The following is a 115,343-nucleotide window of genomic DNA, read 5'->3' on the forward strand; positions in this document are numbered from 1 at the left end:
ATTCGTTTAATCATCGTTTTTTGTTAGATTGGTTACTTGTATAATTACCGAGAGCATAGCTCCGAAAACTGCCGCAAGTGTACAAATTTTTACGTAAAGTTGGTTGTCGTTTGGGTATTTTTGGTCTAACCATTCACCTAGTAAACTTCCTAGGTAAATGGTTAGTCCCATTTGAAGTGCAATTCCTGTGAATCGTATGTATTTATTAAGCGGTTTTTTCTTTGAGTCCTTGCTCATTCTTATTTAATTCTTTTACCGCTCCTTTCATGGCACAAGTAGCATTGAATTCAGCTCCTGGTTCCACAGATAATTTCCCTATAACTACATCTCCAGTGATATTTGCTGAAGATTTTACTGTTAATGTGTTTGATACAAACAACTCTCCTGAAAACTCTCCTTCTACATCAGCATTAGTACACTCTACTTTTCCTTTAATTAAACCAGTACTACCAATAATTACTCTACCATTAGTTTCTATAGTACCTTCTAAGGTTCCGTCGATTCTAAAATCTCCTTCAGAAATTATTTCTCCAGTAATTTTAGTGTTTTTTCCTATAATGTTTCTCTCTGCAACTTTGTTTTCTCCTGTTTTTTTACTCTCTTTACCAAACATATTCGGGGAATTTAAGGGTGTTTATGTTTTATTTAACTGTTCTATGATTTCTTTTGCCTTCTTACCTTCTTCGCTAGTTGCATAACTAACCGCAACAAACTCTAATGCTTTTTTATAGGTATCTTTATCTTGATATTTACCTATAGCCAAGGCTTTTAGGAGCGCAAATTTAGGGATTAAATTTGAATTTTTTAGTGCAGTTGAAAAATTATCTACTTCATTAACAACCTCTTCAAACTTATTTTCTTTGTATAAATAGTATATTTCTTTATATTTATTTAAAACCTCATCTTCTTTTTTCTCTTCAACAAGTTTTTTATCAGGGTTTAAAATTATTTGAGCAAAACTTGTTTCTGGGTACTTCTGTAAGATAATATTCTTATACTCATTTGCTTTAGCTACCTCTCCTTGCTTTTTATATATCTGATATAAATGATAGCTTATTGGTAATTCTAGCTTATCGTCTGCGCTAACTTCTCTTAAGCGCTCTAAATTCTTAATAGCTAATACAGCATTTGTAAACTGCTCTTTGTAAATTAATCCTAACTGATATAATGCATCATTACGTTCTTTTACTAGGTCGTTAATTACATTTCCATCAGTAGGTATAGCATCAATGTATGTTGAGAGTTCATATCTCTTATTTACTTTGTTTCCATCAGTGTCATTTGATACATTTTCTGAAACACTGGTAGATTTATCTGATAATCGCCAGTTATCTTCTAATGGGCGTGTTCCCCATATTTTTTGAAACTCTGCTCTTCCAAATCCTAAGGCTTGTGTATTATAAAAGTACCACTTCCCTTTATTTGCATTATTATTTATAGATGCTCCGCCTCCAAAACCGCTTCCAAAGTTCTGAGCATTTAATATTTGTTGTCTTTTTTCCTCGTCTTCTTTCTTAGTTTTTTCAATATATGCTTCAAAAAAAGAAGTTCTTTCATCTGGAGTCATAGCCACCAAGCCAAGAATACTGTCATTATTTTTAACTGTTTCTTCGTACTTCCTTAAAGTTGTGAGCCCTTTGTTTTTTCTACGAATTCTACGAATCCTTTTTTCTTGATCAAACTCTTTAGAAACAACTTGCATTACACTGTCATAATAAGAGCCAGCTAACAAATAGTTTTCTTTTTCAAAAGCCATGTTTGCTAAACGTTCATAAGCATAGGTTTTTTGGTAGTTGTTATTATGCTTCGCTTGTAAAGACTTTTTATAATATTCTGCTGCTGCTTCAGGATTATTTCTTCCTTCTTGAATTACCCCTGCTTGGTAATATAATTCGTTTAAAAACTTACGGTTATCAGAATTTTTAATTAGTTTTCTTAATCTTGCAAGCATCAATATTGATGTTGAATCATTCGGAGTATTTTTAGCAAGTTCAATATCTGCTCTTATACGGAATTTATCTGGTGCTCTTTTAAATTCTGATAATTTTCTAAACACCATTCTTGCTGAGTCTTTTCTGTCTAATTCACTATAAACCTGACCTAAAACAAACATATTTCTAGCCGTTTGTTCTCTGTTATAATGTGTTTTGGTGGCTAATTTTAAATAGTCTACCATTTTTTGGATGGTATCTGTTTGTTCATAAGCCATTGCCATCGCAGTGTAAGCTTGCTCTTTAACTGATTTATTTATTTTTTCTTTCTCATCTAAAACATCTAACAACAACGACAACGTCTCTATAGCTCTTTTCTCATTCCCTAAACGAATATTGGTTTTCGCTCTCCAAATTTTTGTCTCGTAGTTTAAATCAGCTTTTGGATAATTAACTATAACGTAATTAAAAGCTTCTAATGCAGGAATGAAACGTTGTGTGTAGTATCTTGACTTTCCTAATAATAAATAAGCATCATCTATCTGACTATTTCTTTCATAGCCATTAATATTCATTGAGTGTGTTTGAACTGCTTTTATAGCCTTTTCTTCCGCTTTTTCAAAAGGCGTTAAATTCTTATTTTCTTCTTCTTCATCCGCTTTAAACCCTGTACCTGGAGTAAGTACTTTTGTAGCTAACTTACTTTCATCAAAAGTTATAGGTTCTATTTGTAAGCGTTTCCAAAAATTGTCTTCGTGCTTTTCTTGAATTTCTTGAAGTCCTTTTAAATACGATTGTTCTCCATTAAAAAGCACATTGTATTTGGTAGTAACGGCATGGTAACTTCTATTTAAAAAAGCATCCTTTTTAACACTACACGAATACACGATAGCTGCTAAAACACTGAATACTATTATCTTTACCCCTTTTTTCATATACTATTACTTTTACAGTACAACAACGTAATAATCGTGTTTTTTGTACGTAAAGAGGTAAAAATAATAATTATAAGATGATTTTTACCTTGTTTTATGCAGAAAAATAGCTTTCTAACTCTTGTAAGGTTTCTTGTGATGTATTAATATCCTTTACAACATTTCCTTTATCTAATACTACAATACGCTCGCAAACCTCAGTTACATGACTTAAATCGTGACTAGAAACTAGTACAGTTACGTTATTATTTTCTGTTAGTTTTTTGATTATTTTTTTTAGTCGAATTTGTGTTGTAGGGTCTAAATTCGCAAAAGGTTCATCTAAAATTACCACTTGCGGATTCCCCATCATTGCAGCTACAATACCTACTTTTTTTTGGTTTCCTTTGCTTAAGCTTCGTAAATATTTTTTCTTTCCTAAAATTTCATCATTAAAAAACTCGTCAAATTGAGCTAAGAAACCTTTTACGTCAGCCTTATTCATTCCACGTAAGTCTCCTACAAAATCAAAATATTCTTCAGGTGTTAAGTACCTTATTAAAAAAGTTTCATCTATAAACGAACCTGTAAACGTTTTCCAGTTCTCACTTTTGTTTACAATAACTTCATTATTTACAATTTCTCCTGTTGTGGGTCTAATTAAATCTAATAACAAGTTAAACAAAGTTGTTTTTCCCGCTCCATTATTCCCTACCAACCCAAAAGATTGTCCGCTAGGTATTCTTAACTCTTCTAAGTTTAAAACTTGTGTGCTTCCGTATGTTTTTGAAATATTATGTATAGATATCATTTTGTCTCGTTTTTAGTTGGTTATGATTTTTGGCTGAATGCGTGTATTGATGCGTACTTACTTTTAATATATCTTTTTTCTATGATGTTCATAAAGTAATTTTTGAAAGCTAAGGCTAAAGCTCCAGCAATTGCAATTGCTAAAACCCCTGCATTAAAACTAACGAACTTGTTGAAAACCCAGAATAGAAACATAGGAACGCCCATTATTGGAATAATTATTAAAAACTGTGTTGCACTAGTACCTTGATAATTTGAAAATCCGCTTTTATTCAAGTCTATACGTTTTCGGTTAAAAGATCCTGCAAATAATAAAAAGAGTGAATTGAACCCAATATTAAATATTGCCCCTGCTGTTATCATTAAAAAAATATCTAATCCATAGAAATAAATATAAGGGATGCTTAACAAATACAAAGCTCCTGACATTACAACCATTAAATACCACTTGCTTTCTAAGAATTTTCGGTAACGAATATTCTGACTCATAAGCATGTTGTAATACTCACTATCCCACGCAGGAATAAATTGTCCATAATTTAGTGTAAAGCCTCCTGTAACAAAAATTGCTGCAAATACTAAGAAAGCTGGCATTTTCTCTCTATATGTTTCTTCTCCAAAGAAAATAGCTCCGTAAAAAAGAAATATAAACGACATAAAGAATACTGTTTTAGTACGTTTATTTCTCCAAATTTGACGAATATCATTTTTAATAAATGGTGCTACATCTCCTAACCTATCAACAAAAGACAAATCAGATTCCTTGGCTACTTCTTCTTTATTTTTTATAGCATCATCTAAATATGCTTTTTCTCTTAATAGTTTAAAGTTTACATAGTATAGCCCTACCAACAAAGCCACTCCTATTAATGACGTAGCTGGAAAGTTATATACCGATTGAAAAATAGGAGCAAACACATCGTTTACGTTAAATAGCTGGTATTTATTTCCAAAAAACAATATCGCTAGTACAGCAATCATTGCTCCCAGTGCATAATTATTTTTATTGATTAAAAAGTTTACATAATTAGCACTCAATACTAGCATAATCATTAAAAACAACCACCCTAAAACTCCCATAACATTGTATCCTTCACCTATTAACACTATTGAAAAAGGCACATAAAAAAACAACGGCATCATATTGAAGAATGACAAAGCCGATTTTCCTAATACAAAATGAACGAGTTTTTCTTTTTTAACAGGTAAGTTTAAAAACGGCTTGATGTTTAGTACTGGCAATTTTTGCATTAAATAGCGAAAAATTAAATCTCCGATTAATAAAAAAACAAGAAACCCATTAACAAAAAAAAGTGGGTCTATATCTGGATATTCTTTTTTAATGAAAAAATATCCTCCTATTCCTATCATTAAAAATGAAACTAGCATATACAATGCAAAAAAGCCCATGATAATTTTTAGTGCAATACTTTTTCCGAAGTAAGAAGAACGAAAAAACTGCTTCCACTCTAACTTTAAAAAATGTGCAATCATTTGGTTTTGTTTTTGGTTGATTATCTTATTTGTCTTTTTCTACAGTTTTTTGTTACATAAAAAAAGCATCAATTTAAAAATTGATGCTTTTAAATATATTATTATGGAGATTTATTATGCCCATTGACAAATAACCCCTCCCATTAAGGCTAACGTAATAATCCAATATCCAGCATTAATAGCTACATATTTAACGCTTTTTCTTTCAAACAATGCTTGAGTAGCTAAAATAGGTAAACCAATTAATAAACCTATCATAGTACCGTGAAGAGCCCCGTGTTTAAATGTTCTAAATCGATCTCCAAAGTTTGCCATAAATTCTTGAAAGTAAGCATAGGCTCCTCCTGTTTGTTCCACAAAACCTGGTTCCCCCATTAAAGTTGATTGTACTCCCCATTGATGGATTACTAATGTTTGTAAGATAAAAGCTAACAAAAAACTAAATACATAAGCTAAACCAAAAATGAGTCCCATGTTTGAACCTTTCATAGACTCATCGGTAAAACCGACCTCTTTCATCCATGCATTCTTAAAAAGTATAGGTCCGTACCAAATAAAACCCATTACCATAGGCACTAATGCAGCAATTGCTGTAATTAAAAAATTAAATTCCATAAGATTATAAAGTTTTGGTTATCAATCAAATATAACAAAAAAAGCATCAAACTTACGTTTAATGCTTTTACTTGTTTCTTATGGAATTATCTTTTTATTTGATTTTTAACGACTTTGCTATCGCTTCTAACTCAAAGATAAAGTCTCTTTTATTTACTGAGGGCGCATAGGTAAAACCTTCAAAAACAATAACACGGTTATTTTCTTTATCAATTATTGTGTAATTAATAAATGGCCCTGCCATGAAATCATTCTTCACCTCCCATTTCCCTCTTGTTTCATAAGCTTTCTTACCATCTATTTCTGCATCAAAAATAAATGGCGTATACGCTTGTTCAGTAATCATATGCATCCCCTCTTTACTTCCAGGAATATGTTTTTTACCTATTGTATCTCTCATTCTTGTAATGTTATCAGCTACTTTACTTTCATCTTCTAACGGATAACTATATATTAAGATATTATTCGTTCCATCTCCTCTTGCAATTCCACTTTTTAAATGTTGACGTAACCACAAAAAGTCTCCAGTATCTTCAACAAGTCTAAACCTTTCAGGAATAGTTAATTCAATCCCTAAGTTTTTAACTGTTTCAAATTTACTTTCATCTAGTTTTTCTTTCTTAAAAATTCTTTGAGTAAATCTTACATCTTCATCTTTAAACAACTTAATTATTTCTTTTCCTCTGTTACGAATTAAATCTACCAAATCTCCTTTGCTTTTAGCTGTTGCATAAACTAATATCTGAGGATCAGCATATTTATTTTTTTCTACAGCAATTTTTTCTTTCTCTCCTTCTCTAAGAATTAAAACTGCTTTTGCATGTCTCATAAATCCATTAAATCCAACAGGATCTATTTGACCTACTGAAAGTAGTGTTTCAGGTTGTGGTAAACCTACTTGATGTTCTCCAAAAACAGAACGGATTTCGTCACCAATTTTACCCTCCCAATCATTTCCTTTTATTACTACCAATATTTTATTGGTATTTCCATTTGATGTTGGTAAAACATAGTCGCTTTTTCCGTTATTTTTACACGAAACTGTTATAAAAATTAGGAAAAATAATGCTATTAGTTTATTCATAGTTTGTGGTGTTTAGTAGTTGTTTTTTTAGCTTTTAAATATTTTAAGTTTCATTCCAGGTTTCAAACTCTTAACACTCCAAATATTGTTCCATTTTTTAATTTCTTCAACAGAAACTGACGGATACTTTTTTGAAATGGTCCATAATGAATCTCCTTCTTTAACAACATACACCTCATGCTTACCTGTTGGTGCTTTATATTTTTTCTTTGAAACCCTTTTTGGAACAGCCATTCTCTTAGGGTAAACACTTAATCTTTGACCTATTTTTAAATGGTGAGTTCGTAAACCATTCCAACGTTTAATATCACTTACTCGTACTCCAAATTTATTAGCTATTTTACCTAGATAGTCTCCACTTCGAACTCTGTAACGAATACGCTTATCCATTTCAAAATACTTTGGTAATGGTTTCTCTCTTTTAGCATCATCTTCATTTGCTAAAGCATAAATTTCTTTTTCCTTTTCTAAGAAATCCATTAAGTTTCTACGAGGCAGTCGTACTGCATAGTTTTTTTCTTTTACATATGGAATAATATCTAACTTATACGACGGATTTAAAAACGCTAATAAATCAGAATCAATACCTGTTTTTTCTGAAATCTGATCAAAACTAATGGTTCTTTTTACACGAACAGTATCTGTCTCAAAATTGAAGATTTTAGGTGCTTCAGGGTAAATATGATGTTTTTCTGCATACTCAAAAATATACATCGTTGCATAAAATGCTGGCACATAACCTGCTGTTTCACGAGGTAAAAACGGGCGAATATTCCAATAGTTTTTATATCCTCCTGAACGCTTTATTGCCTTAGATACATTTCCTGGACCCGAATTATAGGCTGCTAAAGCTAAATCCCAATCACCAAAAATTTTATATAGTTGACTTAAGTATTGACAAGCTGCTTTTGTTGATTTTACAGGATCTTGACGTTCATCTACATAAGAATTTACTTTCAAATCAAACTGAACACCTGTTCCATACATAAACTGCCATAAACCTGTAGCTCCTACCCAAGAACGGGCGTCTGGTCTTAACGCCGACTCAACAATGGCCAAATATTTCATTTCTAACGGAATGTCGTATTGATCTAAGTATTGCTCAAACATTGGAAAATAATATTGAGCACGAGCCATTAATGCTGGATAGTATTTTTTTCGGTATTTTAAGTAACTGTTTATTACTTTTTCTAACGCAGGATTGTACTCTAAATGAAACGGTGTTTTTACATTTAAATCTTGTAATCTTTTCTTTAATAAATCTGTTGTAAGAATTGTGGTTGTATTTCCTAAAATGTCTTTATCATTAATTACATATTGAATACTGTCAAATAACGATGAATTAAATTTTTCTTCAATTAGTAAGCTATCAATCATCTTTAAATCTTCCGTAGAAAATAGCTCTTGGTTTTGCGCTAAATTTATAGAATCATTTACCACAACATCAACACTGTCTTTAGTTACAAAAAGACTATCAACAGGTTGTTGTGCAAAAATTGAAGTTGTAAAAAGTAGTAGTGTTAGTAATTTCTTCATGTTGGTTTTATAAATCTAATTCAACTGCAATTGGGCAATGATCTGAATGTTTTGCTTCTGGTAAAATATATGCTCTTGAAATTTTATCTTTTAATGGTTCGGTTACCATGTTATAGTCAATACGCCAACCTTTGTTATTTGCTCTTGCATTTGCTCGATAACTCCACCAAGAGTACTCTTGTTTTTCTGGATGTAAGTGACGGAAGCTATCAATAAATCCGCTATTGATAAACTTACCTAACCATTCACGCTCTTCTGGCAAAAAACCAGATACTCCTTTCATTTTTGGGTTGTGAATATCTATTTCTTCATGACAGATGTTGTAATCTCCACAAATAACTAAGTTAGGGATTTCTTTTCTTAACTCTGTAGCGTAGGCTAAGATTTCATCCATGTAGTTAAACTTATAGTCTAATCGAGCACTATTAGTTCCTGAAGGTAAATACATACTCATTACAGAAACCTCATCAAAATCTACACGAAGATTTCTCCCTTCAAAATCCATCGATTCTATTCCTGTACCATACTCTACATGGTTTGGTTCTTCCTTACAAAAAATAGCTACTGATGAATAGCCTTTTTTTTCTGCTGAAAACCAAAAATGGTGTGGATAACCTGCATTTTCAAACTCAGTTACATCTAATTGTTCTTTATGAGCTTTGGTTTCTTGAATACATATTACATCAGGATTCGCTGCTTGTAACCAATCGATAAATCCTTTTTTTAATGCTGCTCTAATTCCGTTTACGTTGTATGAGATTATTTTCATCTACTTTTTAAAATACAAAAACGTAAAGCATAGTGCTTTACGTCTTTTTTAAATCCTATAATTTTGTTAAATATCCATTTCTGGAATGTCTCCTTCGACTACTAAAGTTCCTTCTGTAGCTGCTTGAATTTCTTCTACAGATACTCCCGGTGCTCTTTCTAATAAGTGAAATTTATTGTCTTTGATTTCTAATACTGCTAGGTTAGTTACAATTTTTGTTACACAACCTACACCTGTTAATGGTAATGAACATTTTTTAAGTAGCTTCGATTCTCCTCTTTTATTAGTATGCATCATTGCTACAATAATATTATCAGCAGAAGCAACTAAATCCATCGCTCCTCCCATACCTTTCACCATTTTTCCTGGTATTTTCCAGTTCGCTATATCTCCATTTTCAGCTACTTCCATAGCTCCTAAAATAGTTAAATGAACATGTTTTCCACGAATCATTGAAAAGCTAGTAGCTGAATCAAAAAAACTAGCTCCCGGTAACGTAGTTATAGTTTGTTTTCCTGCGTTTATAATATCAGCATCTTCTTCTCCTTCAAAAGGAAAAGGCCCCATACCTAGCACTCCATTTTCTGATTGAAATTCTACCTCAATATCATCACGAACAAAGTTGGCTACTAATGTTGGAATTCCGATACCAAGATTTACATAATATCCGTTTTTTACTTCTTTTGCGATTCTCTTCGCTATTCCGTTTTTATCTAACATTTTTTAATTTGAAAATTTGTTGATTTGAAAATTTGATAATTACTTCTTTTTTGAAGAAGCTATTATTTTACTTATTATCTTAATAATTGTTTTCAAATCTGTTAGTAACTTCTTTTTTGGGCTTGGGTAAAATTCTGATTGTTCACATAATAATAACCAATACTCCAATTCATCAGCTTCTTTCGCTGAAATTTTAAATTTATGAATAAAATCTGCTTTACTTTCTGCATTTTGTGCTTCTCTAATATTGGCTCCTATTGATGTTCCACTTCTAAAAACCTGAGATGCCATTTCATAACGATGTAAAGCCCTTATTTCTTCTGAAAACTTGATGATTTCAAGAGAAAACTCAAAAGTTAATTTTACAATTAAATTTTCTTTATCACTTCTCATTGTTACATTTTCAAATTTTCAAATTGAGCCATTAAAAACTAACCTCGTTTGCGAACGGTTCGTTGTTCAATTCTCTTCTCATACTTTTCTCCTTGGAAAATGCGCTGTACAAAAATTCCTGGAATATGAATTTGATTCGGATCTAATTCTCCTACTGGGACTAACTCCTCAACCTCAGCAACTGTAATTGTAGCTGCCCCACACATATTAGGGTTAAAATTTCTTGAGGTTCCTTTAAAAATTAAGTTTCCAGCAGCATCACCTTTCCATGCTTTTACAAAAGCAAAGTCTGCTTTAAATGCTGGTTCCAATACATACATTTTTCCATCAAACTCGCGAGTTTCTTTTCCTTCTGCTACTTCTGTTCCATAACCTGCTGGAGTATAAAATGCTGGAAATCCTGCTTGTGCTGCTCTACATTTCTCGGCTAAAGTTCCTTGAGGTGTTAATTCTACTTCTAATTCTCCAGACAACATTTGACGCTCAAATTCATCATTTTCTCCTACATAAGAAGAAATCATTTTCTTTATTTGACGATTTTGCAATAACAACCCTAAACCAAAATCATCAACTCCTGCGTTATTGGAAATACAAGTAACATCTTTTACTCCTATTTTTACTAACTCAGCAATAGCATTTTCAGGTATTCCACATAAACCGAACCCTCCTAACATAAAGGTCATTCCATCTTGTACACCTTGCAATGCTTCTTGTACGTTATTTACTTTTTTATTTATCATTATAGTTGTTGTTTTTAAGCTTTACTCACTAAGTGAGGTTTTAAATACTTTACAATTTACTAAAAATCTGTATCGTCTGGTGCTTCTTCTTGTTCCTCTCCTTCTTTTGGTTCCTCAACTTTTGAACAGTCTAAGTTTATACTTATATCTTTAGGTTTTTCAAAACTTTCTTGACTAATGTCTAATGTTTTATCTTCATAACACTTTCTCATAAAAATTGCCCAAGTTGGTAATGACATGGTCGCCCCTTGCCCATACTTTAATCCTGCAAAATGTGTAGCTCTATCTTCTCCTCCTGTCCAAACACCAGTTGCTAAGTTAGGAACAATCCCCATAAACCAACCATCTGATTGATTTTGTGTTGTACCTGTTTTACCTGCAATAGGGTTCGTGAATTTATAAGGGAAACCTGTTACTGCATCTCCTCCTGATGTCCACGTTGAACGTAAACGAGCTCCTGAACCTAACCTTGTTACCCCTTGCATTAAATCTAAAATTACATAAGCAGACTCTTCACTTAACACCTCTTTAGTCTCTGGCACAAATTCCTCTAAAACAGTTCCATTTTTATCTTCTATTCGGGTAATTATTAAAGGGCTTACACGTAACCCTTTATTAGCAAATGTTGAATAAGCACTTACCATTTCTAATAATGATAAATCAATTGCTCCTAATGCAATAGACGGATTTGCCTCTAATTTAGATGTTATTCCTGAAGATTCAGCAAGCCTAACTACATTTATAGGTGAGACTTTATCAATTAATTGTGCTGTAATTACGTTTATTGATTTTGCTAAGGCTTCTTTTAACGTAAGTTCTCCTCCATATTTTCCTCCTGCATTTTTAGGTGTCCAATCTTCTGGCATTCCATATTTTTCCTTTGGAATAGTATATGGTGTATTTGGCAACTTATCACATGGTGACATCTTTAACTGATTAATTGCTGTTGCATATACAAAAGGTTTAAATGTAGAACCTACTTGACGTTTTTGTTGCTCTACTGCATCATATTTGAAATACTTATGGTTTATTCCTCCAACCCAAGCTTTAATATGACCTGTTTGAGGCTCAATAGATACTAAACCTGAACGTAAGAAGTATTTATAATAACGTATTGAATCGTAAGGGGTCATTACCGTATCGCGTTCACCTTTCCATGTGAAAATACGCATATCAGTAGCTGTATTAAATACCTTATCTATTTCTTTTTCAGACTTGCCAGCAGCTTTCATTCGCTTATAACGGTCTGAATTTTGTTTTGCTCTTCTTATAATCTTCTCTATTTCCTTTTTGTTTATATCATAAAAAGGAGCATTTTTATTCCTTTTTTGTTCTTTATCAAAATATGTTTGAAGATTAGCCATGTGTTCATATAATGCTTCTTCAGCATATTTTTGCATGCGAGAGTCTATCGTTGTATAAATTTTTAATCCATCTCTATAAATATTATACTCTTCACCGTTTGGCTTCGGATGTTCTTTTACCCATTCTTTCAAGATGCTTCTCAAATGTTCTCTAAAGTATGTAGCTAAACCATCACTGTGTCCTTCTCTATTTATATTAAGTCCTAAACCTAATTTTTGTAATGAGTCTTTTTGTTGCTGAGTAATAAACTCATTTCTGGTCATTTGCTTTAAAACAACATTTCTTCGTTGTTTTACCATCTCTTTTCTCCTTAAAGGGTTAAAAAGAGAGGAATTTTTAAGCATTCCTACTAGCATTGCAGATTCTTCAACATCTAGCTCTTTTGGCTCTTTTCCAAAATAAATTCGAGCTGCTGAACGAACACCCACTGCTTGATTTAAGAAATCATATTTATTTAAATACATGGTTATGATTTCTTCTTTGGTGTATTGACGCTCTAGCTTAACTGCTACCACCCATTCTTTTACCTTTTGAAGTACTCTTTTGAAAATATTTCGAGAAGCTTTCCCTGTGAACAGCATTTTTGCTAGCTGTTGAGTTATTGTACTCGCTCCTCCACTTCCTGGCTTTAAAACAGCTCTTGCGGTTCCTCTAAAGTCAATTCCTGAATGTTCGTAAAAGCGCTCATCTTCTGTTGCTACTAGTGCTTTTACCATACTCTCTGGTATGTCTTTGTACTTTATAGGTGTTCTATTTTCAACAGCGTATTTTCCTAGAGTTTTACCATCTGATGAAATAATTTCTGTTGCTAAGTTATTTTCTGGGTTCTCTAACTCCTCAAAAGTAGGTAGTGCTCCAAATACCCCCCAAGAAGCTAGTAAAAAAAGTAGGCAAACAAACATAAATCCTCCTAAAATGATGCCCCAAAACCATTTAATGTACTTACTAAAATTTGTTGTTTTCTTCTCTGTCATTACTTTATTTTTTCTATTCTAAACCCCACATGAGTTATTCCTTCTAACTCTTCAATTCCTTCAAGTTCTCCATTTTTTCGCATGGCTTGTCGAACTTTAAAAGTATATTCTCCTTTTCGGGGAAATGTTATGTTTTCTTTATAAAAAAGTTTATTTTCTTTAATATCTGTAAAACCTTGCCCTAAAAATTTCCCTGTAACATCTGCCATATCATACTCCAATGTATCTATGATTATTTGTCCATCAGGAAAATTCATTTGTGTAATTAAAAAAAGATTACTGTATGCATAATCTTTATTATTTCTAAGGTTTATAAAAAGGTTCTTCTTACCAATAGAGTCATTAATTGGAAATGTAAATTGTATTGCATTTCTTTTATTCCATGAGCTTTTAGGAAGCGCAATATAATTATCAAACTCACTATTTGAATCGCATGAAGCTAATAGCATGGCTACTAAAAAAAAGATGCCAATTTTACTTCTCATTATTGGTGTTATTTTTATTATCGCTATTGTTTCTTTTTCGTTGATTGTTATTTTTTTTTCTAGGGTTTCTCGGTTTTTTTTGTTGTCCTTGTGGTTTATCAGTTGTTTTACTTTCAGGTTTTGGCTTTCTCGTTTTAGGGTTGTTTTTAGGTCTTGGTTTCCTATTATCAACTCTCTTTTTTTCTGTTTTTTGGCCTCCTTCAGTTTTTTCCGTTTTCCCTTGTGGTTTTTTCTTTTGCCTTTTATTTGTTTGCGGTTGTTTATCTACTTCCGTTTTACTTGTTGGTTTTCTTTTTCTACGTCTACTGTTTTTACGACTTTTTTTAGGTACATCAAAACGAGTTAAACTATCTTGACCAACAACATTCTCAAAATCAACAGAAACCTCTTCTGTTATCTCCAATTCATATTCTTCTAACGGTAAAGCAAGCTCATTATTTTTGTTTAATTCTATGATCTCTTGAACTTGATCTAACGATAGTTTATACCATTTAAAACTTTCTTCTTTGTAAGTGTACCAAAGTAGTTTTTTAAAGATGTCCATCTTAACAAAAACAGCATCTCCTTTTTCTGTTTTTAACACTTTATCTTGCTTTGGAAAGCTTTGTAATGCATCTAAATACGTATCTAATTCGTAGTTTAAACAACACTTTAGTTTACCACATTGTCCTGCTAACTTTAATGGATTTAATGATAGCTGTTGATAACGAGCTGCTGCTGTATTTACTTTTCTAAAATCGGTTAACCAAGTAGAACAACATAATTCTCTACCGCAAGAGCCAATTCCTCCTAAACGAGCTGCTTCTTGACGCATTCCTACCTGACGCATTTCTACTCTAATAGAAAAAGCGCTAGCTAAGTCACGAATTAACTGACGAAAATCTACACGTTCATCTGCCGTGTAATAAAACGTAGCTTTGGTTCCGTCTCCTTGATATTCAACATCAGAAAGTTTCATTTTTAAGCCTAGTCGGCTTATAATTTCTCTTCCTTTTCGTTGTGTTTCTAGCTCTCTTCCTCTGGCTTCTTGCCAAACATCAATATCTTTTTGAGATGCTTTTCTGTAAATTTTCTTTACTTCATCACTATCTGTAGTAATTTTTCTTTTTTTCATTTGAACTCTTACAAGCTCTCCTGCTAAAGAAACAATACCAACATCGTGCCCTGAAGATCCTTCAACTGCAACCACATCTCCCATTGAAAGGGTTAAGTTTTCAGGATTTTTATAAAAGTGTTTTCGTCCATTTTTAAAACGGACTTCAAAAATATTAAATGGTGCTTCACCTGAAGGTAAAGTCATATTTGATAACCAATCAAAAACAGCGAGCTTATTTCCACTTCCACATGTGCCTGTAGCACAATTTCCGTTACTCTTACAGCCATTTGGCACACCGCTTTTGTTAGTTGAGCAACTGCTACAACTCATACGATAGTATATTTTTTTGAAATATTTTTTAAACCTGTGATATTTACAGTATCAAAAAACATTTTTATTATTTGATTTTCAGCTGCATAAAATTTACTTTATAACAACTATCCTTAATCTGTAAAGATACATATTCTAATGAAAAGTGAAAATTGATTTTTTTGTTAAAAAAAACGCCGCTTTTTTGTTAAAAGCGACGTTTTTTATTTGTTTTATGTCTTTTGGCTCTAATTATTCTTTTTTGCCCAGTTATCTCTTAGTCCAACCGTTTTATTGAATACTAAATTTTCTGCTGTTGAATCATCATCTACATTAAAATACCCTAAACGTTGGAACTGAAAGCGGTCTCCAATTTTTGCTTCTTGTAAGCTTGGTTCAACGTAAGCCGTAATTTTTTCTAACGAATTCGGATTTAAAAACTCCATAAAGTCTTTATCTTTATGACTGTCTGGTGCTTCATCTGAAAACAATCTGTCATACGCTCTTACCTCAGATTTTACTGCATGTTTTATAGAAACCCAGTGTAAAGTTCCTTTTACCTTACGCTTACTTTCTTCTGTTCCGCTTCCTGATTTTGTTAATGGATCATATGTACAGTGAATTACCGTAATGTTTCCATTTTCATCTTTTTCTACGCTATTAGCCGTGATAAAATACGCATTCTTTAAACGTACTTCTTTTCCTAATTTTAAACGGAAGAACTTTTTGTTTGCTTCTTCTCTAAAGTCTTCACGTTCTATATAAATTTCTCTTGAAAATGGAACTTCTCTTGTACCAGAGTTTTCATCTTCTGGATTGTTTTCAGCAATTAAAATCTCTTCTTGATCTTCTGGATAATTATCTATTACCACTTTTACTGGATCTAAAACAGCCATTACACGATTCGCTGTTTTGTTTAAATCTTCTCTAATTTTGAATTCCAGTAACGCTACATCAATCACATTTTCACGTTTAGAAACTCCTACCGTTTCAACAAAACTACGAATAGAAGCAGGGGTATAACCACGGCGACGTAATCCTGAAATGGTTGGCATACGTGGATCATCCCATCCTGAAACGATTCCTTCTTCCACCAATTTCATTAACTTACGTTTGCTCATTACTGTATAGCTTAAGTTTAAACGTGAGAATTCTCTTTGTTTTGGTGGTAATGGGTATTCTGATTGACTATATTCATACACATTATCTCTAAACCAATTGTATAATTCACGGTGAGGTTTAAACTCTAATGAACATAGTGAATGAGAGATTTGTTCTATATAATCACTTTCTCCGTGTGTCCAGTCGTACATTGGATAAATTACCCAATCATTTCCTGTACGGTGATGTTCCTTCTTTAAAATACGATACATAATAGGGTCACGCATTAACATATTTGGTGAAGCCATATCTATTTTAGCACGTAACACATGAGAACCTTCTTCAAATTCACCGTTTTTCATACGCGTGAATAAATCTAAATTTTCTTCAATACTTCTGTCTCTATTAGGCCCTGCTACTCCTGGTTGCGTTGGCGTTCCTTTTTGCTCTGCCATTGCTTCAGAAGATTGGTTGTCTACATATGCTTTTCCGTCTTTAATTAATTGAACTGCCCAATCATATAATTGTTGGAAATAATCAGAAGAATAACATTCTTTTTCCCATTGATACCCTAACCAAGCTACATCTCGCTTAATAGCGTCTACATATTCTTGCTCTTCTTTTGCTGGGTTTGTATCATCAAAACGAAGATTTACTGGAGCATTGTATTTTTCTCCTAAACCAAAACTAATACCAATAGCTTTTGTATGCCCTATATGTAAGTATCCGTTTGGTTCTGGCGGAAAACGAAAACGCAAATTTTCTTTTGGCATTCCATTTGCCAAATCTTCTTCAACAATTTGCTCTAAAAAATTCAATGATTTCTTTTCTTCTGACATCTTTATAAATTATGTACGTGTTCTATTTTTACAGCCTTCTATAGTTCTCTCTTAAAACTTAATTAATTAAGAGCTTCCTAAAAGGTTTAAGCAACAAAATTACATAGAATCTATGAGATAATTACACAAAGAAAATTATGGATTATTTTTTTTAATAAAAAAACGGAAAACCTATATAGATTTTCCGTTTTTGGTATTTAATGTATCGTCTGAATTTACTTCCCGTACGAGTTGTTTTCTTGATTTACGTCTGCCATTAGTTTTGATGGATCAATTTCAACTGATTTCACCTCTTTTTTTGTTGTAAAAGTATACGTTGGATGTGCAAAAGTCCAATCTGTAATAACTGTAGCATTAGTTGGTTTTTCTCCACGCATCATACGTAACGGAATATTAAATAATTCTTTTGAACCATCTGTATAAGTTACCTCAACATCAATAGGCATTGGCATTTGACCAATACGTTCTAAGGTAATTTCTTTTCCGTTTACTGATTTAATTCCGTAATCAATAATATGTGTTGTTTGCGTCCATTCATTCAAATACCAGTCTAACTGAAGTCCTGAAACTCTTTCAGCTGTACGTTTAATATCATTTGGTGTTGGATGCTTAAAAGAAAAGTCTTCAAAATATTTCTTTAGCGTTTTTGCTACATTTTCTTTTCCAATAATATATTCTAACTGAGATAAGAAAATGTTTCCTTTTGAATAACTCGCAACTCCATACGCTGTATTTGTGTGATACCTATCAGCGTGTGTTGTTAAAGGTTCTTCAATATTATTTTTTACCACGTAATTATACCCTCGGTAAGATCCTGCATGTGGATTTTCTTTTCCTTCTCCTAAAATTTCATTTTCTGCTTTGTTTGAAATATAGGTGGTGAACCCTTCGTCCATCCAAGGATGTTTACTTTCATTGGTTGCTAACAAGAATTGGAACCAAGTATGTGCTAATTCGTGTGCTGTTACTCCAAATAAGCTTCCCCATTTACGTTGTCCTGTAATTAATGTACACATTGCATATTCCATACCTCCATCTCCTCCTTGAATAACTGAGTATTGCTTATATGGGTACTGACCTATATGCTCACTAAAATACTTCATTAATTCAGCTGTTTTAGGTTGTAGCTTTTTCCAGTTTTCTAAATACTCAGCATCTAATGTTTTCTTGTAGAGGAAATGTAAATCAATTCCATTATCCATTTTATAGGTATCATGAATAAACTCTAGATCTGCTCCCCATGTAAAATCATGTACGTTTGGCGCAGTGAATTTCCATGTTAATTTATCTCCTGAAGGAAGGTTTAATGGTTTTGTTTTGTCTTCGTAACCATGACCTACTTCTTGAGGGTTTTGTACATATCCTGTTCCTCCAACTACATAATTCTTATCAATATGAAGTGTTACATCAAAATTACCCCAAACTCCATGGAATTCTCTTCCTAAGTATGGTGGTGTATGCCAACCTTCAAAATCATATTCAGCCATTTTAGGATACCATTGTGTCATTGACAAAGCAACTCCTTCAGCACTATTACGACCCGAACGACGGATTTGTTTTGGTACTTGCGCATCAAAAATCATATCGAACGTTACACTTTCTCCTGGTTGAATTGGTTTGTTTAATGTAACTTCTAAAATAGTTCCAACGGTTTCGTGTTTTACTACCGAACCGTTTTGTTTTAAAGAACTTACTTTTATGTATCCTATTTCTGAAGGTGATAATTTACTAATACGATCTCCCACTCTTCTGTCTGGATCTTGGATATTTCTTGAACGAACATCCATTTGTGAGTTTGGTTGAAATGCATTGAAATATAAATGATAGAATACTTTATTTAATGCATCAGGCGAATTGTTTGTGTACACCAATTTTTGCGTTCCTTTATATTGATATGTTTTAACATTCATATCAATGTCCATAGTATAATCAACATGTTGTTGCCAATACCCTTGGTTAGATTGCTTGTGTACTTTTGTTTTTGTTATGGTTTTGTTTTTTGTGCTATTTACGGTAGCACAAGAAATAACCGGTAACAATAAAAGGCTTAAGATTATTTTCTTCATATTAAACTGATTTAATCCCCATTGAGGTTAGTGTTTTCTTAAAATCACTTAGTTCTTTTTCATTTTTTAATACTGGAAAACCACGTCTTTTTCCATTACGTAATTTTAGAAAAATTCGTTCTCTTCCGTAGGTTTTTCTAGTTTCTATCCCTTCAATTTCATTAAGTAGATATTTAGATTTCCATGATCTTTTTACCACGTAATAAAATATTACTACTACAGAAACTACTGCAAGTAAAAACATAAAAACAAAAAGAGTTTCATTGTTTTTGTAACTCATTAAATACAGCTGAACTCCCATATTAATTCCATTAATTAACATCAAAGAGATAATTAACCATGAATGCATTGGCACTTCATCTTTAATTGTTAATTCCTGTGTTTTTTTGTTGAACTCTAGTTGCATGTGTTTTCCTATAACAAAAAAAGAGCATCAAAAAATAATGCTCTTTTTTAGCTTGTTTATAATAGTTTTATTTTCTTCCGTTTACCATTCTATCAGCCATTCTAACTGCATTGTATGCATTTACAACACGTCCTGATACTGATAATTCTGAGAAAGGTACCATCTCATCTCTAGTTCCTGGTTTAACAACCTCTAAATCTATTTTAGTTCCAGAGTTCATTAAAATGTGCTTTACTTGACTTGCTGTTAACTCAGGATAGTAAGAACGTACTAATGCTGCAACTCCTGCTGCTGCTGGAGAAGCCATTGAAGTTCCATTAAATTTCTTGTATTCATTATCTGGAGTAGTTGAATATACTTGTACTCCAGGAGCAAATACGTCTACGTTCTTTTTACCATAATTAGAGAAGTTTGCTGGTAATGTTTTATCATAATTAGCACTCATTGCTCCAATAGTTAAAAAGTTATCTGCAATTTCATTTGTTAAATCTGGTGCATCATTAGGGAAAGTCTTCTCAACATCAATATTCTTTCCATCATTTCCTGCTGCATTTACAATTAATACATCTTTAGATGCTGCATATTTTATTGCATCATAAACCCACTCTTTGTTTGGTGAAAAACCTTTACCAAAACTCGTATTAATAACTTTTGCTCCGTTATCTACTGCATAACGAATACCTAAAGCAACATCTTTATCATACTCATCTCCATCAGATACTGAACGTACAGCCATAATTTTCACATTAGCAACCCCGTTCATTCCTTTATCGTTATTTCTTGTTGCTCCAATTATACCTGAAACGTGAGAACCATGTGCTTCATCTTTTTCAGAGTGACCTGTATTACCGTTTCCGTATCCTGGTTTATCGTTAATATCATACGCGTTATCACCAACAACTGTACGGTAATCTGTTTTTAAGTTTTCTCCATTTATTGTCTTTTCAGCATTTTTAATACCTTTTTCAAAGTATTCTTTTGCTTCTTCAAGTGTATCGAAATAACCAAACATTCTGGTTGCAAAGTTTTTTGCGTTGCCTAACATTTCGTCATTGGTATTGATGGCTTCTACTTCTTCTTTAGTATACGTTGACTTTCCAAAGTATTTAGTAAATGCTTTATCAGCATCTCCAACCATTCCTTTTAAACCTCCATAACGAGCAACCGTTTTCTTTGCTTCTGCTATCTTTTCTGCTTGATAAGCTTTTACTTCTGCTAAGGTTTCAGCATCTGCAACCTCTGGTTTCATTAAAATACGCTCATACTCTAAATGCTCTTTATAAGCATCTCCTAAGAAATTCCATCCATTGATATCATCAACATAACCATTTTTATCATTATCAATTCCATCTCCGGCTATTTCTTTAGTGTTTATCCAAGCTACATCAACTAAGTCTTCATGTTTTAAATCAGTTCCAGAATCAACAACACCAACTACAACTCCTACATGTTTTTTTCCTTTTAGAAACTCATAGGCTTTATTTACACTCATCCCTGGAATTGTGTCTGTAGCTAAGTCTAAATGTTGCCAGTTTTCTTGTTCGTAATCTGTTAACTCAGCCTTTTTTGCTGGAATATTCACTACGATATTACTTCCTGCTGGCACAGGGATTTTGCTTACTGTTTTACAGCTAGCTAAGGTAGCTACTGCAATTGCCGAGTAAAATACGGGCTTTAAAACTCTCATAATCTCTATCTTAATTAAAAATATCTGTAAACTTAAATGTTTCCTTTAAACGAACTCCTTTTTCTGTATGCTTTACTGTTATTACTTCGTTGTAAGCATCGTGTTCTAAAAACAGGTAAAATTCTTTATCAGCTGCTTCGTTTAAAAAAGCTTCTTTTTCTTTCAAGGTAAGTAGTGGTCTTGTATCATACCCCATAACATAAGGTAAAGGAACATGACCTGCTGTTGGCAATAAATCCGCCATAAACACCAATGTTTTTCCTTGGTATTCTATTTTTGGCAGCATTTGTTTTTCGGTATGTCCATCTTTGAACAATACATCAAAGCCAACATAATCTTTTGCATTTAGATGTAAAAAGTTTAGTTGTCCGCTTTCTTCAATTGGCAAGATGTTTTCTTTTAAAAAAGATGCTTTTTCTCTCGCATTTGGATGTACTGCCCAGTCCCAATGACGTTGATTACTCCAAAAACGTGCATTTTTAAAAGCTGGTTCATAGCCTGTTCTGTCTTTATTCCATTGAATTGCTCCTCCACAATGGTCGAAATGTAAGTGTGTTAAAAACACATCGGTAATATCATCTCTATGAAAACCATATTTTGCTAAAGAAGTATCTAATGAAAAGTCTCCATATAAATAATAATATCCAAAAAACTTATCAGACTGCTTATTACCAATACCTGTATCAATTAGTGTTAAACGATCACCATCTTCAATTAACATACAACGCATGCCCATTGAGATCATGTTATTTTCATCGGCTGGATTTGTTTTTTGCCAAATCGTTTTCGGAACTACGCCAAACATAGCGCCTCCGTCTAATTTAAAGTTTCCTGTTTCTATCGGGTAAATTCGCATAACTACAAAGATGCAGAATTTTAACGAATTAATTTGTTAAGGAAAACAAAAAGTGCCTAGTTTCTAGAAATGCTATCTGCCATAATTAACGCATTGTAAGTATTTAGATTTTCCGAGTGATTTTATAAAATCATTAAAGGTTATCATCTCTTTTTTCTAATTCTTTCAAAAAATAAGAAGGTTTAATTCCTTTAGCTTTAAAAAATGCCTTAGAAAACGATTCTGCGTTGTTAAAACCTGCCTCTTTAGCAATGGCTTTAATTGTAAATTTCCTAAGAATCTTATCTTCTTTTAATCTATCAACTATATATTCAATTCTTAAATCACTCAGATAAGCAGAAAAAGATTTACCTTTATAATGGTTAACTACTTTAGATAGATATTGAGTATTAGTATTTAACTCTTTTGCCAGAGAGTTTAGTGTTATATTTTTAACGACAAACTTTTTATCTCTTTCAAAAAGAGATAAATCGCTTAATACTTTATCTATTGTTTCTTTAGGGATATTTAACTTTATTTCTGTTGTCTCTGTTGTTTCTGCTGCCTCTACCGCCTCTGTTTTTTTGATAACTTCCTCAAATCTAGATTTATATGTTTTTCTTTTTTTGTTTTGAACTATTGCAATAATAATAAACATAAGAGTCGCTAGTAATAACATCCAAAAAAACACTATAGATTTCTTCTCTTTATTCTTTAATTGATAAATTAGTTTTTCTTTTTTTGAAATAAGGTTTGGTATATCATATTCTTTAATTAAGTTTTTATTTATAAAAAGCTCATTAGCATGAAGAATACTATCGAGTTTTATAAGTTGATTTGTATAATCTATTTGCGCCTTTAAATCATCTTTTTTTTGTACATACTCAATCAAAAAATAATACGTACCTCTCAAAACAGGTAGAAGATCATTTGTTTTTCTGAAAATAGAATCTACTTTTTTAAAACTTTCTACTGCTTTTGTAATTTTACCTAATTTTTCATATGACTTCCCTAAAAAATAATATGATTCAGAAGTATTCGGTAAATCTTCTTTACTTTTAAAATATTTAGATGCTTTAGTTAAACTATCAATAGACAACTTATATTGTTCTTTGTAGTAATGTGTAATTCCCTGACTTAATGTAAAAAAAACAATACTTTCTTTTTCTTGTAAACGTAAAGCTTCATCTACTCCTAATCTATTATAATAAAAAGCAGAATCCAAATTTGGAATATAGTTATAAGTATCTGATACTGCATAAATAGACTGAAGATACTCTTCATTAAGCTTCCCTTTTAAATACTTACCTGTTAGTTTCAAGTTATTTTTATGAATAATTAGAGCTTCTTTATGCTCCCCTATTCTATTTTTCACCAACCCAATATTGTATTCTAGCAAACACCCTAATATTGGAAACTTGTCATAATCTGCATACTCTTTAGCCAAGATGTAATTTTTTAACTCTCTCTTAAAATCTCTTTTATTATAAAAGTACTCTCCCTTTCTCTTGTACGCAGATGCTGTAAAAGCCTTGTAATTATTATTCTTCAAACTTATTGATAGTATACTATCTAAATAAATTAAAGATTTATCATTATACAATGTACTTGCAAGTTCATAGCCTAGAAGCAGCTGAAACTCATTTTTTTCTTTTTTAGCTTTTTTTATCCAATACCCCAAATAAAGTTTACTTTTTTTTACACTTCGCTCATTATTATAAATATACAACAACTCATCAAAGCTTTTACTTGAAAGCGTATCAACTTTACTTTGCCCAAAAGAGCTTATAAACAAAAACAAAAAAAAGAATAGTGCTGTCTGTTTTTTATATGTCTCTGATTTATTTTTCATTCCTCTACTAATTTCCTTTTACCTTTTTCACTAAAAAAAACCATTCAATGTTTTTTAAATTTTACAAAGGCAAATGTAATAGCAGACAAGGCAAATACGGATATATACCTAGAGATATTAATCTATATTTATAAATAACTACCTTTTTCATATCATTTAAATAAGAATATTACAACTTATGGCAACAACAAATGCCGCAAATAAATTAAATAAAAAAGCTCATCAATAATTGATGAGCTTTTTGAGGTGTCGAGCGGATTCGAACCGCTGTAGATGGTGTTGCAGACCACTGCCTAGCCACTCGGCCACGACACCTTATATTGATAAGGACTGCAAATTTACAGCTTTTATCGTTTTTTGCAAGCTTTTTTTACTTTTTACGTACTTCTGATAAAACAATTGCTACCTCAGCAACATTTCCTCCAATTGGTGGATTAATTTTTGCTACGCTAACCTCCGCTTCATCAACCAGTTGTATTTCTTTAAAGATTCTATCTAAAATTCGTTGGGCAACATGTTCTAATAATTTAGAACGAATCGCCATTTCTTCTTTTACAATTTGATTCAAATGTACATAATCTACCGTATCAACCAGTTCATCGGTTTGTGATGATTTTTGTAAATCGGCTTTTACTTCGATATCTACTCGGTATTCCGAACCTATTCTTGCTTCCTCATCTAAGCATCCGTGATTTGTAAAAACACGAATGTCGTTTACACGTATAATTCCCATGCCGCAAAAATAGTAATGTTTCTATTAGAATTCATTCAAATTTTTATCAGATTTCCTAGTTCGTAAAGAAATCAAATATGTTGCTTAAAGCACTCGTTCTCGCTTTGTAAAACTCAGTATAACTACATCTTTTACAAGTTACACTCGTAAACTTTTTGTTTTGTACATCAAAAATTTTAGACAACGTTCCTCCAGTAGCTCTCATTTCGGCTACTTCATAGGTTTTATTATTACATTTCGGACAGGTATAATTTAATGGCTTACTCATAAATACTTTTAGTTTTTATTTATAAGAGTCAAAAAATTAAAAAATGTTACAAACTACTTTATTTCAAATGTTTGATTCAACTCACTCATCGTTACTTTATACTTTCCTTTTGGCAAATAGTATTTATCGTTCTTTGCTTTTTTTATCTCAGCATCTTTGTGTTTCTTTAAATACTTTTTTCTTCCTTTTTCAGAAAAAGAAACATCATACACTACTTCATTAAACCCTTTTGTTGCATTCGTTTTTATAGTGTTTACCAAAACTTTATCTGAATATACTTCTAACTCAACTTCATTATCTGTACTTACATAAAACGGAATTGTAATTTTTGGTGTATTTGGTTCTAACCATTTACTCCAAGAACTACCCCAAGATTTTCTTTTCTTAATGTCCTTAATACTGAAAATAGCCTCTTTGTTATCAAATTCTTGTAAAGAAGTAATATTTGCTTTGTATAAGCTACGTCCATGCGTTCCTACTAGTAAATGTTTTGCTTTAGGTTGGATTACTAAATCGTGTACTGCAACATTTGGCAATCCGTTGCTAAAAGCTTCCCATGTTGAACCTTGATTGAAAGAAACATATAATCCATTATCAGTCCCTAAGTATAAAACATTTTCTTTTTTAGGATCTTCCTTAATCACATTTACCGCAGAAGTCGGAATATTACTACTTATTTCTTTCCATGTTTTTCCGTAGTCATCAGACATGTAAACATATGGTGTAAAATCATCAAAACGATACCCGTTTAACGTAACATAAACACGTTCTTTTTTATATTTTGAAGCTATTACACGACTTACCCATAAATTTTGTGGAAAAGAGTTTGAAATTTTCTCCCAACTTCCTCCTCCATTTTTAGTCACTTGTACCAATCCATCATCAGAACCTACATAGATTAATCCAAACTGAAATGGGCTTTCAGAAATTGTAGTTAACGTTCCGTAAGCAACATTTCCTTCTTTTTCTCCTTTGGTTAAATCTCCAGAAATTTCTTCCCAATCATCACCTTTGTTTAAAGAACGGTGTAACTTATTTCCTCCTAAATATAAAATATCTTGATTGTGTTTTGATAGCTGAATAGGTGTTTGCCAATTGAATCGATATGCTGGTTTATCTTTTTTTGGTTTTGGCTGAATGTAGGTTTGTTTTCCTGTTGCTCTATCAATTCGATAATAGTTTCCAAATTGATAACCTGTATATACAATGTTTGGATTCCTATCATCAACTGCAACTTGCATTCCGTCACCTCCCATTAAACTTTCATAAGGATTCTTTCCTGTTTGATGCCATCTTTTATCAATTTTAGCATTATGGTCTCCAACCCAAACCCCATTATCTTGCATTCCTCCATACACCTTATAGTTTTCTTGATTGTCAACATATACAGTATAAAACTGACCAACTGCTGGCTGATTTAATTTAATCCAGCTTTCACCATCATCGTATGAAATATTTAATCCTCCGTCATTTCCATCAATTAAATGTCCTTGTTTTTTAGGATTTACCCATAAAGCCTGATGATCGGCATGTACATTTTCTTTACTAATAGATGTAAATGTTTTTCCTCCATCTTTCGATTTTAAAATAGGAACTCCCAATACATAAATTCCGTTTTCGTCTTGTGGATCTACACGAACTTCTCCAAAATAGTACCCATACGAATAGTATAAATCATCTAAATATCCTTCGTGTGTTTTTTTCCATGTTTTTCCTCCATCAGTTGTTTTAAAAACTTCTGCTCCTATTACTGGAGTATCAAACAATGCAGCATTGGCATCTTTTAAGTAACCAACTAAATCACTTGGTCTCATTTCTCCTGGGCTTGAACGAATGATTTGTTTAACATTTTCTGCACGATATTTCTCTTGAAGACCATTCATTTTTATAAATGAATTTAATTTTTTGTCTTTCATATTCAAAAGTTCATCAGTTGAAACTGATGCAAGCTCTTCTTTTGTCAAAGCTCCTGAACCTTTAACCTGTTTAGTAGAATCTTTTTTTCTTCGGAATTGACTATCGTGAAAAGCATACACCGTGTTTTCATCATATACTGCTAAACCAATCCTCCCTACTCCATCTCCATTAGGGAAACCATTGTTATCAGAAATTTTAGTCCAAGTATTTCCAGCATCAGTCGATTTATAAATTGCTGAATTTTTCCCGTCTCCATCAAAATTCCATGCTTTACGCTCGCGTTCCCAAGCAGCAGCATATAAAATATTGAAGTTGTTCGGTACTGGTTGAATATCAATAACTCCAGTATTTTCATCAATGAATAAGGTTTTTTTCCATGTTTTTCCTCCATCAGAAGTTTTAAAAACTCCTCTTTCATTGTTTGATGAGTATAAATGACCAATAGAACCAACGATTACCTCATCTGGATTTTTCGGATTGATTAAAATTCGTCCAATATGATGTGAATCGAGTAAACCTACATTTGTCCAAGTTTTACCTTTATCAGTAGATTTTAAAATTCCAATTCCTGCATAAGATGATCGAGAAGAATTATTTTCTCCTGTTCCTACCCAAATTGTACCACTTTTCCAATCTACAGCAATATCACCTACATTTTGTGTAGGAGAATTATCTAAAATTGGAGTAAATGTTGTTCCGTTGTTATTGGTATGCCATACTCCACCAGAAGCATATCCTACATAAAACTCTGTAGTGTTTTCTGGATTTACATCAATATCCACCACACGCCCACTCATTACTGTAGGCCCAATACTTTTAAACGGTATGTTTTTTACCGTAGAATTTGTAATTAATACTTCCTTTTGTTGTAAAGTTTGTTGTATTTTTTCTGCAGAGGTAGGCTGCTGTGCAACTACTGTAAACGGAAATAAAGCGATAAAAACTTTGGCTAAGATTCTCATTATAATTTGGTTTAGAAGAAGTGAAAATACTGTAAGCAAATACTATTTCAAAAAAATTAACAGAATATTGAGAGACTTCTTTTTGAAGCTCTTGTCAAACAAAAAAATTATTAGCTTTGTTTAACCTCAAATTTTTAGGCTATGACTATTTTTATTCTTTCTGTTAGTGACCAAATTTATTCAACACAAAGGATATACAAAGAAGCTCGTCGTCGTGGACATAAAGTTGAAATTATAAATCATTTAAAATGTTCTATAAAACTTGGCGATGGTAAGCCTGCCATTATATATCAGGGTAAAAACATTATTGATATTCCTGATGTTATTATTCCTCGAATAGGTGTTTCTGCAATGAAACACGGAGCAACAGTTGTAAAAGAATTTGAATTGAATGGAGTTTACAGTACCGCTAGTTATTTAGGTATTGTTAATGCACAAAACAAAGCCCGTACTTTACAAATAATGAGTCGGAATGGTCTTCCTATTCCACAAACTGTTTTTTCAGTTGATCCTGAAAATATTAGTGAACAAATAGATTTATTAGGTGGCTCTCCTGTCATTATTAAATTACAAGAAGGAACACACGGTTCTGGTGTTATTTTAGCTGAAAGCAAAAAGTCAGCTATGTCTATTATTGACACCATGCACGGAACAAATACCAGTATTTTACTACAAGAATTTATTCAAGAAAGTAATAGTGAAGATATTCGTGCTTTTATTGTAAATGGTAAAGTGGTGTCTTCTATGAAACGTAAAGGACTAGAGGGTGATTTTCGTTCCAACATTCATAAAGGTGGTAGCGGACATAAGGTTACTTTAACTCCTGAAGAAGAAGAAATAGCCATAAAAGCTGCTCAATATTTAGAACTACCTATTGCAGGAATAGATATGATACGCTCAAAACGAGGCTCTTTATTAATTGAAGTTAACTCTACTCCTGGTTTACAAGGAATTGAAGCATATACCAAAGATAATATTGCCAAAGCCATAGTTAAATTTTTAGAAGAAAAATGTTCGAACAAAGTTTTAAAAACGGAATCATAGAAATTCGCGGACAAAAAATTGGTTTAGGCGAATCTAAATTAATTAAGATCCCTATTGATAGATTACCTACAGGCACTCTTATAGAAATTCCTGTGTATATTTTTAATGGTGATCAATTAGGCCCAACTATTCTACTACAGGGTGGTTTACATGGAGACGAAGTAAACAGTGTTGAATTAGTTAGAAGAATGTTAATTGACAAATCGTACAAAATTCACCGAGGTTGTGTTATCGTAGTTCCCTTGTTAAATGTGTTTGGTTTTTTAAATATGTCGAGAGACATGCATGGTAAAGATGTAAACCGTAGTTTTCCTGGTTCAAAAACAGGTTCTTTAGCAAGTAGAATGGCATATTACTTAATGAAAGAAATTACGAATAATGTTGATTTTGCTATTGATTTTCATACTGGAGGAGAACAACGAAACAACTTTCCACAAATACGGTATACTCCTGAAGATGATAGAGCTCTTCAGCTAGCCAATATTTTTAATGCTCCTTTTATGTTTGGCTCTAAACTTATTCCGAAATCTTTTAGAAATCAATGTTATAAAAACAATATTCCTGTAATTGTATATGAAGGAGGAGAATCATTAAGACTAGAAGAAAAAGCTATTCAACAAGGTATTAATGGAACGCTTCGTATTTTAAAACACTTTAAAATGGTAAAAGAAAGTATAGAAATACCTAAAAATCCAACTTCAATACACATTAATAAACACAAATGGGTTAGAGCTAAAGTCGCAGGCTTATTCACTCCTATTGTTCATAATGGTGAAAAAATAAAAAAAGGACAAATTTTAGGACATATAATGGATACCTATGGAGAAACAAATTTTTCTGTAAAATCTCCTTATGACGGCTATATCATTGCTAAAAATAACTTTCCAATTATTAACATGGGAGATGCTTTATTCCACTTAGGAAAACCATAACAAACTGATTTTATTTGTTTTATCCGTTATTTTTCACTTACTTTAATTCCAATTAACTAATCAAAAATTATAAATTATGGAATTTCTTATTAGCTTATTAAGTGGAGCAGTAGGTGGTAATCTTGCCGGTGCTTTGTTAAAAAAGTATTCTTTAGGTACCCTTTGGAACTCTGTCGTTGGGATTTTAGGTGGAGGCCTAGGAGCTCAATTACTAGGAATGTTAAATGTTGATGTTTCTGGTATTATCGGTAACATTGCAGCCAGTGGTGTTGGTGGAGCTGTTTTACTAGTTATTGTTGGTGTAATTAAAAGCGCCATGGCTAAAAGTTAAACACATACTAAAACTTAAAAAAAGACGTCTTAATAAGGCGTCTTTTTTATTTATAGCCGAAGCCCAATAAATAGCAGTACCTTTGTTGGCTCATAGTAGTGTCTTCTTTAGATACTACTGAAGAATTATATATGACATTTACATCGTTAGGTTTATCAAAAGCTTTAGTGAAAGCTGTAACCGAAAAAGGGTACGAAACCCCCTCTCCTATTCAAGAAAAAGCAATTCCAGTTATTTTAGAAGGCAAAGACGTATTAGCTTCTGCACAAACCGGAACGGGAAAAACTGCAGGATTTACCTTGCCTATTTTACAGAATATATCAGAAAAAAAGAATCCAAAATATCGTCCAATCAAAGCATTGATACTAACACCTACAAGAGAATTAGCAGCTCAGGTTTATGATAATGTACGTGAATACAGTGCACATTTAAATATTAAATCTGCCGCTATTTTTGGCGGAGTAAAACCAAGCTCTCAAATAGCAACACTTAAAAACGGAATTGATGTTTTAGTAGCTACTCCTGGTAGATTAATAGATTTACACGAGCAAAATCAACTTTCTTTAAAACGTGTAGACGTTTTGGTTTTAGATGAAGCTGACAGAATGCTTGACATGGGTTTTTTACGAGATATAAAAAAAATCATTTCTTTTTTACCTCAAAAGCGTCAAAACTTATTGTTTTCAGCTACTTTTTCAAAAGAAATAAAAAAATTAGCCCAAGGTATTTTACACAATCCTGTGATGGTTGAAGCAGCTCCTGAAAATACAACTGCTGAAAAAGTAAATCAGAAACTATATAAAGTTCCGAAAAGCAAGAAAACCGAATTAGTTGGTCAGTTGATTTCAAAAGGAAACTGGAGCCAAGTATTAATTTTTACTCGAACTAAACACGGTGCTAACAGGTTGACTGAAAAACTAGTTAAACGAGGAATTTCTGCTGCAGCCATACATGGTAACAAAAGCCAAGGAGCAAGAACCAAAGCTTTAAAAGGATTTAAAGACAATTCTATTAGAGTATTGGTAGCTACTGATATTGCTGCGCGTGGATTAGACATTCCATTATTACCACACGTTATTAATTTTGAACTCCCTAATGTTCCTGAAGATTATGTACACCGAATTGGTAGAACAGGAAGAGCCGGTGCAAGTGGAGAAGCAATTTCTTTAGTAGCTCAAGAAGAGGAGACTTACTTAAAGAGTATCGAAAAAATATTAGGGCAAAAAATTACTATTTCTGAATTGGAAGGTTTTGATTTATCTACTATAAAAAACGAAGTAACTACAGAACGTACAAAACCAAAACATACTGAAAAAAAGACTTCTAAAAAGCCTTTTAAGTCCAAAAAAAAGAAACCTACAACTACTTCTGGAGACGCTAAAAAACATACTCCTAGAAAACGAAACAACCGTAATAGGAGAAACAGTAATAAAACACCTCAATAGCAAATTTATCTCATTAGTTATCAGCAGTTTTAGAACTTCACCTATTAAGCAAAGCAATATTTTGGTATAAATATTGTTATATTTAATGTGTATTACAAAAACCAATAATTATGAAAAAACATGTTTTATTACTAGTTGCATTAGCAACTTTTTTTACCGCATTTGTTAGCTGTTCTAGTGACGACCCCCAAACGTCTCAAGTAGCAGTTCGCTTAGTAGACGCTCCTGGAGATTACGATGAAGTAAACATCGACGTACAGGACGTAATGATTAACGCTGGAGACGAAGAAAATGGTTGGCAAAGCCTTGGAAACGTTACTCCACAAGTATACAACTTACTTGAGTTAACTGGTGGAATTGACGCTTTATTAGTAGACACTGAAATTCCTGCTGGTAAAATTAGTCAAATTCGTTTAGTTTTAGGTGAAAACAATTCTATTGTGGTAGATGGAGAAACGTATCCATTAGCAACCCCTAGCGCGCAACAATCAGGATTAAAATTAAACGTACACCAAGATTTAGTTGGCGGTGTAAAGTATACTTTTATCTTAGACTTTATGGTTGATAAATCAATCGTAGTTGAAGGTAATGGTGCTTATAGTTTAAAACCAACTATTAGAGTTACTACTGAAGCTGCTTCTGGTGCTATTTCTGGAATGGTAAACCCATTTGAATATCAAGTGGAAGTTAGTGCTGTTTCTGGTACTGAAGAAGCTATAACTGCCTTAACAAATGAAGACGGTAAGTTTATGTTACACGGAGTACCTGCTGGTACTTATAGCGTAACTTTTACTCCTGACGAAGCTTCTGGATTAACTGCTAAAACAGTTGAAGAAGTTACTGTAGTATTAGGAGAAAATACAGATATGGGAACTGTTGAGTTAGAATAACTCACCAACATAAATTATTATAAAGGATGCTGTAAAAAGCATCCTTTTTTTATACTTTTAAGCTAAAATTTATTTCCATAAATGAACGCTTCTAAAAAAGCTATTACACAGCGCATACAAAACATCATAAATGATGAAAACTTAAACACGTTAATTCCTGAAGTTATTGACTGTTTTAAAGAGCTCTCTTTATCTAAAAATGAATTTTTAGTGAAAAAAGGAGAAGCTTGTCGTTATTTCTGTTTTGTAGAAAGTGGTATTTTACAATACGCTGTTACCGTTTCTGGACAAGAAAAAACCACCTATTTAGCTTTAAGAAATGGATTCGCTTCTTCCTTAAAGAGCTTTTTACAACAAACTCCTTCACCAAAAAATATAAAAGCATTAAGCGCCTGTAAACTTTGGGTATTAAAGATTAATGACTTTAAACAACTAATGAAAAACAACAAAGCCTTTCATCAATTTTATTATAACTTTATAGAAAATCAAATTTTTTTAATTGATGATTACCGTATTGACCTGCTGACTTTAACTCCTGAAGAACGTTATAAAAAGCTACTCGTAAACGAACCCAAATTACTTCAAGAAGTTCCACTACATTATTTAGCGTCATTTTTAGGAATTTCTACTCGACATATGAGTAGAATTCGAAAAAATATAAATTAGCGCCAAATGGCTAATATTTGCACAGTTTCTTTCCGTATTTTTGAGGGAATCTTATCAATTTAATTGAATCATTATGAAGTACGACGCAATAAACAGTCAATTATTTATAAAAAATCGCAAAAACTTTATGGCTCAAATGAAGCCAAATAGTTTAGCTGTTTTTAACTCAAACGATATTTATCCTGTAAGTGCAGATAGCACTTTACCTTTTGAACAACATCGTGATATTTTCTTTTTAAGTGGAGTTGATCAAGAAGAAAGTATATTAATTTTATTTCCTGATTGTCCGAAAGAAAATTTACGTGAAGTATTATTTTTACGTGAAACTAACGAGCATATTGCTGTTTGGGAAGGAGAAAAACTAACCAAAGAAAAAGCGTTAGAAACTAGCGGTATTAAAAACGTACACTGGTTACAAGACTTAGAAAAAGTATTAGCTGAAATGATGGCTTTAGCCGATACTGTTTATATCAATACTAACGAACACTATCGTGCTAATGTTGAAACTGAAACTCGTGAAGCACGTTTTACTAAGTGGTTATTAAACAAATATCCTGCACATTCAGTAGCAAAAAGTAACCCTATTTTACAACGTTTACGTTCAGTAAAAGATCAAATTGAAATTGATTTAATTCAAACTGCTTGTGATATTACTGAAAAAGGATTTAGACGTGTATTAGATTTCGTAAAACCTGGTGTTTGGGAATATGAAATTGAAGCAGAATTTATTCACGAATTTGTTAGAAATCGTTCTAAGAAATTTGCTTACACGCCAATTATTGCTTCTGGTAACAATGCTAACGTTTTACACTACATTGAAAATAACCAACAATGTAAAGCAGGTGATTTATTATTAATGGATGTTGGAGCTGAATATGCAAACTATTCTTCTGATATGACTCGTACCATACCTGTTTCTGGTCGTTTTTCTGACAGACAAAAAGCTGTATACAATGCTGTAAACCGTGTAAAAAATGATGCTACAAAAATGTTAGTTCCTGGAACTCTTTGGGCTGATTACCATGTAGAGGTTGGTAAATTAATGACTTCAGAATTATTAGGTTTAGGTTTATTAGACAAGGCTGACGTACAAAATGAAGATCCAAATTGGCCAGCATACAAAAAATACTTTATGCACGGTACTTCTCACCACATGGGGTTAGACACTCATGACTACGGATTATTACATGAGCCAATGCAAGCAAATCAAGTATTTACAGTAGAACCAGGTATTTATATTCCTGATGAAGGTTTTGGTATTCGTTTAGAAGATGATGTAGTTATTCAAGAAACAGGTGAACCATTTAATTTAATGCGTAACATACCTATTGAAGCAGACGAAATAGAAGATATTATGAATAAATAGTATCATTTCCCATACTTTTTAAAACGTCATTAAAACATCTTTTATAGAAATTTTAATGACGTTTTTCTTTTTGTTATCCAAAGTAGAACTTGAAAGAAAACACTTTTACTTTATTTCTGTTATTTTTTACTATTTTTAGTATTTAAAAATTGTTATTGTAATGACTTATTTAGGAATGATTGGAGTATGGCAACTAATTTTAATCTTAATTATTTTACTTGGCATTTTACCAACAATTATTGCTCTTGTTGATATCTTAAAAAGTGAGTTTAAAGGAAACAATAAAATTGTTTGGATTCTCGTTGTTTTATTAGCTAACTTTTTTGGTGCTGTTTTATATTTTCTAATTGGAAGAGAACAAAAAATAAAAGAGTAAACAAAAAACCCTCACCATGAAAAACCTACTTTACATATTCGTTTTAGCATTAATTTCGTGCGCCTCTAGCCAAATAAACAAATTTGATAATTCCGATTTGGTCGGTACATGGAATTGGACCAACACCGATGGTGGTTTTGGTAACCATATTCATAAAACTCCTGAAACACTTAGTAAAAAAGTACAGCTTACCTTAGAAAAAAACTATCAGTTTTCAATTATCGAAAACGGTAAAGAGACTTTAAAAGGCACCTATACTTTAACAATGAAAAAAGCTATTTATTCAAATAAAGAAGAAAGGTTTATACAATTATCAGGTGACCAACAACTTTCTGGAATTATACTCTCAGGAATTATTAGACTTCCAGAACCTAACGTCTTAGAAATTTCCGATAATAATTACGACGGATTAGGAAGCATGTTTTCACGCGTTGAATAAACCATAGTTTTTTATTAAAAAAACAGTAAAAAAACCCTGTTACTTAGCGGGGTTTTCCTTTGTTTATTTCAAATTAAAACACTTACTTAGTTTCTTCTCCCTCATGTAACTAATGAGTCTCTTAACTGTCTTTCTGTACTTTTTATAATTAACATATTGATGCTCATTAGCTGATTTAAAAATAACTAAACTGTTAATTATGGAACTAAACGAAACTAAATTACACGATTTATTAGGCAAAGTGGTTACTGAAATGGGAGCCGCTGCTAATGGACCTCTTGTTACCATTGGTGACAAACTTGGATTGTACAAATCTCTTTCAGAATCTGATTCTTTATCTTCTAATGAATTAGCGGCAAAAACAAATACTTCAGAAAGATATGTAAGGGAATGGTTAGCTGCTCAAGCTGCTTCCGGATATATAGAGTATGATGCCGACAATAATAATTTTTACATGACCCCTGAACAAACGGCTGTTTTTGGTAATAGTAAGAGCCCTGTTTTTATGACTGGAGGGTTCTATGCTGTTGCTTCTGTATACCATGACGAACCTAAGGTAGAAGAAGCTTTTAAAACTGGAGAAGGAATTTCTTGGGGAGACCATAACACCTGTTTATTTTGTGGTACCGAAAAATTCTTCAGCCCTTCTTATGAAGGAAATTTAATTCAAAATTGGTTACCTGAATTAGATGGAGTGGTAGAAAAGTTAGAAGAAGGTGCCAAAGTTGCCGATATTGGATGTGGTCATGCTGCTTCAACCATTATAATGGCAAAAGCATTTCCAAATTCTACTTTTGTTGGTTACGATTTTCATGGTGAATCCATAAAAAAAGCAAAGGAAAAAGCTAAAGAAGCTGGAGTTGATAATATTTCTTTTGAAGTAGCCACCGCTAAAGATTTTCCAGGAAAAGGTTATGATCTTGTCTGTTTTTTTGATTGTTTACACGATATGGGGGATCCCGTAGGTGCTTGTAGACACGTAAAAAGTGCCTTAAAACCAGATGGAACTTGTATGATTGTTGAACCTTTTGCAAATGACGAATTAAAAGACAACCTAAATCCTGTTGGACGTGCTTTCTATGCTTTTTCAACTACTATTTGTACTCCTTGTTCTTTAAACCAAGAAGTTGGACTTGCGCTAGGAGCTCAAGCAGGACAAAAAAGATTAGAAGATGTTGCTACCAGAGGAGGGTTTACCCAGTTTAGACTAGCCACTCAAAACCCTTTTAACCTTATTTTAGAAGCTAGACCTTAATAAAGGCTTCTTTATTTTATCAAAAGAAATAAAAAAGAGCCCTGTATCGGGGCTCTTTTTCTATTATTAATCAATTTTAGATACTACTCCACTGTTAAAGTGTATTGTGGTGTTGGATTAAGCGGACAAAAGTAAACGTACTCTCCTTTTGTTAAGGTTACTTTTTTAGAACTTGACTTACTGTTATTTTTTACTAAAGAAGTTACATATGCGTTTTTTATATGGTGCTTTTCTTCTGTTTTTCCTTTAGGCGCTAATACAAACCCTACATCGTGTCCTACATTCTTGTTTGAAATTTCAAAAACATAGGTTCCTTCTGAAAGGGTTAACGATTTTTGAGTAAATTTTCCTTTTGTTTGTTCTAAAGAAATTGTTTTTGCTTTTTGTGCATTTGCAGTAAATGCAAATCCAACTAATAATACTAAAATAGCTACTACTTTTTTCATTTTTATTGATTTTTATGGTTTTACTTTTTATAGATGAATAGCTCTGTAACCTAAAACCCCGTAACTACACTTTGTAAATAAGGCTACAAGAGCTATTCGTTTTTTATGCATTTTGTGTGAATTTTCCTGCTTCTACTTTTGGGAAATCAACTTCAGTTTCTGCTATGTGATTTACATAGTTTGTTAAAGTGTTGGCTACAACATTTAATACGATTTCTAAAATATCTCCGTCGTTATATCCTGCTGCTTTTACCTCATCTATTTCTGCTGAACTTACATTTCCTTTGTTTTTTGTAACACTTTGTGCAAATTTTAAACCTGCTTTGGTTTTAGCATCAGAAGCCTCCGCTTGTCGGTTTTGTTCAATTTCTTCTTCTGATAAACCATTGTTCTTTCCTATTGCTGTGTGTGCTGATAAACAATAGTTACATTCATTCTCTTCTGCTATAACTAATGCTAATTGCTCTCTAAATTTGTTTGAAAAATTCCCGCTTCCGTTTAATTCTCCCAAGCTTAAATAACTTTGTAAAAGTGCTGGTGAATTTCCCATTACTTTAATTAGATTTGGAATAAACCCTAACTTATTTTGAACTGCATCAAACAATTCTTTTGATTTTCCTGTTGTGGTTTCTGGATTTAAAGTTTCAATTCTTGTACTCATAATTTTACTATTTTAAAGTTGTCTTTTTAGTTTGTTTTTTCACAGTTACATAATTCTCTTTCAGGAAACTGCTCATCGTATTCTTGATATCCCCAACAATTAGGGCATTGGTTAATTTCTGTTCTCATAATTCGTTGTTTTTGAATTCTGATACAAAGGTGCGACAGGAATAAGCCTTAAAAAATGGACAAAGGTTCTTAAAACTTGGACAAGCTATTTTTGCTAACATTTTTCTTACAAAAAACTAGCTTTTTATTCATGGTTTCGTAAAATACAGATAACATAACAACACGTTTATAGCAGTACTTTTAAATCGTCGAAAAGGTTGTTTGTATTAGTGTAACAAAAAACTTTATTAGTTGTGTAGTTTACCACGCGTTGCGTGGTTTTTTCTTTTACAAGCTATAGCTTCTTTTAAATTGTTTTGGCGATTGCCCAGTGGCTTTGGTGAAAAATCGAGAAAAGTACGCAGGATCATTAAATCCTAAATCAAAAGCTACTTGTTTAATAGAATCATCTGTGTACAACAACAGTCTTTTTGCTTCGGTAATAATTCTGTTTTTTATAAAGTCGCTTGGAGTTTCCGTTCCTATTTTTTGAAGGTGTTTTGTTAGTGATTTTGGTGATAAGCCTAACCGATAAGCATATCCTGTAACTCGGTGTATTTTTTTAAAATTTTGCTCTACTAATAAGCTAAAATCTTTAAAAAGCTTGGTTTCTACACTCTCCTTTACAACATCTTTTTCCTTTTTTATACGTACAGAATATACAATAAACTGTTTTAAAAGAGATTGTAGCATATCGTATTGAGCTGTTTCTTCCAACTCAAACTCTTCTATTAGGTTTTGAAGAATAAAATCTAATTTTTGTGTTTCTTTTTCTGAAGGTACTACAAAAGGTGTTTCGTATATATTATTAAACAATACCCCGTTACATGACACCTCAGCATCGTGTGTTTGAATACAATAAAAATCTCTTGTAAAACTAAGCTGATAGGCTTCTTTAATTTTTTCGGAATCTACTGAAAATACTTGTCCTGGTGATAAAAAAAACAGTACCCCATCTTCAAAAGAGTAACTTTTAAAATCGATATTATACCTACCTTTTCCTTCTTTTATCCAAAACACCTTGTATTGATCTATTTGCTGTGGTGAGTTTACCACACATAGTTCTTCAAACTGAACTGTTTGTAACGAAAAAATATTTTGATAGGAATAGTTTTGAATATCTTGTACCGCCATTTATACATAGTTTTATCGTTTGTCGAAAAAAACTGGAAGAGCTGACAAGCTTTTTATAATTAAAAATTCGTTTTAAAATCCGAATTATTAATTGTTCGGGTTTTAAAACGAATTCTAACAAACTTATTTAAGTCACTATTTTTAATAAGCTTCTATAACGGTATATTATTTAGTTTTCTATGAATAGCATCATTAATCATTTTACTAAAGGTATATTTTACATCCTTTAAAAAAGGTTCAAGCTCTTCATAAGCGCCATATGGATCTAATATATATATCCGGATCTTCTTTATCCTCGTCTAAAAAAGATAAATTTAATTTCACTATCATATTTTGACTTAATAAAAAGAGCTACCAATTATATTGATAACTCTTTTAGATTTATTTACCAAATTATTTATTTCAATCTACCTTCTTCATATTCTTTTATATAATATTCATCCGAAAACGCTGTTCCAAAAGTAACTATTTTACCTGTTTCTTTTTTAACTAAAAAAGGAGCATTTCCTGCTACGGCATATTCTTCATCTTTTGTTTCATAATACTTTTTACTCGTGTAGCCATAAATATTACCATATTCTTTTTTTGTTACCCCATCATAAAAAATAATTGTTGGAATACCCGCTTTTTCACCTAGTTCTTCTACATGCTTTTCTGCTATTTGAAGCATTTCTTTGTCTGTTAACATTACAATTTTTTTTTAATTCAAAAACATTATGCTAAATACCGTATTACTCTCCTTTAATAAACTCATCATACATAGTAATATACTTTATTATGGTTTGTGCTAGAGCATTTTCTTGATTTTGAAATTCAGTGAATGAACTCATTAAATAGTTGTTGTAATTTATAAGTGTTTTTAAGTTTTTTTCTTCTAAGAAATCTTTAGGTCCGTAAAAATTACTTTTATCATATGCCATAAACCTTGAATCTATAAGTCCAATTGGTTTAATTTTTTCTACAAGATTCGAAATAGAACTATAAGGTATTCCTAAGATAAAAGTATTTCTACTTCTCTCTAAATCTAAATAGTTTTTATCTTTCAATATTTCCCCATAAGGAACAAGGTAATATCCATTAAAATTAGGGTCAAATTGATTTGTTATTTCAAAAGAGTAATCAGAAAATCGTTCAAGTTGAGAAATAACTTCTTCTAAGTTAAAAAATATTGAATCTTTTTTATTTTTTGTTAAAATTTTTATTAGTTCCATAGTTTAATTTTTAATGTTAATCGCTTTTATTTCAATATTAAACCCAAATAATAACTCGTCATCTACACTTAAGTTATATTTTTTCATATAATCAGTATTTATATTAAAACCAGAATTTATTAAATCAATCACTTTAACCAAAGTTGTTTTTTTAGTACTTATAATTTTAGCATTTTCTAAATTATATCCAGCTTGCAACATTGTTGTTTTTACATAATTCATGCTTGGGGCATCTAATATATCTATTTTATTAAAATCATTAATATTCTTTTCTTTCATTAGCTTTGACAAATACCCCATAGTTTCAAGATTCTGTATATCAGACATTTTAACTTTTTTAATTCCGTTTTTTGGGATATTTAACAATTTCATTTGTCTTAATGTGAAATACGTTTGAGTTGGTATTCCTTTTTCTTTAACAAGAGGTATTGCAACATCATCTACCCATTTAGGGAGTTCTTTGTATGGTTCTATTTGTAAGAAACCATGATTAAAAACAAATGATTTATCCGAGGAATTATAATTTCTTATAAAATACCCTTTTTTATTTGTATCGTAATTAATAATCGTTACCAACCCTTCACCATAATCATAATTAGACATATCTTCAAAACCAAAACCTTTGGGTATATGTTTAGAGTCAATTGCATCATATAAGCCTTCTACGTAACCAACCTTTTTGGCTTTTGTAGATTTTACCACATTCTTAACTTCTTCAAATATAGACACTTTCTGCTTACTTTTTAACTCCCCTTTCTTTACCAAATCATCTAAATACTTTTCTAAATTGTCTGTGTTTTCGATAATTTCTTTTGCGCTTTTTTGTAATCCCTTTTTAAGAGCTGCACCTACTTCACCAGACAAGGAAGCTAGTTCTAACCAAAATAGGAATTCGCTTATGGCTTTTCCTAATTCAGTTTCTTTAACATTGGTAATTTTTAACAATGCATTTACGGTACCACTGGTAATTTCTGCTCCTGCTGCCGCTCCTTTTACTGTCTTGTATATGGTATACGTACGTATAAACTTATTGCTTTTATTGAGTATTTCTGCAGTTTTTACAATACGTGCTAAATGCCTAAACTTAGCTAAGTTCCCTACTCCTGATAAAGTAGTAATTGCATCTACACCATATTCACCAGCAGTAGCCATATTACTCCAAAAGCTTTTATCTTCATTTGCTTTAAGTAACAGCATTGGCGAAAAACGTTGTACCTCAATGGCTTTATCCTTAGAAGCATCAGCAATAAAAACAGGTTGTAGTGGGTGATATTCTGATTGCCAATCTTCTTCAGTAAAAATTTCTATCAGCTCTCTTAAATCTGGTTGAAGTGTTTTTACTACATCAGCTATAACTCTTTCATTTGGAGTTACTACAATATTTCCTGTTTCAGTAAACTCTAAGTTCATGTTACTACTATAAAAACCTGCTAACTTATTCGTTTTATAAGGTAGTATTAGTCTTGGGGTGTTTGGGTTTTTAGTTTCTACTAAAGGAGACGTTTTGCTAAACACTTCATTTGCTGGGTTCGTAAAACTACTATTACGCCATAGTTTATAAATAAAGGTACTATATGCTACAAAAGAACTTGTATTTAACTTTCCATATAATGTTAATAAATAACTGTTTTTTGAACTTGTTTTACGGATTAAGAGTTGTTTTAAAACTTCATCATTTTTTTCTTTTACCTTATACTCTTCATCTTTTTGAGTTATTTTTATTCCATGTAGTAGTTTTAAAATAATGTCTTCGCTGTTAACTCCGTAATTAGTTAACATCCCTTCTAAGGCAACTCCAATAGTTTTCCATAAATAACTTGCTCCAAAAGTTGTGCTTTCTTTATTTTTTGAACCTCTGTACTTTAGAACTTCCGTTTCAAAAACTTCTAATGGGATGTAGTATAAATAGGTTAATGCGTCGTTAATATTATTTTTGCTTCTTTCTAACAGCAAATAGATAATATCTAGGTATTTTTTACAAAAGTTATATTTGTTACTCCCTTCTGAAGTATCTAAAATAGATATTCCATTTTGAAAGTATGTTACCTTCATAAAACCTAAAAACCCTTCTACATTTTTAAACGTTAACTTTATAGCAAAATCTTCTTTATAGGGGTCAATGTCAAAATCATCATTTTCTATAGGGTGATAATCATAAAACAACGTTACTTCATTATTATTACTTATCACTTTATCAGGATACCAATATAACTTTCCTTCTTTAGGGTTTAGCTCTACCAATACTTGTCTTTTAGCAGTATCAGAAGAATCTATTTCATCAGTTAAATCACCTAATACTCTTTCTATAAACCCTCCAGTATATCCTTTTGCATCTTTAAAATCTAAAAGGTAAGCCCCATTGGTAAGTCCTCCTAATTCTTTTGGATTATAGTACAATGCTCTTTTGGAGAATATCTGTATTTCTGCCAATTGAGTATTACGTATGTATATTGCTTCTTGAGCTTTATGATAATACAGTTCGTCTTGCTCTTCTATTTTTACAAAATTGCTATCATCTAACGCTACAAAAAAATCGTTGCTACTCTGGTTGTTTAGTAAGTTTTCTAAGGTTAAGTATTTAGTAACTCCATTTATCTCTTTTTGAAAATAGTATGAAATTTCACCTGCTTTAACCTCAACATATAAAACTGAAAAAGCATTGATTGTTGTATACGGACTACTTAACGGATCTTCTAACTTCTTTTTTATTGATTTTGTTATGTTTTTAGAAAGAACATCTTGGTTTTCATTTAAAAAATCTTCGTCAATTTTTATAAAATGATATTCGACTGTTCCGCTACTGACTCCCTTATGTTTTTTAGGATTTAAGTATTCTATTAATGTGTTTATATTACTCATTTTCTTTCTCTTCTAATTTAACAATCGGTAGCCTACACCTACATTATGGGTGGGCTGATTGAGTTGGTTGATATTTAATCGGTAACTAGCAAACCATTTTCCTTTTCGATTGTATTGCAATCCGAAACTAAGGTTGTCAAAGGTTTGTGGATTTCCTCCTATTTCGCTAAAGAGATACAAGCCACTTCTATAGGTTTTCGGATGTTCAATCGTTTTGGTAATGGTTATTTCTCGGGGTACTTTGAGTTTATACGATAACTGACTATCTAACAATTTTCCTTTTACCAAATCGTAGTTGTAAATTTCTATATCGGTATTTTTTAAGGTATCTCGATATATTTTTGCTGCTACATAATTGGTGGTATCTTTTATAAAAATGGTGTCTTTTACAATATTGGTTACATCATTTTTATGTACATACACTTTTTTATACTTAACCGTTTGTACTTTAAACGTGTCTACTTTGGTTTGCCAAACGGTGTCTTTTACTACGGTTATTTTTGGGGTTTGTGGATTTGTTTTTTGATATCTCTTATTAAAAAGATTGACAAATAACAACACTATAATGACGCCCAATAGCAACCTATCGGTTTTGTTATTAAAAAAATTCATGCTTTTTTGTTTTAGGGTTTAGAAAAATGTTTGTCAGTTCAAAGAAGAGGTAGAGTTTTTGAGAAGTTAGGTTTCGACTGCGCTCAACCTGCCCATACGTATACCTTTTCGAAATGACACAGAACACTAAAATTTACTAGGAAAAAGAACCACTAAAAACGAATGTTAGCGGCTAGACTTTGGTTTTTTGGTTATGATGTATATAAGTTTGTTGCGTATGTTCCTGTTAATGCAAAAACACCTGTTGTAAAAGTTGGTGCTATATACCCTGAATCTAAAGTAGCTCCTGTTGGTTGATTTCTTAGATACAGAGTTGTGTTCCCTACATATCCCGAATTAGGGATTTGTGACGAATCAGAACCTAACATTCTATTAAAACTAATTGTAGTTCCCATAGGGGCTGTTTCTGCTGAAAAAGGCATTCCTGTTATTTTTAAAGAACCTGAAGGAGTTATATTTGTCGTTATTCCATTAAAAAATATACTGAACTGAACAATATTCCCAACCCTTTTAAACCTCGCATCAATAGAAGAATTATATGTAGACGCTCCATTAGCGTCTTCCAAAGCAGGTGTAAAAGTACCTTCTTCATAAAAATTCGCTTTTTGTAATCCAGCATTAGTAGCATCTGCTAGAGGTAAAACTGCACCTGTTCCTGAACTAGACGCTACCGTTCTCGTTGCTACATCGTATGATAAATCTGTAGTTCCTCCACTACCTGCTGTCGCATTAATTATGGGTTGTAGTGGATCCGTGGTATCAATTGTAATGTTTGAACCTGCTTGATATTGTGGAACAGTATCTTTCAAGTTACTTAAATCTACCATAAAAGTAGAATTATCATCACGTGTAAACGTAGCTAACCCATTGGTATCGACAGTTCCCGAAACCAATCGTGCTAGGTTAGTATTATCTAAGTACGGTGTTAAATCAATTTGTGATACACTTACCCCATCTTTTAATAAATCAACAGTATTGGTTCCAGAAATGGGAGATAAGGTATATTCTGATACTTGTTGTTCAGAAGCTATACTTACCTCTCCTGTTTCGTCAATTACAAACCTACGGTTGGCTTCTCCTTCTGGTTGTTTTGCGTCTACATAACTATCAATTAAATCGGCATATTGTTGTTGGGTTGGCTTATCGCCTGTTTCAAAAAATTGTTTTAAAGTTTCTTTGTTTTGTTTCATTTTTGTTCTTTTTTATCGTTTTTAAATTGTTTTTGATAAAAAAGAGGCGCTAAAAACAAATGCTAGCGACTAAACTTTTTGTGTTTATTAACTAAATATCTTATTCTCTAGACACTAGAAATAGAGGTTGTATATTAACCTGCTGCTACCCTAATTTTTTTGCAAAGTGATTTATATGGTATAATTTTAATGATATATCCAATTTGTTCCGTCGTACATTACTAAGGCAATATTACTTCCCCCTCCTGATGCAACTCCTCTATACGCTACTGAACCTGCATCTGTTATCGTTGCTATATCTCCTATAGATGGTGAAGCAGGTAAACTTGTAAAAGTTACTGGTGTTGTGTTTATTGATGTAGAAGTTAATTTACTTGTACTTATACTTCCTGCAAATTCAGAAGGTAATGTGCTTTCTGATTTGATGAAATAAGAATTTCCATTTACAGTAGGTAAAGCATCATTACCTGCTCTTATATAAGCTAAATCACCTGTTACTGTAGCTGAACCTCCATCTATATCTAAATACATTACGCTCGCTTCCCCTACTGAACCGTTTGTGAAGACTAATGAATTATGCTCTCCTTGCATATAATTAGCAGTAGCACCAGTGTTATCTATAATTGTTGATGAGCTAATACCTCTTAGATAATCAATAGTTGCAGCACCTGTAATTTTACTATCATTAGTTGTACCAACAACAAAATTTCCGTCACCGTTACCTGAAGCTTCTCCTGTATTTTTAGTTCCATAAGCAAAATTAAAGTTGCTAGAGCTAGAATTTCTCCCCACTAAGTTACTTCCAGTAACCCCTGCATCTTCAACTGTAGAATTATTTACAACTCTGGCTACCAAGCCAAAAGTGTTGGTATTTGTATTAGAAGGCGTTAAAGAAGCTTGTCTATCTACATCAATAAATTGAGAAGCGTTGGTACTAGTAGAGGTTGATTTCTTTTTAACGGTAAAGTTTGAGCCTGCTATTCCTGAAGTGGTGCCTAATGGATCAACTACTATTCCTTTACTATAAACTTCTCCTTCTGTATCTATATTACCTAATTTATCTACAGTAAAGGTGTTTGTGCCTTGGCTTTGTCCTACATAATTATAACCATCCGCTGTTACATCTGCATCAGAAACAATACTATCACCATTACCTTGATTAAACGATTTAATACCTGTACCTTCACTAGCATTTATAGAATATATACCTGAATTTATTAAACTTCCATTGTAAGACCTTATCCCAATTCCTCCTCCATAGTTTTCTGAGTCTATTCCTGTACCTGTTAATTGGTTATTAGAATAAATTCCTATCCCTGTAGAATTGTTTTCTGAATAAACTCCTGTTCCTATGCCTTCATTAACAGAAACCATTCCTTCACCATCCAAATTATTTAAAGAATATATGTTATTTCCATCAGCATCATTTTGAGTATATATGCTAGCTGAAAAAGCTGTATTAGTCATACTCAAACCTATCTGTCCATCAACTGAAACATTTGAAACTATATTTGGGTTTGCAGTTCCTGTATTAAATGTTTTAGTTCCTATTATTGTTTCATTAGATATTTTGTCAACAAAATCTGTTGCATCTTTACCTCTTATAGTCATTGCATCAACATTTGTTAATTGACTTCCATTACCGTTAACATCTAATTTATTAGTTAACGTAGTTTCTATGTTTTGAACCTGATTAACAAATGCATCTGAGGTCTTTATAATTGGGTTATCTGGATCGGCATTATCAATCATAATATTTGTTCCCGCTTGATATTGTGGAACTGTATCTTTCAAGTTACTTAAATCTACTATAAAAGTAGAGTTATCGTCTCGTGTAAACGTTGCCAATCCATTTGCATCGACTGTTCCTGATACCAATCGTGCTAAATTGGCATTGTCTAAATACGGTGTTAAATCAATTTGTGATACGCTTACTCCGTCTTTTAATAAATCGACCGTATTGGTTCCAGAAATGGGTGATAAAGTATATTTGGGTGTTTGCTGCTCTGGAGCTACACTTACTTCTCCTGTTTCATCAATAACAAACCTACGGTTAGCTTCTCCTGCTTCTTGTTTGCTATCTACATAGCTATCAATTAAATCGGCATATTGTTCTTGCGTAGGTTTATCTCCCCTCTCAAAAAACTGTTTTATTGTTTCTTTGTTTAATTTCATCTTTTTTATCTGTTTTAATTATTAATTTTTTGATAAAAAAGAGGCACTAAAAACGAATGCTAGTGACTAAACTTTTTGTTTTTGACTATGGTGTGTATACATTTGTTTGATATGTTCCTGAAATCATTATTTCTCCTCCAGTGAATGTACATTGAAAGAGGCTTGTACCATTACTATTATCAAAACCCGTTTGCACATTAAAACCTATTTTATTACTAATAATTTGTGCGTTACAACTATAAAAATTAACATCTCCTCCATAAATCTGTCCTACAGTTACAGGTGTAATCTCAGACGTTACAAAAGGTAAACCTTCTATTTCAACAGTACCTGTAGGTGTATTTATTGTATTAATTTGTTGAACATTTATAGTAAAACGTACCGTATTTCCTAGACGTGTATAAATTCCTTTATTTGTTGTACCTATTGTATAAGTTGCTCCTCCACCTGTATCAACTAAAATAGGAGTAAAAGTCCCTTCTTCATAAAAATTAACAGGTAACCCTCCTTCTGGTTTATTTTTAATAAAGTCTGGTTGTGTACTATCTGTTTGATTCCAATCTGATTGTGAAACAGTTAATTCAGAAGCAACACTTACCTCTCCTGTTTCATCAATTACAAACCTTCGGTTCGCTTCCCCTTCGGGTTGTTTAGCGTCTACATAGCTATCAATTAAATCGTAATATTGTTGTTGTGTTGGCTTATCACCAGTTTCAAAAAATTGTTTTAAAGTTTCTTTGTTTTGTTTCATGTTTTGTTCTTTTTTATCGTTTTTAAATTGTTTTTGATAAAAAAGAGCCGCTAAAAACTACTTTTGTTAGTGGCTAGACTTTTTTACTACTTATAATTTTAAGAGTAACTCTCTACTTGTATAAGTCCTGTCAACAAAATTGAACCATTAGTAAAAGACACATCTTTAACAATATTATTATCCAAATCTGCAAATGAAATATTCAAAAAATTGCCTCCTGCATCAAAAGACGTTCTTACTTTTAATTCATGTATCTGTTGATTTGTTAAGTTTGATCCTGTTATTTTTTTTATACAAACCACATCTGAGTTATCCAAATAAGTTTTAGGTCCTTCTATGGTATTAAATTCAACCTCTAAAGTTACTCCAGTCGTTGAGCCTGTAGTTTGTATATTAGTTAATAATATTTGATACATACCAATACCTCCTACTCTTTTAAATTTTCCTGAAAAATCAAAGGTATAAGGAGAATTTATTTGAGGTCCCAAAATGACATTATTTAAATCTTTTTCCTCATGAAAAAATGCATGAACTAACCCTGCAAAGTTTCTAGAATTGACAGGAATAGTTGCATTTGTACCTGTGTCAGAAATAATTGTGCCTTCCGTTAAACTATGACTGTAACTCAAGTTAGTTCCTCCACTACCTCCACCAGAAGCATTGATAACAGGGTTATCTGGGTCTGTAGTATCAATCGAAATATTTGTTCCTGCTTGATATTGAGGAACAGTATCTTTTAAGTTACTCAAATCTACTGTAAACGTAGAGTTATCATCACGTGTAAAAGTTGCCAATCCATTAGCATCAACAGTACCTGAAACCAATCGTGATAAATTTGTATTATCTAAATATGGTGTTAAATCAATTTGTGAGACGCTTACACCGTCTTTTAATAAATCAACGGTATTAGTTCCAGAAATAGGTGACAATGTATATTCAGGTACTTGCTGTTCAGAAGCTACACTTACCTCTCCTGTTTCATCAATTACAAACCTTCGGTTTGCTTCTCCTTCGGGTTGTTTGGCATCGATATAACTATCAATTAAATCGGCATATTGTTGTTGGGTTGGCTTGTCGCCTGTTTCAAAAAATTGCTTTAAGGTTTCTTTGTTTTGTTTCATTTTTGTTCTTTTTTATCGTTTTTAAATTTGTTTTTGATAAAAAAGAGACGCTAAAAACTGTATTTGTTAGCGACTAGACTTTTTCTTTGTCGTTATTTTTTTGTTTTTCGGTTGTTTGCTCTAAGGTACTTTGCATACCCGCTTGTTTTAACAAACTATGCAATGCTTTAAAGGGGTTTACTCCATAAATTTTGTTGTAGTTTTCTAAAATTGACTTTGTTTCGGTAATAGCTATAAATCCTGCTATTATTTTTAAAAAAGGAACTTCATTTACAATGTGTTTTTCTAAAAAATAAGCTGATATTATTACCAAGTTATAAATAACAAACTTAGAAATGGTATGTCCAATTCGTTCGCTTTTTATAGGTATTTGTAATTTTAAAGAGGCATAAGCTCCTGTAATAAAATCAACTACTATTAGTAACATCATGGTAGTTAACACTCCATTTAAAGGCGACAATAAAGCAAGCAACCAAAAAATGAAATGCGAAAATTTATCCATTCTTTTTTAGTTTTCTAAAGTCTAATACCCTGTTTTTAGGATATGCTTTAATACTTACACTATTTCCTTGATTACCACCTAATAGGTATACATATCGTCGGGTTTCTTTAATTAAGAACCCAACATGTCCTTTCCAGCTATTAGGGTTTTCCCTCCATAAAACCACCACATCTCCTGGTTCTGGATTTGTAGTAGAGTCTCCTACCGACAACCAACTGCGCGCAGTTAGCTGGTTTGTGTGTTCATAACCTGCTTTTTTGGCTACCCAATTTGCAAAGGCACTGCACCAAGCGGTTTCATCTTTAAATTTCCCTCCATCAAAACCTAATGAAGTAAAATAGTTTACAATTTGAGGATGATCTTTTGAGCCTTTCACCTCTTTGACTCCGTATTGCGATAACGCTACTGATATTAAATTATTCATACAAATGTTTAATTTTTTAAAGCGTTTGCAGACAAAACTTGTAAGTTGTTGATTCTTTTTCTTTTTCTTAGACCTGAAAGGGGTTAATCATAACTTTTTTTCGTTTCTGCTTACATTAAAGATTAATAAATAATAATGAACTGTTAGAAAAGCAAGACAAATATACAACATATTACAACTAAAACAAAACAAATTACAAATATTTTGCATTATGTTTTAATTTAGGGTGTTCTTGAAAATCCCCTATAACTTTTTACATAAAAAAAACCACCTAAAATTTAGGCGGTTTTTATTTCTATCTCTTAAATTCTATTAAAGAACCTTTAAAAGAGTTTTTCTATCCCAATTCTATAAAATCATGAGGAGTAGTAATATATAAAGCCTCCCCTGTTTCTGCATTTATATCTATAAACATGCTTCGCTCTTCAAGCCCCCAATACTCACCATAGGTCACGATAAAAAGATCTATTTTTTCTCCTTTAAATTTTCCAACTGGAATGGGATACTCTAATTCTTCTTTAGACTCAAATCTAATGTCATTAACATCATCTATACTGGAATACTCAATATTCTCTTTCTTTAAAACTTCTAAAGCTATTTTATAAGCCTCTTCTTTTGTAATCATAATTTACTTAATTATCACATCTTAAACATCTGTATTCCATTCCGAAAAATCAATTTCCTTAATTTCAGAAACATCCTTTAAAAGCTCTCTTACCTTTTCTGCTCGCGAAGTGTTTTCAAAACTTGATAGACTAGTAAAATTTATCTCAACAGCCCAAGGACAAATTTTATGATAATCATTATCCCAAGAATCACCTACTCTAAATTGCTTCTTAATACATAAATAATCAACTAAACTCTTTTCTTTTCCAAAAAAAACATAGGGACCTTCATCCTCATAAAAATCTTCATCTTTAACTAATTCTATTTCTAATTTTTCTGAAAGAATTTCAGCTAATTTAGCTTCATCTTTTTGAGTATATCCAAAAATTGTATAAATCATTTTTTTTTGCTCCATAATTTAAAATTTAATTCTGTATGATTTTCCTTTTCTATTTAACTCCTCTAGACTTTTATAAAATCTAAAATTAACCTCTCTACCATATTGTTTTTGTAAAGCTAAAACAAAATCACTAAAACCTAACTCTTTCATATCTTTAAACTTTAACGGTAAAGAGTATGGATGAGTCTCTTTAGCCAACTTTTTACTTTTAGCCAAATCAAGTAATTTTTCACTGACGACAGCTATATCAAAATCACTTTTCCGGCCAGTATCAAAAATTTTTCCTGTTTCATAACTTCTCCCTGTAACTGAACTTCCTTGCATAAAAACTTCAATGTTTTTAAATCCTTTTTTTGAGAAAAAATTAAATATCTGTATTCCAAACTGTTTTAGTTGTCCAAAGCTTTTAAAACCATATAAAGGAGAATTACCTAATAGTTTTGAATAAGTTCTTTTTGCTGATTCATCCAAATACTCTTGAACTTTCTTTTTACCATTCCCTCCACTAGAACGTATTTCATCTATCTTTTTTGCAAATTTTCGAATGGCATCTTCAGTCCCTTCTAAAATGGTTTTATCTCCCTGTTTAATGGTATAAATAACTCCATCAGGGCTTACTAAAACTTTTCCCGTGTTAGGATCTAGTTTCTCAAAAATAACAACTCCTAAATCATACAATAATTCTAAAGCTGCTTCGAAGCCTTTAAATAATTGGTTTGCTGTACTCGCGAGCTTCTCTATAAACTCTCCAATCCATTTTTTAAGATTATCTAAATGTTTCGCAAAGTTTTTAGCAAACTCTTTAAGCTTTCTAATCGCAGCTAAAACTACATCTACTGTTATTTCTATTGTTTTTACCACTTTTTTAGCTACTACATTCGCTAACTCTTGATACGATTTTAATACTGCTTTGGTTGCTTTGGCTATATTGGCTGTTCCTCCAGTAGCAATAAATTGTACTACTTCCGAAGCGATAAAACCAACAATAAAACCTATATAATACCCTAAAGCACCTGGATCTATCGTGATTTTTGTATTGGATGCCTTAGCAAATAAACCTATTAATAGTTTAGCAGTAGTTATAGGCATTTCTATTAAAAACTGCATCCATGCTTTTAAGTTTGTTAATGTAAAGGTATTGAGTACTAAATCGATAAGATTTTCAAAGCCTTCTGCTAATAAACGTAGGTAATGACCTGGTTTTTCAAAGAACTTTCCTGTTTGGATAACGCCGTTTAAAACATCTACCAAAATAGCTAAAATATCAAAGATAGATTTAAAGAAGTCAATTATACTATTAATAAGCCCCACTAACAATCCGTTAATAAAATCATAGGTGTTTTGTGCGTTTTCTTTTACGCCATCTAAAAACTCTTTAAGTATACCTGGTACGTACTTAAACAACTTGGTAATACGTTCACTTTTAAAAGGCATAAGCTCTTTAAACAACCAATGTTTATTAAATCGCTCTGCAAAAGTTACAATAGGGGCTTCAATAGGAACTACATAATTTTTATAAATTGAATTTGCCAATTCTTCGGAAGAAAAACTCTCATTAATATTAAGCTTGGGCAATAACGGATTGTATTTTGAGTTCTCTTTTCCGTCTACCGTTGTTTTCCAATAGTTTTCCCCCAATTTTAACTCATCAATTTCTTTACCTATATTTCTTAGAAATTTAGACAAATTATTTAAGGTAACATCCGCTCCCCAACGCACCACTTGCCCACCTTTCGCTAAGACCAAGTAAAAATCGCTTTCTTCTTTCTTTTTAAGTTCTTGTTCCAGCATTTTACTTAGCTCGTTCGTAAAAACATCTACCCCATAAGCTCTGGTAATTTCTGCAATGCGAATTCTGTTCGTTTCTATAAGAGAACTTACATTTTTTCCTTTTTTTATTCTGAACACTGTTCCGAAAAGGTTACTTCCCGAGCTACGCTCAATAAAAAGAACTACCTCGTGTGCACTTACATTTTGTATCGCTTCATAAGCTTGTAATAATTGCGCTCCATCTTCAGAAATAAATACAGTTGTAAAAGCTTCATATTGGATACTTTTAACATTTCTGGTAGTTGGTGAAGGATTTGCATTTACAATTACCTCCTCTAAATCAATACTATTATCAAGTTGGATATAAAACTTTTCGTTAATTTTATAATATGATAATATTCCGCTATCAAAATCAAAGATGGTATTTTGAATAAATGCAAAGTTTTCATCATTTTCTTCATATTCTAGTTTACTAATTTGTCCATAAGGCGGATTATTTTCTAGAAAAAAATCTCCATATTCACCTGATAACCGATTATTAAAACGAAGTAACCACTTATTGGGATTTTGTACTCCTTCTTCTATTTCTACATATATATTGGGGCTTGGAACTGCTGTTTCTTTTATTTTTTGTTGCTGAACATCTGAAAACACCACCAATCCATTAAAATTGGTTTTGTGTTTAAAATGTTTGCTTCCATATTCATGAGCATGCATATTTTTTTGTTTTTTATGATTAGTAAAAAACAAACCTCACCCAGCCCTCCTCTTCACAAAAAAGAGGAAGGAACTAACAAACACAATACGTTTTATTGATTTTTTGGGTGAGGTTTGTGACTGTGTGTATAGAAAACTGTTTGTTAAACAAACAGTTTTACTGCACTTATGCTACATTATTGGTATCTCCCACAATATCGTAATCTACACCATCTGGTCCTTGACCTATCTTATAAGTACTTACATCAAATAAGCCTTGACCTTCACAGTCTGGATTACATGGTAAACCTCCTTCGTTTAGCACAACAGAATCTGCTTGTAACACGGTTAAGGTTGTTGGTACACGAGTTTCCCAAGTACCTTCCACTTCACCTTCAATGGTTTGCATTTCTTCGGCAATAGAAACGTATAAATCGTCGTCCATATCGGTAACCATTCCTTGCCCAAACCAAGCTTCTCCTGTTTTCATATACCAGTTTACCATTTCTTCAAAACCTGGACGTACAGGCACTACTGATCTTGCCATACCACTTTGTAAAAAGGCTTGGAAAATAGGGTCGCTACCTTCGTTATATTCAAAATTAGCATCCCAATTAGCTTCAGCTCCATAGAAATAAGGATAAAATGTATACGCCATAATTTCCCAATCGAAAGCTTGCTCAAAAAATTTTACAGTTTCAGCGTGTTTCTGAAACTTTTCTTTATCATGTATTCCTTCTTTCAACTCTTTAGAGGAACTTGATTTATAGTGATCTCCTGTTGTTTCAACTTCATGAGGTTTAGCCATTAAATCAACAGCAATACGCTTTAACTCACGTTTCTCAATACTACGATTGATTTGAGAACTTAACTCTTTTTTCTTTTCATTAGACTCCTTAACCACAGCTTGATTTTGCATAAACTCATTATACTCTAATAAACGCTCATTATAAGCATCCATAATAGCTTTATACGTTTCATTTTGCCATTTCTGATAAACTTCGCTAGTTCTCACACAGTTAACAGTTACATTAAAGTGCGCCGAATGTATTTCCCAAGCACGATATGAAAATGGAACAGATTCTGCATAAGAATCAGAAAAATCATAATCAACCGTTTGTGTTGAGTTTTTTCCAAAAACACGTTTCAACGAATCTCCTAAGCTGATAACTAATGATTTATTCCCATTATCTTTATATGTGATTGACCAACGAACTGTCCCTTTAGTTGCTGTATAACCCTTAGGTATTTTTATATCATTTGAAGAAAACCCCGTAGAGGTATAATTTTTATCATCCTTTTTAAAAGATTTTCCTATTTTCAAATCTTTTTCTATGGGTGCTTCAATATCCGCTCCATAAACAGAAGCTATTCTTTGATAATTATTTTCGTTTATATACTTAGCACTACTAACACCATAAGATAGATCTTTGGGATGTATTGGTTTTTTAGGGATAATTAAACCTTCTTTTGTTTTTTCATCACCATCACCATTTTTAAAATACGATTCAATATAAAACTTTGCAGGTTCTGGTAAGGCAAATTCATACATTAAGCGCTTACCATAATTTATCAACTTATTCTTATAAATCTTATCTACCCAACGGTATACTCCTGTTACATGCTTATCTCCCTTACGATTGTCGAATCCATGCGTATTGTTTTCTTCATACTCTCGTAACATACGTGACGTACGTTTGGTACTAATCTTTTGCACTACACGCTCCATGGCCCTTTCAGTTACCTCTTGCGCATAGGTTTGCGCTTGTAAATTTGAATTGGAAGTCGAATTTGAAGATGAAGAGTTAAAATTAGTTCCAGCACTAAACTTAATAAACTCCCCTCCACTTACAGAGGCATTTGCTCCAAAACTGGTAGCATTATCACTATTTACAATAGACGACGCTTCACTTTGTAACTCATTACGCTCAGTAGAAGTTGTATCCGTTAAGTTCTCTACTTCTTTTTCTGAAGTTCTTTCAGTGGTTTGTTCTGATACATTTAGATTTCTTGTAGAACGCTCTTTATATTCGCGTGCCATGATATTTTCAATATGCGACACTTCACCTGGCACATAGCAACACACCTCTTGCTCTACACGTCTAAAATCAGCAATTCCTAATTGAGATACTCCATACAACACCGTCTTTTCAGCATCTGATTCTGTTATTGGCTCTCCTTCTTCTACGACTCTTGTCGCTATTCCTGAATAACTTCCTGTAAAATCAGTATTGTTAATCATTCTTTGTAATTGGAATTCAAAATCTCCTCCAATAAATTCCAAATCAATAAAAAGTGAAGCACTAAAGCTTAACATCACTCCATTACTTAACGTTAATTCGCCAGAAAATGTATACTTACCAAAAGTTAACAACTCTCCACTAGGAAAAAAATGTAAGTTTAATAAATCTCCTTTTTGTGAAAGTTTTCTAACACTTGTCCCTGTAATAGTTTCTCCTGAGTCTTTTTTTAATTCGTAAGTAGCATTAGTTACATACGCATTGGTGTAACCTACATTAATACTCATAGAAATAGCATCTCTATCGTAAGCCAAAGCAGGCACCAATTTTCCTGAAAAAGAATATAACTGAATACTCTGCTTCGCATTGTAAGTTACTGTAGTATCACCTACATTAATCTTTTGCACATCTTCTGGTGTTCTATCATACACGAGTTGATTATCTCTTTTTATTTTTTCCTTTAGCAATGGTTTTACCTCATTAAAACTATCATAAGGCTGCATTTCTTTTAAGTTTAAAACATCTAAGGTTGTGGCAGAAAACAAACTAGTAGTTACATCTCTATCAATTTCTTTAGCGCTTTCAAACTCAAATTCTGGTAACTGCAAATCAGGATAAACCGTTTTTTCTTTCGAAAAACCCTCTTCATTAACAATTCGCTGAACTTCGGGTGTTGCTTCTTGTTGTAACTGCTCAATAGTTGCATCATAAACCTTCAACTCAGTATCATAACGCAGACTTTCTGTTTTTTTATACGTAGTTTCTGCTTGTTCTAATTCTCTTAAAGTAGCCTCGTACTGTTGAATTCTATCTTTTGCCAATGCTACATCAAGCTGTGATTGCATATAATCTTGAGAAGCTTTAGATACCGTAGGAGTCGTATACGAAAACTTGTTTTGTGCAGCAAGCATTACTTCTTTTGGTACAATAACACTTGCATTCGCTAAACGTATAAACTCTTTTTCATTCTCTTCTGTAAAAACAATTTCCCCCTCTATACCTTCTGTAAAACTATTCGTAAAAGCATTAAACGCTTTTAAAAACTTATTAGCAACTAACATTTGAATCAATCCTTCTCTAACAGCTGTTGACTCCTTGTCTATCGTTTGATGAAATAAATTTTCCCATAATACAAACTCCTCATTTGTTGTAAGCTCTTGTGCTTCGCTTAAATTTGCTTCAATACTAGCATACGATAATACTGACTTGTTACGCATTAACCAGCCTGAAAACTGATACAACTCTGGATGTAAATTTTTAATTTCTAACCTACTCGCTATGGGTGTAAAATCAACAGTATTATTATATGCTCCTTTTAAAGCCGTTGTTCTTTCTGCATCACTAGTTACATTTTCTACCGACTTAAAAGCTAAACTCTCTGCTTTTTTTTCTTCCGGAAAGGAAACAAATCCTGTTTCTTTGTCTTCAATTAATTGTGGACTACGTAATGTTACAAACCTAAATAGGTTTGATTTGATTGGTTTTTTACTCATTTTTATAAAATTTAATTAATTCTTAATCAAGCTCAAAAAGAGCCCTGTTTAGTTGCTTTTCTAACAGTTCTTTTTTCTTGATTTTGGGTTTTATTCAAAAAAATGTTTGAATAAACGAGTATAGATTTCAAAAAAGTGAAGAAAATCAAGTTGAAATCTTAAAAACACAATCACTAAAACCACACAAATGTTTGATTATTACAATTTTTTTGTATATTAGCAATTCATTAACGATGCAAATATAAAACATATTACACATTTAAACAAACAAAAGTTTAATTATTTTTGCAATATGTAAAAACATAAAATGTTATGGGAATTTCCGAAAAAATAGCAGCAATTAGAGATGCTTTCAACTTAAACAACTTTTCTTTTTCAAAAAAAATAGGTGTTACTGGAACCACTATAGACAGCATTATTAATGGAAGACCTCAATCTGACGGTAGTAGAAAAAAAACAAAACCTGGTTACGATGTTCTTACTTCTATTATTAATGAATTCAACATAAACCCCGACTATTTATTTGGAAAAAGTGACATAATGTTAAAGACTGAACCCAGCAATATTCAAACATATTCTGGAGTACCTCAAGTTGTTTCTGTAAATTCTTTAGGGAATGAAAACGTGGTTTATGTTCCTATACAAGCAAGAGCTGGTTATTTAAATGGTTATGGAGATTCAAATTACATAGAACAATTACCTTCTTTTAACATGCCACATCTTAATAATGGTACCTTTCGTTGTTTTGAAGTACAAGGAAATTCCATGGTGCGTACTTTTTTTGATGGAGATCTAGTTTTTGGTAAATATGTTGAAAACTTACACGATATTAAAGATGGTCGTATCTATGTAATTGTTAGTAAGAATGATGGTATTGTTTTAAAACGTGTAATTAATAGAATAGAAGAAAGGGGTAAACTTATTTTAAAAAGTGATAATAAAGATGGCAACTACCCTACTTATACCATAAACGCTGAAGAAATTATGGAGGTTTGGTATGTAACTATGTTCGCTTCTAAACAAATGCCTGAACCTGTTGATGTTTATGATAGATTACACGATTTAGAAAGTAAAATTGTTGAATTAGAAGAGCAAATTAGCAGTAAAAATTAATTTTTATGCTTAAAAAACTGCTTTTTTTAGTTCTTTCACTCCCTTTTTACACCTCTGCCCAATCCAACTGGCAACAATTTAAAAAACTACAAGGAGCTCAAAAAACATGGGTACTACTCCATCCTTTTAAAGCAAAAAAAGCTTTTATTGTTTCACGTGAAGCATCAAGAGTAAGTGACTCTCTAAGAGTTTCTCCCCTACTAGACGGGGATCATGCAGGCGGACAAGTAGATGCATTTCGTCATGCTTTTTGGATGGCTTTATTGCAACAACAGATTGGAGAAAATGCTGCTCGTTCACTTGGTAAAGCCCATGAAAAAGACAACTACAAAACATATAAAGAACGAAAACTAGAAGATGGTGTTATTCCTGATAAAATTTCCTCTGAAATGGATTTATTTAACAACGAAGTTGGCTTAACACTTTCTAGAAAAGACGATAATCTTCCGAAAAAAGGATTAATGTATAGAGTAATCAACACCATTCATCAAGGAAAATTAAAAATTATTAAAAAAGATAAAAACGGTAATTTTCTAACTTGTAATAATGAGGTTATTTCAAAAAAAATATTAATTGGCAAGTGGAAGAATAACAAATGTTTAGTTAATTCTAATTACAAAAGGTAAATGCAAAAAGTATATGTAATTTCAGGGACAATGTGCACAATAGATTTGTGGCAATATGTTTTTCCTAAACTAAAAAATATACTTCCAGTACATATCGATATTACTCCAGCAACTTCTTTTGAAGAAATTAATCAAACTATACTGAATCACATTGAAGAACCTGCTACAATTATTGGGTTTTCTTTAGGTGGGTTTTCTGCTATGAACTTTAGTGTTCACTATCCTGAAAAAGTAAAAAAGTTGGTTGTAATTGCTGCCAACACTGATGGATTGAGTGATTCAGAAATTCAACTGAGAAAAAGCACTATTGACTTTTTAGAAAAACACACCTACAAAGGAATCTCTCAAGCAAGAATTCAACAATTTTTACATCCAGATAATCACAGTAATTCCGAAATTATTTCTGTTATTAAAAAAATGGATTCTGATTTAGGAAAAGATGTACTACTCCATCAATTAAAAGCAACTTCAACTCGCTTAGATATTTCACAAAAAGTTTTAAACTTAAACATTTCTATATTTTTTATTACTGCTGAAAATGATGCCCTTGTCAATCCCAAAAAACTAAAAGAGTTTGCCAAAAAAACTGAAAAAGGAACATATGTAATGATTAAGAATTGTGGTCATATGATTCCTCTTGAAAAATCTGAAGAATTAGCATCAATACTGAACTTAACCATCAACTAACAATATAAAATGTCAACTAGCCTTAACAATGTTATCAGTTACTACCCTAATTTTTTACCTGAAAAAGAAGCTACAGAGTTATTTCAGCAATTAATAAGTCTTCCTGAACTCACAAATATGATGGAAATGAGACTTCCATCTGATGAGGTAATTAAATACAACTTTGGTAAAGTAATGTTTGTTGACTCTGACTTACTGGAGAAAAATGTTTTTCCAAAATCGGCTTGGGGAAACATTATGATATGGCCAGAATATATGCTTCCCTTAAAAAAACAGATTCAAAAACATACTGGACAAGAATTTAAAACTTGTGTATGCATTTATTATCCTAATGGAAATTCTGGTATTGATTATCATTCAGATAAAATGGCTTTTGGAAACACTGATGTTATTCCTTCGGTTAGCTTAGGTGAAGAACGCATGTTTTATCTTAGAGAAAATAAAACGATGATTGAAAACAAAACACTTCTGGAGCATGGAAGTTTATTAGTTATGAAAAAAGATTGTCAAGAATACTACGAACACAGCCTACCTGAAAATTCAAAATATTTAAAACCAAGAGTCAATTTAACATTTAGAAAATACGGTTTTTAAAGATATTTATACCAAAAACCATAAACTCGCTCTCTTTTTCATCCTTATAAACACTAAGAAAAACTGTTTTTGCTAATTACTATTTAAACCCATTCTAAATATTTAAGAAAACAATTCGTAAAGTTTGTTCAAGTACTGTCATCCTCTTAAATTTGTGCTATTATTTAATCAACAAACAAAATAATGAGCGGATTACTAAAATCTTCTATCGGAAGAAAGTTTGCCATGGCACTTTCGGCATTCTTCCTGATGTTTTTCTTATTACAACATTTTGCAATTAACATTACTTCGATTTTTCCAGATAACGGAGCCACATTTAACAAATTGTCGCACTTTATGGGAACAAATCCGTTAATTCAATATGTAATGCAGCCAATTTTAATTTTTGGTGTAGTGTTTCACTTTGTAATGGGATTCGTCTTAGAAATTAAAAACAAAAGTGCTCGTAAGGTTAGTTATGCTAAAAATAATGGAGCTGCAAACTCTACTTGGATGAGTAGAAACATGATTTACAGTGGTGCTGCTATTTTAGCGTTTATTGTATTACACTTTATTGATTTTTGGTTTCCAGAAATCAACACCAAATTTATTCAAGGTGATTGGAGTGGTTTACACGATGGAGAGTTTAGATACTTCCACGAACTACAACACAAGTTTTTAAGCCCAATTAGAGTTGGTGCTTATGTAATTGCTTTTGTATTCTTAGCATTGCACTTATTACACGGATTTAATTCTGCTTTCCAATCAGTTGGAGCAAATAATAAATATACTAAAGGATTGAAAACTTTTGGTAAGCTTTACGCAATCTTAATTCCATTAGGATTCGTAATCATTGCATTATTTCATCATTTCAATCACTAATACGCAACAAGTATGGCAACTTTAGATTCAAAAATTCCAAAAGGTCCATTAAAAGATAAATGGACAACTTATAAAGATAAAATTGACTTGGTAAACCCTGCTAATAAGCGTTTAATTGACGTAATTGTAGTAGGTACTGGTTTAGCAGGTGGTTCTGCTTCTGCAACTTTAGCAGAATTAGGGTACAACGTTAAAGCTTTTGCTTACCAAGATTCACCTCGTCGTGCACACTCTATTGCAGCACAAGGTGGTATTAACGCAGCAAAGAACTATCAAGGAGATGGTGACTCTTTTTACCGTTTATTTTACGATACGGTAAAAGGTGGAGATTACCGTTCTCGTGAAGCAAATGTTTATCGTTTAGCTGAGGTTTCTGCAAACATCATCGATCAATGTGTGGCGCAAGGAGTTCCTTTTGCACGTGATTATGGTGGACAATTAGATAACCGTTCGTTTGGTGGAGTATTAGTATCTCGTACTTTCTATGCGAAAGGTCAAACTGGTCAGCAGTTATTATTAGGAGCTTATTCAGCAATGAACCGTCAAATTGCTCGTGGTAAGATTGAAATGTTCAATCGTCATGAAATGTTAGACTTAGTTATTGTTGATGGAAAAGCTCGTGGTATTATTGCTCGTAACTTAGTTACTGGTGAAATTGAGCGTCACTCTGCACATGCAGTAGTAATTGCTTCTGGTGGATACGGAAATGTATATTTCTTATCAACTAACGCAATGGGATCTAACGCTACAGCTGCTTGGAAAGTTCACAAAAAAGGAGCATTCTTTGCAAACCCTTGTTACACGCAAATTCACCCAACATGTATTCCACGTTCGGGAGACTATCAGTCTAAATTAACCCTAATGTCTGAATCATTACGTAACGATGGTCGTATTTGGGTTCCTAAGAAAATGGAAGATGTATTAGCTATTAGAGAAGGAAAATTAAAGCCTACTCAAATTGCTGAAGAAGATAGAGATTACTACTTAGAAAGAAGATATCCTGCCTTTGGTAACTTAGTACCTCGTGATGTGGCTTCTCGTGCTGCAAAAGAGCGTTGTGATGCTGGTTACGGTGTAAATGCTACAGGTGAAGCTGTTTACTTAGATTTTAAATCAGCTATTGAGCGTTACGGTAAAGAGCAATGTAAATTACACGGAGTTAAAAACCCTTCACAGGAGAAAATTATTGCTGAGGGTGAAAAAGTAGTAGAAGCTAAATACGGAAACTTATTCCAAATGTATGAGAAGATTGTTGATGACAATCCATACAAAACACCAATGATGATTTATCCTGCAACTCACTATACAATGGGTGGAATATGGGTAGATTATAACTTAATGACTACTATTAATGGTTGTTATGCTATTGGTGAAGCAAACTTCTCTGATCACGGTGCAAACCGTTTAGGAGCTTCTGCATTAATGCAAGGTTTAGCTGACGGATACTTCGTGTTACCTTATACAATTGGTAATTATTTATCTAACGATATCCGTACAGGAAAAATTTCAACAGATACTAAAGAGTTTGAAGAAGCTGAAAAAGCAGTTAAAGATCGTATTGATTTCTTCATTAACAATAAAGGAGAGCATTCTGTAGATTACTACCACAAGAAATTAGGAAAAATCATGTGGGATAAATGTGGGATGGCACGTAACGAGCAAGGTTTAAAAGAAGCGATGGCTGAAATTAAAGCGTTACGTGAAGATTTCTGGAAGAACGTAACTGTTCCAGGAGATGCGAATGAAATGAACCCAGAGTTAGAAAAAGCAGGAAGAGTTGCTGATTTCTTAGAGCTAGGAGAATTATTTGCTAAAGATGCCTTAAACAGAACTGAATCTTGTGGAGGTCACTTTAGAGAAGAATCTGTTGAATTAGACGGACCTCAAAAAGGAGAAGCAAAACGTGATGATACTAACTTTGCTTACGTAGCTGCATGGGAATATAAAGGAGAGCCAGCTGATGCTGTTTTACACAAAGAAGAATTAGAGTTTAACGATATTGAATTAAAACAACGTTCATACAAATAATAGATGTTAGTATTGAGAGATGAGATGTTAGATAAGAAATTTGAAATACAATACTCAATACTCAATACTCATTACTAAAATCTAAAAGAATGAATTTAACACTTAAAATTTGGCGTCAAAAAAACGCAAGTGATAAAGGAAAAATGGTCGAATATAAGATGACCGATATTTCTGAGCATATGTCTTTCTTAGAAATGATGGACGTATTAAATGAACAATTAGTAAACACTGGTGAAGAACCTGTAGCATTCGACCACGATTGTCGCGAAGGAATTTGCGGTATGTGCTCTATGTTTATTAATGGTGAAGCACACGGGCCAGATCGTGGTGTAACTACTTGTCAGTTACACATGCGTATGTTTAACGATGGTGATACAATTACAATTGAGCCATTTAGAGCTGCTGCATTCCCAGTAATTAAAGATTTAGTTGTTGATAGAAGTTCTTTTGAAAGAATTCAACAATCTGGAGGTTATATTTCAGTAAATACTTCTGGAAATACTACAGATGCTAACGCTATCTTAGTTCCTAAAGAAAATGCTGATAAAGCCATGGATGCTGCCACTTGTATTGGTTGTGGTGCTTGTGTTGCTACTTGTAAAAACTCATCTGCAATGTTATTTGTAGGAGCTAAAGTATCTCAATACGCTTTATTACCACAAGGACAAGTAGAAGCTACCGAACGTGTTAAAAACATGGTAGCACAAATGGATTTAGAAGGTTTTGGTAACTGTACAAATACTGGAGCTTGTGAAATTGAATGTCCGAAAGGAATTTCTTTAGAAAACATTGCTCGTATGAATTCAGAGTTCTTAAAGGCGAGTTTTAAAGGATAGAATACGACCTTACTTATATAGAAAAAACCGAAGCAATTGCTTCGGTTTTTTTATGCTTCCTTTTATACTTAATATTTACACACTCATACCTTTTTTTAATTTAGAGGTATAAAAAGTATATACATTTGTCGCCAATGATTACAATACGATAATCTGTGGGGGACTATCTATTAACAAATCAATCATATCTCCGATTAGAGATAAAAAAAGCCTGAGTTAAAAACTCAGGCTTTTGCTTTTTTATTTACTCACACTTTATTTCCAAGTATTTTCAGCTTCACTACCACTCCAAATTACAGTAGCTAAATATGGGTTATCAATAAACGGGTTTCTATTTCCTTGTTCATTGGCAACAACATTATTACGTTGCTTTTCTAAATCAGACACTGGGTCTTCAGCATTCCATTCCAGTAATAAACTAACCATATTACTATCTGACGCTACAACAGAACCTACAGCAACATTTTTTGGTAAACATTGACTACCATAACGTAAGTACATATACATCATCATACGGGCTACATCACCTTTCCATTCATCACCAGGGTACCAGTTTCCAGAAACTTCTCCTGCATTGCCTGAACCAGCAGCAAATAACTTATTTCCACGATCTGAATTAAACTTTATATCAGAAGGTCTTAAATGATGTGCATCTGCACCCGGACCTGTGTCTCCTAAATTTGGGTTCCCTAAAGATCTTGGGTATACATGCTCTCTATTCCAATCAGTTCCTTGTGTACCTCCGTTAGCATCTTTATCACGAGTTCTATCTGTTACGTAATTTCCGTCTGTATCATCATAACCATAAATTAAAACCACCTTAGTATTATCTGTAGGGTCTAAATCTGATTGTTTTAATACATTCCAAATATCTGGTGTATAGTCTAAAAAGGTGGTATGACTATCTATAATTTCAGTAGCTAAAACATCTTTTAAAGAACTTCCTGTTAAAGTGAAGTCTATATCCTTATAATATTCTGATAATTCAGAAGGGATATTAAAACTTCCTGAATTTCCATTGGCAGAAGCGTTTACATTAATTATTACCGTTGCAGTAGCACAATTACTTGGTGTAATTGTACTGCAAATGGTATACTTAAAAGAATCTGTACCTACAAAATCTTGTGCTGGAGTATATATAAAGGTGTTATTACTCCTAACTATAGCTCCATTTCTTGCAGAGCTAGTCTCAAACGTTACTTTTACATTTCCCGAAGTATAAGTATCATTCGCTAAAAAACTAGGCAATACGGTCTCTTTATTTTCTTCAGCTTCAAAGGAATCGTCAACAGCTATTACTTTATCTTCTGTTGGTACAACATCACTATCACTTCCTCCACAATTAATAAACAATATTAAAATTGTTATTACTCCTATTATTTTCTTCATGATTCTATCTTAAATAATTAGTCTTTTATATGTTTATCATGCACTTTTGTTGGCACATTTTCATTCCATACAGTTAAAATATCTGTTGCTACACTTGCTCCACTTCCTGCTGCAATTGCAAACTGACTTCTCCAACCTGCTAAGGTTCCACAAACATATAGTCCTTCTTTTATTAAATGGTTGAAATTACGTAACTGAATTCTATCTTTCATAGCATTTGCACGTGTATGTCTTTCTACATATTGTTCTAAACCAGCTATATCAAAAGGTTTAGAGTAATTAAGTGCTATTACAACATTTTTACTGTAGTATTCCTTTTTATTTGTAATGACTTTGTATTTTTCATCTTCTTCAAGAACAGCCATTACTTTTTCATTCTCAATTTGAGATACTTCCGGATATAACTTTTTTAACTGATTTCTACCACTTTCAAGAATATCTTTTCCTAAAGTTTCTGGAGCTAAACCTAGAACATTATTAAAGAGAGCATCTTGTAAGTGAGAAGAACGCTGATGCATTATAATTCCAATTTTTTTGCCTTTTGCATACTCTTTAGTAAGTGCAGAACCTAAAACTAAGGCACATTGCATACCTGATACCCCTCCTCCAACAATAAGTACATCAAAAACCATATTAAGCTACTAACATTTTAAAATTAGCTGCAAATAGTTTAACTGCAATAGCTAACAAGATTACACCAAATATTTTTCTTATAATTTTTATTCCGTTTGGTCCAATTACTTTTTCAATCTTACTAGACGTTTTTAACACAATATAAATTACAATTACATTTAATAAAACGGCTACAATAATATTTTCAAGGTTAAATTCAGCACGTAATGATAGTAGTGTTGTTAAGCTACCAGGACCTGCTATTAATGGGAAAGCTAAAGGAAAAACAGTTGCACTTAATGCTTCCTCATCATCTTCTTTATAAAGAGTGATTCCTAATATCATTTCTAATGCTAGGAAAAACAAGATAAAAGCGCCTGCTACAGCAAATGAGTGTACATCTATACCTATTAAATTTAATAGTCTCTGTCCTAAAAACAAAAACAGAATCATAATAAATCCTGCTATTACAGAAGCTTTTTCTGATTGAATGTGTCCTACTTTTTTACGTAAATCAATAATGATAGGAATGTTTCCAACAATATCAATTACCGCAAACAGCACCATAAAGGCTGTGAAGATTTCTTTGAAGTTAAAGTCCATAGTTGATATATTTTCGCGTGCAAAATTATATAAGTAATGTTACAATCTAGTATTTTTGCATTTAAATTTACGGGAAGTTAATATAAACTTCCAATTTTAAAAACATTTTATGTTTCAATTAGGAAAAACCATAGTTTCAGAAGACCTTATAGAAAAAGAGTTTGTCTGTAACTTATCTGCATGTAAGGGAGCTTGTTGTATTGATGGTGATGCAGGTGCACCCCTTGAAAAAGAGGAAACAACAATTTTAGAGGAAATTTATCCTAAAATTAAACCATTTTTACGAAAAGAAGGTATTGAGGCAATTGAAAAACAAGGTACTTGGGTTACTAGTGATTTTGGTGAATTAGAAACTCCTCTAATTAATGATGCCGATTGTGCTTATGTTATTTTTGATGATAAGGGCACAGCCTTATGTGCCATTGAAGAAGCTTATAACCAAGGTATTGTAGATTGGAAAAAACCTGTTTCTTGTCATTTATATCCTGTTCGTGTAAAAGATTATAGTGAATTTGCTGCCGTAAACTACCACAAATGGGAAATTTGCGATGATGCATGTTCTTTAGGCAAGGAATTAAGTGTTCCTGTATACAAATTTGTAAAACAAGCTTTAATTAGAAAATTTGGACAAAACTGGTATGATGAGCTTGAAAAAGTAGCTGAAAAACACTTAAAAAAATAATTTCATAAAAACTAAAAAGCGATGCTAAATAGCATCGCTTTTTTTTAATTAAAAACTCTTTTTAGTTTATAGTAAAACTCCAAACTTGTCCTATCGACTTCGCTCCAGAGTTATCTTTAGTATTTATTTTCCAATAGTATGTTTTACCACTTTCAACATCAACTTCTAAACTAGTAGCACTTAAGTTTTCTTCTTTTATTGTTGTTGGGTCTGCATCTTCTCCAAAATATACATCATAGGTTAATGTATCTCCAGTATTTGAATCAGCCCCTTTCCATTCAAGAGTTATGGTAGTTCCAGATATCGTTCCTTCATCCTCTGGTTTTACTAATTCAGCTGTAAATGGTGCAGTATTTGTTTCTCCTTCACCTTTAGTGTAAAAAGCAAATACCTCCGATGGTTCTCCTTCTTTCCCTTTATTATCAACTGCTATCACCCTCCAATAATGAGCCACTCCTTTATCTAAAGCAATAGTTATGTTCGACGCAACTGCAGTTTGAGTTTTAATAATATTTGTTAATTCTCTATTAGTAGCTATCTCAATTTTATAACTAATGTTGTCATTATTTGGATCTGTAGCATCACTCCAATCGAAAGGAATGCTATTATCAATACACAGTAAGTTTTGTGTGGGATATGTTAGGGTTACTTTGGTTGGTGCTTCATTTACAGGCTCTTTACTTCCTCCACCACAACTGAATAAAAATAATGTTGCTGAAAATAATCCTAGTGCTTTAAGTACTCTTTTCATTATTTTAATATTTTAAATGTGTTTGCTTCATCTGTTCCTAATTTTAAAATATAAATTCCTGATTTAAATTTATCGAAAGGAATAGATAACTCATTACCCTGTTTGTTAATCTTGTCTTTTAATACAATTTTTCCTGTAACATCATAAACCATAACCTCAATAGTTGATGCTGTATCATTAGGAACTAGTAAGTCAATAGATTCTGAAACTGGATTTTTCTTAAGGAATATATTGTCGATAACTGTTTTAAATCTTCCTTCACATTCTTTAGCTGTTTTAACTTCTAAAATACCACTTCCTTGAACATTAATATCAAACGTTGAGTTATTAAATGTATTAATTAAGTTTCCGTTTAAATATACATTGTAAGGAGCTGTACCCGATGTAACATTTATTGTGTATCCTTTCGATGCGTTATTTTTAGCAACTTTTAATGAAACTGGGCTTGTTTCTTTTATTTGAACTTCGAAACATTGCACATAATCATCTCTATCATTAACCTTAACACACACTTCATATGCACCCGGTACTAGATTTGAAATTGTTTTTGACTTTGTTGTTAATTGTTCAGAGACATCTGTTGAGGTTCCTTTTACTGTAATGGTATAACTTACAAAGGTTTGTTTAACGCTCACGGTGATTTTTCCATCGTTTTCATCTGCACAAGTTTCTGATGTAGTTTTGATAGAAATATTATCAGTATTCTTGTAACTAGTATCACAAATATCACCTACTCCGTCTTCATTACCATCTGCTTGGTCGGCATTTGCTGTAGTTAAACAATTGTCTACATCATCCATTATACCATCTCCATCGGTATCTTGACAAGCATCTCCTATCCCATTATTATCAGCATCTGCTTGATCTGGATTTGCTTTTGTTGGACAATTATCGTTAATATCTAAAATACCGTCACCATCCGTATCTTGACAAACATCTCCTATTCCATTATTATCAGTATCTGCTTGATCTGCGTTTGCCGTGTTTGGACAATTATCTACTCCATTTAAAACACCGTCATTATCAGCATCTCCATTAGGATCTAAAATAAATTTACCTGAGAAAATACCTCTACCATATGTAGCAGCAAAAACTACATTATCATCCCTTAAATCTAAATCTAGAACAGGAACATTACTCATCCCATTGTATGACTGGGCCCAGTTAGGAGAAACATCATTAAAGTTTTTCGTTTTCCAAACACCTAAATCTGTTCCTATAATAACTTCGTTAGGACTTAGTGGGTTTTGTAATATTGCTTTTACAGGAATATCTGGTAAATCCCCTTCTTTGCTTACCCAATTACTTCCCCCATCATTTGAGTACCAAATATTTTTTACCCCATAATTGTGCATAGTAACAAAAATTTGGTTTTCAGTTTCACCAAACTCGATATCAGATATTGAACCTATAAAATCGTTTCCTGTAATATTAAACCATGTCCCTGAACCTGAATCAGCATTCTCTACTTTAAGTAACCTTCCATTTTTTAATCCTACAAATAGTTTACTTGAAGTAGTCGTATAAGGTGAAACTCTCAATGCTGATGGTCTTGCATTCATTAATGAATTAATCAACAAGCTCTTTTCTAGAGATGCTTCGTTTAATATATTAGAATACCTTCTAATTACAGGAGTTGTTGAAGAAGAGTAGTTTGAATATAAAATATTAAGATTTGAATCTAATTCTTCTTGATTTATAAAATCACCATTAGATGTATCTTCTTCATTAATAGTAATTACCTGATTATTTGCTAAGTTTTTTAATTCAATAGCTTGATTATAAACATAGTTAACAATATAATATTTATCTGTTCCATCTGTATCAAAAAAACTTGCTGCTCCATCTCCTCCAAAAACTCTTACAGCACTATTTATTCCTTCAGTGGCTTCTTTGATTAATCTAGTTCCATTGTCTTGTGCACCAGCTAAAAAATACTCTGCACCTCCAAAAGCTGTTGTTGGAGCAACACCTACAGTGTAAAACTGAACAGTATTATAGTTCTTATTCCTTTCTCCTATTGTGATTCCTGAATTATCAGAGAAGTAAACTCCTCCATCATTTCCAAAGACCATTCTGTTAGAAGAAGCAAATGCTAACCCATGATGATCTGCGTGAACATACTGTTTTCCAAAACCTCCATACCAATGAGATAATTGTCCCCATGTTTCTCCTCCATCTATTGACTTAAATAAATCTATCCCTCCAACATATAGTGTATTTTCATCATTTGGATCTACCTTTATTAACAAGTCATAAAAAGCTTGTCCTCTAGTAAAATCATTCGCTTCTATATCAGTATCCGCATCATTTGGTAATGATGTTTCATTAACTGTAGTAAAGCTATCTTTCGTTTTTAAAATTTTTACTGGTGCTTCAGAATCATTAACTTCTGCTAACACATATACCGTTCCTGCATTGGAAGGTGATATTGCAATTTCAGTTCTAAGTCCATTTTCAATGGAATGAACTAAGTTAAAATTCTCTCCATCAGTCGATTTTAAAATAGCTCCCCCTCCATCTCTGAAAGTAAAGCTTCTTGTGGTACTTAAGTAGATAGAGTTATCAGAGGCAATTTCTAAGTTATTTGGTTCATAAGGGTTTCCTCCTGATGTCTTTGGAAGGTTTATTTTGGTAAAATCCGTACCATTAGTTGATTTATAAACACCAATGCTATCTCCTCCTAATGAAATACCCCCTGTATATCCTGCTTCTCCTGCCGCAACGTAAACTTCTGAAACTCCAGCATTATTTCTTACTACGATATCGTTTATGTGCTGTATTCCTGGAACAGTAGTCGAATTTGTCGCATCCTCTTTTAATTTTGTTAACGTTCCATTTACAGAACCCGTAGATAACTTCGTTATTATAGCATTCCCTATTTCTTGGTTTATCATTACAGCTGGAATAGTTACTGATTCTGCCCCATCACCTGCAGCCATGTTAAAAGGAGGTGTATTTTCATTATTGATTACAATTACAGCTACCGCACCTGCATCTTGAGCATTCTTGGCTTTTACTGAAAAATTACAAGTTCCTCTTCTAATAACGGCTATTTTTCCATTTAACTCAGCTGCGTTTGTAATAGCATCGCAACCATCTTCTGTTGGAACTGTAGCATCTATAACTAAAACTAAATCTTTTGTAATAGGTGTTGTAATATCACCTCCAAAAGCAGTTGTTAATACTGAGATATAATCTCCTCCTATTTCGGCAGGTGAATTAATTGTTAGTTTAGAGTTTGTATCTAAAAAACTTTCACCTGTAACTCCTCCTAACACTTTTGACCAAGAGTTTCCTCCATCAGTAGATTTCCATAAACCATCTCCGTTTACATCTCCATTTACATAAGATTCTCCAGTTCCTACATAAAAGATTTTTGAATCATTTGGATCTACAGCTATACATGACACTGCCAAGTTCTCAGGTATTCCCACACGAACCCACTTAGAAGCTGAATTTGATATGTTTGTATTTTTCCATAAACCACCACTAACACCTCCTGCAAAAACAGTTTCATTAGTAGCATCGTTTGGATCGAATAAAAGTGCTCGTGTTCTTCCTCCAACATTATCGGGTCCTCTTTCTACCCAAGCATTATCAGTATCACCAGGTACTTTTCGTCCAATTCTTCGTTTATTTAATTCCTCTTGAAGTCTGTAAACATTTTCTTTATGTGTTCTCCCTGTACTAGGGTTAATTTCACTCAAATATTTCTGTTCAAAATAAGCATTAGGGGGTAGCCCTTGTGCTTTTCTTTTTTTCTTAGGTAGGTTTCCCGTTTTTTGAAAAGGATGTTCTTGTAAAATTTTTGCATGCTGTTTTCTTAGTTTGTCAATCTCTGTTTCGTTATTAACTGAAACTTTAAGAACAACACTACATATAGCTAAAATTAAAAAGCTAAAAAAAAGTATTTTTTTATTCATAATAAAGTAGTTGATGAATATTATAACAGATAATTTCTATTTTACCCTAATTATTTTGGCAATAATACATCAAACACCTCTTTTTTAAACAAAAAAACTAACTATTTAACACTTTCTAACTAATATTCCCCATTATTTTTCTGTGTAAACGAATAGCATATCCATCTGATAAACCTGCAACATAGCTAGAAATTTGCATAATTCTATCATATAAACTCGCTTTATCCTGTTGGTATTCTTGTGGAATTAGATTCAGCACCAACTTATCATAATTAGATTGTTTATTATCAAACTTATTGTTTGAAGCAGTTACAAAAACATCTAAAAGGTCTGCGATGATTTTATACCCTGCAACTTCTTTTTCAATAACCTCTTTACTTCTGTAAATTTTATCGACGCTTATTTTAATAATATCATTAATCTGAGCTTCGTATTTACATTTATCTAATAATCCTTTATCGAACGTTCCATTTAAAATAGCTTCTTCATTATCTAAAAAGATGGCTACTGCTTCATTAATTAATACTCCAATGGCTAAAGCTCTTAAATAACTTACACGATCTTTAGTATGCTGTAATGAATGATATTTTTTACTATCAATCGTATCTTTTACCAACTTAATCATGTATTCTAAGGCATAATCTTCTTCAATTAAACCTAGATTGATTCCATCTTCAAAATCGATAATTGTATAACAAATATCGTCTGCCGCTTCTACTAAGTAAGCTAATGGATGTCGGTAGTAAGAAACTCCTTCAGACTCCTTTTTTAATAATCCTAAGTCTTGTGCTACATCTAAAAAAGCATCCTTTTCTGACTGAAAAAAGCCATATTTCTTATCTACTATATGCTTAGTCGGTTTCTTTGGTAAACTCTCTTTAGGATACTTTAAAAAAGCTCCTAGAGTTGCATACGACAAACGTAAACCTCCTTGAATTCCTTCTCTATTTTCTGTAAGAATTTTAAACCCATTAGCATTTCCTTCAAAATCTATTAAATCTTGATATTCTAAGTCGGTTAATTGGTCTTTATACTGAAGTCCTTTTCCTGTTTTAAAATATTCTCCAATAGCCTTCTCTCCTGAATGTCCGAATGGCGGATTCCCAATATCGTGCATTACCGAAGCCGCAGCTACAATCGCTCCAAAATCGTTAAAGGTGTATCCTAACTCTTTTAAATTTGGATGGCGCTCTAACAGCTCCTTTCCTACTCTACGTCCTAAAGTTCTTCCTACAACAGAAACCTCTAAACTATGCGTTAAACGTGTGTGAACGAAATCGGTTTTTGATAATGGGATTACCTGTGTTTTATCTTGTAGGCTACGAAAAGCCGATGAAAATATAATTCTATCAAAATCTACCTCAAAACCTAAACGTGTTTCATCTTGTTGTGCACGTTCACGTTTTTGGGTATCGCCAAAACGTTTTAGAGATAGGAGTTGTTCCCAGTTCATCATTAGAGTAAAATTTTTTCGAAAATAATAAAAAAGAGAAGCCTATCGACCTCTCTTTATCACTTTTAATTTAATTAGTAATTTTCATTGTTAACAAAACTAACTTATTTTGTTTGTAATGATATTTTTAAGACCCACACATTAAACAATCGTCTGGACCTTCTGCATTTTTAGAAGCTTCAACCATAGCTTTAAACTCTTCAGGACTCATTGGTTTGTCTTCTTCTTTCTTTTCTATATTTAACGTAAACTGCTTCGCGTTTACAGCAGACTTTGTACGTAAATAGTACATTCCTGTCTTTAATCCAGATTTCCAAGCGTAGAAGTGCATTGATGTTAACTTCGCATAATCAGGGTCTTTCATAAATAAGTTTAACGATTGAGATTGATCGATAAAATATCCTCTATGGCGCGCCATATCAATAATATCTTTCATACTCATTTCCCAAACTGTTTTGTATAAATCTTTTAGTTCTTGAGGAATTATGTCAATATGTTGAATAGATCCGTTTGCACGCATAATATCCTCTTTCATATTGTTATCCCATAAACCTAATTCTACTAAATCTTCTAATAGGTGTTTATTTACTACAATAAACTCTCCTGATAATACTCTACGTGTGTAAATATTAGAAGTGTATGGTTCAAACGCTTCGTTATTTCCTAAAATTTGAGAAGTAGATGCTGTAGGCATTGGTGCTACTAATAGCGAGTTACGAACTCCGTGTTTTTTTACTTCTTTACGTAACTTAGCCCAATCCCAACGACCACTTAATTCATCATCATTAATTCCCCACATATTATGTTGGAATTCTCCTTCTGACATTGGTGAACCTTTAAAAGTAGAGTAGGCTCCTTTTGCCTTAGCAACTTCCATTGATGAGGTTACAGCTGCAAAATATAAAGTCTCAAAAATTTCTTGGTTAAGCTTCTTCGCTTCTTCTGAAGTAAATGGTAAACGTAACATGATGAAAGCATCTGCCAACCCTTGAATTCCTAATCCTACTGGACGATGACGGAAATTAGAGTTTTCTGCTTCTTTTACAGGATAATAGTTACGATCAATTACTGTATCTAAATTACGGATTACTTTTTTAGTTACTTTAAATAACTTTTGATGATCGAAGAACTTATTTCCGTTTTCATCTTCAGCAACAAACATTGGTATTGCTATCGATGCTAAGTTACATACTGCCACTTCATCTTCTGCAGTATACTCCATAATCTCAGTACATAAATTTGAAGAACGAATCGTTCCTAAATTCTTTTGATTTGACTTACGGTTTGCTGCATCTTTATACAACATGTACGGAGTACCTGTTTCTATTTGTGACTCTAAGATTTTCTCCCATAAATCACGTGCTCTGATAGTTTTTCTTCCTTTTCCAGCAGCTTCATAACTTGTATATAAACGCTCAAACTCTTCGCCATAGGTATCGTATAAATGAGGACACTCGTGTGGACACATTAACGTCCAATCAGCATCTTCTTGTACACGCTTCATAAATAAATCTGAAATCCACATTGCATAGAATAAGTCACGCGCACGCATTTCTTCTTTACCGTGGTTTTTCTTCAAATCTAAAAAGTCAAAAATATCTGCATGCCAAGGCTCTAAATACATTGCAAAAGAACCTTTACGTTTTCCCCCTCCTTGATCTACATAACGTGCTGTATCGTTAAATACACGTAACATAGGTACAACTCCATTTGATGTTCCGTTAGTACCAGCAATATAACTTCCTGTAGCACGGATATTATGAATAGATAAACCTATACCTCCTGCGGATTGTGAAATTTTAGCTGTCTGTTTTAAGGTATCGTAAATTCCATCAATACTATCATCTTGCATTTGTAGTAAGAAACAAGATGACATTTGTGGTTTTGGCGTACCTGAGTTAAATAACGTTGGTGTTGCATGGGTAAAATATTTTTTACTCATCAATTCGTATGTAGCAATTGCCTCGTCAATATCTTCTTTGTGGATACCTATAGCAACACGCATTAACATTTGTTGCGGACGTTCAACAATGTTTCCGTTTAATTTTAATAAATAAGAACGTTCTAATGTTTTAAAACCAAAATAATCGTAGTTAAAATCACGACTATAGATAATTGTTGAATCTAATTTATCAGCATTATCCATGATGATTTTATATACATCATCTGCTAGTAAAGGAGCTTTATTTCCTGTACGTGGATTAATGTATTCGTACAAATCGGTCATTGTTTCCGAAAACGATTTTTTGGTATTCTTATGTAAGTTAGATACGGCAATTCTCGCTGCTAATTTCGCATAATCAGGATGAGCAGTTGTCATTGTCGCAGCAATTTCCGCAGCTAAATTATCTAATTCAGAAGTAGTTACCCCATCATATAGTCCTTCAATAACACGCATTGCTACTTTTACTGGATCAACAATATTGTTTAATCCATAACACATTTTTCTAACCCTTGCTGTGATTTTATCGAACATCACAGGCTCTTTTCTGCCGTCTCTTTTTACTACATACATATTGATATTGGTTTTTGTTGGTTAATAGCGTCGCCAAAACATAGTTGTTTATGACAACATGTAAAATGTTAATACTAGTTTGTTTCGTTTGAAACGATTATAACGCCAAAGCACTGTAAAAAGTACTATAGCAGAGTAAATACTGCATGTAGGGGAAATAGCAGCTTATTGGTTCCTAAAAATCTGCATCAAAGCTGATGCTTCCTGTACCTCCAGATTTTACTCCGGCTTTTTGGTACTCTGATACTCTCTTTTCAAAAAAGTTAGTTTTCCCTTCCAATGAAATCATTTCCATGAAATCAAATGGATTAGTAGACTCATATTCTTTTTCGCATCCGAATTCTAAAAGTAGCCTATCGGTAACGTACTCTAAATACTGAGTCATTAACGTTGCATTCATACCTATTAAACTTACAGGTAAAGACTCCGTTATAAACTCTCTTTCAATATTTAAAGCTGAAATTATGATATCTCTAATTCTTTCTTTTGGCACTTTATTTACTAAGTGATTGTTGTGTAAGTGTACAGCAAAATCACAGTGCATACCCTCATCACGAGAAATTAACTCGTTTGAGAATGTTAATCCAGGTAGTAATCCACGTTTTTTTAACCAGAAAATTGAACAAAAAGATCCTGAAAAGAAAATTCCTTCAACTGCAGCAAAAGCAATTAAACGCTCAGCAAATGAATCAGATTCAATCCATTTTAATGCCCAATCTGCTTTCTTTTTTATGGCAGGAAAAACTTCTATTGCCTTGAATAGTCTATCTTTCTCTTCTTCATCCTTAATATACGTATCAATTAATAATGAATACGTTTCAGAATGAATATTCTCCATCATTATTTGGAAACCATAAAAGAATTTTGCTTCTGAGTATTGAACTTCGTTTACAAAGTTTTCTGCTAAGTTTTCATTTACAATTCCATCAGATGCTGCAAAAAAAGCTAAAACATGCTTAATAAAGTAACGCTCATCGTCTGTTAACTTAGAATTCCAATCTGTTAAGTCTGAATGTAAATCAATTTCTTCAGCTGTCCAAAAACAGGCTTGTTGCTTTTTGTACCATTCCCATAAGTCATTATGTTGAATTGGAAAAATTACAAATCTGTCTTTATTTTCTTGTAAAATTGGTTCAATCGATGCCATGCTTTTTAAGCTCTTTTTAGTGTGTTATTTTTTATTCCCTGAGTATAGAAACAAAGATTGGAAAAATTGCTAAATTCTGAAAGCTATACTTATTCACAAATCCCTTGAAGTTTTTAACAAATCACTTTTTATTCTTCAATTTACAACATTTTTAAGTTTTTACAAAAACTTAAAAATCAATACTTTAAAAATAAAAAAAACGCTTGATAAGTGATACTCACTGAGTTTCTTATTTTGTGTTTCAACATAAAAAAAGTGACACAAAATGTATCACTTTTTAAACCTTTATATTCTTCTTTTTTTTAGGTTATTTTGTAACCTTTAAAACATCTTCAATTATTTGTTCAATTTGTTTTTTTGGTAATGCTCCATGAGCCATTTGAGGTTCATCTTTAGCAGGACAAAATAACATAGAAGGAATACTTCTTATTCCAAAAGCTGCAGATAACTCTTGCTCAGCTTCTGTATCTATTTTATAAATATTAATTTTTCCTTCATACTCTGCACTTAATTCTTCCAAAACAGGAGCCAATGCTTTACATGGTCCACACCAATCAGCATAAAAATCAATTATTGTAGGTAATTCTCCTTCAAACTTCCATTCTTTATTTTCTTCATAGTTAAAAACCTTTTTTAAAAAAGCTTCTTTGTTTAAATTTTCAGTCATGCTTATTATATTATAATTATGTAAAGGTAGTCGTTTTTATTTCAATAGATTTACAAGGGTATTTTTGTTAAAGTCATCTTAAAATAAATGACTATGAGCGTTTTTCTTCTAAATTTGGTCCAATTAACCAATTTTTTAATCATGAGAAAAATCCTTCTTCCCATTATTTGTGCAGGAACAATTTTAGTTTCTTGTAAAGAAGAAAAGCAATCTAAAAAAAATATTAGTGTGAACTATCCAGAAACAACTAAAAAACCTGTTGTAGATGAATATTTTGGTACTAAAGTAACTGATAACTATCGTTGGCTAGAAGATGATAGAAGTACTGAAACTGAAGCTTGGGTAAAAGCTGAAAACGAAGTCACTTTCGATTACTTAGACAAAATTCCATATCGTGAACAGTTAAAAGACCGTTTATCAGAATTGTGGAACTACGAAAAAGTAGGAACTCCATTTAAAGAAGGTGACTACACCTATTTTTATAAAAACAATGGATTACAGAACCAATACGTTTTGTATAGAAAAAATAAAGAAGGTAAAGAAGAAATTTTCTTAGACCCTAATACATTTGCTGAAGATGGAACAACATCGTTAGGTTCGGTAAGTTTTACCAAAGACGGAAAAACTGTAGCCTATGCAATTTCTGAAGGAGGAAGTGATTGGAGAAAGGTTATTATAATGGATGCTGAAACTAAAGAAATAAAAGAAGATACTTTAGTAGATGTAAAATTCTCTGGAATAGCTTGGAAAGGAAACGAAGGTTTTTACTATTCTAGTTATGACAAACCTAAAGGAAGTGAATTATCTGCTAAAACAGATCAACACAAATTATACTTCCACAAGTTAGGAACTCCTCAAAGCTCTGATGAAGTTATTTTTGGAGCTACTCCAGAAGAAAAACATCGTTATGTGGGTGGATATTTAACAGAAGACAACAAATACTTATTAGTTTCTGCTTCAACCTCAACTTCAGGAAACAAATTATTTATTAAGGATTTAACAGACCCTAACAGTAAGTTAACTCCTATTATTAACAATTTTGATAGCGATACGGGTGTAATTGATAGTAAAGGGAGTAAGTTATATTTAGTAACCAACTTAAACGCTCCTAACAAGAAAATTGTTACTGTAGACGCTGCAAATCCAACACCAGAAAATTGGGTAGATTTTATTCCTGAAACTGAAAATGTATTATCTCCGTCTACTGGAGCTGGGTATTTCTTTGCAAAATATATGGTAGATGCTGTTTCAAAAGTATTACAATATGATTTTGACGGGAAATTAATCCGCGAAGTAAAACTACCAGGTGTAGGAACCGCTGGAGGTTTTGGAGGAAAAACAGATGCTAAAGAATTATACTTCTCTTTTACCAACTACAATACTCCAAGTTCTTCATATAAGTTCAACCCAGAAGATGGAGCCTATGAATTATACTGGAAACCTGCTATTTCATTCAACGCAGATGACTATGAAAGTAAACAAGTATTTTATACTTCGAAAGACGGAACTAAAGTTCCTATGATTATTACCTATAAAAAAGGATTAGAGTTAAACGGTAAAAATCCAACTATTTTATATGGTTATGGAGGATTCAATGTAAGCTTAACTCCAAGTTTTAGTATTGCCAATGCAGTTTGGATGGAACAAGGTGGTGTATACGCTGTACCAAACTTACGTGGTGGTGGTGAATATGGTAAAAAATGGCACAATGCAGGTACACAGTTAAAAAAACAAAATGTTTTTGACGATTTTATTACTGCTGCTGAATACCTAATTAAAGAAAATTATACTTCATCTGATTATTTAGCTATTAGAGGAGGATCAAACGGAGGTTTATTAGTAGGAGCTACGATGACGCAACGTCCTGATTTAATGAAGGTAGCTTTACCTGCAGTAGGAGTATTAGATATGTTACGTTATCACACATTTACCGCTGGAGCTGGTTGGGCTTATGACTACGGAACTTCTGAGCAAAGTAAAGAAATGTTTGAATACTTAAAAGGATATTCACCAGTACACAATGTAAAAGAAGGTACTCAGTACCCTGCAACTATGGTAACAACAGGAGATCATGACGATCGTGTAGTGCCTGCTCATAGTTTTAAGTTTGCTGCTGAATTACAAGATAAACAACAAGGAGATAACCCTGTATTAATTAGAATTGAAACCAATGCTGGTCACGGAGCAGGAACTCCTGTAGCAAAAACTATTGAGCAATATGCCGATATTTTTGGATTCACTTTATTTAATATGGGCTTTGAAGCATTACCTAATGCTCAAAAATCTAAAATAAAGAGTTAAAAATTGTAACATTTTTATAAAAACAGACTCTTATTAGAGTAAATTTACTACCTCGAGGCAAAATCCTCGAGGTAGTTTGTTAAAATTAAGATTCATTCAAAAAACATTAAAAATGAAAACCATTCACAAAATGCTGTTTACTACTGCCGTTGCTTCTTTAGGAGTTATTGCATGTAAAACAGACAAAAAGCCTGAAGAAAAAGTACAGGCAATTGTTTTAGAAAACATGGATACTTCGGTTAAACCTACCGATGATTTCTTTAGATATGTTAACGGTTCTTGGATTGATAACACTGAAATTCCTGCTGATGAAACTTCTTGGGGAGGATTCAATCAATTAAGAAAAACTACTACCAAAGATGTGTTAGCAATCTTAAACAAGGCTATTGAAGAAGGTAACTTTCCTAAAATAAAAGATGCTGAAGGAAACGAAATAGATTCTGATCAAGAAAAAGCTGTAAACTACTACGAAACCATCATGGATACCGTAGCTAGAAATAAAGCTGGTAAAGAACCAGTACAACCTTTCCTTCAAAAAATTGAAGAAATTAAGGACTTAAACGACGTACAAACTTTCATTACCAACATGGCTCCTTATGGAGGTGCTGGTTTTTATGGTTTTGGTGTATTTAACGACCTTAAAAATAGTAGTATGAATGCTGGTTACATGGGAGCTGGTGGACTTGGTTTATCAAGAGATTACTACGTAGATGAAAAGGTAAAAGACAAACTTGAAAAATATGAGGTGTTTGTAGCTAAAATGTTACAAGAGTTTGGTGATGACGAGGCTACAGCTAAAAAGAATGCAGCAACTATTGTTGCTTTTGAAAAGAGTTTGGCTGAACCTAGAATGACAAAAGAAGAACGTAGAGATACTCGTAAAATATACAACCCAATGACCCTTGCTGAATTAACTGAATTAGCTCCTGTAATTGATTGGGAAGCTCATTTAAAAGGAATTGGTGTTGATCTTGAAGGATTAGATGGTGCTAAAGGTCTTGAAAAGATTATTGTTACAGATCCAGGTTACTTCAAAGCAATGAATGAAGTACTTAAAAATAGTCCTATTGAAACTGTTAAATTATCATTACGTTGGAATGCTATTAACAACTCATTAGGTTTATTATCTACTGATTTAGAAAAAGCTAATTGGGAGTTTTATAGCAAAGAAATGCGTGGAGCGAAACAACAACGTCCAAGAGACGAGCGTGCTTTAGCTAACTTAAATGGTGCTATTGGTGAAGCTTTAGGTAAGTTATATGTGGATGAAAAATTTCCACCTGAAGCGAAGCAAAAAGCTAAAGAGATGATTGATAACGTAATGTTAGGTTTTGAAAAACGTATTGCGCAATTACCTTGGATGAGTGCTGAAACTAAAGAAAAAGCTTTAGAGAAATTACACAAATTAACTGTTAAGATTGCATATCCTGATAAATGGAAAGATTACTCAACTTTACTTGTTAAAGGATTGGATCAAGGTGGTACATATTTTGACAATGCTGTTAATGTTCGTAAGTGGAACTTTGAAAAAGATATGGCTAAATTAGGTAAAGAAGTAGATAGAACTGAGTGGGGAATGTCTCCTCAAACTGTAAATGCTTACTTTAACCCTGTAAACAACGAAATCGTATTCCCAGCAGCTATTTTACAACCTCCTTTCTATAACTATAAAGCTGATGAAGCTGTAAATTATGGAGGAATTGGGGCTGTTATTGGTCATGAAATTTCACATAGTTTCGATGACTCTGGAGCTCGTTTTGATGGTGATGGAAACTTAAAAAACTGGTGGACAGAAGAAGATTCTGAAAAGTTCAAAGAAGCAGGAAGCAAATTAATAAAGCAGTTTAGTGATATTGTTGCTATTGATAGTATGAACTTAAATGGTGAGTTTACTTTAGGTGAAAATATTGGTGATTTAGGTGGTGTACAAGCTGCTTATGAAGGGTTACAAATTTTCTTAGAAAAGAATGGTCGTCCAGAAAAAATTGACGGATTTACACCTGAACAACGTTTCTTCCTTTCTTGGGGAACCATTTGGAGAACTAAAATGCGAGATGAAGCATTAAAAAACCGTATCATGACTGATACTCACGCTCCAGGAATGTACAGAGCTTATATGCCTCTTAAAAACGTTGATGCTTTCTATGAAGCATTTGATGTTAAAGAAGGAGACAAAATGTACTTAAAACCAGAAGATCGTGTAAGAATTTGGTAAAATCAACTAAAAAATAAGTACCTTTAAACCAGTGTGTAAGCACTGGTTTTTTATTTTCAAAAATTAATAACAAGTATTGTATATTTCAAAAAATAGTAAGTAATTCGCCCTCCTTAATTTTAAAAGAATGAAACTAATTGGAAGGATTGAAAAAATATCCTTTTTAAACTGGGAAATAGAAGATTTACCTGTAAAAATTGATACAGGTGCCTATACTTCTGCAATACATTGCAAACATATTGAAGAAAAAGATGGTGTATTAGAGTTTATATTACTATGTCCAAAAACAGAAAAATATAATAATAAATTGCTCCAAACAACAAAGTATAAAGTAAAAAGCATAAGAAGTTCAAACGGAAAGAAGCAAAAGAGATATGTTGTTTCTACATCCGCTATTTTTTATGGTAAAAAATATAAAATAAAGCTATCACTATCAGATAGAGGTAAAATGAATTATCCAGTATTAATTGGTAGAAAATTTTTAAACAAAAAATTTATTGTAGATGTTTCACAAAAAAACATCACATCAAAAGAAATATAAAAAATGAAAATTGTTGTTCTTTCTAGAAACCCTAAATTATATTCAACCAAACGCTTAGTAGAAGCAGGCGAAAAAAGAGGTCATGAAATGGTCGTATTAGATCATACCAAATGTGACCTTATTATCGAAAAAAGAAAGCCTGCAATAGTATACAATCATGAGCTTGTAACCGATGTTGATGCTATTATACCTCGTATTGGCGCTTCAGTTACTTTTTATGGTACCGCAGTTGTGCGTCAATTCGAAATGATGAAAGTATTTTCTGCTGTAGAATCTCAAGCTTTGGTACGCTCTAGAGACAAATTAAGTAGTTTACAAGTACTTTCGAGAGCAAATTTAGGACTTCCAAAAACAGTTTTCACTAATTATTCAAAAGACACTTCAGAAATTATAAAAAAAGTAGGTGGTGCTCCTTTGATTGTTAAACTTTTAGAAGGAACACAAGGTCTTGGTGTTGTTTTAGCCGAAACCCGTAAAGCTGCAGAATCTGTTATAGAAGCTTTTAACGGTTTGCAGGCTCGTGTAATTGTTCAAGAATATATTAAAGAAGCTAAAGGAGCTGATATTCGTGCTTTTGTAGTAGATGGTGTTGTTGTTGGAGCTATGAAGCGTCAAGGGAAAGAAGGTGAATTTAGATCTAACCTACACAGAGGAGGAACTTCAGAAATTATAGAATTAACTGATGAAGAAGAAAATGCTGCTTTAAAAGCTGTAAAAGCAATGAAGTTAGGTATTGCTGGTGTAGATATGTTACAGTCTGATAGAGGTCCATTGATTTTAGAAGTTAATTCTTCTCCTGGTTTAGAAGGCATAGAAAAAGCTACAGGAAAAGATATAGCAAAAAGTATTATACGCTACGTAGAAAGAAGCGCTTAAAACAAAACCGATACTCTCTTGTATCGGTTTTTTGTTTCTCTTTAAAGAGTTACTTTTGCAGATATGCTACAAGTAAACAATATTTCATTCACTTATCCATCTAAAGAAAAAACCTTAGAAAACATCCATTTTACACTTCAAAAAGGCGAGCACTTATGTGTAATGGGTGAAAGTGGTTGTGGAAAATCTACACTTTTAAAAATTGTATATGGTTTACTAGATGTTGATAAAGGAGATTTATTTTGGAATGATATTCAAATTTTAGGCCCCGAACATCACTTAGTTCCTGGAATGGAGTTTTTTAAATATGTAGCGCAAGATTTTGACTTAATGCCTTTTACCTCAGTAAGTGAAAATATTAAAAAATTCTTGTCGCGTTTTTATCCTAAAGAAGCTGAAGAAAGAACGCAAGAACTTCTTGATGTTATTGAAATGACTGAGCTAGCTAACGAAAAAGTTAAAAATTTAAGTGGCGGGCAGCAACAAAGAGTAGCTATTGCTAGAGCATTAGCTAAAGAACCTGAATTATTATTGTTAGATGAGCCTTTTAGTCAAATAGATAACTTTAAAAAGAACTCATTAAGAAGACGATTGTTTGCTTATTTAAAAAAGAAAAGCATTGCTTGTATTGTTGCTACACACGACGGAAATGACGCACTTTCTTTTGCTGATACCATGATGGTAATTCGTGACCATCAAATAATTGCTTATAACAGTCCATCTAACCTATATAAAAACCCAAAAGAAAAGTATGTCGCTTCTTTATTTGATGATGTAAATGAACTCACTATAAACAAACAAACATTACTACTATATCCTAATTTACTTGAAATCACCAAAGAAGCATCAAAACTAGAAGGAACTGTACTTAAATCTTATTTTAAAGGAGGTTATTGGCTAATAGAAGTTACTTATAATAACCAATCAATTTTTATAAATCACTTTGAAAGTATTGAACATAAAAAAACAGTCTCTTTTAACTTAAAAGAGACTGTTTAAACCAATAATAACTATCTCAATAATTATTACTCAACTATCTTAAAATAAATTATTTTCTAAAAAAAATACACCCTTACCGTCTAAACACCAAAAGATAAAAGTGTATTATAGCTTCTTTTTCTGTTCTGGTTATAACAACCTTTCCTGCATGTAAAACAAGTAACTTTTATTTTACCCTACCTTTTTTTCTAAAAAATTTCTTTAATGGTGTTTTTTACTCCGTTAAACTCAAAAGATTCTCCTTCTTTTTTCCCTAAAATTAACTTTCCAATAGGTGAAGATGGAGATATTGCAAAATATTTTTTATTTTCAAAAGTTAACAACCCTACACTCACACTAATAAAATAATTTATGGTTGAGGTAGTCATAACCACACTGCCTAAATGAGCAATTTTTGAAGTTGCATCCGTATTAATTTTAGCTAATGTTTCTTTCATTTGAGCAATCCCATTAAGTTGCTGGCTAGCTTTTTCCATTTCTAACTGTAACATTGCTCTTCCCGTTTCATGCTTATCTCCTGCAGAACTTTTTGTTTCAGATTGCAATGCTTTTTGATGAGAAGAAATCGTTTCTTCTACAGTTTGTAAACGTTTATTTACATACAATTCACATTGTTTGTATAGTTCTTCTTTAATGTTCATTTCTTACCTTTCTAAACAATATTACTTCATAAGTTGGGCTAACTCTTTCCCTACCAAACTTCCTATAGCAACTCCCATTCCTCCTAATCGTACACCATAAAAAACATTATTTGAAAGCTGTTTTACAATCGTTTTTTTCTGATTTCCAACACCCATAATTCCGCTCCAACAATGTTCTATTTCTATTTTAGAATTCGGTAAAATTGTTGTTTTTAAAATCTCTTCTAATTTGTTTTGAATAAGCAATGTTTGTCCAAATTCAGCTGTTTCTTCACCTTTAAAATCTAAATTTCTTCCTCCTCCAAACAAAATTCTATTATCAATATTTCTAAAATAATAATACCCTTTATCTAGGTGAAAGGTTCCTTTAATATGCAAATTTTTAATTGGTTTCGTAATTAATACTTGTGCCCTAGCTGGTTGTACATTTTCGTTTAATAACTGATTTGCAAATCCGTTAGTAGCAATAAATAATTTTTTAGTATTAAATGTAGTTTGATTTGTTTCAACTACTACCTGCTCATTATTTTCAATAAATTTTTTAACCTGAATATTATTGATAATTTTTATTCCTGAAGACGATACTTTTTCTAACAACTTTGCAGCCATTTTACCAGTATCTATCTGACCTTCAAAATTATTGGTAATATAGTTTTCATGAATGTTTTGAAAATTAAACTTATTAGATTCTACAGTAAAAATACTTGAAGAAAATAACGGTTTTAAAAGCTTGTTTATAACCTCCTTTTCACCTAAACATGATTCATACAATTCGGTTGTTAAAAACAGTTCATATCCTTTGTTTTGTTGAAAATCGATATTATTATCACCTAATGTAGTCCTTAAAAGCTGTAATCCTTCCCAACGTTTTTTTACTAAATTAAAAACCTCTTCTTCAGTATGTGTTTTTAAATCATCTATTAGTTCTGATAAACTTCCAAAACAAGCAAAACCTGCATTTTTAGTACTGGCTCCTTGTGGTAACACTCCTTTTTCTAAAACTAGAATTTTTGCCTTGGGATATTTTTCTCTTAGTTGCAATGCACAATTTAACCCCACAATTCCACTTCCTACTACAGTAAAATCAACATTTGTAAACCACTCTTTTAATTCCCAGTAACTGAAATTCAACTTCATATAAATCTGATTATATTTGTGACTTGGCACACTCCTTGAATGTCTAAATTTAAACATTAAAAAACAACTCTATGAAATTAATTGGAATCTTAATTTTAGCTCTAAGCTTTACGAAATGCGCAAGTGTAAAAATGGAAAACAATCATCCTTTCAAAATAGAATCGGCAAGTTATTCTCATGTTACAGGAGGTGTAAAAGGTAGTTATAACTCTACTAATTTAATTATCAATTTTACTGCTAAAGAGCCTGTTGATTTTCAAAAAGTATATTTTCAAAACAGGATTACCAAAGCTGTTGTTGAGCAACATAATGATAAACGATACATTGCTGCACGTTATAAAACCTCATCTAATGACCGAAAAGATCTTATTTTACATGCAGATCCAAAACAAGAATTTGGAAATACCCCAAATACTCCAACAGAAGAGTTTCCTTTTGAACTAAAAGAAAATGAGGCAATGGTTTCTTATGTTATAGGAGAAAAAACACACTACGTGAAAGTAGAAAACATTATAAAAAAAGATAAGGTCTTTATGCAATAAAAACCTTAACATAAAATAGTTTGAAACACCTCTTTTTTGAGGTGTTTTTTATTTTTGGCACGTAATTTGAAAACCTATAAACATAACCATAAAACGAATGCTTATGAAACGTATAAAATTACTTTTATTACTACTTATTAGTGGTGTAACACTTACGTCGTGTGTTGTAAGAAATGAAATTGTAGATGATGGTTTTTCATTAAACGAATATATTTCAAGTTATGATTTATGGTATGTAGATTATCACAGAACTACTGGTAGTGGCGAAGTTCCTTTTTTATCAAGAGCTTTTACCATTTCTTTTTTAAATGGAACCATGTATGCAAATAATAATATTGTTGATATTGGTAAAACTGGAAATGGTTTAGGTATAGCTGTAGGTAACTATGGTACATACGGAACAATTTTAGAAACTCGTCACGATATAGATGGATATTTTGAATTTGATGTGGTACAACTTTCTAGTAACGAAATTAGAATTGATGATTTATCGCAAAATGTCAGTTATTATTTAGTAGGTTATCAAGTAAACACTTTTGATTATGACATGTTGTTCTATGAAAATATTGAGTATTTTTTACAAGAGTTTAAAGCTTGGGAAAGAACTGATGAATCTGGTGGGGTAGCAAATCCATTTGATGAAGAGCATTATCTTAGATTTACACCAGAAAATAACGTAACTTTCAACTCATCTCATGACCCTTTTGGCACAAATATTGATTACATAAATTGGGATTTTGAAGGTAGCTATTTGGTTCGTAATGTTCAGGGTGAAGAAAATTTAAAATATTTAACACTTAATTATGATAACGGGGATACTGAAGAGTTTGACTTAACCGTTATAAATGACGAAACGATACAGTTATATCATGTAAGTTCTCAAACAACATATGTTTTTTCTGGAAGAGGATTTATACAATACCTAAAAGGAGAAAAAACAAGTACTGCTAAACCAGCTGTAAGAAATAGTGGTAGAAAGCGTACTAAAATAGAAAGAGAAACAGTTCCGAAAAGGAAATAAAAATAAAGTTTGGTTAGTTGATTTTTGGTTGGTGTAGTAGCCAACTAAAAGGAACCGCTCCGCAAGGGGCGGTTTTTCATTTTATAATAGTAGCTTAACATAAAAAAGTTTACCTTTATACAAAACAAAAAACCATGCAACAAACTGCTTTAATTACTGGAGCAACCTCAGGTATTGGTAAGGCAACCGCTCAACTTTTTGCAAAAAACAACATCAATTTAATTCTTTGCGGTAGACGTATTGAAAAGCTACAACAATTACAACAAGATCTATCACAATTTACCAAAGTACATATACTTCAGTTTGATGTTCGTTATAACGAAGAAGTACAAAATGCAATCAACTGCTTACCTAGTGAGTTTAAACACATCGATATTCTTATTAACAACGCTGGAAATGCCCATGGGTTAGACAGCATTCAAAATGGAAATATTGATGATTGGGATGCTATGATAGATGGAAACGTTAAAGGGCTATTATATGTTTCAAAAGCTATCATCCCTCAAATGGTAGAACGTAACAACGGGTTTATCGTAAATATTGGTTCTATTGCAGGAAAAGATGTGTACCCTAACGGAAATGTGTATTGTGCATCAAAGTTCGCTGTAAATGCCTTAAATAAGGGAATGCGTATTGATTTGAATCAACACAACATTCGGGTAAGTGCCATTCACCCAGGATTGGTAGAAACAGAATTTTCTGATGTTCGTTTTAAAGGGGATTCTGAAAGAGCTAAAACCGTGTATCAAGGATACAAAGCACTACAACCTGAAGATATAGCAGATATTATTCACTTTGTAGTTACTCGTCCGTACCATGTAAATATTGAAGATTTAATTGTATACCCAACAGCGCAAGCTAGTGCAACTATTGTGAACAAAAACGCTTAAGTTGTGATTAACAAACGTCTTTTAATTAAAAACTTGCTGTCTCATAGTGACGAAAATAGTTTTTATGATAAAAAGCAAAAGTTATCTCTAGGTTCTAAAGAAGGGAAAGCTAAGTTTATAAAACACGTTTGTGCCCTTTCTAATTCAAACCCTAACAACAATTCTTACATTGTTATTGGTATTGAAGATGAAGAAAATAAAATTATTGGTGTAGATTTTTACGATGATAGTAAAATTCAAAATTTAATAAATGCTTACCTAAATAATCCTCCAAAAATAGAATATGAAAATGTTCCTTTTCCACGTTTACAGCGTCATAAAGTAATTGGATTGGTAACTATTTATCCTACCAAACTAATTACCTCTTTAGCCAAAAATGCTTGGAAGTATCGTAAAGGAACTATTTTTTATCGCAGAGGTAGTAATTCTATGCCTGCTGAAGAAAGTTTTATTCTAAAAAATAACAACAAAGCTATTGTTGAAGCTATTGAAAAAAACGCAAGCAACAATATTCAACTTACACTTGATGGTGTTTTCGACTTTATTGACAGACACAAACCAGAATACAATCCGCAATACAAAGTATTTAACGAACAGTTTGTGCTTTGTTGGGCGGGAAAAAAGAAAATTATAAATAATGAGGAATTTTTTACTCGTGTTGATATTGAGTTGATAAACGAGCAAGTACGTTTGTTTTTTTCTTCGCTAGATGATGTACAAATTAGTTACAACAAACAGTCTTTTATTATTACTGAATACATTGTTTTAGGAATTGATAAGACTGAAAAAAGATACCCTTTAGAAAAAACCATTATCAATTTTAAAGATAACGGAAAGCATGACATCGTTACTGAGTTTCTTTTTGAGGCTCCTCAATATCACAACGATATTTTACAGCTCATTTATAAAAACAATAACACTATTGTTGCAAAAATTGTAAAAAAAAAGCCACTCTCGGTTACTGAACATGAAGATGTTTATCGATTGCCTACCTCCTACTTAATCTGTTATTTAAACGGTTTTGAAAGTGCTCCTTTACAACTTAAAAAAGCAAAAAATTATATCAAAAACTTAGACGATAAAACCACCTATATTAAATACAAAGAAGCAATGCGCGTAATACGTAAAGTAAAGTATAATTAGAAATATTTTAACTAGAGATAATTATCACAATTTCTGTACTAATTTATCTTTTCAAGTTTTTGAGAATACCCTTCATTAGAAATAAAATTTAAAATCAAATACTGATTCTTTAATTCAAAAGAAATAGTTGAAATATTAGGATCTTGACAACCAGTAGTTATAGTGTTATTGTGATAAGTTCCTAAACTTATTACTTCATCAGAATATGGATCACATAAAGAACTATTAGTTACCAATGTTCCATCACTTTTAAATTCAATAGTTTTATTACTTTCAACAGGTTCAAAAGTTCCACTACCATCTCCTGGATCAGCTAAAACTTCTATTAATTTCCACTTTCCTATTAATTCTGTTTCTAAATTCTCTTCATCGTTACTACATGAGAACATAAAACTAACGACCAATAAAAGTAAAATTTGCTTTTTCATATTTTTTTAGGTTTTTATTTAACTATTAGATGTTTAATTATGTAAAAGGTTGCGTTACAAATAGTTTACAAAAACTTAATTCAATTTTTTATAGTGATGTTCTCTATGGTATTTAATAAGTTCTTTATCTATAGTATGTTTTGAATGAACCCTTAACCTTGCTCCTTCTATTCCTAGAACACTCATATCTTCATCTATTGAAATAATCCCTAAGTCAAACATTGTATGGTGGTTCGGGCATAAACATAGAATGTTTTCTTTAGTATCTGGTCCATTATGGGGTTTACCTAAGGCTTTAATATGTGCAGCCTCAGAATAACTCATCACTTGACTTTTTATTTGAATTCCACAAACTTGGCAAGTATCTTTATACATCTTTTTTACATACATAGCTACCTTAGTTTCTCTAATAACTCTATTTATAATATGCTCTTGACGCCTCGTTAAATTATAATTTGAATCTGGTTCATTAATCATATTATTTTCTTCTTCGTATGGTAATTCTTTCTGATTTATTATTTTTTCTAATCTAAACCTCCAAATTACATAACCACTTTTACCTTTATCATGCCAATAGTCTTTAACTAAAAATAGACCATCATATCTATACCCTTCTTCAGGAGAAAATTTTGAATCTTTATCATACCCTCTTATTACCCTCACAGGTAATTGTTTTTCACAAGAAATAGCTAATGCTTTATTACCTCTTGTTAAAGTTTGATCAGCAACTTGAATTTTAGAATTATTACTTCTACCTCCGTGCCCTGTATATATAATAATATCACCTAAATCTTCATCGTCTTCATATCCTCCAGAAATTACAATTGAATCTGACCCTTCATTTTCAGAGCCACTAATTCCAGCTTGAGTTGGTCGATGAACTTTAGAAATAGAAAGCTCTATTCTGTTTTTAAAAATATCACCTTCTAAAATTCCCTCTATTTCACCAAATATTCTCTTTTTCATATCAATTTATTCTTCAAAGTACTTTTGCCTCTAAATTCTACCTCAACACTAATTGTACAATCGTAATTATCCCAATTAATAGCACAAATGACAAAGACAATTTTCTAAATTTAGATTGTGGTATATATGCTAGTATTTTTTTTCCTATAAACGAACCGACTAATCCTATTACGAATAAAAAAGGCACGTATTTTAAGTCGTGATCGTGTATATAACCATTGTTATAATAGACAAATGTTCTTGAAAAATCTATCATAAAGTCTATAAAAGCAGAAGTTGCTATAAACACACTCTTTTCTAAATTAAAAGCTGCCATAGTTAAACCTCTTATGGCTCCTCCTGTTCCTAACAACCCAGCAGAAAATCCAGAGAAAGAACCTCCAACAATAGCATTTTTTCTGTTTGGAGAAATAGTAAACTTACTTTTAATCAGAAAGAAAGCACTAAAAGCAACTAAAAAGACTCCTAAAAATATTTCTAAATATGTGCTGTTTAGATATTTTGAAAGTACTCCTCCTAAAATTACAAAAACAACAGAAGGAATTCCTATGTTTATTAATAATTTTTTATCTAATCCTTTTTTGAACAAAAAGATTTTACTCACATTACTCGACAAATGAAAGATAGCTGTAAGCCCTAAAACAGAATAAAAATCAAAATAAAAATTTCCTAGAGGCACAAAGAAAACAGATGATCCAAAACCACCTATTGTACCAATAACTTCAGCAATTAAAGCTAATACTAAAAATATGAAGTTAATATCTTTTATCATTTTTTTATTCTAACATCGCAACCACTCTTGCAGGTGCAGCTGATGCTCCTACAATTTTTAATGGAAATACAGCTACTTTAAACCCTGTTAATGGCAATGCATCTAGGTTTACTAATTGTTCCATATGACAATACTCCTTATTTTGTCCTACTAAATGCCCTTCCCAAAACAATTCAGAATTGTTGGTTTCTTTTGCTTTTTGAATCATGTGCGGAAGTGGTAAATCCCAACCCCAAGCATCAATTCCCATAACTTTAATTCCTTGGTCTATCAACCACTCAGTAGCTTTTGCACTTACTCCTGTACCTTTTTTATGAAAATCTTTTGTTCCGTTAAATTTATCGCGTCCCGTTTTAATCAACACAATCATATTAGGTTGGATTTCTAACTGGTTTTCTTGTAAAAACTGTTGAATATCCTCTACAGTAATCGGGTCAAAATCTACCTTATGTTTCATATCAATCACTATCCCTTCTCCAAAACACCAATCTAACGGAACTTCATCTATCGTTTTTGCCTTTTCACCATTTACAGTAGGAGAATAATGCCAAGGAGCATCGATATGAGTTGTAGAGTGTACTCCCATTTTTTGAATCGTATCCTCCGCCCAACCTGTAAAGTTTTTTGGGAAAAGTTTGAATGGTAACCCTAAAATTCTAATCAACCATTTTGCTTTATGATGTGGTTTATGTTTTATTTTAACTTTCATAAACCAAGGGTCTTGTTTATTATACTGGATAGGTTTGGATAGATCTATAATTTTCATAGTAACATTCGTTATTCCAAACAAAGATAAAAGAAAAACCCTCGCTTTTTGCGAGGGCTTTATATTGTTTATTTGTTATTCATTTCAAAGATAATTTCACCTCCATTAACAATATCTTGATGATTTAACAAGAAATCGTCTAGCTTTTTGCCATTAACAGTCACGCTTTTTACATATACGTTTTCTTTGCCTTGGTTTTTAGCTGTAATTTTAAGTGTCTTTCCATTTTCTAAATGAATGCTCGCTTCTTTTACATTTGGACTCCCTAAAGCATAATAAGGAGAACCTGGAGTTACAGGATAAAAGCCTAAGCTACTAAAAATATACCAAGCACTCATTTGACCTGCATCGTCATTTCCGCATAATCCTTCAACGGTATCTGCATACATCGTGTCCATAATCATACGAACACGTTGCTGTGTTTTTTCTGGATGTCCTGTCCAATTATATAAATACGGAATATGATGTCCTGGTTCATTACCATGAACATAGTTCCCTATAATTCCATCTCTAGTAATATCTTCATGATGTGCAATATATTTATCTTCTATTTCAGTTGTAAATAGCTCATCTAATTGTTTGCTGAATTTTTCTTTACCTCCCATCATTTCAATCATATTATCAATATTTTGAGGTACGTACAACCCATAATTCCAGGCATTTCCTTCTATAAATCCTTGACCATGCGTATCCATCGGATCAAAATTTTCTCTAAATTTCCCGTTAGAAAGCTTAGGCCTCATAAAGCCTATGGTTGGATCATAAACATTTTTATAATATTCAGCTCTCGTTAAATACTCTTTTTCTGTATCCTTGTCTCCTACTTTTTTAGCTATTTGCGCAATACACCAATCGTTGTAGGCATATTCTAACGTTTTTGAAACAGATGAACCACTTTTATCCTCAGGAACATAATTGTAATCTATATAATCTCCTATTCCATCAAAATACTTAACTGTTGCTGTGTTGGTAGATGCTTTTAAAGCATGATTTACATCAAAATCTCCCACATTTTTCACCAATGCATCTGCAATTACAGATGTTGCATGATAACCAATCATACACCAATTTTCATTCGCATAATGACTCCAAATAGGTAGCATTTTATGAACACTTTGATCATGATGTGCTAACATCGACTTTATCATATCATTGTTTCGTTTTGGTTGAGTGATATTGTATAGTGGATGTAATGCTCTATAGGTGTCCCAAAGTGAAAAAATAGTATAGTTTGTAAACCCTTCTGAAGTATAAATATTTTGATCTAATCCACGGTATTTTCCATCGACATCTTCATATAAAATAGGTGATAAATTTGTATGATATAAGGCTGTGTAGAATGTTGTTTTATCTTTTTCTGAAATGGTTTCTACCTCTATTTTATTAAGCTCTTTATTCCACTTATTTTTAGTTTCTTCTTTTGCTTTATTAAAATCCCAATGAGAAATTTCAGTTTTTAAATTATTGAGTGCTCCATTAGTACTTACTGGTGATAAAGCAAACTTTACCTTGATTTTCTCTCCATCTTCCGTATCAAAATTAAAATAGGCTCTAATGTCTTTTCCTGCCATTTCAGGAAAGTTTTCATTTTGTTTAAATTTTCTATAAAAACCATCATACGTTTCTTTGTTATATTTTTTATGCCCGTAACTTTTAAAGGGTTTAGAAAACTGCATGGCAAAGAACACTTTTTTTGTTCTTGCCCACCCTTTTGTTTGCCTATATCCTGTTACCAACGTATCATTTTCTACTCGAATAAATGTCCATACATTTTTATTATCGTGGTGATATACATTATACACTAAATCTAAAAGAATGTGTGCATTCTCTGATTTTGGAAATGTATATTGATGAAAACCTACACGCTCACTTGCTGTAAGTTCTGCCCTAATATTGTAGCTATCTAAGTTTACTTCATAAAATCCAGGTGAAGCTTTTTCTGTATCATGTGAAAAAGTAGAGTAAAAACCTTTGGTTTCCTCTTTTGTTTTTAATGGATCTAGAGTTAAGTCACCAGTAGTTGGCATTACTAAAAAATCTCCAAGATCAGCATGTCCTGTACCACTAAAGTTTGTGTGTGCAAAACCAATAATTGTTGAATCTTTGTATTGGTATCCTGCACAATATTCATAGGTTTCTTTATTATACCTTCCTTCTTCATCAAACATTACTTCAAAATTCGTTTGCGGACTCAATTGTACCATACCAAAAGGAGCAGTAGCACCCGGAAAAACATGTCCCATTTTACTAGTTCCAATTAATGGATTTACATATTTTGTATAATCTTTTAAATCCGTACTCTCTTTAATTATTTTTTTAGAGTTTTTGCTACATCCTACACTTAATAAAAGTGTAAAAAGAAGAAGTGATAAGCTTATTATTTTTTTCATATCCTTAATAAATACAATTAACAACACTAAAAAAATAAAAAATATACTATAAATACTTTTTTACATTACTAAATTCATAAAAAGACATAATTCTAAACTTATTATTTCTTTTTGTTTTATAATAAACAAATAAGAAAAAAATCCCTTGTAAAATTACAAGGGATTTTGGTTATTCCTCTATAATGGTTTTCACTTTCCACCGTCTAAATTATCTTGCCAATCTTTCAACTCTTGCCATTTGCCTTCGTAAGCTAGTTTTGCTTGTTTAGGCCATGTATTAGGTTTATGAGCTCTGTAGCGGTCTCCTCCACTTTTTAATACTTCTTGGCATTTTTCTACAGATGCTTCTGATAATAACTTCCATGTATCAATACTAAAATTATGGAAAAGTTCTTCAATTTTAGGTCCTATTCCTTCAACTATTTTTAAATCATTTTCTTTTATTTTTTTACCAAAAATCTTTTTAACTTCATCTATGTTAAAAGGAGTTTGTTCTTCAAATATAGAGGGGGCTATATTAGATTTTGCTAATTTTAAATCAGTTTCTAATACTGATTTACTTTCTTTACAGTTTCTTAAACTTGATTCTAACTTTGCTATTTTATTTTTTAAGAGTACTATTTCATCTTTCTTAATGTTTTTACTTGATAGCTTTCCTATTAAATAGCCTAAAATAGCGGCAATTATTGCTACTGCTATTGAAATTAATATACACCAATTCATGATTTTATTATTCGGTTAATAGTTAGTTAAATTACTGATTGTTAATTTATTAAAAAATATTCAATCTATTAAGAGATTTTTAAGACCTTATCTTAAATAATTGTTAAGTGTGTGTTTTTAGTGAAACGTTTTGTTTTAATAGGCGTCTTTTAGCTGTAACCTAATCTTAAAATAAAAACTTAACATCATGAAAAATTTTGTATTAACTGCTTTAGCAATCGTTTTATCTTTCGGAACTATTACCGCTTCAACTTCATACGAAACTCCTATTAAAACTACCTTAGAATATCCTAACGTAAGTACTTTTTGTAAGTTAATTAGAGCTGGAAACTTTGAGGCTGTAAAAGCTATGGTTGAAAACGGAACAGATATTAACAGAAAATCTACTGGATTAACTCCTTTAATGTTTGCTGCTAGATATAACAAAGCAGATATTGTTCAATTATTAATTGATAGCGGAGCTAAATTAAAAGTAAAATCAGAAAGAGGATATACTGCCTTAGAATATGCTAAAATGTCAAAAGCACACGAAGCCTATAAAATTATTGCTGCTGCTTTAGAAAAATAGTATAACCACCAACTTAGTTAAAAACAAAAAGTCTCATCAAAATGATGAGACTTTTTATATTTTGAAAACTGTGTTTTCTTATAAATCGAACTTAATTCCTTGTGCTAAAGGTAACTCATCAGAATAGTTTACGGTGTTTGTCTGACGACGCATGTATACTTTCCAAGCATCAGATCCAGACTCACGTCCACCACCTGTTTCTTTTTCACCTCCAAATGCTCCACCAATTTCAGCACCAGAAGTACCAATATTAACGTTAGCAATACCACAATCAGATCCTGCGAATGATAAGAATTTTTCAGCTTCTTTCATTTCACTTGTCATAATTGAAGAAGATAATCCTTGTGCTACTCCATTTTGTAATTCAATAGCATTTTCAACATCTCCTGAATACTTCATTAAGTATAAGATAGGAGCAAATGTTTCATGCTGAACGATTTCATAATGGTTTTCAGCTTCAATAATTGCTGGTTTAACGTAACAACCACTTTCATATCCTTCTCCTTCTAAAACGCCTCCTTCTACTAATACTTTACCTCCTTCAGCTTTTGCTTTTTCAATAGCAGCTAAATACGTATTTACAGAGTCTTTATCAATTAATGGTCCAACGTGATTATTTTCATCTAATGGATTTCCAATCTTAATTTGACCATAGGCTCCAACAATAGCATCTCTTACTTTATCATATACAGATTCGTGGATGATTAAACGACGTGTAGATGTACAACGTTGACCACAAGTACCTACAGCTCCAAATACAGCACCTGGAACCACTACTTTTAAATCAGCAGTTGGAGTAATGATAATTGCATTGTTTCCTCCTAATTCTAATAATGATTTACCGAAACGCTCAGCAACTTTAGTACCAACAATACGTCCCATTCTTGTAGATCCAGTAGCAGATACTAAAGGGATACGAGTATCTTCAGTAATGTATTCACCAACTTTATAATCTCCATTAACAATACAAGAAATTCCTTCTGGTAAATCGTTAGCTTTTAAAACCTCAGCTATAATATTTTGGCAAGCTACTGAACATAAAGGAGCTTTTTCTGAACCTTTCCATACACATACGTTACCACAAATCCATGCCAATGCTGTATTCCAAGACCAAACAGCTACAGGGAAGTTAAATGCTGATATAATACCAACTACTCCTAATGGGTGCCATTGCTCTCTCATTACGTGTTCTGGTCTTTCTGATGGAATTACTTGTCCGTTTAACTGACGAGATAAACCTACAGCAAAATCACAGATATCAATCATTTCTTGAACCTCACCTAAACCTTCTTGGTAAGATTTTCCCATTTCGTAAGAAACTAACTTACCTAATGGTTCTTTTAATTCTCTTAACTTGTTTCCAAATTGACGAACAATTTCTCCACGTTGAGGTGCAGGCATTGCTCTCCATGTTTTAAATGCTGAGGTAGCAGCATCCATCACTTTTTCGTAATCTTCTTTGGTAGAAGCTTTTACTTTTCCTATTAACTTTCCATCTACAGGTGAATATGATTCAATAATTTCACCGTTTGAAAAGTTTACTGAACCTGTTGAAGTTCCTTCATTTATTTCTTGTAAGCCTAAAGTAGCTAGAGCTTCTTTAATACCAAAATCTGCCATATTTTTATATTCTAATTTTAGTTGTTTAAATTTAAAGCTCAAAACTACGAATAATTTTACAATTAATAAATTAAACAAACACTGTTGTTTTTGTTTAAAAATTAACAAATAATCATGAAAAACATTTATTCCTTCCTTTTATTACTACTCATTTTATCAGCTTGTAATTCTCCAAAAACAACGTCTAATAAACAAAAAAACACTTCTGTAAATGAATTTGCTATTATTATTCATGGGGGTGCTGGAACTATTCTAAAAAAGAATATGACTCCTGAAAAAGAAACTGCTTATAAAACTAAGTTGGAAGAAGCAATTAGAACTGGATATGAGATTTTAAAAAATGGTGGTTCTAGTGGTGATGCTGTTGTAAAAACCATTCAAGTAATGGAAGAATCTCCTTTGTTTAATGCAGGAAAAGGAGCTGTCTTTACACATGAAGAAACTAATGAATTGGATGCTTCTTTTATGGATGGAAAAACATTGAATGCAGGTGCCGTAGCAGGAGTAAAAGACATTAAAAGCCCTATTGAAGCTGCAAGAACTGTAATGACGAACTCTGATCATGTAATGCTTTCAGGAATTGGAGCTTCTCAATTTGCTAAAGAACAAGGATTGGAAATTGTAGATCCGAGTTATTTTTATACTGAAAATCGTTTTAAATCTTTACAACGAATTAAAGACAAAGAAAAAACAGCATTAGATCATAATGATAAAGAAGCTGCTTTTTATGATGCTGATATTAAAAATAGTAAGTTTGGTACTGTAGGTTGTGTTGCTTTAGATAAAGAGGGGAATATTTCTGCTGGAACTTCTACTGGCGGTATGACTAACAAACGTTGGGGACGAATTGGAGATTCTCCTATTATTGGTTCTGGTACTTATGCAAATAATAAAACTTGTGGTGTTTCGTCAACTGGTTGGGGTGAATACTTTATACGATCTCAAGTAGCTTATGATATTTCTGCTCAAATGGAGTATCAGCAAAAACCTTTAAAAGAGGCTACCAAAGATGTTATTCAAAACAAATTAACCAAGCTTGGTGGAACTGGTGGTGTAGTTGCCTTAGATAAAAATGGTAATATGTCTTTTGAATTTAATACCGCTGGAATGTACAGAGCTTCAATGAATGATAAAGGTGATTTGATAATAAAAATCTACAACGATTAAAACTGGTAGTTTATACCTGTATAAACACCTATAAAGTATGGCTGAAACCCATTTGAATCATTTTTAAATGTATTTAACTGGGTTTTTAACATTGGATTAATATTTAAAGACCATTTTTTACTGAACTTATAACTAAGATCCACTCCTAAATTTCCGCTAAAATTAATGCTGTTTAAATTATTCGCTTCTCCAGAAGTTGAAAAAGCAGCGGTTTTTAAATCCACATCATTCTTATTTAAAAACAGGGAACTAAAACCAACAACGACTTGTGTTTTTAATTTTTTTCCTTCTAATACACTGTACTTAACTTCTACTGGAACCTCAATGTACCCATAACTTTGATTCAATTCTCCATCAAGACTTCCTGAACTTATAGATACTGAACTTGTACTAAAATCTGTTTGAGAAGTATCACTTAATGCGTAACTTTCTCCTGAGCTAAATGCTACATTTGAACTACTGGATTTTACTGGATTTACAGCTACGTTAGTATTAGAAAATCCCATTTCCTGTAAGTGTATACCTGATTGGAGTGTCCACTTTTTATTTAATTGGTATGCTACTTGAACTCCGTACGAATAACTTGTATTTCCTTTTGTTGAATTTGATAAACTCGCGTCTATTGGAGATGATTCAGAAAATGAACTAGAATTTAATATCGCTACAGTTGGTGAAACTGTCCAAAGTTTCTTTATTTCTTCCTCTTCTTTTTCCTCTTTTTCTCCATTTACAACTGCTAAAAAGTCTTTTTTAGGTTTTAGAACCTGATTAATCGTATCATTTTCTTTTTTCAAAAAGGTGTTTTCTTTCTTTTTAAAAACTGGCAAGCTATTTTCAAGCTTGCCAGTAGGTTGCACTTCTTTCACAACATCATTTTTAGCCAGCAAAGCCCCTTCAACTACTCTACTTGACGTGTTGTTGCTATCCTTTCCATGCAACTCTTTTTGGCTAACCTTCACAACATGATTAGCGGTTAAAACTTCATTCTCATGAAGTTTTTCTTTCAATATCTTTTTCTTTTTCGTTTCTTCTTTTACAATAGGCGTTTCTCTTATATTTTCTTTTGTTGGCTCTATTAATAAGTTATCCTCTAATTCTTCTTTTTTACTTTCTTTTTTTTCGGGTGCAAACTTAGGTGATTCCACAATAATAGCATCTATATCCTCTATATTTTCTTCATCCTTAACGTAAGGATAAAACAAAAGACCTAAAACAAGCACAGCAGCAACTCCTCCTGAAAACCACCAAAGAGGAAAAACTCGATTTTTTTTCTTTTTTTGGAGCTTTTCTTCAATAGCGCTCCATACTCTTTCGTTTGGAGTAACCTCCAAATCTTTAAGTTTTTCTTGAAATAGTCTATCGATGTTTTTTTCTTCCATCAGTTATGCTTTTGCCTCTTTTGCTTGATATAGTTCCATTTCTTTTTTCAATATCTGTCTTGCTCGTGATAAATTTGATTTTGATGTTCCTACAGAAATATTTAATAATTCTGCTATTTCTTTATGTGAATAGTTATCTAATACATACAAGTTAAAAACTAAACGATACCTATCTGGTAAACTTTGAATGAACTCTAATAAAACATCTATATTCACATTTTCAGTTTCAAGCTCTACTTCTTCAACCATTTCTTCATCAGGAGCTTCTGAAACTAACTGTAAAGGTGATTTTTCTCTATACTTTTGTAACGCTGTATTTATAGTTATTCTCTTCATCCATCCTTCAAAAGATCCTTTATGCTGATATTGAGGCATCTTTTTAAAAATAGTTAAGAAACTATCTTGTAACGTATCTTCTGCATCTTGATAATTGCGAGAATACTTTAAACAAAGCGCAAAAAGCTTACCAGAAAATAACTGGTAAACTTGAGCTTGCGCTGTGATATTTTGATGACAGCATCCTTGTATGAGTTTTTCTAAATTGATGTTACAAATTTACTGGAATTACCACTTCTTCGTATACATCTTCTCCTTCATCATTTTTACCTTTCCAAAACTTAAAAACATAATCTTCCTCTTGTGTTGCCTCAACAGGAAAAGCATATTCTTCTTGTCTTGCATCTTGTGTACAAGCAACATCAAGAGCTACTATTGCTGTACCGGCTACAATTCTAGTTGTATCTACTTTTTGGTAGTACAATCCATTAAAAGAGTAGCAACTATTGGGTAACGTATACTTTATCTTAATTGTATCAACTTCTCCGAATGTAAAACTTTCAGGGGTTGTGGCACTATCAACCTTTAAAAACTCATATCTAACATTAGGGCTGTCATCATCTAAACAAGAATAAAACGTAAATACACTTAAAAAAAGGATTAAAATTTTTTTCATGACATATATAATTGGGGTTATTATTTTTTTAATTTTCCATGGTTTATATACTAGATGAAAAAAAATTAAAAAGGTTGCGTCGAATACTATTACTTTTGTAAAAGTTTATGAAAAGCACCATTTTTAACATACAATCTACAGAAGATTTTAACAAAACGGCATTACTAGTTTTTAAACATCAGTTTACAAACAACAAGGTATATCGTTCTTTTTGTGATTTGATATACGTTCATCCATCTGATGTAAACACTATTGAACAAATTCCGTTTTTACCTATTCAGTTTTTTAAAACTCGAGAAGTACTTTCTTCTACAGATGAAATTCAAGAAACCTTTACAAGTTCTGGTACTACAGGAAGTACAACCAGTAAGCATTTAGTTACCGATTTATCTTGGTACGAAACCAGTTATTTAAAAGGTTTTGAATATTTTTATGGAAATATAGAAGATTATGTAGTACTAGCTTTGTTACCTAATTATCTTGAACGTAAAGGATCTTCTTTGATTTATATGGTTGATGATTTAATAAAACTTTCTAAACATCCAGAAAGTGGATTTTACCTCAACAATCTAGACGAACTTGCTCAAAAGCTTACACATTTAGATTCACAAGGAAAAAAAGTATTACTTATAGGTGTTTCTTTTGCTTTGTTAGATTTAGTAGAACAATATGAATTCAACCTATCCAACACTATTATAATGGAAACTGGTGGAATGAAAGGAAGAAGAAAAGAGCTTATTCGTAACGAATTACATGCAATTTTAAGCAATGGTTTTGGAGTAAATGAAATTCATTCTGAATATGGAATGACGGAGTTGTTAAGTCAAGGGTACTCAAAAGGAAATGGTCTTTTTAACTGTCCGCCTTGGATGCAAATTCTAACTCGTGATACAGAAGATGCTTTAACTATCTTGCTTAAGGGAAAATCAGGTGGAATTAATGTAATCGACTTAGCAAACTACAATTCTTGTTCTTTTATTGCGACACAAGATTTAGGAAAGGTATACCAAGACAATAGTTTTGAAATTATCGGTCGTTTTGATAATTCAGATATCCGCGGTTGTAATTTGATGGTTTTATAACTTTTTTATTTTTTATTATCTTCCCAGACAATTAACCTCTATTAGTTCAAGGTCTTATGAAAAACTGGGCAGAAAATGTACAGTGGAATCCATCTGCAGTTGCTTTCCCTCATTCAGAAAATGAAATTCAACAACTTGTTTTAAAAGCTATCCGGTTTAACCAAAAAATTCGGGTTATAGGTTCAGGTCATTCCTTTACCTCTTTATGTAGTACTGATGAAATATTGGTAACACTTGATAATTTTCAAGGACTCATTTCAATTGATAGAGAAAAAAATCAAGCTACTGTAAAAGCAGGAACAAAACTATCACTCTTAGGAGAACTCCTTTTTAAAGAAGGGTTAGCTATGGAAAACATGGGTGATATTAACGTTCAGTCAATTGCAGGAGCTATAAGTACAGGAACACACGGTACTGGTATAAATCTAAAATCTATCAGCAACCAAGTTATTGGGTTGAAATTCGTGAATGGGAAGGGAGAAATTATTGAGTGTTCCACTATAAAAAATACTGAACTATTCAAAGCTGCTCAAGTATCTTTGGGATGCTTAGGAATTATTACAGAAGTTACTTTACAATGTGTACCAACTTACAAACTAAAACTTCAAAACAAAAAAGAGAAATTAAGCGATGTATTAGCCACTCTGAATGAAAGAAATTCTCAAAATCGAAATTTTGAGTTTTACTGGATTCCATACACAAATACTGCTTGGACAAAAACTTCAAACATTGTTGAAGGTTCTGAGCCTGATAAAGTGAACTTTTTCAATTATTGGACTGAATATGTACTCGAAAACTATGTTTTTAAACTGATGTGTGAATTTGCTAAAGTTTTTCCTTCACAAAACAAAACGGTTGCTAATGTTACAGCCGCCAGTATTAGTAATGTAAAAAAAGTATATCACAGCCATAAAGTATATGCAACACAACGTATGGTAAAGTTTCATGAAATGGAATACAATATTCCTGCTGAAACTTATCAGGATGTATTTAAAGATGTACAAAAAATTGTCAATTCTAAAAAATTCAACATTCATTTTCCTATTGAAAGTCGCTGGGTAAAAGGAGATGATGTTTTTATGAGTCCTGCCTACAGAAGGGATTCGGCATATATTGCTTGTCACGTATATAATAAAAAAGATAGTAGTGCTTATTTTGCTGCTTTAGAAGAAGTATTTAAAGCTTATGACGGAAGACCTCATTGGGGTAAAATGAATACATTTACCACTGATAATATTGCAAGAATGTATCCTAAATTCACAGATTTTATGACTTTCAGAAAAGAACATGATTCTGAAAATATCTTTGTGAATCCGTATCTTCAAAAACTGTTAGGTATTTAATCTTATGGATGCATATTTTAAAACCTTAAATAAAGAGCTAAAAAACTATCAACGAGCCATTCCTTGTTTGTTGGTTGATTTAGATATTTTAGATGAAAATATTAATGAGGTCCTCTCTAATTTTAGAAAGGATGCTTCGCTCAGAGTTGTAGTAAAATCATTGCCTTTAGTTCAATTGATTGAATACATCTTACAAAAAACCAACTCAAACAAATTGATGATTTTTCATCAGCCTTTTTTAACCGATTTAGCCTCTCGATTAGATAACAAAGCAGATGTTTTACTGGGTAAACCCATGCCAATAAAAACTGCGGGATATTTTTACAACAACTTGCCTCAACAACACAACGAATTTAATCCGTTTACACAAATTCAATGGTTGGTAGATACTGAGAAACGAATTGAAGAATACATCAATTTAGCCAAACAACTCAATCAAAAATTACGGCTGAATATTGAAATTGATGTGGGTTTGCACCGCGGTGGTTTTTCTTCTTTAAAAAGTTTAACTAAAGGGCTATCACTTATTGAAAAGAATCAAGATTTTGTGGGGTTTTCAGGGTTTATGGGCTATGATCCACATGTGGTAAAACTTCCGAAGATTATTCGTTCACAAAAAAAAGCGTTACAATTAGCGAATCAATTTTATAAAGAATGTCAAACCTTAGTTCAAAATGATTTTCCTGAACTATGGAGTAAAAATTTAACCTTTAACGGAGCCGGAAGCCCTACTTTAAACTTACACAAAACATCCGCCTCTCCTATTAACGATATTGCTATCGGCTCTTGTTTTGTAAAGCCTACAACGTTCGATATTCCTTCATTAAAAAAATATAAACCAGCAACGTTTATAGCTACTCCCATTTTAAAAACTTTTTCTAATACAACACTTCCAGGTTTAGAAAAACTAAAACAATTTTTTACTAAAAAAACTGCTTTTATTTACGGTGGTTTTTGGAAAGCAGATTATTACTATCCAAAAGGTATAAAACAGAACAACTTATTTGGTGCTTCAACCAACCAAACCATGATTAACATCCCGAAAAGTGAGTCTTTACAAGTGGATGATTTTGTCTTTTTAAGGCCACACCAAAGTGAATTTGTTTTTCTACAGTTTGGTGAAATTTTACCTATTAGAAACGGTAAAATTCAACAGCCTTGGCAATTATTAAATAATTTTTGATTGTATTTGTAATGTTCATTGTTTTTTGTCGACTACTCTCAAAATCTACAAACAATGAAAAACTTTTTTACTCTGCTTTTGGTAGTAGTTTCTACTGCTTTATATGCTCAAAAAACAGATTATAATACCAAAAAAGGCTACGTAGCCGAAGGTTATGATGTTGTTTCTTACTTTACAAATAATGAACCTGTAGAAGGAAAAAAGAAATTTCAAACCACCTACGACGGAGCTAAATTCAAGTTTTCCTCAGAAAAAAATTTAGCGCTTTTTAAAGAAAATCCAACAAAATACATTCCTCAATATGGAGGATATTGTGCTTATGCTGTAGCTGCTAAGAAAACAAAAATGTATATTGACGCTGAAGCTTATGAAATTAGAGATGGTAAACTATACCTTTTTTATAGCTCTTGGATTTCTAGTAAACTTGATGATTGGAAAAATGGTGATACTAAAAAATTACAAGCTCAAGGAGATAAAAACTGGGAAGAACTAAAACATAGAAAGGATTAAAATGAAACATGTATTCATCTTCTTTCTATTTTTTTCAAGTATTGTCTTCTCACAAGAATACAATACTAAAAATGGTGTGGTTGCTAAAGGTTACGATGTTGTAAGTTATTTTCATAATAAAGCCGAAAAAGGGAATAAAAATTTTACCACTAAATACCATGGTGTTTCCTTTCGTTTTTCGTCAAAAGAAAATTTAGCTACTTTCCTGAAAAATCCTGAAAAATACAATCCTCAATATGGTGGATATTGTGCCTATGCCATAGGTAAAAGTGGTGAAAAGGTTGATATTGATCCGAAAACTTTTGAAATACGAGATGGTAAACTGTACTTATTTTATAACTCTTGGGGAACCAATACTTTAAAAATATGGTTAAAAGAAAACCCAAAAGAGCTCAAAAAACAAGCAGATATAAATTGGAAAAAATTGAATCGTTAGTTTAGATTTAATAGTTGCGGGGGCGACTTCTAAAAGGGCTGATAATTTCAGCTCTTTTTTTATGCTTACCGTTTCTTTTTATTCTTATTTTTGGTTGATAAAAACAGCTCTATGAATAATTTCTCTTCTTTCAATAGAAAAAACATTCAACAAGAATTACAAACTACCGAATTTGATATTCTAGTAATTGGTGGTGGTATTACTGGTGCAGGTATCGCTTTAGATGCTGCCTCACGTGGAATGAAAGTCGCTTTAATTGAAAAAAATGACTTTGCTTCGGGAACCTCTAGTAAATCTACCAAATTAATTCATGGAGGTTTACGTTACCTTAAACAATTTGATTTTTGGTTGGTAAAAGAAGTGGGTACCGAGCGTGCTATTGTTCATAAACTAGCGCCACATTTGGTAATTCCTGAAAAAATGATTTTACCGTTGATTGAAGGTGGAACCTACGGTTCTTGGTTAACATCAATCGGACTTAAAGTTTATGATGTGTTAGCTTCTGTTGAAGGAGATGATAAACGTAAAATGCTTGATAAAAAAGAAGCATTAGAAAAAGAGCCTTTGTTACCTGAAAGTATTTTAAATGGTGCTGGCTTTTATGCTGAATATCGTACCGATGATGCTCGTTTAACTATTGAAGTTTTAAAAACAGCAAGTCAATACGATGCTCAAATACTTAACTATACACGTGCAGACGAATTTATTTACGAAAACAAACGTGTGGTAGGTGCTAAAGTAACGGATGCTTTTACTGATGAAAGTTATGATATTAAAGCTAAATATGTAGTAAATGCAGCGGGACCATGGGTAGATGAGTTACGTCAAATTAACAATTCTAAAATTGGAAAGCGATTGCACTTAACCAAAGGAGTACATTTGGTTGTTCCGCATGAAAAATTACCTGTAAAACAATCCGTTTATTTTGATATTCCTGATGGTCGTATGATGTTTGCTATTCCTCGTGGAAAAGTAACCTATTTCGGAACCACTGATACCAATTATCAACAAGATAAAGACGCTGTGGAAACTTCAATGGTAGATGCTTTGTATTTAATTGAAGCCGTAAATAACATGTTTCCTGATATTCAATTAACCATAGATGATATTCAATCATCTTGGGCAGGACTTCGTCCTTTAATTCATGAAGAAGGAAAATCAGCTTCAGAATTATCTCGAAAAGATGAAATTTTTGTTTCTGATACTAAGTTAATTTCAATTGCAGGAGGTAAACTAACAGGCTACAGAAAAATGGCAGAGCGTATTGTGGATATTGTTGCTAAAAAAATGAAAAGACGTTTTGAAGTTGAATTTGATTCAATTCAAACTGAAGAAATTGTTTTGGCAGGAGGCCCTTTTCAAAATTATAAATCAGTTAAATTATACATTAATCAGATTTATAAACGTATAAAATCATTTGGTTTTACCGAAAAAGATGCTAGTTATTTAGTACACAACTACGGTAAACAAACTGAGGTTATTTTAGATAAGTTTGATGAGCTAAATGAAGAAAATTTGCAAGAGCGTTTATTAAAAGCTGAGGTATGGTTTACTATAAAACATGAAATGACCTGCACCCCTACCGACTTTTTTATGCGAAGAACGGGTCGTTTGTTTTTTGATAAGCCAAGTGTTGATTTATATAAAAACTTTGTTATTCAAGAGTTTACAGAACGTTTTAAGTGGAATAAAAACACAGCTTTAAAGCACCAACAAGAATTAGACAAAAAAATAGATTTAGCAGTAAATTTTAACTAGTTTCTTACACGGAAAATTAAACGAGTATTATATCTTTGGCGACTGCTAAAATTGGCTACGTAAAAGGTTTGTACAATTAATTTTTTAAGTAATATGAAACAACTAGTACTTGTATTTTTTCTATTAACCACTCTTATAGCAAAAAGTCAAACTAATATTATTTCTAATTCAGATTTTGACAATATTAAAATAAATGATATTGCTTTAACTGACATAAAAAAGACCTTTGGAAAACAAGCTAAAGTAGAGTCTTTATTAGGTGCAACTACTTCTTTCGAAGATAATGGTTTTTACTACTATTATAAATTTAATGGTTTAAAACTTGATTTTTCTACTTCAGGAAGAAAACCTTACATTGAATCGTTAGATGTTTTAAGTAGTGAAGCTACTTTTACAATTAAAGGAATTACAGTTACTGTAGGAGACTCTATTAGTAAATTAGGTGATGTTTCTTTAAGTACTGGTAGAAATGGTTCTAAAAGTATTTTATATGCTGAATGTGATAGTTGTGATGTTTTTATTAACATAGATTTTGATCAAGCAACTAAAAAAATTACAAAAATCAATTATTTTGATATGTCATAATTGATTTATTTTAAAAGTATATTAAAAATGCCCAGAAATATAACTTCTGGGCATTTTTATTTATTTCACTAAATAGTTTACTTATTATTCTTCCTTCTCGTGTTCTTCTAAATCTTTAGTTAGGTCTAATTTTCGAAGCGTTGGGTTTACAATTCCTGTGGTAACAACTGTAATTAAAGTCATGGTTCCACCAAAAACCACTGCTGTTACCGTTCCCATTAACTTTGCTGTTACCCCACTTTCAAAAGCTCCTAATTCGTTAGAAGAACCAACAAACATAGAATTTACTGAAGCTACTCTACCACGCATATGATCGGGTGTTTTTAATTGTAAAATGGTTTGACGAATCACCATAGAAACTCCATCGGTTACACCACTAAAGAATAGGGCTACAATAGAAATCCAAAAAACAGTTGATAAACCAAATACTATAATACAAATTCCGAAACCAAATATAGCTGCTAAAAGCTTCATTCCTGCATTTCTACTGATAGGTATATAGGCAGTAACTAACATCGTTAAAAAGGCTCCTATGGCTGGTGCAGCACGTAAAGCACCAAACCCTTCAGGTCCAACTTTTAAAATATCTTGAGCATATACTGGTAATAATGCTACTGCTCCACCAAATAATACCGAAATCATATCTAAGGTAAGTGCTCCCAAAATAGCTTTTGTTTTATACACAAAACGCACTCCTTCTTTTAAACTTTTCATTACAGGTTCGCCAATTTTTGGGTTTAAAATTGGTTTCTTTTTAATGAAAAATACTGTTAGAAATGAAACAGATACTAAACCAAATACAATACATAAAGACCAATGTACTCCAATCCATGAAATGGTTAATCCTGCAAAAGCTGGCCCTAATACTGAAGCTATTTGCCAAGTTGAACTACTCCATGTTGCGGCGTTAGGATATAGTTTTTTAGGTACAATTAGAGCTATGAGTGAAAATATTGTTGGACCAAAAAAAGAACGTAGTAATCCACCAAAAAATACCAGAGCATAAATAGCATATAGTACAGTATTTTTATTCCAATCTTCAATAAAACTAGGTAGTGTTAAAAAGAATAACCCTAAACTAATCAATGAAAATAACCCAATACATAAGGCTAATAGATTTCTTTTTTCTTTTTGATCTACAATATGGCCTGCAAACAACGCCATGGATACCGCAGGAATTACTTCCATTAGTCCAATGATTCCTAAAGATAATGGATTTTTAGTGATACTATATACCTGCCATTCGATAATAATGAATTGCATTGACCATGCAAACACTAAGGCAAAACGTACTAAAAGAAAAATATTAAACTCTTTGATTCTTAGGGATGCATAGGGGTCTTTTTTCTCCATGAATTAATTTAATTTGAGATCCATTAAAATGGCAAATGTTTCATTAACATCTCTTTCTTTTACCACTATGGTCATTTCGTGTGTAGTAGAAATTACTTCTTGTACCGCAATATTTGCCCAAGCAAATTGCTTTAAAATGAAATAATAAATACCTGATTGATCTAGATTTCCTTTTGGAAGTTTTATAGTTATTGAAGCTAAATCGTTTACATTATTAATTAATGCTTCTTTCTTAAAAATTTCTTCTACAAATGGTTGCAAATTTTTACTTGTAACAATGTTTGTTTCAAAAATACCTTGCGAAACTGTCAAAAAATAATCTTTACTATCAGCAGATTTACTCAAAATTTTAGCAATTTCTTTTAATAACGAAGTAGTGTTCTTGAAAGTGAAATCGCACAAATCTGAACGCACAATTACATCACCTAGATTTAGAGCAAGTCTTTTAATATTTTTTCGAACTCTCAATTCATTTGCTGGTGACAGTCTATTAATAGCCATCATAACTGCACCTACTTTCACTTCTTTTTTTAACAGTTTAGAAACTTCAGGTAAAATTTCTCTTGCTAACGATGATACATTAATTAACTTCTCATTTAGAGCCTCTTCTATGAAAGGAGTTTTTCTGATGGTAATTTCAACAGCTTCTTGAATTGTTTTCATGTTTGTTTAGTTTTAAACTAAAAGTAACAAAAATACAATTAATAGTGAATTTATACTATATATTTAATTTGTAATATATTTAATTAAAATCTTTGTTAGTCAGATTTTTAAACTAAATTTGTCTTTATTGTATCTTGTTACAAGACCTATACACAACTCAATTATAGAAGCGATTGATGGGGCTTCTTAATTTTTATTAATTATTAAGAAGGATTATTTGTACAAATGCAAACAACTAATCTAATCTATTTGTTAACTTTAAAAACTCATCTTTCGCTTCTTTTTTGTCGTACAAAACGTTATAAACAGCGTCGATTATTGGAGTTTTAGCTTTGTTTTTTTGATTGATCTTATATGCACTTTTTGTAGCGTAGTATCCTTCAGCAACCATACTCATTTCTAACATTGCAGATTTTACAGTGTAGCCTTTTCCTATCATGTTTCCAAACATTCTATTTCTACTAAATGTAGAATATCCAGTAACTAATAAATCACCCAGGTATGCTGAATTGTTAATATTACGCTTCATTTTATGAATCTTTTTAATAAAGCGTTTCATTTCTCTAATACCATTACTCATTAACACCGCTTGAAAATTATCTCCATAGCCTAAACCATGAGCAATTCCTGCTGCTATAGCATAAATATTTTTTAACATCGCTGCATATTCAGTACCAATAATATCATCAGATATTTTAGTTTTAATGTAGCGTCCTGCAATAGCTTCGCTAAGTTTTTTTGCTTTTTCTTCATCTTGACAAGCAAGTGTTAAATACGATAAACGTTCCATAGCTACTTCTTCTGCATGACATGGCCCAGATATTACCCCTATATTTTCATATGGTATATTGTATTTTTTATGAAAATGCTCACCAACGATTAATCCTGATTCTGGTACAATTCCTTTAATGGCTGAAAAAATAACTTTATTCTCTAGAGAAGCTGTAAGTTTTTCTAATTCTCCGTTTAAAAAAGCAGAAGGAACAGCAAAAATTAACACGTCATAATTTTCAACAATATAATTTATATTCTCAGACAAATCTAACTGTTCAGGATGTAACTCTGCAGAACTTAAGTAACTAGGATTATGCTTATTACGTTTAATATGTTCAATAGCATATATGCTACGCATATACCAACCAATGGTTTCTAAGTTTTCAGATAACATTTTAACGATAGCTGTTGCCCAACTTCCACCTCCTAAAACGGCTATTCTAGTTTGATTGTTCATAAAGTAGTATTTGTTTGTAGTACAAAATTAAGAAATCTATAATCGACTCTCTAAACTTAAAGGTTATTATATTTGAAAATTGAAAATCAAAAGAACATGAATGTACAAATCATAAACAAATCAAAACACCAAACTCCAGCATATGAAACTGAAGGTTCTGCAGGTATGGATTTGCGTGCCAATATAGATGCTGCTATTACTTTAAAACCTTTAGAAAGAGCTATTATAAAAACTGGATTATTTATTGCGCTTCCTGTTGGATATGAAGCCCAAGTTCGTCCTCGTAGTGGACTTGCAGCTAAAAAAGGAATTACCGTGTTAAATTCTCCAGGTACTGTTGATGCAGATTACCGTGGTGAAATTGGAGTTATTTTAGTGAACTTATCTAATGAAGAGTTTATTGTAAATGATGGTGAGCGTATTGCCCAATTAGTCATTGCAAAACATGAGCGTGTAAACTGGCAAGAAGTAGCTGTTTTAGATGAAACAGAACGTGGTACTGGTGGTTTTGGAAGTACAGGAGTATAATGGAAGAACCTAATTTACAACCCTTACGTATTACTCCTGGTTGGAAAGTAGAATGGAATTTATTTTATGAAGTAGATCCTTCCGAAGGTTTTATGCATTATTTGGACTCTAGTTCTTTATTACATCTAACCAATTACCAACTTATGAGGGCAATTGATTTAGATTTTAGACCAGAAAATGACCTTAACGGTCTTTTTTATCTTAGAGTTATAAATCTTACTAAAGTTAAAAATCCTAAGACTAAAAAAATAGATTACAAAGGTAATTGGGAAAACTTATATTTTGAGTTGTCTTCAAAAAATAGGTTAGAAATTGTCAAGGAAATTGAACGTTTGGTAATACAAATACCTCCTTACAAACAATAGTAATTTACAATACTTTATACACTTGACTCATTTTTCGAACATTGTCAAATAATAATTCAAAGTCTAAAAAACAATGTGAATGATATTGGTATCCTAACTTTTTATAAAATTCAAAAGCTTGCGGTTTTTCATCCATAGTATCTAACCATATCATTTCATATTGTTTTTTAATGGCTTCTTCTTCTAACCAAGCTAATAATTGCTTACCAATTCCTTTACCTTGAGTATTTTTATGTAAATAAACTCGATGGAGTTTCAATGACTTTTTATTCTCTAGTCTTAAGAGTTTTTTATCCCATAAGATTCTGAAAATTCCCACTATTTCTGCATTAAAAAGAACAAAATAATAGCTTGTTTTATCTTCTGATAGTTCTTTTTCTAAATTACTTTTAGAAAATTGACTTTGTACATACCAATTACCTTCATCTTTCCAAAAATGTTTATATGCTGCTTTATATACATCATTCATTAAGGTTTCTAAAATTTTAAAATCTTCAACCTGTATTTCTTGTAATTGTATGTTGCTTGAGATTTTAATCATATCTTTTTTATAAAAAAAGCTGTTCTATATAACAGAACAGCTTTTTAAAAATAGTAATAGTTTGAACTTTAAATTTAAATTACTTATTCTTGATTTTCAATAGCTTCTTTAATTTTATTTTCAAGCTCTTCCATTAATTCAGGATTGTCTTTAATAACACCTTTAACAGCGTCTCTACCCTGACCTAATTTAGTATCTCCGTAGCTAAACCACGAACCGCTTTTCTTTATAATTCCGTAATCTACACCAATGTCTAAAACTTCACCAACTTTAGAAATTCCTGCTCCGTACATAATATCAAATTCTGCTTGTTGAAATGGTGGAGCTACTTTGTTTTTTACAATTTTAACTTTGGTACTGTTACCAATTACCTTATCACCATCTTTAATTTGTGTTCTACGACGAATATCTAAACGAACCGATGCATAGAATTTTAAAGCGTTACCACCAGTAGTTGTTTCAGGGTTACCAAACATAACTCCAATCTTTTCACGTAACTGGTTAATAAAAAACACAGTACAGTTTGTTTTGCTAATCGTACCTGTTAATTTACGTAAAGCTTGTGACATTAAACGCGCATGTAATCCCATTTTAGAATCACCCATTTCACCTTCAATCTCAGATTTTGGTGTTAAGGCTGCAACAGAATCAATCACTACAATGTCAATAGCTCCTGAACGAATTAAGTTATCAGCAATTTCTAATGCTTGTTCACCATGATCTGGTTGAGAAATAATTAAATTATCAACATCAACGCCTAAACTTTCAGCATAAAAACGATCAAAAGCATGTTCAGCATCAATAAAAGCAGCAATACCTCCAGCTTTTTGAGCTTCTGCAATCGCATGTATTGTTAAAGTTGTTTTACCTGATGATTCTGGTCCGTAAATTTCTATAATTCTTCCACGAGGATACCCTCCTACTCCTAAGGCTAAATCTAACCCTAAAGAACCTGACGATATTGCATCTACATCTTCTACTTGGCTATCTCCTAACTTCATTACGGTTCCTTTACCGTAAGTTTTATCTAACTTATCTAGTGTAAGTTGAAGCGCTTTTAATTTCGCTTCTTTTTCTTTATCTGCTGCCATAAATCGTGCTAATTATTTTAAGTAATAAGAACGGCTAAGTTATGAAAAACTAGCTTTAATATCCTATCTTTTTATGTTACATTTTGTAATATTGTGCTTCTTAAAAAAAGAAAAGATGTCAAACCATCGTCACTTCATGATTTATAAACCTTATGGTTTTTTATCACAATTTATTACTAATCAAAAAAAAGGAGGAAAACACAAATTACTAGGAGAATTGTATGATTTTCCTGAAAAAACAATGGCTGTTGGTAGATTAGATGTAAAATCGGAAGGTTTATTGTTATTAACGACTGATGGAAAAGTAAGTGATTTTATTACTACAAGAGGCGGTGTTGAAAAGGAGTATTATGTTCAATTAGATGGAGCAATCACATCTAAAGCTATTAAACAATTACAAAACGGAGTTGAAATTGGTTTTGATGGAAAAAAATACATGACAAAACCTTGTAAAGTTGAATTAATTGATACTCCTGATTTACCTGAACGTTCTAAAAAAATTCGTGATGCTCGTCATGGTCCTACTCCTTGGATATCAGTTATTTTAACAGAAGGAAAATTTAGACAGGTTCGTAAAATGACTTCTGCTGTTGGTTTTCCTACACTTCGTTTAGTACGTGTTCGTGTAGGTGATATTTTATTAGGTAATATGCAAGTTGGTGAGGTAATAGAGGTTGATAAATTAATGTAATTTTATTTTATTTATCAAACATTTAAATTTAAAAAAATTACTTTTATTATTACCCATTATCAAATTATGAGATATTAAAATTTTTCTGTTTTTATATTTTCTTATAAAGTATCTATCATAATATGGATTACCTTTTGAGTTATTTATTACATATGCATATAAATCCCCATATGTTTCTGTTGATCTCTGTCTAGAAAGAATTTCTTTTCCTTTATATTTTTGATTAATTATAGAATCTATTTTACTGTAATCTGAAATTAAAACTTCATGATTAAATGGTTCAATATATATTTTTGAAAAGTTATGAGAAGTTATTGAATCTGTCTCAATAATAAGTGTTTCACTGTTAGCTGTATAATATTTATTATATACAGTTATTCCACAATCTATCAGATCTTTTTCAATTTTATTAT

Annotated in this window: 108 protein-coding genes and 1 tRNA gene (2 of these 109 running past the window's edge); 39 read left to right on the top strand and 70 right to left on the bottom strand. The window is 32.0% G+C overall.

Annotated features, from left to right (window positions below; genetic code table 11):
• The 26 genes from ACKTTR_RS15190 to ACKTTR_RS15315 form a co-directional block, all read right to left on the bottom strand.
• Positions 1-14, bottom strand: partial view of a DUF6168 family protein gene (locus tag ACKTTR_RS15190; RefSeq protein ID WP_408028632.1) — the start only. 367 nt of this gene lie to the left of the window's left edge; the window shows 14 of its 381 coding nt (coding positions 1-14); it begins with the start codon at positions 12-14; its stop codon lies off the left edge, out of view.
• A complete protein-coding gene (locus tag ACKTTR_RS15195) occupies positions 7-237 on the bottom strand; it encodes an AtpZ/AtpI family protein (protein WP_408028633.1) in 231 nt (76 codons plus the stop codon). Before ACKTTR_RS15195 ends, ACKTTR_RS15190 begins: the two co-directional genes overlap by 8 nt.
• The gene (locus tag ACKTTR_RS15200) at positions 206-613 is read right to left on the bottom strand and encodes a bactofilin family protein (protein WP_408028634.1); all 408 of its coding nucleotides are present in this window, start codon (positions 611-613) and stop codon (positions 206-208) included. The genes ACKTTR_RS15195 and ACKTTR_RS15200 overlap by 32 nt, the downstream gene beginning before the upstream one ends.
• Before the next feature lie 21 nt (positions 614-634).
• On the bottom strand, positions 635-2,866 hold the full coding sequence (porW, locus tag ACKTTR_RS15205) for a type IX secretion system periplasmic lipoprotein PorW/SprE (protein WP_408028635.1): 2,232 nt from the start codon (positions 2,864-2,866) through the stop codon (positions 635-637).
• 94 nt (positions 2,867-2,960) lie between these two features.
• Complete coding sequence (locus ACKTTR_RS15210; RefSeq protein ID WP_408028636.1) at positions 2,961-3,656, bottom strand: ABC transporter ATP-binding protein; 696 nt, start codon at positions 3,654-3,656, stop codon at positions 2,961-2,963.
• 20 nt (positions 3,657-3,676) lie between these two features.
• Positions 3,677-5,149, bottom strand: coding sequence for a DUF5687 family protein (locus ACKTTR_RS15215; RefSeq protein WP_408028637.1), 1,473 nt, complete (start codon positions 5,147-5,149; stop codon positions 3,677-3,679).
• A gap of 114 nt (positions 5,150-5,263) precedes the next feature.
• Positions 5,264-5,764, bottom strand: coding sequence for a DUF1761 domain-containing protein (locus ACKTTR_RS15220; RefSeq protein ID WP_408028638.1), 501 nt, complete (start codon positions 5,762-5,764; stop codon positions 5,264-5,266).
• Between the two features lie 94 nt (positions 5,765-5,858).
• On the bottom strand, positions 5,859-6,848 hold the full coding sequence (locus ACKTTR_RS15225) for a DUF4837 family protein (RefSeq protein ID WP_408028639.1): 990 nt from the start codon (positions 6,846-6,848) through the stop codon (positions 5,859-5,861).
• Between the two features lie 27 nt (positions 6,849-6,875).
• Positions 6,876-8,384 carry a lytic transglycosylase domain-containing protein gene (locus tag ACKTTR_RS15230; RefSeq protein ID WP_408028640.1) on the bottom strand — a complete coding sequence of 503 codons (1,509 nt, stop codon included), beginning with the start codon at positions 8,382-8,384 and terminating at the stop codon, positions 6,876-6,878.
• A gap of 7 nt (positions 8,385-8,391) precedes the next feature.
• On the bottom strand, positions 8,392-9,153 hold the full coding sequence (locus tag ACKTTR_RS15235; RefSeq protein WP_408028641.1) for an exodeoxyribonuclease III: 762 nt from the start codon (positions 9,151-9,153) through the stop codon (positions 8,392-8,394).
• Between the two features lie 66 nt (positions 9,154-9,219).
• The gene (locus tag ACKTTR_RS15240; RefSeq protein ID WP_408028642.1) at positions 9,220-9,873 is read right to left on the bottom strand and encodes a 3-oxoacid CoA-transferase subunit B; all 654 of its coding nucleotides are present in this window, start codon (positions 9,871-9,873) and stop codon (positions 9,220-9,222) included.
• 39 nt (positions 9,874-9,912) lie between these two features.
• Positions 9,913-10,266 carry a four helix bundle protein gene (locus ACKTTR_RS15245; protein WP_408028643.1) on the bottom strand — a complete coding sequence of 118 codons (354 nt, stop codon included), beginning with the start codon at positions 10,264-10,266 and terminating at the stop codon, positions 9,913-9,915.
• Between the two features lie 38 nt (positions 10,267-10,304).
• Positions 10,305-11,006 (bottom strand): CoA transferase subunit A, encoded by a 702-nt coding sequence (locus ACKTTR_RS15250; RefSeq protein ID WP_408028644.1) that lies wholly within the window; start codon positions 11,004-11,006, stop codon positions 10,305-10,307.
• Positions 11,007-11,065: 59 nt separating this feature from the next.
• A complete protein-coding gene (locus tag ACKTTR_RS15255; RefSeq protein ID WP_408028645.1) occupies positions 11,066-13,345 on the bottom strand; it encodes a penicillin-binding protein 1A in 2,280 nt (759 codons plus the stop codon).
• Positions 13,345-13,830, bottom strand: a complete 486-nt coding sequence (locus ACKTTR_RS15260; protein ID WP_408028646.1) for a gliding motility lipoprotein GldH — start codon at positions 13,828-13,830, stop codon at positions 13,345-13,347. Before ACKTTR_RS15260 ends, ACKTTR_RS15255 begins: the two co-directional genes overlap by 1 nt.
• Complete coding sequence (ricT, locus tag ACKTTR_RS15265) at positions 13,820-15,256, bottom strand: PSP1 domain-containing protein (RefSeq protein ID WP_408028647.1); 1,437 nt, start codon at positions 15,254-15,256, stop codon at positions 13,820-13,822. Before ricT ends, ACKTTR_RS15260 begins: the two co-directional genes overlap by 11 nt.
• A gap of 227 nt (positions 15,257-15,483) precedes the next feature.
• Positions 15,484-17,175: a glutamine--tRNA ligase/YqeY domain fusion protein gene (locus ACKTTR_RS15270; protein WP_408028648.1), complete on the bottom strand. Its 1,692-nt coding sequence runs from the start codon at positions 17,173-17,175 to the stop codon at positions 15,484-15,486.
• Positions 17,176-17,390: 215 nt separating this feature from the next.
• Positions 17,391-19,241 carry a M1 family metallopeptidase gene (locus ACKTTR_RS15275; RefSeq protein WP_408028649.1) on the bottom strand — a complete coding sequence of 617 codons (1,851 nt, stop codon included), beginning with the start codon at positions 19,239-19,241 and terminating at the stop codon, positions 17,391-17,393.
• A gap of 1 nt (position 19,242) precedes the next feature.
• Positions 19,243-19,647 (bottom strand): hypothetical protein, encoded by a 405-nt coding sequence (locus tag ACKTTR_RS15280; RefSeq protein WP_408028650.1) that lies wholly within the window; start codon positions 19,645-19,647, stop codon positions 19,243-19,245.
• Positions 19,648-19,714: 67 nt separating this feature from the next.
• The gene (locus ACKTTR_RS15285) at positions 19,715-21,334 is read right to left on the bottom strand and encodes a S8 family serine peptidase (RefSeq protein WP_408028651.1); all 1,620 of its coding nucleotides are present in this window, start codon (positions 21,332-21,334) and stop codon (positions 19,715-19,717) included.
• A 10-nt stretch (positions 21,335-21,344) separates the two neighbouring features.
• A complete protein-coding gene (locus tag ACKTTR_RS15290; protein WP_099215003.1) occupies positions 21,345-22,190 on the bottom strand; it encodes an MBL fold metallo-hydrolase in 846 nt (281 codons plus the stop codon).
• Positions 22,191-22,323: 133 nt separating this feature from the next.
• Entirely contained in the window at positions 22,324-24,021 is a 1,698-nt protein-coding gene (locus ACKTTR_RS15295) for a helix-turn-helix domain-containing protein (RefSeq protein WP_408028652.1), read from the bottom strand.
• Between the two features lie 244 nt (positions 24,022-24,265).
• Positions 24,266-24,336: transfer RNA gene (locus ACKTTR_RS15300), tRNA-Cys, on the bottom strand.
• Between the two features lie 55 nt (positions 24,337-24,391).
• Entirely contained in the window at positions 24,392-24,754 is a 363-nt protein-coding gene (gene folB / locus ACKTTR_RS15305; RefSeq protein WP_408028653.1) for a dihydroneopterin aldolase, read from the bottom strand.
• Positions 24,755-24,809: 55 nt separating this feature from the next.
• Complete coding sequence (locus ACKTTR_RS15310) at positions 24,810-25,022, bottom strand: zinc ribbon domain-containing protein (RefSeq protein WP_274638774.1); 213 nt, start codon at positions 25,020-25,022, stop codon at positions 24,810-24,812.
• Positions 25,023-25,075: 53 nt separating this feature from the next.
• Positions 25,076-27,901 (bottom strand): VPS10 domain-containing protein, encoded by a 2,826-nt coding sequence (locus ACKTTR_RS15315; protein ID WP_408028654.1) that lies wholly within the window; start codon positions 27,899-27,901, stop codon positions 25,076-25,078.
• 141 nt (positions 27,902-28,042) lie between these two features.
• Between ACKTTR_RS15315 and ACKTTR_RS15320 the strand changes: the two genes are divergently transcribed.
• The 10 genes from ACKTTR_RS15320 to ACKTTR_RS15365 all read left to right on the top strand — a co-directional run bounded on the left by ACKTTR_RS15320 (position 28,043) and on the right by ACKTTR_RS15365 (position 36,645).
• Entirely contained in the window at positions 28,043-28,945 is a 903-nt protein-coding gene (locus ACKTTR_RS15320) for a RimK family alpha-L-glutamate ligase (RefSeq protein WP_408028655.1), read from the top strand.
• The gene (locus tag ACKTTR_RS15325) at positions 28,912-29,877 is read left to right on the top strand and encodes a succinylglutamate desuccinylase/aspartoacylase family protein (RefSeq protein WP_408028656.1); all 966 of its coding nucleotides are present in this window, start codon (positions 28,912-28,914) and stop codon (positions 29,875-29,877) included. The genes ACKTTR_RS15320 and ACKTTR_RS15325 overlap by 34 nt, the downstream gene beginning before the upstream one ends.
• Positions 29,878-29,953: 76 nt before the next feature.
• The gene (locus tag ACKTTR_RS15330) at positions 29,954-30,208 is read left to right on the top strand and encodes a hypothetical protein (protein ID WP_408028657.1); all 255 of its coding nucleotides are present in this window, start codon (positions 29,954-29,956) and stop codon (positions 30,206-30,208) included.
• A gap of 131 nt (positions 30,209-30,339) precedes the next feature.
• On the top strand, positions 30,340-31,653 hold the full coding sequence (locus ACKTTR_RS15335) for a DEAD/DEAH box helicase (protein ID WP_408028741.1): 1,314 nt from the start codon (positions 30,340-30,342) through the stop codon (positions 31,651-31,653).
• Positions 31,654-31,763: 110 nt separating this feature from the next.
• Entirely contained in the window at positions 31,764-32,543 is a 780-nt protein-coding gene (locus tag ACKTTR_RS15340; protein ID WP_408028658.1) for a DUF4382 domain-containing protein, read from the top strand.
• Positions 32,544-32,624: 81 nt separating this feature from the next.
• Positions 32,625-33,209, top strand: a complete 585-nt coding sequence (locus ACKTTR_RS15345) for a Crp/Fnr family transcriptional regulator (protein WP_408028659.1) — start codon at positions 32,625-32,627, stop codon at positions 33,207-33,209.
• Positions 33,210-33,282: 73 nt separating this feature from the next.
• Positions 33,283-34,575 (top strand): aminopeptidase P family protein, encoded by a 1,293-nt coding sequence (locus tag ACKTTR_RS15350; RefSeq protein ID WP_408028660.1) that lies wholly within the window; start codon positions 33,283-33,285, stop codon positions 34,573-34,575.
• Positions 34,576-34,735: 160 nt separating this feature from the next.
• Positions 34,736-34,951: a PLD nuclease N-terminal domain-containing protein gene (locus ACKTTR_RS15355; protein ID WP_408028661.1), complete on the top strand. Its 216-nt coding sequence runs from the start codon at positions 34,736-34,738 to the stop codon at positions 34,949-34,951.
• A 16-nt stretch (positions 34,952-34,967) separates the two neighbouring features.
• Positions 34,968-35,390 carry a hypothetical protein gene (locus ACKTTR_RS15360; protein WP_408028662.1) on the top strand — a complete coding sequence of 141 codons (423 nt, stop codon included), beginning with the start codon at positions 34,968-34,970 and terminating at the stop codon, positions 35,388-35,390.
• Positions 35,391-35,589: 199 nt separating this feature from the next.
• Positions 35,590-36,645, top strand: coding sequence for a class I SAM-dependent methyltransferase (locus ACKTTR_RS15365; RefSeq protein ID WP_408028663.1), 1,056 nt, complete (start codon positions 35,590-35,592; stop codon positions 36,643-36,645).
• Positions 36,646-36,728: 83 nt separating this feature from the next.
• Here the strand turns inward: ACKTTR_RS15365 and ACKTTR_RS15370 are convergent, their stop codons facing one another.
• The 17 genes from ACKTTR_RS15370 to ACKTTR_RS15450 form a co-directional block, all read right to left on the bottom strand.
• A complete protein-coding gene (locus tag ACKTTR_RS15370; RefSeq protein WP_073182403.1) occupies positions 36,729-37,091 on the bottom strand; it encodes a cupredoxin domain-containing protein in 363 nt (120 codons plus the stop codon).
• Between the two features lie 103 nt (positions 37,092-37,194).
• Positions 37,195-37,752: a carboxymuconolactone decarboxylase family protein gene (locus ACKTTR_RS15375; RefSeq protein WP_408028664.1), complete on the bottom strand. Its 558-nt coding sequence runs from the start codon at positions 37,750-37,752 to the stop codon at positions 37,195-37,197.
• Positions 37,753-38,147: 395 nt separating this feature from the next.
• Complete coding sequence (locus ACKTTR_RS15380) at positions 38,148-38,993, bottom strand: helix-turn-helix domain-containing protein (protein WP_408028665.1); 846 nt, start codon at positions 38,991-38,993, stop codon at positions 38,148-38,150.
• 397 nt (positions 38,994-39,390) lie between these two features.
• Positions 39,391-39,681: a hypothetical protein gene (locus ACKTTR_RS15385; RefSeq protein WP_408028666.1), complete on the bottom strand. Its 291-nt coding sequence runs from the start codon at positions 39,679-39,681 to the stop codon at positions 39,391-39,393.
• 43 nt (positions 39,682-39,724) lie between these two features.
• On the bottom strand, positions 39,725-40,204 hold the full coding sequence (locus ACKTTR_RS15390) for a hypothetical protein (protein ID WP_408028667.1): 480 nt from the start codon (positions 40,202-40,204) through the stop codon (positions 39,725-39,727).
• A gap of 3 nt (positions 40,205-40,207) precedes the next feature.
• A complete protein-coding gene (locus tag ACKTTR_RS15395) occupies positions 40,208-43,063 on the bottom strand; it encodes a hypothetical protein (protein WP_408028668.1) in 2,856 nt (951 codons plus the stop codon).
• A 12-nt stretch (positions 43,064-43,075) separates the two neighbouring features.
• The gene (locus tag ACKTTR_RS15400; RefSeq protein ID WP_408028669.1) at positions 43,076-43,675 is read right to left on the bottom strand and encodes a hypothetical protein; all 600 of its coding nucleotides are present in this window, start codon (positions 43,673-43,675) and stop codon (positions 43,076-43,078) included.
• Positions 43,676-43,866: 191 nt separating this feature from the next.
• The gene (locus ACKTTR_RS15405; protein ID WP_408028670.1) at positions 43,867-44,865 is read right to left on the bottom strand and encodes a hypothetical protein; all 999 of its coding nucleotides are present in this window, start codon (positions 44,863-44,865) and stop codon (positions 43,867-43,869) included.
• A gap of 186 nt (positions 44,866-45,051) precedes the next feature.
• Entirely contained in the window at positions 45,052-47,040 is a 1,989-nt protein-coding gene (locus tag ACKTTR_RS15410; RefSeq protein WP_408028671.1) for a beta strand repeat-containing protein, read from the bottom strand.
• Between the two features lie 85 nt (positions 47,041-47,125).
• Positions 47,126-47,791, bottom strand: coding sequence for a hypothetical protein (locus tag ACKTTR_RS15415; RefSeq protein ID WP_408028672.1), 666 nt, complete (start codon positions 47,789-47,791; stop codon positions 47,126-47,128).
• A 98-nt stretch (positions 47,792-47,889) separates the two neighbouring features.
• Positions 47,890-48,912: a hypothetical protein gene (locus ACKTTR_RS15420; protein WP_408028673.1), complete on the bottom strand. Its 1,023-nt coding sequence runs from the start codon at positions 48,910-48,912 to the stop codon at positions 47,890-47,892.
• Positions 48,913-48,985: 73 nt separating this feature from the next.
• Positions 48,986-49,414, bottom strand: coding sequence for a phage holin family protein (locus tag ACKTTR_RS15425; protein ID WP_125066381.1), 429 nt, complete (start codon positions 49,412-49,414; stop codon positions 48,986-48,988).
• Positions 49,407-49,838, bottom strand: coding sequence for a TIGR02594 family protein (locus tag ACKTTR_RS15430; RefSeq protein WP_408028674.1), 432 nt, complete (start codon positions 49,836-49,838; stop codon positions 49,407-49,409). The genes ACKTTR_RS15425 and ACKTTR_RS15430 overlap by 8 nt, the downstream gene beginning before the upstream one ends.
• A gap of 337 nt (positions 49,839-50,175) precedes the next feature.
• A complete protein-coding gene (locus ACKTTR_RS15435) occupies positions 50,176-50,463 on the bottom strand; it encodes a hypothetical protein (protein ID WP_408028675.1) in 288 nt (95 codons plus the stop codon).
• 21 nt (positions 50,464-50,484) lie between these two features.
• On the bottom strand, positions 50,485-50,859 hold the full coding sequence (locus ACKTTR_RS15440) for a hypothetical protein (RefSeq protein WP_408028676.1): 375 nt from the start codon (positions 50,857-50,859) through the stop codon (positions 50,485-50,487).
• 3 nt (positions 50,860-50,862) lie between these two features.
• Positions 50,863-53,331 (bottom strand): hypothetical protein, encoded by a 2,469-nt coding sequence (locus tag ACKTTR_RS15445; RefSeq protein WP_408028677.1) that lies wholly within the window; start codon positions 53,329-53,331, stop codon positions 50,863-50,865.
• 166 nt (positions 53,332-53,497) lie between these two features.
• Positions 53,498-57,043, bottom strand: coding sequence for a hypothetical protein (locus ACKTTR_RS15450; protein ID WP_408028678.1), 3,546 nt, complete (start codon positions 57,041-57,043; stop codon positions 53,498-53,500).
• Positions 57,044-57,355: 312 nt separating this feature from the next.
• Here ACKTTR_RS15450 and ACKTTR_RS15455 point away from each other — a divergent pair, with 312 nt between their 5' ends.
• The 7 genes from ACKTTR_RS15455 (at position 57,356) to ACKTTR_RS15485 (ending at position 63,788) form a co-directional block, all read left to right on the top strand.
• Positions 57,356-58,156 (top strand): S24 family peptidase, encoded by an 801-nt coding sequence (locus ACKTTR_RS15455; protein WP_408028679.1) that lies wholly within the window; start codon positions 57,356-57,358, stop codon positions 58,154-58,156.
• Between the two features lie 5 nt (positions 58,157-58,161).
• Positions 58,162-58,782 (top strand): DUF6973 domain-containing protein, encoded by a 621-nt coding sequence (locus ACKTTR_RS15460; protein ID WP_408028680.1) that lies wholly within the window; start codon positions 58,162-58,164, stop codon positions 58,780-58,782.
• Positions 58,783-59,469: an alpha/beta fold hydrolase gene (locus ACKTTR_RS15465; protein ID WP_408028681.1), complete on the top strand. Its 687-nt coding sequence runs from the start codon at positions 58,783-58,785 to the stop codon at positions 59,467-59,469.
• Positions 59,470-59,478: 9 nt separating this feature from the next.
• Entirely contained in the window at positions 59,479-60,063 is a 585-nt protein-coding gene (locus tag ACKTTR_RS15470; protein WP_408028682.1) for an alpha-ketoglutarate-dependent dioxygenase AlkB, read from the top strand.
• 183 nt (positions 60,064-60,246) lie between these two features.
• Positions 60,247-60,924: a succinate dehydrogenase cytochrome b subunit gene (locus ACKTTR_RS15475; RefSeq protein WP_073182389.1), complete on the top strand. Its 678-nt coding sequence runs from the start codon at positions 60,247-60,249 to the stop codon at positions 60,922-60,924.
• A 12-nt stretch (positions 60,925-60,936) separates the two neighbouring features.
• Entirely contained in the window at positions 60,937-62,952 is a 2,016-nt protein-coding gene (locus tag ACKTTR_RS15480; RefSeq protein WP_408028683.1) for a fumarate reductase/succinate dehydrogenase flavoprotein subunit, read from the top strand.
• 89 nt (positions 62,953-63,041) lie between these two features.
• Entirely contained in the window at positions 63,042-63,788 is a 747-nt protein-coding gene (locus ACKTTR_RS15485; protein ID WP_408028684.1) for a succinate dehydrogenase/fumarate reductase iron-sulfur subunit, read from the top strand.
• A 255-nt stretch (positions 63,789-64,043) separates the two neighbouring features.
• Here the strand turns inward: ACKTTR_RS15485 and ACKTTR_RS15490 are convergent, their stop codons facing one another.
• From ACKTTR_RS15490 to ACKTTR_RS15500, 3 genes are read right to left on the bottom strand one after another with little or no spacing between them, the layout of a single operon-like run.
• Entirely contained in the window at positions 64,044-65,177 is a 1,134-nt protein-coding gene (locus tag ACKTTR_RS15490) for an endonuclease (protein ID WP_408028685.1), read from the bottom strand.
• A 17-nt stretch (positions 65,178-65,194) separates the two neighbouring features.
• Positions 65,195-65,809 carry an FAD-dependent oxidoreductase gene (locus ACKTTR_RS15495; RefSeq protein WP_408028686.1) on the bottom strand — a complete coding sequence of 205 codons (615 nt, stop codon included), beginning with the start codon at positions 65,807-65,809 and terminating at the stop codon, positions 65,195-65,197.
• 1 nt (position 65,810) lies between these two features.
• Complete coding sequence (locus tag ACKTTR_RS15500; RefSeq protein ID WP_408028687.1) at positions 65,811-66,392, bottom strand: MarC family protein; 582 nt, start codon at positions 66,390-66,392, stop codon at positions 65,811-65,813.
• Between the two features lie 109 nt (positions 66,393-66,501).
• Between ACKTTR_RS15500 and ACKTTR_RS15505 the strand changes: the two genes are divergently transcribed.
• The gene (locus tag ACKTTR_RS15505; RefSeq protein ID WP_408028688.1) at positions 66,502-67,074 is read left to right on the top strand and encodes a DUF3109 family protein; all 573 of its coding nucleotides are present in this window, start codon (positions 66,502-66,504) and stop codon (positions 67,072-67,074) included.
• A 61-nt stretch (positions 67,075-67,135) separates the two neighbouring features.
• On the opposite strand, the gene ACKTTR_RS15510 is transcribed toward ACKTTR_RS15505, so the two are convergent.
• The 6 genes from ACKTTR_RS15510 to trxA all read right to left on the bottom strand — a co-directional run bounded on the left by ACKTTR_RS15510 (position 67,136) and on the right by trxA (position 77,533).
• A complete protein-coding gene (locus ACKTTR_RS15510) occupies positions 67,136-67,825 on the bottom strand; it encodes a fibronectin type III domain-containing protein (RefSeq protein ID WP_408028689.1) in 690 nt (229 codons plus the stop codon).
• Positions 67,825-71,751, bottom strand: a complete 3,927-nt coding sequence (locus tag ACKTTR_RS15515; protein ID WP_408028690.1) for a thrombospondin type 3 repeat-containing protein — start codon at positions 71,749-71,751, stop codon at positions 67,825-67,827. The genes ACKTTR_RS15510 and ACKTTR_RS15515 overlap by 1 nt, the downstream gene beginning before the upstream one ends.
• Positions 71,752-71,866: 115 nt before the next feature.
• Positions 71,867-73,204, bottom strand: a complete 1,338-nt coding sequence (locus ACKTTR_RS15520; protein ID WP_408028742.1) for a deoxyguanosinetriphosphate triphosphohydrolase — start codon at positions 73,202-73,204, stop codon at positions 71,867-71,869.
• Between the two features lie 127 nt (positions 73,205-73,331).
• A complete protein-coding gene (locus tag ACKTTR_RS15525) occupies positions 73,332-75,719 on the bottom strand; it encodes a ribonucleoside-diphosphate reductase subunit alpha (RefSeq protein WP_408028691.1) in 2,388 nt (795 codons plus the stop codon).
• Positions 75,720-75,894: 175 nt separating this feature from the next.
• Complete coding sequence (locus ACKTTR_RS15530) at positions 75,895-76,866, bottom strand: ribonucleotide-diphosphate reductase subunit beta (protein WP_408028692.1); 972 nt, start codon at positions 76,864-76,866, stop codon at positions 75,895-75,897.
• 307 nt (positions 76,867-77,173) lie between these two features.
• Positions 77,174-77,533 carry a thioredoxin gene (trxA, locus tag ACKTTR_RS15535; protein WP_408028693.1) on the bottom strand — a complete coding sequence of 120 codons (360 nt, stop codon included), beginning with the start codon at positions 77,531-77,533 and terminating at the stop codon, positions 77,174-77,176.
• 141 nt (positions 77,534-77,674) lie between these two features.
• On the opposite strand from trxA, the gene ACKTTR_RS15540 reads away from it, so the two are divergent.
• The 5 genes from ACKTTR_RS15540 to ACKTTR_RS15560 all read left to right on the top strand — a co-directional run bounded on the left by ACKTTR_RS15540 (position 77,675) and on the right by ACKTTR_RS15560 (position 84,465).
• Positions 77,675-79,834 (top strand): prolyl oligopeptidase family serine peptidase, encoded by a 2,160-nt coding sequence (locus ACKTTR_RS15540; protein ID WP_408028694.1) that lies wholly within the window; start codon positions 77,675-77,677, stop codon positions 79,832-79,834.
• A gap of 112 nt (positions 79,835-79,946) precedes the next feature.
• Positions 79,947-82,049 (top strand): M13 family metallopeptidase, encoded by a 2,103-nt coding sequence (locus tag ACKTTR_RS15545; RefSeq protein ID WP_408028695.1) that lies wholly within the window; start codon positions 79,947-79,949, stop codon positions 82,047-82,049.
• 127 nt (positions 82,050-82,176) lie between these two features.
• Positions 82,177-82,590: an ATP-dependent zinc protease family protein gene (locus ACKTTR_RS15550; protein ID WP_408028696.1), complete on the top strand. Its 414-nt coding sequence runs from the start codon at positions 82,177-82,179 to the stop codon at positions 82,588-82,590.
• A 3-nt stretch (positions 82,591-82,593) separates the two neighbouring features.
• Positions 82,594-83,466, top strand: coding sequence for a 30S ribosomal protein S6--L-glutamate ligase (gene rimK, locus ACKTTR_RS15555; protein WP_125066363.1), 873 nt, complete (start codon positions 82,594-82,596; stop codon positions 83,464-83,466).
• Positions 83,467-83,529: 63 nt separating this feature from the next.
• Positions 83,530-84,465: an ABC transporter ATP-binding protein gene (locus tag ACKTTR_RS15560; protein WP_408028697.1), complete on the top strand. Its 936-nt coding sequence runs from the start codon at positions 83,530-83,532 to the stop codon at positions 84,463-84,465.
• Positions 84,466-84,653: 188 nt separating this feature from the next.
• Here the strand turns inward: ACKTTR_RS15560 and ACKTTR_RS15565 are convergent, their stop codons facing one another.
• Together ACKTTR_RS15565 and ACKTTR_RS15570 are read right to left on the bottom strand one after the other, a co-directional pair.
• The gene (locus ACKTTR_RS15565) at positions 84,654-85,106 is read right to left on the bottom strand and encodes a 3-oxoacyl-ACP synthase (protein ID WP_408028698.1); all 453 of its coding nucleotides are present in this window, start codon (positions 85,104-85,106) and stop codon (positions 84,654-84,656) included.
• A 21-nt stretch (positions 85,107-85,127) separates the two neighbouring features.
• On the bottom strand, positions 85,128-86,237 hold the full coding sequence (locus ACKTTR_RS15570; RefSeq protein WP_408028743.1) for an NAD(P)/FAD-dependent oxidoreductase: 1,110 nt from the start codon (positions 86,235-86,237) through the stop codon (positions 85,128-85,130).
• A 77-nt stretch (positions 86,238-86,314) separates the two neighbouring features.
• Between ACKTTR_RS15570 and ACKTTR_RS15575 the strand changes: the two genes are divergently transcribed.
• The 4 genes from ACKTTR_RS15575 (at position 86,315) to ACKTTR_RS15590 (ending at position 89,839) form a co-directional block, all read left to right on the top strand.
• A complete protein-coding gene (locus ACKTTR_RS15575; RefSeq protein ID WP_408028699.1) occupies positions 86,315-86,785 on the top strand; it encodes a hypothetical protein in 471 nt (156 codons plus the stop codon).
• A 103-nt stretch (positions 86,786-86,888) separates the two neighbouring features.
• On the top strand, positions 86,889-87,806 hold the full coding sequence (locus ACKTTR_RS15580; RefSeq protein ID WP_408028700.1) for a hypothetical protein: 918 nt from the start codon (positions 86,889-86,891) through the stop codon (positions 87,804-87,806).
• A gap of 134 nt (positions 87,807-87,940) precedes the next feature.
• Complete coding sequence (locus ACKTTR_RS15585) at positions 87,941-88,696, top strand: SDR family NAD(P)-dependent oxidoreductase (protein WP_408028701.1); 756 nt, start codon at positions 87,941-87,943, stop codon at positions 88,694-88,696.
• A 3-nt stretch (positions 88,697-88,699) separates the two neighbouring features.
• The gene (locus ACKTTR_RS15590) at positions 88,700-89,839 is read left to right on the top strand and encodes an ATP-binding protein (RefSeq protein ID WP_408028702.1); all 1,140 of its coding nucleotides are present in this window, start codon (positions 88,700-88,702) and stop codon (positions 89,837-89,839) included.
• A gap of 38 nt (positions 89,840-89,877) precedes the next feature.
• Here ACKTTR_RS15590 and ACKTTR_RS15595 read toward each other — a convergent pair whose 3' ends face one another.
• The 6 genes from ACKTTR_RS15595 to ACKTTR_RS15620 all read right to left on the bottom strand — a co-directional run bounded on the left by ACKTTR_RS15595 (position 89,878) and on the right by ACKTTR_RS15620 (position 95,884).
• Positions 89,878-90,267, bottom strand: a complete 390-nt coding sequence (locus ACKTTR_RS15595) for a hypothetical protein (RefSeq protein WP_408028703.1) — start codon at positions 90,265-90,267, stop codon at positions 89,878-89,880.
• A 75-nt stretch (positions 90,268-90,342) separates the two neighbouring features.
• The gene (locus ACKTTR_RS15600) at positions 90,343-91,233 is read right to left on the bottom strand and encodes a YDG/SRA domain-containing protein (RefSeq protein ID WP_408028704.1); all 891 of its coding nucleotides are present in this window, start codon (positions 91,231-91,233) and stop codon (positions 90,343-90,345) included.
• Positions 91,234-91,270: 37 nt separating this feature from the next.
• Positions 91,271-92,005, bottom strand: a complete 735-nt coding sequence (locus tag ACKTTR_RS15605) for a sulfite exporter TauE/SafE family protein (RefSeq protein WP_408028705.1) — start codon at positions 92,003-92,005, stop codon at positions 91,271-91,273.
• 4 nt (positions 92,006-92,009) lie between these two features.
• Positions 92,010-92,771, bottom strand: coding sequence for a cyclase family protein (locus ACKTTR_RS15610; RefSeq protein WP_408028706.1), 762 nt, complete (start codon positions 92,769-92,771; stop codon positions 92,010-92,012).
• Positions 92,772-92,839: 68 nt separating this feature from the next.
• The gene (locus ACKTTR_RS15615) at positions 92,840-95,161 is read right to left on the bottom strand and encodes a GH92 family glycosyl hydrolase (protein ID WP_408028707.1); all 2,322 of its coding nucleotides are present in this window, start codon (positions 95,159-95,161) and stop codon (positions 92,840-92,842) included.
• A gap of 189 nt (positions 95,162-95,350) precedes the next feature.
• Positions 95,351-95,884: a hypothetical protein gene (locus ACKTTR_RS15620; RefSeq protein ID WP_408028708.1), complete on the bottom strand. Its 534-nt coding sequence runs from the start codon at positions 95,882-95,884 to the stop codon at positions 95,351-95,353.
• A gap of 187 nt (positions 95,885-96,071) precedes the next feature.
• On the opposite strand from ACKTTR_RS15620, the gene ACKTTR_RS15625 reads away from it, so the two are divergent.
• Positions 96,072-96,452 (top strand): ankyrin repeat domain-containing protein, encoded by a 381-nt coding sequence (locus ACKTTR_RS15625; RefSeq protein WP_408028709.1) that lies wholly within the window; start codon positions 96,072-96,074, stop codon positions 96,450-96,452.
• Between the two features lie 78 nt (positions 96,453-96,530).
• Here ACKTTR_RS15625 and amaB read toward each other — a convergent pair whose 3' ends face one another.
• Positions 96,531-98,072, bottom strand: a complete 1,542-nt coding sequence (gene amaB, locus ACKTTR_RS15630) for an L-piperidine-6-carboxylate dehydrogenase (RefSeq protein WP_408028710.1) — start codon at positions 98,070-98,072, stop codon at positions 96,531-96,533.
• A gap of 114 nt (positions 98,073-98,186) precedes the next feature.
• Between amaB and ACKTTR_RS15635 the strand changes: the two genes are divergently transcribed.
• Entirely contained in the window at positions 98,187-99,239 is a 1,053-nt protein-coding gene (locus ACKTTR_RS15635) for an isoaspartyl peptidase/L-asparaginase family protein (protein ID WP_408028711.1), read from the top strand.
• Here the strand turns inward: ACKTTR_RS15635 and ACKTTR_RS15640 are convergent.
• From ACKTTR_RS15640 to ACKTTR_RS15650, 3 genes are read right to left on the bottom strand one after another with little or no spacing between them, the layout of a single operon-like run.
• Complete coding sequence (locus ACKTTR_RS15640) at positions 99,236-100,618, bottom strand: outer membrane beta-barrel protein (RefSeq protein WP_408028712.1); 1,383 nt, start codon at positions 100,616-100,618, stop codon at positions 99,236-99,238. The two genes, ACKTTR_RS15635 and ACKTTR_RS15640, sit on opposite strands and share 4 nt — an antisense overlap.
• Before the next feature lie 3 nt (positions 100,619-100,621).
• Positions 100,622-101,173 (bottom strand): RNA polymerase sigma factor, encoded by a 552-nt coding sequence (locus tag ACKTTR_RS15645; protein ID WP_408028744.1) that lies wholly within the window; start codon positions 101,171-101,173, stop codon positions 100,622-100,624.
• Entirely contained in the window at positions 101,166-101,570 is a 405-nt protein-coding gene (locus ACKTTR_RS15650; protein ID WP_408028713.1) for a hypothetical protein, read from the bottom strand. Before ACKTTR_RS15650 ends, ACKTTR_RS15645 begins: the two co-directional genes overlap by 8 nt.
• A gap of 107 nt (positions 101,571-101,677) precedes the next feature.
• Between ACKTTR_RS15650 and ACKTTR_RS15655 the strand changes: the two genes are divergently transcribed.
• From ACKTTR_RS15655 to ACKTTR_RS15685, 7 genes are all read left to right on the top strand, one after another.
• A complete protein-coding gene (locus ACKTTR_RS15655; RefSeq protein ID WP_408028714.1) occupies positions 101,678-102,652 on the top strand; it encodes a LuxE/PaaK family acyltransferase in 975 nt (324 codons plus the stop codon).
• Positions 102,653-102,708: 56 nt separating this feature from the next.
• Positions 102,709-103,995, top strand: a complete 1,287-nt coding sequence (locus ACKTTR_RS15660; RefSeq protein ID WP_408028715.1) for a D-arabinono-1,4-lactone oxidase — start codon at positions 102,709-102,711, stop codon at positions 103,993-103,995.
• 4 nt (positions 103,996-103,999) lie between these two features.
• On the top strand, positions 104,000-105,178 hold the full coding sequence (locus tag ACKTTR_RS15665) for an alanine racemase (RefSeq protein WP_408028716.1): 1,179 nt from the start codon (positions 104,000-104,002) through the stop codon (positions 105,176-105,178).
• A 54-nt stretch (positions 105,179-105,232) separates the two neighbouring features.
• Positions 105,233-105,688 carry a YHS domain-containing (seleno)protein gene (locus ACKTTR_RS15670; RefSeq protein ID WP_408028717.1) on the top strand — a complete coding sequence of 152 codons (456 nt, stop codon included), beginning with the start codon at positions 105,233-105,235 and terminating at the stop codon, positions 105,686-105,688.
• A 1-nt stretch (position 105,689) separates the two neighbouring features.
• Positions 105,690-106,124 carry a YHS domain-containing (seleno)protein gene (locus tag ACKTTR_RS15675; protein ID WP_408028718.1) on the top strand — a complete coding sequence of 145 codons (435 nt, stop codon included), beginning with the start codon at positions 105,690-105,692 and terminating at the stop codon, positions 106,122-106,124.
• A 111-nt stretch (positions 106,125-106,235) separates the two neighbouring features.
• The gene (locus ACKTTR_RS15680) at positions 106,236-107,882 is read left to right on the top strand and encodes a glycerol-3-phosphate dehydrogenase/oxidase (RefSeq protein WP_408028719.1); all 1,647 of its coding nucleotides are present in this window, start codon (positions 106,236-106,238) and stop codon (positions 107,880-107,882) included.
• A gap of 93 nt (positions 107,883-107,975) precedes the next feature.
• Complete coding sequence (locus ACKTTR_RS15685; protein WP_408028720.1) at positions 107,976-108,467, top strand: hypothetical protein; 492 nt, start codon at positions 107,976-107,978, stop codon at positions 108,465-108,467.
• Positions 108,468-108,551: 84 nt separating this feature from the next.
• On the opposite strand, the gene ACKTTR_RS15690 is transcribed toward ACKTTR_RS15685, so the two are convergent.
• From ACKTTR_RS15690 to ACKTTR_RS15700, 3 genes are all read right to left on the bottom strand, one after another.
• A complete protein-coding gene (locus ACKTTR_RS15690) occupies positions 108,552-109,820 on the bottom strand; it encodes an MFS transporter (protein WP_408028721.1) in 1,269 nt (422 codons plus the stop codon).
• A 3-nt stretch (positions 109,821-109,823) separates the two neighbouring features.
• Positions 109,824-110,483 carry a hypothetical protein gene (locus tag ACKTTR_RS15695; protein WP_047788067.1) on the bottom strand — a complete coding sequence of 220 codons (660 nt, stop codon included), beginning with the start codon at positions 110,481-110,483 and terminating at the stop codon, positions 109,824-109,826.
• A gap of 235 nt (positions 110,484-110,718) precedes the next feature.
• Positions 110,719-111,714 (bottom strand): NAD(P)H-dependent glycerol-3-phosphate dehydrogenase, encoded by a 996-nt coding sequence (locus ACKTTR_RS15700; RefSeq protein ID WP_408028722.1) that lies wholly within the window; start codon positions 111,712-111,714, stop codon positions 110,719-110,721.
• Between the two features lie 96 nt (positions 111,715-111,810).
• On the opposite strand from ACKTTR_RS15700, the gene dut reads away from it, so the two are divergent.
• Together dut and ACKTTR_RS15710 are read left to right on the top strand one after the other, a co-directional pair.
• A complete protein-coding gene (dut, locus tag ACKTTR_RS15705; protein WP_408028723.1) occupies positions 111,811-112,242 on the top strand; it encodes a dUTP diphosphatase in 432 nt (143 codons plus the stop codon).
• A complete protein-coding gene (locus ACKTTR_RS15710) occupies positions 112,242-112,607 on the top strand; it encodes a hypothetical protein (protein ID WP_408028724.1) in 366 nt (121 codons plus the stop codon). Before dut ends, ACKTTR_RS15710 begins: the two co-directional genes overlap by 1 nt.
• A 4-nt stretch (positions 112,608-112,611) precedes the next feature.
• Here ACKTTR_RS15710 and ACKTTR_RS15715 read toward each other — a convergent pair whose 3' ends face one another.
• Positions 112,612-113,148 carry a GNAT family N-acetyltransferase gene (locus ACKTTR_RS15715; RefSeq protein WP_408028725.1) on the bottom strand — a complete coding sequence of 179 codons (537 nt, stop codon included), beginning with the start codon at positions 113,146-113,148 and terminating at the stop codon, positions 112,612-112,614.
• A gap of 83 nt (positions 113,149-113,231) precedes the next feature.
• The gene (recA, locus tag ACKTTR_RS15720; RefSeq protein ID WP_408028726.1) at positions 113,232-114,239 is read right to left on the bottom strand and encodes a recombinase RecA; all 1,008 of its coding nucleotides are present in this window, start codon (positions 114,237-114,239) and stop codon (positions 113,232-113,234) included.
• A gap of 115 nt (positions 114,240-114,354) precedes the next feature.
• Here recA and ACKTTR_RS15725 point away from each other — a divergent pair, with 115 nt between their 5' ends.
• The gene (locus ACKTTR_RS15725) at positions 114,355-114,930 is read left to right on the top strand and encodes a pseudouridine synthase (RefSeq protein ID WP_408028727.1); all 576 of its coding nucleotides are present in this window, start codon (positions 114,355-114,357) and stop codon (positions 114,928-114,930) included.
• On the opposite strand, the gene ACKTTR_RS15730 is transcribed toward ACKTTR_RS15725, so the two are convergent.
• Positions 114,922-115,343 carry the 3' portion of a hypothetical protein gene (locus ACKTTR_RS15730; RefSeq protein ID WP_408028728.1) on the bottom strand. Its footprint extends 91 nt past the window's final position, so 422 of the gene's 513 nt are visible here — the last part of the coding sequence; the start codon falls outside the window, past its right edge; its stop codon occupies positions 114,922-114,924. The genes ACKTTR_RS15725 and ACKTTR_RS15730 overlap by 9 nt on opposite strands.

The organism is Tenacibaculum litoreum (genome assembly GCF_964513915.1).
GTDB lineage: Bacteria > Bacteroidota > Bacteroidia > Flavobacteriales > Flavobacteriaceae > Polaribacter > Polaribacter litoreum.

What these genes read in the sequence shown, in the direction of transcription:
- ACKTTR_RS15225 (WP_408028639.1), bottom strand. Translation starts at nt 6,848, where the DNA reads ATGAATAAACTAATAGCATTATTTTTCCTAATTTTTATAACAGTTTCG.
- ACKTTR_RS15215 (WP_408028637.1), bottom strand. Translation starts at nt 5,149, where the DNA reads ATGATTGCACATTTTTTAAAGTTAGAGTGGAAGCAGTTTTTTCGTTCT.
- ACKTTR_RS15585 (WP_408028701.1), top strand. Translation starts at nt 87,941, where the DNA reads ATGCAACAAACTGCTTTAATTACTGGAGCAACCTCAGGTATTGGTAAG.
- ACKTTR_RS15345 (WP_408028659.1), top strand. Translation starts at nt 32,625, where the DNA reads ATGAACGCTTCTAAAAAAGCTATTACACAGCGCATACAAAACATCATA.
- ACKTTR_RS15675 (WP_408028718.1), top strand. Translation starts at nt 105,690, where the DNA reads ATGAAACATGTATTCATCTTCTTTCTATTTTTTTCAAGTATTGTCTTC.
- trxA (WP_408028693.1), bottom strand. Translation starts at nt 77,533, where the DNA reads ATGACTGAAAATTTAAACAAAGAAGCTTTTTTAAAAAAGGTTTTTAAC.
- ACKTTR_RS15545 (WP_408028695.1), top strand. Translation starts at nt 79,947, where the DNA reads ATGAAAACCATTCACAAAATGCTGTTTACTACTGCCGTTGCTTCTTTA.
- ACKTTR_RS15465 (WP_408028681.1), top strand. Translation starts at nt 58,783, where the DNA reads ATGCAAAAAGTATATGTAATTTCAGGGACAATGTGCACAATAGATTTG.
- ACKTTR_RS15610 (WP_408028706.1), bottom strand. Translation starts at nt 92,771, where the DNA reads ATGAAAATTATAGATCTATCCAAACCTATCCAGTATAATAAACAAGAC.
- ACKTTR_RS15700 (WP_408028722.1), bottom strand. Translation starts at nt 111,714, where the DNA reads ATGAACAATCAAACTAGAATAGCCGTTTTAGGAGGTGGAAGTTGGGCA.
- ACKTTR_RS15235 (WP_408028641.1), bottom strand. Translation starts at nt 9,153, where the DNA reads ATGAAAATAATCTCATACAACGTAAACGGAATTAGAGCAGCATTAAAA.
- ACKTTR_RS15385 (WP_408028666.1), bottom strand. Translation starts at nt 39,681, where the DNA reads ATGTTAACAGACAAAGAAATGCTTCAAATAGCAGAAAAGCATGTAGAA.
- ACKTTR_RS15600 (WP_408028704.1), bottom strand. Translation starts at nt 91,233, where the DNA reads ATGAAAAAGAGAATATTTGGTGAAATAGAGGGAATTTTAGAAGGTGAT.
- ACKTTR_RS15365 (WP_408028663.1), top strand. Translation starts at nt 35,590, where the DNA reads ATGGAACTAAACGAAACTAAATTACACGATTTATTAGGCAAAGTGGTT.
- amaB (WP_408028710.1), bottom strand. Translation starts at nt 98,072, where the DNA reads ATGGCAGATTTTGGTATTAAAGAAGCTCTAGCTACTTTAGGCTTACAA.
- ACKTTR_RS15210 (WP_408028636.1), bottom strand. Translation starts at nt 3,656, where the DNA reads ATGATATCTATACATAATATTTCAAAAACATACGGAAGCACACAAGTT.
- ACKTTR_RS15695 (WP_047788067.1), bottom strand. Translation starts at nt 110,483, where the DNA reads ATGAAAACAATTCAAGAAGCTGTTGAAATTACCATCAGAAAAACTCCT.
- ACKTTR_RS15195 (WP_408028633.1), bottom strand. Translation starts at nt 237, where the DNA reads ATGAGCAAGGACTCAAAGAAAAAACCGCTTAATAAATACATACGATTC.
- ACKTTR_RS15420 (WP_408028673.1), bottom strand. Translation starts at nt 48,912, where the DNA reads ATGAAACAAAACAAAGAAACCTTAAAGCAATTTTTTGAAACAGGCGAC.
- ACKTTR_RS15520 (WP_408028742.1), bottom strand. Translation starts at nt 73,204, where the DNA reads ATGAACTGGGAACAACTCCTATCTCTAAAACGTTTTGGCGATACCCAA.
- ACKTTR_RS15725 (WP_408028727.1), top strand. Translation starts at nt 114,355, where the DNA reads ATGTCAAACCATCGTCACTTCATGATTTATAAACCTTATGGTTTTTTA.
- ACKTTR_RS15660 (WP_408028715.1), top strand. Translation starts at nt 102,709, where the DNA reads ATGAAAAACTGGGCAGAAAATGTACAGTGGAATCCATCTGCAGTTGCT.
- ACKTTR_RS15425 (WP_125066381.1), bottom strand. Translation starts at nt 49,414, where the DNA reads ATGGATAAATTTTCGCATTTCATTTTTTGGTTGCTTGCTTTATTGTCG.
- ACKTTR_RS15690 (WP_408028721.1), bottom strand. Translation starts at nt 109,820, where the DNA reads ATGGAGAAAAAAGACCCCTATGCATCCCTAAGAATCAAAGAGTTTAAT.
- ACKTTR_RS15330 (WP_408028657.1), top strand. Translation starts at nt 29,954, where the DNA reads ATGGAATTTCTTATTAGCTTATTAAGTGGAGCAGTAGGTGGTAATCTT.
- ricT (WP_408028647.1), bottom strand. Translation starts at nt 15,256, where the DNA reads ATGAGTTGTAGCAGTTGCTCAACTAACAAAAGCGGTGTGCCAAATGGC.
- ACKTTR_RS15615 (WP_408028707.1), bottom strand. Translation starts at nt 95,161, where the DNA reads ATGAAAAAAATAATAAGCTTATCACTTCTTCTTTTTACACTTTTATTA.
- ACKTTR_RS15435 (WP_408028675.1), bottom strand. Translation starts at nt 50,463, where the DNA reads ATGATTACAAAAGAAGAGGCTTATAAAATAGCTTTAGAAGTTTTAAAG.
- ACKTTR_RS15275 (WP_408028649.1), bottom strand. Translation starts at nt 19,241, where the DNA reads ATGAAGAAAATAATCTTAAGCCTTTTATTGTTACCGGTTATTTCTTGT.
- ACKTTR_RS15640 (WP_408028712.1), bottom strand. Translation starts at nt 100,618, where the DNA reads ATGGAAGAAAAAAACATCGATAGACTATTTCAAGAAAAACTTAAAGAT.
- ACKTTR_RS15565 (WP_408028698.1), bottom strand. Translation starts at nt 85,106, where the DNA reads ATGAACATTAAAGAAGAACTATACAAACAATGTGAATTGTATGTAAAT.
- ACKTTR_RS15460 (WP_408028680.1), top strand. Translation starts at nt 58,162, where the DNA reads ATGCTTAAAAAACTGCTTTTTTTAGTTCTTTCACTCCCTTTTTACACC.
- ACKTTR_RS15240 (WP_408028642.1), bottom strand. Translation starts at nt 9,873, where the DNA reads ATGTTAGATAAAAACGGAATAGCGAAGAGAATCGCAAAAGAAGTAAAA.
- ACKTTR_RS15355 (WP_408028661.1), top strand. Translation starts at nt 34,736, where the DNA reads ATGACTTATTTAGGAATGATTGGAGTATGGCAACTAATTTTAATCTTA.
- dut (WP_408028723.1), top strand. Translation starts at nt 111,811, where the DNA reads ATGAATGTACAAATCATAAACAAATCAAAACACCAAACTCCAGCATAT.
- ACKTTR_RS15650 (WP_408028713.1), bottom strand. Translation starts at nt 101,570, where the DNA reads ATGAAAAAAATTTTAATCCTTTTTTTAAGTGTATTTACGTTTTATTCT.
- ACKTTR_RS15360 (WP_408028662.1), top strand. Translation starts at nt 34,968, where the DNA reads ATGAAAAACCTACTTTACATATTCGTTTTAGCATTAATTTCGTGCGCC.
- ACKTTR_RS15280 (WP_408028650.1), bottom strand. Translation starts at nt 19,647, where the DNA reads ATGCAACTAGAGTTCAACAAAAAAACACAGGAATTAACAATTAAAGAT.
- ACKTTR_RS15290 (WP_099215003.1), bottom strand. Translation starts at nt 22,190, where the DNA reads ATGCGAATTTACCCGATAGAAACAGGAAACTTTAAATTAGACGGAGGC.
- porW (WP_408028635.1), bottom strand. Translation starts at nt 2,866, where the DNA reads ATGAAAAAAGGGGTAAAGATAATAGTATTCAGTGTTTTAGCAGCTATC.
- ACKTTR_RS15260 (WP_408028646.1), bottom strand. Translation starts at nt 13,830, where the DNA reads ATGAGAAGTAAAATTGGCATCTTTTTTTTAGTAGCCATGCTATTAGCT.
- ACKTTR_RS15400 (WP_408028669.1), bottom strand. Translation starts at nt 43,675, where the DNA reads ATGAATTTTTTTAATAACAAAACCGATAGGTTGCTATTGGGCGTCATT.
- ACKTTR_RS15445 (WP_408028677.1), bottom strand. Translation starts at nt 53,331, where the DNA reads ATGCATGCTCATGAATATGGAAGCAAACATTTTAAACACAAAACCAAT.
- ACKTTR_RS15295 (WP_408028652.1), bottom strand. Translation starts at nt 24,021, where the DNA reads ATGAAAAATAAATCAGAGACATATAAAAAACAGACAGCACTATTCTTT.
- ACKTTR_RS15245 (WP_408028643.1), bottom strand. Translation starts at nt 10,266, where the DNA reads ATGAGAAGTGATAAAGAAAATTTAATTGTAAAATTAACTTTTGAGTTT.
- ACKTTR_RS15680 (WP_408028719.1), top strand. Translation starts at nt 106,236, where the DNA reads ATGAATAATTTCTCTTCTTTCAATAGAAAAAACATTCAACAAGAATTA.
- ACKTTR_RS15320 (WP_408028655.1), top strand. Translation starts at nt 28,043, where the DNA reads ATGACTATTTTTATTCTTTCTGTTAGTGACCAAATTTATTCAACACAA.
- ACKTTR_RS15285 (WP_408028651.1), bottom strand. Translation starts at nt 21,334, where the DNA reads ATGAGAGTTTTAAAGCCCGTATTTTACTCGGCAATTGCAGTAGCTACC.
- ACKTTR_RS15605 (WP_408028705.1), bottom strand. Translation starts at nt 92,005, where the DNA reads ATGATAAAAGATATTAACTTCATATTTTTAGTATTAGCTTTAATTGCT.
- ACKTTR_RS15415 (WP_408028672.1), bottom strand. Translation starts at nt 47,791, where the DNA reads ATGAAACAAAACAAAGAAACTTTAAAACAATTTTTTGAAACTGGTGAT.
- rimK (WP_125066363.1), top strand. Translation starts at nt 82,594, where the DNA reads ATGAAAATTGTTGTTCTTTCTAGAAACCCTAAATTATATTCAACCAAA.
- ACKTTR_RS15200 (WP_408028634.1), bottom strand. Translation starts at nt 613, where the DNA reads ATGTTTGGTAAAGAGAGTAAAAAAACAGGAGAAAACAAAGTTGCAGAG.
- ACKTTR_RS15250 (WP_408028644.1), bottom strand. Translation starts at nt 11,006, where the DNA reads ATGATAAATAAAAAAGTAAATAACGTACAAGAAGCATTGCAAGGTGTA.
- ACKTTR_RS15375 (WP_408028664.1), bottom strand. Translation starts at nt 37,752, where the DNA reads ATGAGTACAAGAATTGAAACTTTAAATCCAGAAACCACAACAGGAAAA.
- ACKTTR_RS15450 (WP_408028678.1), bottom strand. Translation starts at nt 57,043, where the DNA reads ATGAGTAAAAAACCAATCAAATCAAACCTATTTAGGTTTGTAACATTA.
- ACKTTR_RS15270 (WP_408028648.1), bottom strand. Translation starts at nt 17,175, where the DNA reads ATGTCAGAAGAAAAGAAATCATTGAATTTTTTAGAGCAAATTGTTGAA.
- ACKTTR_RS15440 (WP_408028676.1), bottom strand. Translation starts at nt 50,859, where the DNA reads ATGGAGCAAAAAAAAATGATTTATACAATTTTTGGATATACTCAAAAA.
- ACKTTR_RS15580 (WP_408028700.1), top strand. Translation starts at nt 86,889, where the DNA reads ATGAAACGTATAAAATTACTTTTATTACTACTTATTAGTGGTGTAACA.
- ACKTTR_RS15665 (WP_408028716.1), top strand. Translation starts at nt 104,000, where the DNA reads ATGGATGCATATTTTAAAACCTTAAATAAAGAGCTAAAAAACTATCAA.
- ACKTTR_RS15715 (WP_408028725.1), bottom strand. Translation starts at nt 113,148, where the DNA reads ATGATTAAAATCTCAAGCAACATACAATTACAAGAAATACAGGTTGAA.
- ACKTTR_RS15495 (WP_408028686.1), bottom strand. Translation starts at nt 65,809, where the DNA reads ATGGTTTTTGATGTACTTATTGTTGGAGGAGGGGTATCAGGTATGCAA.
- ACKTTR_RS15475 (WP_073182389.1), top strand. Translation starts at nt 60,247, where the DNA reads ATGAGCGGATTACTAAAATCTTCTATCGGAAGAAAGTTTGCCATGGCA.
- ACKTTR_RS15525 (WP_408028691.1), bottom strand. Translation starts at nt 75,719, where the DNA reads ATGTATGTAGTAAAAAGAGACGGCAGAAAAGAGCCTGTGATGTTCGAT.
- ACKTTR_RS15485 (WP_408028684.1), top strand. Translation starts at nt 63,042, where the DNA reads ATGAATTTAACACTTAAAATTTGGCGTCAAAAAAACGCAAGTGATAAA.
- ACKTTR_RS15310 (WP_274638774.1), bottom strand. Translation starts at nt 25,022, where the DNA reads ATGAGTAAGCCATTAAATTATACCTGTCCGAAATGTAATAATAAAACC.
- ACKTTR_RS15505 (WP_408028688.1), top strand. Translation starts at nt 66,502, where the DNA reads ATGTTTCAATTAGGAAAAACCATAGTTTCAGAAGACCTTATAGAAAAA.
- ACKTTR_RS15405 (WP_408028670.1), bottom strand. Translation starts at nt 44,865, where the DNA reads ATGAAACAAAACAAAGAAACTTTAAAACAATTTTTTGAAACAGGCGAT.
- ACKTTR_RS15670 (WP_408028717.1), top strand. Translation starts at nt 105,233, where the DNA reads ATGAAAAACTTTTTTACTCTGCTTTTGGTAGTAGTTTCTACTGCTTTA.
- ACKTTR_RS15530 (WP_408028692.1), bottom strand. Translation starts at nt 76,866, where the DNA reads ATGGCATCGATTGAACCAATTTTACAAGAAAATAAAGACAGATTTGTA.
- ACKTTR_RS15455 (WP_408028679.1), top strand. Translation starts at nt 57,356, where the DNA reads ATGGGAATTTCCGAAAAAATAGCAGCAATTAGAGATGCTTTCAACTTA.
- ACKTTR_RS15595 (WP_408028703.1), bottom strand. Translation starts at nt 90,267, where the DNA reads ATGAAAAAGCAAATTTTACTTTTATTGGTCGTTAGTTTTATGTTCTCA.
- ACKTTR_RS15340 (WP_408028658.1), top strand. Translation starts at nt 31,764, where the DNA reads ATGAAAAAACATGTTTTATTACTAGTTGCATTAGCAACTTTTTTTACC.
- ACKTTR_RS15625 (WP_408028709.1), top strand. Translation starts at nt 96,072, where the DNA reads ATGAAAAATTTTGTATTAACTGCTTTAGCAATCGTTTTATCTTTCGGA.
- ACKTTR_RS15540 (WP_408028694.1), top strand. Translation starts at nt 77,675, where the DNA reads ATGAGAAAAATCCTTCTTCCCATTATTTGTGCAGGAACAATTTTAGTT.
- ACKTTR_RS15430 (WP_408028674.1), bottom strand. Translation starts at nt 49,838, where the DNA reads ATGAATAATTTAATATCAGTAGCGTTATCGCAATACGGAGTCAAAGAG.
- ACKTTR_RS15560 (WP_408028697.1), top strand. Translation starts at nt 83,530, where the DNA reads ATGCTACAAGTAAACAATATTTCATTCACTTATCCATCTAAAGAAAAA.
- ACKTTR_RS15370 (WP_073182403.1), bottom strand. Translation starts at nt 37,091, where the DNA reads ATGAAAAAAGTAGTAGCTATTTTAGTATTATTAGTTGGATTTGCATTT.
- folB (WP_408028653.1), bottom strand. Translation starts at nt 24,754, where the DNA reads ATGGGAATTATACGTGTAAACGACATTCGTGTTTTTACAAATCACGGA.
- ACKTTR_RS15380 (WP_408028665.1), bottom strand. Translation starts at nt 38,993, where the DNA reads ATGGCGGTACAAGATATTCAAAACTATTCCTATCAAAATATTTTTTCG.
- ACKTTR_RS15230 (WP_408028640.1), bottom strand. Translation starts at nt 8,384, where the DNA reads ATGAAGAAATTACTAACACTACTACTTTTTACAACTTCAATTTTTGCA.
- ACKTTR_RS15335 (WP_408028741.1), top strand. Translation starts at nt 30,340, where the DNA reads ATGACATTTACATCGTTAGGTTTATCAAAAGCTTTAGTGAAAGCTGTA.
- ACKTTR_RS15550 (WP_408028696.1), top strand. Translation starts at nt 82,177, where the DNA reads ATGAAACTAATTGGAAGGATTGAAAAAATATCCTTTTTAAACTGGGAA.
- ACKTTR_RS15410 (WP_408028671.1), bottom strand. Translation starts at nt 47,040, where the DNA reads ATGAAATTAAACAAAGAAACAATAAAACAGTTTTTTGAGAGGGGAGAT.
- ACKTTR_RS15470 (WP_408028682.1), top strand. Translation starts at nt 59,479, where the DNA reads ATGTCAACTAGCCTTAACAATGTTATCAGTTACTACCCTAATTTTTTA.
- ACKTTR_RS15350 (WP_408028660.1), top strand. Translation starts at nt 33,283, where the DNA reads ATGAAGTACGACGCAATAAACAGTCAATTATTTATAAAAAATCGCAAA.
- recA (WP_408028726.1), bottom strand. Translation starts at nt 114,239, where the DNA reads ATGGCAGCAGATAAAGAAAAAGAAGCGAAATTAAAAGCGCTTCAACTT.
- ACKTTR_RS15620 (WP_408028708.1), bottom strand. Translation starts at nt 95,884, where the DNA reads ATGAATTGGTGTATATTAATTTCAATAGCAGTAGCAATAATTGCCGCT.
- ACKTTR_RS15515 (WP_408028690.1), bottom strand. Translation starts at nt 71,751, where the DNA reads ATGAATAAAAAAATACTTTTTTTTAGCTTTTTAATTTTAGCTATATGT.
- ACKTTR_RS15315 (WP_408028654.1), bottom strand. Translation starts at nt 27,901, where the DNA reads ATGAGAATCTTAGCCAAAGTTTTTATCGCTTTATTTCCGTTTACAGTA.
- ACKTTR_RS15575 (WP_408028699.1), top strand. Translation starts at nt 86,315, where the DNA reads ATGAAATTAATTGGAATCTTAATTTTAGCTCTAAGCTTTACGAAATGC.
- ACKTTR_RS15480 (WP_408028683.1), top strand. Translation starts at nt 60,937, where the DNA reads ATGGCAACTTTAGATTCAAAAATTCCAAAAGGTCCATTAAAAGATAAA.
- ACKTTR_RS15220 (WP_408028638.1), bottom strand. Translation starts at nt 5,764, where the DNA reads ATGGAATTTAATTTTTTAATTACAGCAATTGCTGCATTAGTGCCTATG.
- ACKTTR_RS15255 (WP_408028645.1), bottom strand. Translation starts at nt 13,345, where the DNA reads ATGACAGAGAAGAAAACAACAAATTTTAGTAAGTACATTAAATGGTTT.
- ACKTTR_RS15390 (WP_408028667.1), bottom strand. Translation starts at nt 40,204, where the DNA reads ATGGAACTAATAAAAATTTTAACAAAAAATAAAAAAGATTCAATATTT.
- ACKTTR_RS15685 (WP_408028720.1), top strand. Translation starts at nt 107,976, where the DNA reads ATGAAACAACTAGTACTTGTATTTTTTCTATTAACCACTCTTATAGCA.
- ACKTTR_RS15635 (WP_408028711.1), top strand. Translation starts at nt 98,187, where the DNA reads ATGAAAAACATTTATTCCTTCCTTTTATTACTACTCATTTTATCAGCT.
- ACKTTR_RS15395 (WP_408028668.1), bottom strand. Translation starts at nt 43,063, where the DNA reads ATGAGTAATATAAACACATTAATAGAATACTTAAATCCTAAAAAACAT.
- ACKTTR_RS15510 (WP_408028689.1), bottom strand. Translation starts at nt 67,825, where the DNA reads ATGAAAAGAGTACTTAAAGCACTAGGATTATTTTCAGCAACATTATTT.
- ACKTTR_RS15490 (WP_408028685.1), bottom strand. Translation starts at nt 65,177, where the DNA reads ATGAAGAAAATAATAGGAGTAATAACAATTTTAATATTGTTTATTAAT.
- ACKTTR_RS15655 (WP_408028714.1), top strand. Translation starts at nt 101,678, where the DNA reads ATGAAAAGCACCATTTTTAACATACAATCTACAGAAGATTTTAACAAA.
- ACKTTR_RS15325 (WP_408028656.1), top strand. Translation starts at nt 28,912, where the DNA reads ATGTTCGAACAAAGTTTTAAAAACGGAATCATAGAAATTCGCGGACAA.
- ACKTTR_RS15500 (WP_408028687.1), bottom strand. Translation starts at nt 66,392, where the DNA reads ATGGACTTTAACTTCAAAGAAATCTTCACAGCCTTTATGGTGCTGTTT.
- ACKTTR_RS15710 (WP_408028724.1), top strand. Translation starts at nt 112,242, where the DNA reads ATGGAAGAACCTAATTTACAACCCTTACGTATTACTCCTGGTTGGAAA.